The following is a 115,343-nucleotide window of genomic DNA, read 5'->3' on the forward strand; positions in this document are numbered from 1 at the left end:
GTAAGGCTGAACCTGGCCATTAAAACCAGTTCTGCTGATTTTGACGAAGAAATAAATACACTGATTAAGCTCGCCCTCATCGCCATGGATGGCTGGGGCATTGTAGCTGCCGAAATGGTTAAATTGGCGTTGGAGCATGAAAATATATTGCAAAGCGAATTGGCTGCGATTTCCGGCAGAACACAATCATCGGTTAGTGAAGCTTTAAAGCGTGCTCATTTTGCCGAAATAATGGATATGGATAAGTTGTACCGTAAAAAATTGAACCAAATGTTTTAAAATAATGGATATCTACCTAATCAAGCTTATTATTGCCCATTTAATTGGGGATTTCTTTTTACAGCCAGGCTCCTGGGTTGAAGAAAAAGAAATAAAGAAACTTAAATCAGCCAAGCTTTACCTGCATGTAGCCATACATATTGCGTTGATATTCCTGATATTTTTAAGTTTTGGCGTATGGAAAGTGGCCTTCCTGATAGGAGTAATTCATTTCGCAATTGATGCACTCAAATTACTGTTTCAAACGAAGAAAAATGCTCGTCTACTGTTTTTTATCGATCAGGTGTTGCATTTCATATCTATTGTAGCAGTATGGCATCTGTTTTATAAAGGAAGCCTGGATATCAGTTATCTAAACGAAACCAAAACCTGGATAATCATTTCGGGGGCGCTGTTTTTAACCATGCCTACCTCCATTACCATGCGGGTTATTATTGCCCGCTGGATTCCGGATAACCAGCCCGACAGCCCAAAATCATTACAGAATGCCGGTAAATATATCGGCATACTGGAAAGGGTATTGATATTTGTATTTATATTAACCAAGCATTTTGAAGCAGTTGGCTTTTTGCTTGCAGCAAAATCTATATTCAGGTTTGGCGACTTAAAAGAAGCCCACGACCTTAAGCTAACCGAATATGTTTTAATCGGAACCCTGCTGAGTTTTGGGATTGCTATCGTAACGGCTATGCTAACCCAAATGTTTGTGGTATAAAAAAAGCAGCCCGAGAGCTGCTTTTAAGTTCGATTATCTGTTATTTTCCTCCAGGAGGGCAGTTTTCTTTTAAAAACTTGGTGTAAGTTAACGATAAATGCTCGCTGGTTCCATCACCTTCAGAGATGCTGTGTGTACGGTTTGGATAGCTCATTAATTGAAACACCTTTCTGTTTTTAATTAACTCATTGATCAGCATTTCAGCATTCTGATAGTGTACGTTATCATCGCCGGTACCATGGATATATAGTAAGTTACCTTTCAGGTTTTTAGCATGTGTAACCGGTGATCCTTTCACATAGGCTTCTTTACTTGGGAAAGGTGTACCCATATAACGTTCCTGATAAACATTATCGTAGGTTAACTGATTGCCCACTGCTGCAATGGCAATACCTGTTTTGTAAATTTCAGGATATTGGAACATCAGGTTCAGGGTAGATGAACCACCACCGCTCCAGCCCCAAACAGCTACACGGTCTTTATCCATAAAAGTATTGGTAGCCAGTAATTTCTTGGCAGCCATAGCCTGATCGCGGATATTGATTACCCCAATATTTTTGTAAATTCCTTTGTGCCATGCGCTTCCTTTTGGTACTGGTGCGCCTCTGTTATCCATTGAGATGTAGATGTAACCATCCTTCGCCATATCGCCGGCGTATAAAAAGTTTCTTCCTGCGCCATAAGTATCAAGTGCAGTAGCCGAAGCCGGTTCGCCATACACATAAAATACAACCGGGTATTTTTTTGATGGGTTAAAATTATCAGGCTTTTTCATCCAGCCGTCCATTTCTACGCCATCTTCGGTTGTTACTTTAAAAAACTCAACTTTATTTTTTGGTGCCTCTTGTTTTGAAAGCTGGGTGGTGATGCTGCCATCCATGGTAAACGGATTACCAGTTGTAAAATTCATCCACTCTGTAATTGGCCTAACAACAGCACTGTTATACGAATGACGGGCAAATGCAGCATTTGGAGAGATATCATAATTGTGTGTACCCGGTAATACCGAAGGGCTAACCTGCTCTAATTTACCTTTTCCATCTAATTTGGTTTTAAAAAGGTATTTCTGCGTGGCATTTGTTGGAGAGGCCAGGAAATAAACCATGTTGTTTTTAACGTCAATTAATTTAACATCAATCACATCATAATTTCCTTTGGTAACCAGGGTTTCTTTTTTGCCATCCAAACTGATCCTGTACAAATGGTTCCAGCCGTCTTTATCAGATACGATAGTAAACTCTTTATTGTCGTTTAACCATTTCCACTCGTCTTGTGCATCAATCCAGGCTTTGGCTTTTTCGGTATAAACGGCTTTTGCGGTACCAGAAGCGGCATCGCAGATAAATACTATACTTTCGTTCTGCTCGCGGTTAAGTTGCTGTAAAATTACATTGTTGCTGTTGGGCACCCATTGCATACGTGGAATATAGTGCTGAACATTATCGCCCGGTACATTTAACCAGTTGGTTTTAGCGGTATTGATATCAACTATCCCAACTTTACAGGCCGATGGATTTTCGCCAACTTTAGGGTATTCAACCGGGATGGTATAAGGGTAAATCGAATCGGTATTATTGATCATCAAAAAGTTTTTGATCTTAGTAGCGTCGAGCTGCCAGTAAGCAATCGATTTTCCATCCGGGCTCCACCTGAAACCATCGCGGCAATCGAATTCTTCTTCGTAAACCCAGTCGAAAGTACCGTTAATCATGCGATCGGTACCATCCGTAGTTAAGGCTTTCGCACCGGTACCATCGGCATTTTCTACATATAAATTGTGTTTGCTAACGTAGGCTACTTTACTGCCATCGGGCGATAATTTGGCAAACATTAAAGAAGATGCCGGCCTGTCTTTTCCAATTTGTACAATCTTATTGGCTGTTAAATCGGCCAGCCAGTAATCGCCACGTGTATCGTAGCGCCAAACTTTTTTGCTATTGGTATAAATTAATGCTTTTGTACCATCGTCTGATAACTGAAAGCTTCTTACAGCAATAGCATCGTTATTACCTGCCGGCGTTAATAAGGCTCTTGAAATAATTGTTTTTCTGTCGCTTTTAGGAAGGGTTATGGAAATAATTTCTCCTCCGGCGATCTGATAGTAGGAATTACCATCCTTTGCCCAGTTAATGTTTTGGGCACTTACATCAATTACAGCACATATTGCAATGCAGGTAACTGATAATCTGAGTAATAGTTTTTTAATCATATAAAGTTAGGTCATAAAAAAAGCTTTTTAACTTTTGGGCTAATTTAAATAAAAAGCCGTCAGTTAAAAAGCTATTAATTAGCTGTAAATGGTTAATTATTCACCACCACCTTGCATTTTTGCTAAATCTTCCATTGTAACTACTTCGTATCCGGTTGGAACTTCTTTCGAAATTGGGCCAACTTTACCTTCTGCTATCGATTTTAAAGTAGTAGTAGTTTCGATACCTCTTTGAACCAAGGTGTATTTTACCGGGAAAGCTGCTAAACCAGGGAAATAGTTTTGAGCACCTACATTTGGTAATTCTACATCTTTAGTTGCCCAAAGCTCGTGTGAAGCACCTTTATCATCTTTGTAAGTGTATTTCTCTGCGTTAAAGCCACCTACAGTTTGTTTTTCGCCTGTAGCTTTGAAATCAGAAAACTTTGGCAATCCGCCCATTGCTTTTTCGATATCTTCTTTTGATTGTTTAACCGCGAATTGTTTTTGGGCAATTGGCACATCGATTAAAAGTAAACCCGTTTTATCGTTGTTGTCTGATACAATTCCAATTAAAGCCGGACCTTGCTCCATTTCAATTTTAGTTAAACCATTGTTGAATTTAACTTTCAGTTCTGCAGGTGGTTCTTGCCCGCCCATAGCCGATTTTTGTTCTTCAGTTAATTTGTATACCAAGCCGTAAGTAAGGGTACCTTCGGTCATTTTCTTTTGCGCATGAGCAATTACAGCACTACCTACTAAGATTAAAGCTACAACGCTTGTTTTGATTGATTTGAACATGTTTTTATTTCAGTTTAGTTTTTTACCAGTTAATTTTTTCTTTTTTTAGAAATGAAGCAATTCCTTTTTTAAAATCTTCACTTTCTCTAACCCGGGCATTGATTTGAACAGCAGTTTCCAGGCTTTTTTCCAATAAAGGGTTATTTGTTTGACTAATAAGTTGTTTGGTAATCATTAATGAATTTCCAGAACTTTCGTTACACAAACTTAATGCAAAATCTTTTACTTTTTGATGAATATCTGTTGAATTTGTTACAAAGTTGATCAAATTATATTTCTGTGCCTGCTCTGCAGAAAAGGTTTTTCCGGTAAGCAGAATTTCCTTGGCAATGCTTTCGCTAACCTTCTGTTTTAAAAAGCAAGAAACAATCGCCGGCACAAAGCCAATTTTAACTTCAGTGTAACCAAAATTGCTTTCAGGAGTGGCAAAAATAATGTCGCAGATGGTAGCCAAACCACAGCCTCCGGCAATGGCGTGCCCCTCAACCTGCGCAATAACCACTTTTGGCAAATAATAAATGGTGGTGAAAAGCTTTTTCAGGTTGTTAGAATCGGCTACATTCTCTTCAAAAGTATTGTGCTGTAGCTGCTGAAGATATTCTAAATCGGCACCAGCGCTAAACGAACTGCCGTTTGCGTTTAAAATTACCACTTTAACCAAATCATCTTCTGATGCTTTTATAAAGGCTGAAGTAAGTTCGCCGATGAGCTGTGGGTTTAAGGCATTTCTTTTTTCAGGCCTGTTGATCGTAATTGTTGCAATTCTTTCGGCAACATGGTACAAAACCAGATTTTCCATGTTATTGGGTTAGTTGTATCAAATATGCTTTATTTTTCTTTAAAACATAGGCATCTTTTCTGTTTTTCTGTAATTGTTTGATCCGATAATCCTTATTGGTTGCATCGATTAATAAGGTTTTAAACTGGATATCCAGAGGGATGCTGTTTAAATCGAACTTACTGTTCGCAGTAAGCCAGATGGCAGAAAAAGAACCCGAACCTCTCAATTGCCTATGGTTTAGTTGGTTGTCTATCAGTAGGATTTTGTGCTGATAAAATACAATCTGTTCATCCTTTAGGATGAAATGGTTGAGAAGGGTATCTTTTTTTAAATTAACGAAGCGGATGCGATTAATTTGCATCGACATCAGGGCAGGTTTAATGAAAAAACCATAGCTTTTGTCTGTTTCTTTTAAATCGGTAACGAGGATGGTTTCCTTTCCCCGCGTAAAAGCAGCCGCATAGTTTTTTCTTAATGAAAAGAAGAGAATATGATGTTGTTGTGAAGCTGTTAAGCTGTCATGAGCGACGAGTGATTGATAACAGACAAAAAGAGATAAGGAGGAAAAGATAAACCTTTTATTGAATTTAGCGAGACCATAAATGAATAAACACAAACTAAAGCTCAGCACTATAAATTCAGGTAAAGTAATGTAAATGGAAGAAAAAGTTGCAAAAGGCAGATTGGCTATCCACTTTAGCACTGAATTGGTGAGATTGATTAACCATTCGAACACAGGAGCTAAAAAACTGAGCCCCGGAATTAGTACAGCAATCCCCAAATACATCATCAATACCAGCGGCAGCGTAATAAAAAGATTTCCAAAGAGGAAATAAAGTGGAAACTGGTGGAAGTAATAGATGCTTAAAGGGAAAGTAGCAATTTGTGCGGCCAACGACATGGCTATAAAATTCCACAAGTTATCAAGCCATTTATTTTCTACATAAAGCAGGTTATATACTTTTGGCTGTAAATAAAATAGTCCGAACACAGCTAAATAGGAGAGCTGAAAACCAACATCCCAAATAGAGAAAGGATTATAAATTAGCTGGCAAAAGGCCGAGAAAGCCAAAATGTTATAGTTGTTTGTGTTTTTGGATAATGTTTTAGCGGTGATGAACACGCTGATCATAATTGCCGATCGGACTACAGAAGGAGATAAGCCTGTGATTAAAGCATAGCCCCATATTAAGCCGCAAATTAAAAGGAGTTTAGTGATTTTTAACCTTCGGTTGCGATTCAGGATCTGAAATATAAAATCCAAAACCACATAAATAATGGCTACATGCGCTCCCGAAACTGAAAGCGCATGTAAGGTGCCTGTGTTGGCGTAAGCCGCTAGTGTTTCCTGGCTTAAATCGGCACGGTAACCCAAAATCAAGGTCGATGCCACCGCAAAAGCCTCATCGCTTTTAATCAGCCTTCTAAACTTTTGTATTTGTTCCTCTCTTAAAGTTAGTGCAGATTTAATAATGAAATTGCCGCTATTCTTATTGGTTTTAATAATCTGACCTTGCTGTACAAATGTTTGCTGGTAAATATGCTGCGTGGCCAACCACGACCTGAAATTAAATTCAGCCGGATTATACGGAGGATCAATTGCTGCAAATTGAGCAGGTACGATAATTTCGTCTCCATATTTTAGTTGTACAGGCGCTAAACTATCAAGTCTTAAAGCAACGAGCAACCTCCCCGATAATTTAAACTGCTTACCGTTTGAGTAACCCGCTATAACCTTAGCTTTAAATCGTAAGATGTTGTGGTTTTGCTGAGGTTCGTCATTTACCCAAATTTTTAACTGTTTGCAATGTTCGTTTGTGAAATGGCTCTTGTTAAGTCTTTCGTTGTTTAGCAGGCTGACAGAAGCTCCCAGAAAGAAAATCAGCAACAAAACTAAAACCCCAACGATTCCTTTAAAACGGTAAACATTTAGTCTTTGATAGTTTAAATTTACGGCCAGTATGCCTAATACCAGTAACAGCGTTGCCGTTGTTGTAAAATACAGGCAAGGGCGGTAAGGCAAAAAATAAAATAGCCCAATCCCAATAATTAGGGGACATAAAATCCTTACAAAAACATATTCAGCTTTAAACATGCTTAGAACTGGTAGCGGATCTGAACCTTGGCTTCCGATTTTTTATTGCCTTTTATTTCATCCAGATAAGTACCTACAGTTTCTGTACCCGGGTAAAAGAATACAGCATATCTTAGCCATATATTCAACTTTTTAGCTAGATTGTACTTGAGGTTTAGATAGCTTCTAAAACCCTTTCCGTTGTACATTCCAAACGAAAAACTATATAATACGTCATCTTCATAAACATAGATACGGCTATTATAAGTTGGCGTATTAAAATAGGCTAGCCTAATGTTGCCCGTTAGCTTCGAAAACATAGGCGAATAATCAACATCCTGATAAACCATATAACCAAATTCTCTTTTGCCACTGCCTTTTTTGTACTGTGCTACTTCTGCGCGGTTTTGTATCGTCCATTTTTTATTCAGCTGTCAGCTAAGTTCAAGCCGGTACCCAGCTTTCTTTACATCATCTAAAAACTTAACCGGAACATTCAGATCGGTATTCTGCTGTTTATTTTCGGTTTTAAACCGGGCTAAAACTTTAAAGGTTTTGCTGGGGGTGTAAACGGCCTGCCCAAGAATTTCGTAACCTTTAGAAGGAGCATCAACGCGGTATTTGAACCAGGGGAATTTAAAATAATCGCCATACAAAGAAAACGACCAATGTTTATTTGGGATAATATTCAAGCCAGCATATAATCCTCTTTTATTTACTGCCTCTGTCGACTCGGATACGCCCTGATTAAAAAAGTTATGGTAATTTTTACTGTAATTGCGGTAGGTTACTGCTGCTGAAACAGAGTGAGATAAACTAATCAGCACTCCGTTTATGGCCGCAATTCCACCATTTAATGCTTTTCCTAGCTCACCATACCAATACATGTTCTTTATAGTGTGATTGTAAAAGAGCCCCAGGTTGGTTAATTTATTGCCCGTAAAGCTGTATTTATCGTAAAGCGCTGTTTGGGTGATAAAACTGTTATCGTACCGACTTTGATAAGCAATGGCACCTGCACCAAACTCGTTTTTAGTGTACTGTAGGCTAGACCATAAACACGCTGTGTTAAACTGCCTTTATTTTTAATCTCTGTTGGCGTGCGGTGCAAGCCTGTCTGATTGATAGTAGACTGCACAAGATCGCCTGCCTTATCTGCTTTTTGGCTCGCATCTAAATGCCTGATAGAAACAAAAGGAGTGAGGTCGAAATGTTGGTACAGATTAATGGTTGCTGCTGCTCCTCTGAAAACAGATTAATGGTTGCTGCTGCTCCTCTGAAAAATGAATATTCATTGGTTGAGGTGTATGGTCTCAAACCCAGGTCCTTTTTAGCAACGCTGGTTACATCAGGACCTTTGTCAAAAGAAAATCCCGACCATAAGGTTAATCCCTGACCAAATTGTAAAGTATAATCACCTGCCACCAGTTTTTTACCTTTCCCAGTTTGAATAGCGCAACATTGGTCGAAAAGAAATCGAAAGGTTTATCTATAAATTTTTCACCCGCATCTTTATCTAATGTTAAGGCCGCCGAAATTATAGAAGCATAGTTATACCGGTACCGCGTTTGAAAACGTTCAGGTGAACCTAAATAGCGGTTTCCAGGCAAATCGGTAAAACCCTTTTGTTTTTCTAAGGTTTGGGCATAGCGCATTATAATATCGTGCTCACCAGCATTAATAAGATTTTTTAATTTCAATCCACCATATTCTGCTATGTTGCTTACAGTAACAAATGGAATAAGATTTTCTACAGTTTTAACATCAAAGCCATCAATGCTTTGTAATTCATGCACGTCCAGCAATTTGCCATTCTCTTTGGTGTAGGCAAAGAAATTGCTGATTTGAAGCGGTGAAATAAAAACCAGCGTTTTTAATTCTTCAACCGTGGTGTTATTTAAATTAATGGGGTGCTTTCGGTATCTGGTTAATACTTCTACCAGTTCAGTTATGTCGTAATCATCAGGAAGGTTTTCGGCAACGCTTTCTACGATATCGCGTATAGTTACTTCTTGTTCTGTTGTTTGTGCATTTGCAATAAATCCGATCATCACAAATAGCATGCTTAAAATTTGAGCGCGCATAATAGATTGTTTTTCAGTAAAATGAATTAGATGAGGTAATGGAAGTTCGGATGATTTTTGCAGTTGTGACTAAAGCCAACATCGCACTCGTACAGGGTACAGTGGAAATAATTTATTGAATTGACACGGAAAGTCAATTTGATGGAAATAACTGTTTGATTGCGATTGAAGAACGCTAAGAGATTATGCAAATAGCCTTGAGCAGCTATACAGCGGGTAAAAAGGAGAAACAACAAAAAATACCATATTTTCATAAGCGAGCGTTAATCGGTTAAAGAAAACAGGGGTGATTTTTTGTTCTGTAGAACTAATATAGAAAAAATATTTTTAAAACTACAAGGTGTGTAATTTTAAAAATACTTATAGCTAAGGCAGTCGTCGTTTAAAGTTCCTGCGAGAGGTTAACCAGAAAGCCTTTCAGTTTCTCCAGAGAATCAATAATTTTCTGATTTTCTTTTACATCAGATTTATTGTTTTTCAGGTAATCTTTAGCGCCCTTTAAAGTGAAGCCTTTTTCATCAACAAGATTGAAGATAATTTTCAGGTTTTCTATGTCTTCGGGAGTGAAAAGGCGGTTACCTTTTTTGTTTTTCTTAGGTTGAAGGATATCGAATTCTTTTTCGTAAAAACGAATCTGCGAAGCGTTTACATTAAACATTTCAGTCACTTCGCCCATGGTATAATACATTTTATTAATGTCTCTTTCTTTATACGGCATATTTTGAGCTTGATTATGAGTGTTTTATATCGATTAATTAAAGTATTCAAATGTAGCTCGATTTTTCCTTAATAACGCAATAAAATTTTAATTTTGTTCCCTCCAATAATATTGAAATGACAGCAAAAGAGATTAGACAGGCATTCCTTAGTTTTTTTGAATCGAAACAACACCATGTTGTTCCTTCCGCACCGATAGTGGTTAAAAACGACCCAACCTTAATGTTTACCAATGCGGGTATGAATCAGTTTAAAGATTTGTTTTTGGGAGAGGCTGCCATCAAATATGCTCGTGTTGCAGATACGCAACGTTGTTTGCGGGTTTCGGGTAAACATAACGACCTGGAAGAAGTGGGGATTGATACTTACCACCACACCATGTTCGAGATGTTGGGCAATTGGAGCTTTGGCGATTATTTTAAAAAAGAAGCTATCGCCTGGAGCTGGGAGTTACTGACCGAAGTTTATAAAATTCCGAAAGAAAAATTATACGTTACCTATTTCGAGGGCGACGAGAAAGAAGGTTTAGCGAAAGACCAGGAAGCTTATGATCTTTGGAAACAATATATAGATGAGAGCCATATTTTACCGGGAAATAAAAAAGACAATTTCTGGGAAATGGGCGATACCGGACCATGTGGCCCTTGTTCAGAAATCCACGTTGATTGCCGTACCGACGAAGAAAAAGCTTTAGTGGATGGCGCTACGCTGGTAAATGCCGATCACCCTCAGGTAATCGAAATCTGGAATAACGTATTTATGCAGTTTAACCGTTTAAAAGATGGTTCATTACAAAGTTTACCAGCCAAACATGTAGATACCGGAATGGGTTTTGAACGTTTGGTGCGTGTATTACAAGATAAAACATCTAACTACGATACCGACGTTTTTCAGCCAATGATTCAGTTTATTTCTGATAAAGCTGGAATTAAATACGGTGCTGATGAAAAGACCGATATTGCCATGCGTGTAATGGCCGATCACATCCGTGCCATTTCATTTGTTATTGCCGACGGACAGTTACCATCAAATAACAAAGCTGGTTATGTAATCCGCAGGATTTTACGCCGCGCGGTACGTTATGCCTATACTTTCCTAAACTTTAAAGAGCCTTTCTTAAATCAGTTGGTGCCTTTATTGGCAGAGCAGTTTAAAGGGGTTTTCGATGAGCTGGTTTCGCAACAGGATTTTGTACAGAAAGTGGTTTTAGAAGAAGAAGTTTCTTTCCTACGTACATTGTCGACAGGAATTCAGCGTTTTGAGAAATATCAGGCTGTAAATAATACTGTAGAAGGTAATTTTGCTTTTGAACTTTCAGATACCTTCGGCTTTCCGATCGATCTGACTGAGTTGATGGCAAGAGAAAAAGGCTGGTCGGTTGATTTAAAAGCTTACGAGCAGGCATTAAAAAAACAAAAAGACGATAGTCGCGCCGCTACCGCAATCGATACTAGTGACTGGGTAATTGTAAATGCCGATGATCAAAGTGAGTTTGTAGGTTATGATGACTTAGAAATTGAAACCGAGATTTTAAAATACCGTAAAGTAAAAGCTAAAGGCAAAGAGCAGTTTCAGCTGGTTTTACGCCAAACACCTTTTTATGCAGAAAGTGGTGGTCAGGTAGGAGATACCGGCCGTTTAGAAGACCACAGTCGCCAGTTTTGGATTGATATTACAGATACCAAAAAAGAGAATGGCTTAACAGTTCATTTTGCAGATATTTTGCCTGATAATCTTGAAGGTAAATTCTGGGCAGTTGTAGATGAAGATAAACGTGTTTTAACTGAAGATAACCATTCAGCCACTCACTTATTACACGCTGCCTTGAAACAGGTTTTAGGTCAGCACGTTAACCAAAAGGGATCATTAGTAAATGCTGATTACCTGCGTTTCGATTTTTCACACTTTGCAAAAGTAACCGAAGAGGAGCTGGCACAGATTGAAGTGATTGTAAACCAGAAAATCAGACAAAACATTAAGCTGAAAGAGCAACGAAACGTACCTTATCAGGATGCGATTGAAAGCGGTGTAACAGCTTTATTTGGAGAAAAATATGGCGATTTTGTTCGGATGATTACTTTCGACGATCATTTTTCAAAAGAACTTTGTGGTGGTACACACGTAAAAGCTACCGGTCAGATTGGTTCGTTTAAAATCGTTTCAGAAAGTGCTGTTGCTGCCGGTGTTCGCCGTATAGAAGCAATTACTGCCGACAAAGCCGAACAGTTTTTCCTGGACCAGAGAAAAGAACTTGGTCAGTTAAAAACATTATTAAATGGAAGTAAAGATCTGCCAGCTGCAGTACAAGCTTTGCTTGATGAAAATGCGAAGCTGAAAAAAGAGATCGAAAAATCGACTATCGAACGGGTAAATACCTTAAAGCATGAAATTGTACATCATGTGAGAGGTATTAATGGGATCAATTTAATCGCTAAACATATTGATATACAGAGTGCTGAAGCGGTTAAAAATCTGGCATTCTCTTTAAAAGATATGGTTGATAACCTGTTTCTGGTTTTTACTACAGAAATTGATAGCAAACCAGGTATTACTGTAATGCTTTCCGATCATTTGGTGAAGAAAGGGTTAAATGCTTCGAATATTGTTCGTGAGCTTGGAAAAGAAATCCAGGGTGGCGGTGGCGGACAGCCTTTTTACGCAACAGCTGGAGGTAAGAATCCGGCGGGTTTAAAAGCGGTATTGGAAAAGGCCGAAACTTTTATTCCTCACGCACATTAAGCGTATATACAAGCATAAAAAAAGAGGCCCTAAAGCCTCTTTTTTTATTTTAATGTCTGCCATGTTTTTCGCGATGTCCTCTAGAGAATAAACTCGTATTTACATATCTATCATGGTGTCTGTTATCTTCCCTGTAACTTCTGTAGTTATTTCGGGGCGAACGGTATCTGATTCTGTCGCCGCCACCATAAGAACTACGGTAATAATTATTATGGCTGGCATATCTTACCCTGTGGTTATTGTAACTGCGGTAAGGATTATCTCCATACACTACAATTTTTCTGCCGTGGTTAAGGTTATAGCCTCTGTATCTGGCTGGTAAATATCTTGATCTGGTCCATCTGTTTCCACTTAAGTAAACAAACTGTCTTTGCGGAACACAGTAGTAAGACTGTACTTCGGGGAGGTAGTAGTAATTAACATCCTGATATCCTGCGGGGATCCATGCGGGTTGTGAGCCAATATTTACATTAATACTTACCTGAGCGTTAGATTGATTAGATGTTAAAGCCACGATACCTAAAATCGCGGAAAGGATAAATAACTTTTTCATAATAATCTATTAATTTGTGTGTGTTTAATGTAATTCAAACGTTGTGCCAAAAAATCTATTGTAACAGATATATAAAAAAAAGGAGCTCGTGAGAAAATCCTTTTGTTAAAGCTGAATATTATTAATTAGTGTTTTCCTTTACCATTTCCGTGGCCCTTACCGTTATTTCCTTTTCCGTAGATCTTTTTAGCCTGGCCCGGAGGCATTCCATGAGGATGCCCTTTTACTACGTAATATTTACTATCACGGCTATCTCTAATGATCAGCTGTCCTTTATTGCCTTTGTATTTTGCATATTTTACCTTATCATTTCTGAAATTCAGATATGGCTTAGGCGAATTGATCACAACCTTGTAACCGTTGTATAAATCATAATTACCGTACCTTGATGGCAAAGAGTTGGCAAATACCCAGTCATTTCCGTTTAAATAAATAAATTGTCTTTGAGGGACATAGTAATAACTTTCTACCTCCGGAAGATAATAGTAATCTACGTGATCATAGCCTACCGGCCCCCATAATGGTTGAGACCCAATATTAATATTTACATTCAACTGCGCTTTTGCTGGCAGGCTGAGAAATGAAACCATCATTACTGCAGCTATAAAAAATAATCTTTTCATAATTTCTTAATTTGTGTGTTTATCCGTCTAATTTCAAAGCACGTGCCAAAAAACTAAACGTAAAAAAAGAGCTTCAACCGAAGCTCTTTTTTTACGTAGTTAACGATGGTTGTTTCTGTGGTTTTGCTCACCATTTCTATCGGGCCTGCGGTTATTGTTTTGATCTACATGTTTAACTACTTTTATATTTCGTGGCCTGTTACGTTCGGGACGTACTACAGTTACCTGTTGAGCATAATTCGGATGGCCTTTAACTACATAGTATTTAGCTTCGCGGCTATCTCTTATTACTGCCTGACGGCCACCATAATTTTTATAACGGCTATATCTGCTAACATAAAAATTGTTTTGCAAATAAGGTTTTGGCTTGTTAATTACTACTTTATAGGCACGGTATAAATCAAAGTTACCATATTGTGACGGCAAGTTATTTGTCCATACCCAACGGCCAGCGTTTAAATATATGTATTGGGCAGAAGGAACATAATAATAAGCATTTATATCAGGGAAATAATAATAATCAACATGGTCATATCCGGTTGGACCCCAAACAGGTTGCGAGCCAATATTTATATTTAAACTAACCTGCGCTTTTGCATGATCTACGCCGAATAATGATACCATCAGAACTGCGGCAAATAAAACTAACTTTTTCATAATCTTAAAGGTTTTTGTGTGTGTTAATTATTGGGATAGACAGTGGCAGCAAACAGTAGTTTAATTAGGTATTACCGATTTAACATTCTTTAACGGATTCGTTTTATTCAGTTAGCTGAGTAATTTTACTCAGTATATTGCGTAAATTGTAAGTTGCCTTGTATTTTATTGATTGTCAGTTTTTTGATTGTTGATTGTAGAAAGGTTATTTTGATAGGAATTTTAAAAAAAATCTCCATAAAGCCTTTTTTAACGAAAGACTAAATAATAACTATATTTGCCTGTAATTTTAACATATAAAGCTTTAATGTCTTTACAAAATAGCAATTTCGAACTCGTTTCAGGACTGGAAATCCACGTTCAGTTAAATACCAATACTAAAATATTTTCAGCAGATAGTGCCGCTTTTGGTGCTTCGCCTAATCAAAATATATCAACCGTTTCGCTGGCATTGCCAGGTGCTTTACCAAAGTTAAATAAAGAAGTGGTAGCTAAAGCGGTTCGCATTGGCCTGGCATTAAATTGTACCATTAACCAGATCAATCATTTCGACAGGAAAAACTATTTCTATGCCGATTTGCCTAAGGGGTATCAGATTACACAGGATAATCAACCGATTTGTGTTAACGGTTTCCTGGAAGTTGAGCTTGCTGATGGATCGACAAAGAAAATCGGTATTAACCGCATTCATTTAGAAGAAGATGCAGGTAAAAGCATTCACGATCAGGACGATCACTATTCTTTAGTTGATTTAAACCGTGCCGGTGTGCCTTTAATTGAGATTGTTACCGAACCTGATATCCGCAGTGCAGAAGAAGCTTCGGCTTTATTGGGTGAAATCAGGAAACTGGTTAGGCATTTAAATGTGAGCGATGGCAATATGGAAGAAGGTAGTTTGCGTTGCGATGCCAACATTTCGATTCGCCCACAGGGATCAACCGAGTTTGGAACCCGTTGCGAAGTAAAAAACCTAAACTCCATGCGTAACGTACGCAGGGCTATGGATTTTGAATTTGGCCGTCAGGTTGAAGTAATTAGTAATGGTGGTAAAATTATCCAGAGCACGCTTAATTTTGATGCGGAAAATGGCACTACTTCGCCCATGCGTACCAAAGAGGAAGCTAACGATTACCGTTATTTTTCTGATCCCGATTTGCAGCCTATTCACATTTCGGATAGCTGGTTAGCTGAAATTAAATCGGCCATGCCTGCATTGCCAAACGAGATTTCGAAAAAGATGATTGCAGAATTTGGGATCAGTAAGGCAGATGCAGCCATGTTTGCTGAAGACTTAGCTTTACTCACGTATTTTAATGCAGCCTTGCCAGTTGTAAACACCCAAAAAAGTTTAATTAACTGGCTTATTGGTCCGGTTAGGGCTGTTTTAAACGAAAAAGGTATTACAATTGATGCTTATGCTGTGAAACCAGAACAACTTGCGGCAGCCATTAATCTGGTTGATGATAAAAAAATAACCCAGCAAATAGCCATACAGCAATTATTACCTGCTGTTGAAGCTAAGGCTGAAGCCAATGTAGCGGAACTTGCACAGTCATTAAACCTTTTAATTACCGATAATGGTGATGAGCTGGGCGTTTTTATTGATGAAGTGTTAAATAAATACCCGCAACAGGTTGAAGCATATAAAAAAGGGAAAAAAGGCGTTTTAGGCTTGTTTGTAGGCGATGTTATGAAACTGGCCAAAGGAAAAGCCGATGCTAAGAAATTAAATGAACTAATACTTGAAAAACTGAAATAATGAGAATAAAACAATTGAGCCTGATTGTGCTGATTGCAATTGCTTTCACTGCATGTAAACCAAAAGATAGTTTCACGATTGACGGAACTTTCCAAAATCCGGGGACAGAAAAAAAAGTGTTTTTGTATGGGATGCAAAGCAGTAATATGGTTGCAATCGATTCGACCAATTTATCAGAGAAAGGCGAATTTAAATTTATACGCAAAACCCCTTCAGTAGACTTTTTCAGGGTATCGGTAGGTAACCACGAATTTATGCTGATTGCTAAAAACGGCGACGAAATTAAACTGGAAGCTGATTTGGCCGATAAAACCATGGCCTATAAAATTTCGGGTGCAAACGAGGTTGATAAATTATCGGAGCTTAACGGCATCAGAAATACCTTTGCCAAGCAAGTTGAAAAGTTACAGGCCGATTTCGAAGCGAAAGTAGCTACACAGCCGCAAAACAGGGCTACTATTTTAGAATCGATGAAGCCTCAGTACGAATCTTACATCAATCAGTTAAATACACAGATCTTAAAATTTGCAAAAGACAATAAAGGTACATTGGCTAGTTTTTATGCCATGAATACATTAAGTCCGCAGGAATTTGAAGCTGAACTGGTAAAATTTGCAGATGAGGTTAAAGAAGATATTAAAGGTAATGCCACTGTAGACGCTTTTGTGAAGCAAATGGCGCAGTTAAAAGCGGTACAAGTTGGAGAAACAGCACCGGCATTTACCATCAACACAGCCGAAGGTAAAGCAGTTAGCTTAGCCGATTATAAAGGGAAATACGTGCTGGTAGATTTTTGGGCATCATGGTGCCAGCCTTGCCGTCAGGAAAACCCGAACGTGGTAAAAGTTTATAATCAGTACAAAACTAAGAATTTCGATATTCTGGGTATTTCGCTTGATACCGATAAAGCAGCCTGGTTAGGAGCTGTTAAAGCTGACGGATTAACCTGGACACATGTATCGGAATTGAAAGATTTTAATGGCGAAACGGTAAAAAAATACCAGGTGCAAGCAATTCCGACTTCATATCTGATTGATCCGGCAGGGAAAATTGTGGCTAAAAACCTTCGCGGAACAGCGCTGGAAGACTTCTTAGCCAAAACGTTACGTTAAAACAAATTTCATGTTAAACTAATTTAAGTAATTAACAATTTCTTAACTTAGGCTTAACTAAATATTGCATCATAGACAGTACTTTCGTAACAAATATTTAACTATGAACAACGCAGGTCAGAAAATATTAATTGTTGATGATGAACCAGATATTCTGGAGCTTATTGAGTACAACCTAAAGAAAGAGGGGTACCAGGTTTTCACGGCAACCAACGGTCAGGAGGGAATTACAGTTGCAAAGAAGGTTCATCCTGATTTGATTATCCTGGATATTATGATGCCTAAAATGGATGGGATTGAGGCTTGCCGTTTAATGCGTGCAATTCCTGAATTCAAAAATACATTTATGGTTTTCTTAACCGCCAGAAGCGAAGAGTATTCGGAAATTGCCGGTTTTAATGTAGGTGCTGACGATTATATCGCCAAACCAATTAAACCAAGGGCTTTGGTAAGCCGGATCAATGCAATTTTAAGAAGAAATGCAGGTACAGAAGAAGTGTCAGAAAATAAGCTGGAAATTGGCGATTTAGTAATTGACCGCGAAGCTTACCTCGTTTTTCAGGGTGGTAATAAAGTTGTGCTGGCTAAAAAGGAATTCGAATTGTTATATCTTCTGGCTTCTAAACCCGGTAAAGTTTATACCCGCGAATCGATCCTTAAAAATATATGGGAAGATTCAGTAGTGGTTACTAACCGTACTATTGATGTACACATCCGTAAACTGCGCGAAAAATTAGGCGAGAATTATGTTTCTACCGTAAAAGGAGTAGGTTATAAATTTGAGTTAGCGTAAATTAATTTTACCACAGATATACACAGATTAACACAGATTTTTTCTGATGATTAATCTGTGTTTTTTTTTGCACATGCATGTCAAATGTTAAACCCTGATCTATGTTCATCCTTTTTATCTGTGGTTAATTTCTAAATCAATAAGTTAGCGTAAATTAATTTTACCACAGATATACACAGATTAACACAGATTTTTTCTGATGATTAATCTGGTTTTTTTTTTGCACATGCATGTCAAATGTTAAACCCTCATCTGTGTTCATCCTTTTTATCTGTGGTTAATTTCTAAATCAATAAGATAAAATCGTATTTTTGCGCTTCATTAATCACACCACAGTTTGAAGTTTCCAAATTTTAAAGACCTTATCCTTTTCGAAGACAACGATTTTATTGTCATCAACAAACCTCCGTTTTTAGCATCGCTTGATGAAAGAGGCGCGGCTGGCGAAACCAATGTTTTGCGTTTAGCCAAGCAGTATAGCTATGATGCACAGGTATGTCACCGTTTAGATAAGGAAACTTCTGGTGCTTTAATTATCGCTAAAAACCCTGAAGGTTACCGCCATGCTTCTATGCAATTTGAAAGAAGAAAGGTGAATAAAACTTACCATGCAGTTGTAGATGGCCATGTGATTTTTGATCAGCTAATGGTTGATTTACCAATCTTAAATGATGGGAATAAGAATGTAACCATTGATAGGGTTGAGGGAAAACGCGCCGAAACCATTTTCGATTCGCTAAAATATTATAAACACTATACTTTGGTTGAGTGTAAGCCAATTACCGGCCGTATGCACCAGATTCGTATCCATTTAGCCACACAAAGGGCTGCCATTGTTGGCGATGATATGTATAAAGGGAAACCGGTATTTCTTTCTTCGATCAAAAGAGGTTACAGGTTAACCAAAGGCGAAGAAGAACAACCTATCATGAAGCGTTTTGCGCTACACGCGAGACACCTGGTATTTAAAGGCCTCGACGATAAAGACATTGTAATCGATGCACCATATCCAAAAGATTTTGCAACCTTAATTAAGCTGTTAGATAAATTTGACGCTTAATCACTGGTTTTTCTGCAGGAATATAAAAATAGAAAAAAATGTATATCCGCTTTGTAAATTACCTTGATCAGATTAACCTGTACCGGAAATCAAAAATATCAAACCGTAATTTCTTAGTTATATTGGCTGTTATCGTTGGTGTTTTAGCCGGACTTGCTGCTGCAGCTTTAAAAAGCCTAACCCACCACATCGAGGAGTTTCTCCAATCAGACTGGCACTGGAAATATAAATACTACCTGTACTTTATTTTTCCGATGATCGGGGTCTTTTTAACGGTTTTATACATCAGGTCTTTCATCCGGAGAAGTAAATTCGAAACCGGTTTAACCCCTTTATTATACGCTATTTCGAAGAAATCGAGCAGGGTAGAAGCGCATAACATTTATTCGCAGGTAATTACTGCAGCGGTTACCGTAGGTTTTGGTGGTTCAACGGGTTTAGAGGCACCGATCGTAACCAGTGGTTCGGCTATTGGTTCAAATTTGGGTCGCTTTCTAGGACTCTCTTATCGCGAAATTACCATGTTGGTAGCCTGTGGTGCGGCCGCAGGTATTGCAGGTGCGTTTAATAGTCCGGTGGCAGGTATTGTTTTCGCTATTGAAATTCTGCTTCCCGAGTTTACTATTCCGGCATTTATTCCATTGCTTTTATCGGCAGCAACCGCAGCCGTAGTAGCCAGGGCGTTTTATACGCAACAGTTATTCTTCCTGGTAACTGAGGGCTGGAAAATGAATGCATTGATTTACTATGTGCTTTTGGCGGGTTTAATCGGCTTGTTCTCCATCTATTTTACCAAAGCGAATTACGCAGTTAAAGGTCTTTTCTATAAAATTAAGCATCCTTACACCAAGGTAATTGTGGGCGGTTTAATGCTGGGTGCTTTAGTATTTCTTTTTCCAACCTTATATGGCGAAGGTTATATTACCATTAAAGGCTTGCTAAAGGGCGATTATCTGGCGGTAATTAACAATAGTATTTTTGATGATTACAATAGCATTCCTGCCATTGTAGTGCTGTTTACCGTAGTTACCATTTTCATGAAATCGCTTGCTACCCTCATTACTTTAGGAGCAGGTGGTAATGGCGGTACATTTGCACCAAGCTTAATTATGGGTGGCTTAATCGGGTTTATTTTTGCCTACACGGTAAATTTATCAGGCATAGCACATTTAAACGTATCTAATTTTATTGTAGCGGGTATGGCCGCTGCTTTAGGATCAATCATGCATGCGCCTTTAACAGGTATTTTCCTAATTGCCGAAATTACCGGCGGCTATATTTTAATGGTGCCATTAATGATTACTACAGCGATTTCTTACGCCATTAACCGCGGTTCGCAAAAGCATTCTATTTACACCAAAGCACTGGCCGATAAGGGCGAACTTTTATCACACGAGGATAAGGACACCACAGTTTTGAACCAGATGAAACTGAAATACCTGATTGAAAAAAGCTATCCACAAGTGCAGATGAACGACAGGCTTTCGCTGAAAATGGGTGAGATTATGCAATCGCATAAAAACATCTGCGCCGTTACCGATGAAACCGGAGATTTTAAAGGCATCATTTACATCGAAAAATTGTTCAATGAAATGATGAGTAACCCGGATAAGGAAAACTTACAGGCCGCTGATTTGGTACAAACTGCACCAAACACACTTACCGAGTCTGATGATCTTAAAATGGTACTGGAAAAGATGGAACAGGAAAATGTATGGATTTTACCGGTACTTTCTGAACAAAACCGTTATCTGGGTTTCGTTTCTAAGACTGCAATCTTTAACAAATACAGGGCTTTGCTGATGCGGCAGAATGATTATATGGGGTAGTTGGTAAATCTTTAGGAGATCGTCATTTCGACCGAAGTGGAGAAATCTTTTAGTGGATATTCTTAGTAGATCTCTCCGTTCCGTTGCATTTCAGTCGAGATGACGAATGCCTATAGTAGAGAAAGGTGTAATTAAAGCAAAAAGCTGAAAGCCAAAAGAATTGGACTGTTGCCCGGCTAACCTTCAAACATTCCAACTTTAAAACTTTTAAACGCAAAGGAAAAAAGCTGAAAGCCAAGAGAATTGGCCTGTTGCCCGGCTAACCTTCAAACATTCCAACCTTAAACTTTTCAACTTAAGCAAAAAGCTGAAAGGCAAAAGAATCGGACTGTTGCCTGGCTAACCTTCAAACATTCCAACCTTAAACTTTTAAACGCAAAGGAAAAAAGCCAAAAGCAAAAAAAATTGGAATGCTGTCCGGTTAACCTTCAAACATTCCAACTTTAAAACTTTTCAACGTATTATCCTATTCAGCTCTTTTTAGACCGAACTTCTCAATCTTACTGTATAAATGGCTTCGCTGAATATCGATTTCATCGGCCGTTTTAGATACATTCCAATTGTTTTTCTCGAGCTTGAATTTTATAAACTCGCGTTCTGCGTGATCTTTATAATCCTGAAAATTATTAAACGAATCGAAAGTAGATGCAAGGCTCGAACCACCCGAACTGGCAATCTGAGCACTGGTTGCAGCACCAATGTTTGTCCCGCCGCCTGGATTGGCAAAGGCACGCACATCATTTTCGGTAATTACTTTATCACTCAAAATAATCAAACGCTCAATCATGTTGTGCAGCTCACGCACGTTACCAGTCCAGGGTAATGCCTGTAGTGCCGACATTCCGCCTTCGTTTATTTTTTTAACCGGCATGCCGTAATCGCCACAAATGCGTTCTAAAAAGTTTTGTGCAATTACCGGGATATCATCCGTGCGTTCGGTAAGGTGTGGTACATGAATATTAATTACATTTAAGCGGTGGTACAAATCCATGCGGAAATTACCATTCTCAATTTCTTTTAATAAATCTTTATTTGTTGCCGCTAAAACACGCACGTTTACATCAATTTCTTTTTCGCCACCAACACGGGTAATTTTATGTTCTTGTAAGGCGCGAAGTACTTTTGCCTGTGCCGACAGGCTCATATCGCCAATCTCATCCAAAAATAAAGTACCACCGTTAGCCAGTTCAAACTTACCAATGCGTTGTTTTACCGCAGAGGTAAACGATCCCTTTTCGTGACCAAATAATTCACTTTCAATTAGCTCCGAAGGAATAGCCGCACAGTTTACTTCAATTAAAGGACTTTCTGACCGGTTCGATTTTTCGTGTAACCAGCGGGCAACCAATTCTTTACCACTACCATTTGCACCTGTAATTAATACGCGGGCTTCGGTAGGGGCAACACGTTCGATGGTTTCTTTGATTTTCGAAATACTTTCCGATTCGCCCAGTATTTCGCGTGTTTTACTTACTTTACGTTTTAAAACTTTGGTTTCAGTTACCAAGGTTCCACGATCTAAACCATTGCGTACCGTAATCAGTAAACGGTTTAAATCAGGTGGTTTGGAAATAAAATCAAATGCACCTTTTTTGCTGGCCTCGATAGCGGTTTCTACCGTACCATGACCAGATATCATAATAAAAGGTAAATCGGGCTTGATAAGCTGTGCCTGTTCGAGCACCTCCATACCGTCCATCTTATTCATCTTGATATCGCACAGTACGAGATCATAATTACCTTTTTTGATCATCTCGAGGCCATCAATACCGTTATCGATATCTTCAACTTCGTAATTCTCGTATTCCAGAATTTCGCGCAAGGTACTCCTTATCGCTCGTTCATCGTCAATTATTAATAGTTTAGCCATTAGCGCTTTATTCTTTTATTTGAAATGCGAATATATTATTTTTTAATTAATGTATAGTTTTTTGTACAATTTATACGCTATAAACCCAAAATGTGCCGAAAGGTTTTTAATCTTAATAGGAATAATCAAGTTTAAACTTGCTCAGATCTGCTTGGTGCGCTTTCTTGCGGTTTAATTCCACTTCATAAATACTTTTGCCCAGGTTTTTCATGAAAGGAAAACAAACTGTATCGTATTCATATTTATTGTCGTTAAATATGCCATCCTCATTACTATGTACTACCGCGGTTAAAAAATATTCAATACCGTTTTTAAAATCAACGAAGTAAGAATTGTCGATAATATAACCGTAGCTATCGCCATATTTATTAAAGATCCTGATGTTTGGATCGGGACTAATGTGCTCGCGGCCATAATAAAGCATTTTAGCATAAGTTGGCCAGAATTCTTGCTGATCGTACTTCGGAAAATCACTTTCCGTTGGGTATTTACTCATATAGGTATAAATGAGTTTATAATCAGCCGCAGTTAATTTAAACCTTTCTTTTGCAGGAAAAGCTTCCGGAAAAATCAATTTTTGCATCAGTTTCTGTTGATCATTAATTGCAAAGGCATTTTTTCCGGCCAGGCTAAAAGGTTTGTTTACCAGTTTATCGGCGCTATCCAGATAACCTTTGCCCATAGTGAGATTAGTTAAATTTAGCACGTAATCTTTTGGGTCATATTGAGGCTGCTGATTATAAACCAGTTGATTTCCGTTATAAAATTTAACCGGATTGGTGTGTTTAGCAGATTCACCAGCATCGCCAATAGCCAGACGGTTTAATATCCGGCTGTCGTTAAAACCATTGGCTTTTAGTTTCTGGTTAATTTCTGTACGGCCAATAAATTCGAATAGCCTGTTAAATGCATCATTGTCACTGGTGAGCAAAATCTTTTTAACGTAATGTGCCACAGATGGCAAACCGTTGCCGGCGCTGGTGTCTTTTAATACTTTCGTTTGCCCTTTAAAAGCACTATCGGTAATCATTGTGCTTTGAGCGGTTAAGCCCGTACTTTTTAAACGGTTTACTTTCTCCAGCGCAAAAATTACAGCCGCGAGTTTAACAGTACTGGCCGGATAAAAATAGTGGTGTGGATCTAAATTGTAACTGAAGGTTTTAAAGCTGGGTTTGTTTTGGGCGTCGCGGTTAACCTGCGTATAAAGCAGCTGTATCTGGTTTTTATCCGGATGATTAAGCACAGCTGAAAAAAGCGCAGGTTTCGATTCCATCAGTTTTTTGAGGAACACTGTATCGGTTTTTTGCGCCATGGCAGATAAGCTGATTAACGAAAGTGAAACAATTAAAATTTTTCTCATGAGTAATAATGTGATTCCTAATTTAGCCTTTTCTGCGAAAACGAGCATTTTCCATCATCCATTTTACATGTTCGTTAATTTTCTTACATTTGCGGCGCTTTTGGTTTCCGGCTTTACACCCGGAATTAAAAGGGAATACAGTGTAAATCTGTAACTGTCCCGCAGCTGTAAGCTCCTTAACGGATTTCTAATCATTTGCCACTGTGCCGACTTGTCGGGATGGGAAGGCCGGAAAACCGGGAGTAAGTCAGAAGACCTGCCTTAGCATTATATTTCATAGCTTTCGTGGATTGAAGCTAGGGGTGAGGTACTTACGTTTTTCGTATTTTCATTTCTTTTCTATCTGTTGGCTGTGGGTTAAACTCACAATCAAATGATCAAAATTAAAGGTGTTTTACTAAGCACCAGGTTTTTCTTTTTGCTGGCACCGCTATTGGGCATGGGGCTTCTTTTGCCTGCTATTTCAATTGCACAGATCGATACAGCAAAAGCCAATCAATTGCAGGAGATTAAAATAACGGAGTATAAAAACTCAAAGGTAAATTTATCACCAACTCCTGTACAAATCCTCATTGGATCGGAATTAAAACGCCTGAACAGTCTGTCGGTCGCCGATGCCATACGCTATTTCGCTGGTGTACAATTAAAAGATTACGGAGGTGTTGGCGGTTTAAAAACTATTAATGTGAGGAGCATGGGCAGCAACCATACTGCTGTTTTTTATGATGGTGTGCAGCTTGGAAATGCCCAAAACGGCCAGGTAGATTTAGGAAAATTTTCTTTAGATAACCTCGAGGAGATTGCTGTTTATGTTGGTCAAAAACCCGAATTACTGATGCCGGCCAGAAGTTATGCTGCTGCCAGTGCACTTTACCTTCGAACAGCACAACCTGCTTTTAATGAAGGGAAAAAGTATGGGTTGGGTGTTGGTTTAAAAACCGGCTCATTCGGATTGATTAACCCTAATATCAGTTATAAACAAAAAATCAGCAATAAAATCTCTCTCCTTTTAGATGCCAGCTATTTAGAATCTAACGGCAAATATAAATTCAGGTATAAAGAACTGGCATACGATACCACCATTATCCGGAATAACAGTGATGTTAAATCGGCAAGGGTAGAAGCAACGCTGTTTGGCTTATTACCCGATAGCAGCAAGTGGAACCTTAAATTATACAACTACAATTCGGCCCGTGGACTGCCAGGCGCTATTGTTTCGAACAGGTTTACGTTTACACAGCGCCAGTGGGACGATAATAGTTTTATTCAGGCTTCGTACCAGAATAAAAGAAGTGCCCGCTATAATTTTATGTTCAATACGAAGTATGCATATAGTTTTATGCGTTACCTCGATCCCGAATTTAAACAGCAATACAGCTTTTTAGACAACCGCTTTACCGAAACGGAGTGGTACATCTCTGCTGTTAATCTTTATAAATTATCCCGTATTTGGGAGGTTTCGCTGGCTACTGATTATAGTTTGCAACAGCTTGAAGCCAATTTGTACGATTTTGCTTATCCTAAACGCAATACCGGTTTAGTAGCACTTGCCAGCGCCTTTAACCTGAAAAGATTGAGTATACAAGCCAATGTTTTAGCAACCCTGATTGCAGAGCAGGTTAAAAATGGCAATCAATCTGCCAACAGGCAGGAATATACTCCGGCTTTAATGGCATCGTGGCAACCTTTTCAAACCAAAGATTTCCGCATTCGCAGTTTTTACAAATCCATTTTCCGGATGCCCACTTTTAACGACCTCTATTACACGTTTATTGGAAACACCAAGCTAAAGCCCGAATACACCAGTCAATACGACCTGGGTTTTACTTACGGACATACTTCAAACGGTAGGCGTTTGGCTTATTTATCCCTTCAGGCCGATGCCTATTACAATTTGGTAAAGGATAAAATTGTAGCCATTCCCGGTAATAATTTAGGCAGATGGACCATGGTTAACCTCGATCGTGTGCGTATCAGAGGCTTCGAAACCAATATTCAAACGGTTTGGGATTTAGATTTACAGTTGAAGCTGAAGGCAAGTGCGAATTATACCTTCGAAAAAGCAGTAGATATTAGTACCACAGCCTTCAGGTATGGCGATCAGATTCCCTACATCCCTGTACATAGCGGATCAGCAAGATTTGGCATTGATTATAAAAACCTGGTATTTAACTACGGTTATATCTATACAGGCGAACGATATAGTCAAAAGGCAAATATAGCAGCTAACTATGTTAAGCCGTGGTACACCCACGATTTAGCACTTGGTGCAAATTTTTCTTACCACCAAAGCAGGTTCTTCATCAATGCCGAAATCAATAATGTTTTTAACCAGTATTACGATGTAGTACTCAACTATCCCATGCCTGGTCGTAACTACCGGCTTACTTTATCCGCTAATTTTTAAACCAATTTAAAATCACGATATGAAACACAAATTACACCACGTTTTAAAACTAACCGGCATTTTGCTTTTAACAGCCCTGGCATTTGCCTGTAGAAAAGATACCCCGGTAGATGAAGACGCTGAACAGGGAGCCAAAACCCCATCATTAACCGTAAAGGGCTTATATGTTTTGAATGAAGGCAACTGGGGTTCTAACAAATCATCTTTAGATTACTATAGCTACGATGATGGCAAATATACGAGAAATATATTTGGCGCGGCTAACCCGGCTGTTACTTTAGGCCTGGGCGATGTGGGTAACGACATCAAAATTTACGGTGCTAAAATGTATGTTGTTGTAAACGGAAGCAATAAAGTAGAAATTTTAAATGCCAGCAACGCAAAGCAGGTGGCTAAGCTGGATATCAACAATCCGCGTTATGTTACCTTCTATAAGAATTTCGCTTACATCACTTCTTATGATGGCTACGTAGCTGTTGTGGATACCACTGCGTTAAGTACCATTAAAACTAAAATAACGGTAGGTAATCAACCCGAAGAAATGGCGGTTGTAGGCACTAAGCTCTATGTGGCCAATTCTGGTGGTTACAACTATCCAAACTACGACAGAACGGTATCGGTAATTGATTTAACAACCAATACAGAAACCAAAAAGATTGATGTAGCCATTAACCTGCACCATTTAAAAGCAGATAAGTATGGCGATGTGTATGTAACTTCTAGAGGTGATTATGCAGCCATTGGTTCATCGCTGTATGTAATCGACACCAAAACCGATGCCGTCAAAAAGAACTTCAATATTCCTGTTAGCGATTTCTGGATTAATGATGATGATGCCTATCTGTTTTCTTACAGCTATGCTACCTCAAAGTCGACCTATGTAAAACTTAACGTAAAAGACGAAATAGTTGTAAGCAACAATTTTATAACCGATGGTACTGAGGCTTCGATTACGCTTCCGTATGGTATTGCTGTAGATCCAACATCAGGAGATGTTTTTGTTACCGATGCCAGAGATTACGTTACCCCAGGTACCATTTACTGTTTCGACAAAGCTGGCAAAAAGAAGTTTACGTTTACCACCGGTGATATTCCGGCACACATTGCATTCTTATTTAAATAACATAAACACACACAAAATGAAAAAATCAATCATCTATTCAATGCTTTTCTGTCTGTTCTTATTCAGTTGTAAGAAAGATAACGTACTCGGGCCTGATGTAAACCTACTGGTTAAAGCAGATGCTGTACAAGCTAAGGTAGCGGTAGCAACCAATTTTAGCGCAGGTACAAACAATGGCCAGGCTTTTCAGCACGAATGGAAATTAGATGGCAAAGTAGTAAGCACCGTTTACAACTATAACTTTACTGCCACAAAAGCAGGTACTTATGTTTTAGCATACAAAGGTTATAACGAAGCTGGTGAGTTTACACATACCTATACCATTACCGTTCCGGTTCCGGTGGTAGAAATTACACCAAACAGCAGCAAATATATCAGCCGGATCTTAGATTATTTACCGGCACCAGGACAATTTGTGAACGAAACTTTGGGTAAACCAGAACAGGCTCAGAAACTAATTGGAAGTACTACCAACCTCATCTCTTTAGGTGGTTTTGGTGGCTACATTATTTTCGGTTTCGACCACTCGGTGGTTAACAATACAGGTAATGATCTGGCCATTTATGGTAATCCATCGGGCGCTCCATATCATTTTTCTGAGCCAGGCATTGTAATGGTTAGTCAGGATAGCAATGGCAACGGCCTTGCAGATGATGAATGGTATGAACTGGCCGGAAGTGAATACACCAAAGCTACAACCATTAAAAACTATGAAATTACTTACACCAATCCTAAGGCATTTGCAAATGTAGCCTGGAAAGATAACCAGGGAAATAGCGGTGAGGTGAAGGTTAATAATTTCCACAAACACAATTTTTACCCTGAATTCGCTGCAAATCAGGAAACAATTACATTTAAAGGCACCTTATTACCTCCTTCAACAGGCAAGGTTGGTAGTATTGTGATCAGTTCTCCTTTTGATTGGGGCTATACTGACAGTTATTCGACAGGTGATGATTACAAAACCAATCTGTATAACAGTTTCGATTTATCATGGGCGGTTGATAAAAGCGGAAATAAAGTTGATTTAAAAACAATCGATTTTGTTAAGGTGTATACCGGTCAAAGTGCCGATGCAGGTAGCCTTGGAGAAATTTCTACCGAAGTTAAGGGTGCAGTTGATTTAGGAATTAAATAAATACGAGCATCTACCTATAAATAACGTCTCAATAAAGAAAGGTCTGCCTGGTGCAGGCCTTTTTCGTTAACATCGTTTCTAATAAATACTAACAAGAGTTAATCTGCATCTGGTTAGTTTAAAATATTTTCTTGCAAGACTCAAAACGTATCGAATTAGATGCAAATCATATCAAAAAAGACTGAAATCATATCATGCAAGACTCAAAACGTATCGAATTACATACAAATCATATCAAAAAAGACTGAAATCATGTCAAGCAAGACTCAAAACGTATCGAATTACATACAAATTATATCAAAGAAGACTGAAATCATATCAAGCAAGACTCAAAATGTATCGAATTACATACAAAACACATCTAATCATAATGAATTTGTATCAGGCTGGTTGGTTCCGGTAATTCGCCAGATTAATTTAATGTTTAAGTGTTAACCTAAGTTGGATTGATAAAATGCTTTTAGCGCTATTTACAAGCCGTTTGATATGAACGTTCGCCACCCTGAATTTAGCTCAGGTTTTTTACGGCTTGAAAGATGCTGAAATAAATCCGATAGCTATCGGATCATCATGACGATTAGCTTTTCCCGCTGATTACGCGGAAAAGGGCGCAGATTATAATTTTGAAAAGAAGCTGTTATTTGGATAAACAATACCGCTATAAATCTGCGCATTAATCCGTTTAAATCTGTGGGCAAATGATTGGTAAATATTTCCCGCAGATTACGCAGAAAAGGGCGCAGATTATAATTTTGAAAAGAAGCTGTTATTTGGATAAAAAATGTCCTTTTAAATCTGCGTGTTTATCATTTAGATCTGCGGGCAAATAATTGGTGGCATATTTCCCACAGATTGCACAGAAAAGGGCGCAGATTGATATGAACGTTCATAACCCTGAATTTATTTCAGGGTCTTTACGGCTTGAAAGATGCTGAAATAAATCCGATAGCTATCGGATCATCATGACGATTAGCTTTCCCCGCTGATTACGCAGAAAAGGGCGCAGATGTTGATTTGCAAAAGACGCTGTTATTTGGATAAAGGATACCGCTATAAATCTGCGTGTTAAATCCGTTTAAATCTGCGGGCAAATAATTGGTAGCATATTTCCCGCAGATTACGCAGAAAAGGGCGCAGATGTTGATTTTCAAAAGAAGCTTTTATTAGGACAAAGAAATCTTTTTAAATCTGCGTATTAATCCGTTTAGATCTGCGGGCAAATAATTGGTAGCATATTTCCCGCAGATTACATAGAAAAGGCCACAGATTATAATTTTGAAAAGACGCTTTTATTAGGACAAAGAAATCTTTTTAAATCTGCATATTAATCCGTTTAAATCTGCGGGAAATGATTAGCAAATTTCCACAGATTTCTCGATTCCGTTCGAAATAACAAAATATGCACCTTCAATTCATCAAATCCCATCTTTTATAGTTGTCACAATTTTTTTGTTACATTTGCGGCGCTTTTGGTTTCCGGCATTACATCCGGAATTAAAAGGGAATACAGTGTAAATCTGTAACTGTCCCGCAGCTGTAAGCTCTGTAACGGTTTTTCTATTCTTTTGCCACTGCTCCGGCGCTCCGGAATGGGAAGGCAGAAAACCGGGAGTAAGTCAGAAGACCTGCCTCAAGCATTAATTTCGTAGCTTTCGGGGATTGAAGCTGGGGTTTGAAGTACTTAACGTTTACGTATTTTCATTTCTTTTTACAATCTGTTGGCTATAGGTAAAACTAACCATCAAAATGAACAAAACAACAATTTTAGCAGCTGCTGGTTTAGGCCTGGCACAGCTAATGATTAGCCAGCTGGCTAATGCGCAGCAAAAAGACACTGTGCAGCTTAAAGATGTGGTAATTTCTGCCACTAAAAACGATCAAAAACAATCACAAACCGGTAAAGTGGTTAGCATCATCAGTCGCGAGGTGTTAGAACGCAGCAACGGAAAATCGTTACCCGATTTATTAACTGAGCAGGCAGGTATTATCATCAGTGGAGGTAACAGTAGCCAGGGAAAGGATAAGAGTATTTTTTTCAGGGGCTCGGGTAGTGGTTATACCCTGATATTAATTGATGGGATTGTACAGAACGATCCATCGAGCATTAGCGGTACATTCGATTTACGTTTATTTTCAATCGATCAGATCGATCACATCGAAATTTTAAGAGGCGGTCAATCTACCATTTACGGTTCAGATGCAGTTGCAGGAGTAATTAATATTGTAACCAAAAAAGGCGGACCAAAAGGCAATACCATTTATGGAGTAGCCAGTGCCGGAAGTTTTGAAACTTATAAGGGTACAATCGGTTTGAATGGCGCTGTTGAAGGCTTTTCTTACAACATTAACTATACACACCTTAAAACCGATGGTATTTCAGAAGCAGTAGCACCGGCAGGCAGCACAGCCGAATTTGATAAAGATGGTTTTAAAACCGATGGAGTTAACGCTAATTTTGGTATCCAGCTGGATAAGCGTTTCTCTGTTAATCCGTTTTTACGTTACTTCTATGGTAATTATAAAATAGATGAAGGCGCATTTGCCGATGGTTTACCAGCCAATAATTCGATATTGAAGCAGTTTAGCGGAGGTTTTAATGCCGAATATAAACTCAATACCGGAAAAATTACGTTAAACTATAGTCACGAGAGCAACTCGAACGATGTAAACTCGAGCTTCATGGGCTTTGCCAGTAATTTCGTAAACTACGGTAAAATGAATGTAATCGATTTATACTACAACCAGAAACTCGGTAATAAATTAGATTTATTAGTAGGTATCGATAACCGTAAAACAAAACTGATTACCGATTCAAGCAATCCAACAACCAATATCTTTGCAGCTTACGGGTCGTTGTTCTTACACAATTTAAGTGTGTTTAACCTCGAAGTAGGTGGTCGTTACAACAAACATGATCAGTATGGCGAAAACTATACCTATTCGGTAACCCCAACCATCAACATCATCAAAGAAGTGAAACTGTTTGGTACAGTATCTACAGCATTCAAAGTACCTACCTTAAATATGCTTTTCGGACAGTTTGGAGCTAATTTAAACCTGAAGCCAGAAAAATCGCAGAACTACGAGGCTGGTGTAAACCTAAGCTTTGCCGACGATCAGTTTAGCTTGCGCGTAGCAGGTTTCAAACGCGATTTAACCGATGCAATTGTTTATACTACAGGATATACCAATCAGGGTACCCAGAAATTTAAAGGGCTAGAAGTAGAACCGGCAGTAAAGTTTAGTGTGTTTAACATTAATGGTTATTATGCCTATGTAGAAGGCAATACCGGAACTGTAGATTTCCTGATCCGCAGACCGAAAAATACTTTTGGCATTACAGCAGGTGCACAGGCGACTAAAAATTTATACATCAGTGCCAACTACCGTTACTTTGGCAAACGTTTCGATACCAATTTTATATCTTATTTAAACGAAGAGTTGCCATCGTACAAATTGCTTAACGCTTATGTAGAATATGCTTTAGCTAAAAAACGCGTGAAATTGTTTTTTGATGCCAAGAACATTCTGAACGAAAAATACAGCGAAATTATTGGCTACAATACACCTGGCTTTAACTTTAATACAGGCGTAAGTTTTAATATACGCTAATAAAAAATTAACTTTGCTTAAATAATAACCAAAATACAATGTCTCATTTAAAATTTAATCCACGCACCCTGATACTGCTATTAATGATATTGGCCATAACGGCTTTCCGTTTGCTGGTAACATTTAATTCAGATGAACTGAAGTTTGCTAATTTCTCTTCTATAGGAGCAGTGGCGTTATTCGGTGGTGCCTATTTTAAAGATCACGCCAAAGCATTTGCTTTTCCGTTGTTGAGTTTGTTTTTAAGCGACTTTATTTTAGCTTCAACCATTTTCAGTAAATACAATGGAGGTTCATTTTTGTACCAGGGCTGGTACTGGACCTATATTGCCTTTGCCTTGATGGTTTTGGTAGGTAGAATTCTACTTAAAAATGTAAACGTGGTAAATTTATTGGCCTCAACATTAACTATTGTGCTTATCCACTGGTTGGTTACCGACTTAGGTGTTTGGATTAATAATCCATTATATACACAGGATTTAGCAGGTTACTGGAGCTGTTTGGTAAAAGCCATTCCATTTGAAATTAGATTCTTAGAAGGAACGGTTATTTACGGAGCTTTACTTTTTGGCGCTTTCGAGATTTTAAAAGCAAAATATCCGGTATTAAAATTAGAAGCGCAAGCTGCATAATAATACCTTTTGAAAATAGAAATCCTCTTTTGATTCAGTTCAAAAGAGGATTTTTTTTAACTTAGAATATCCAATTACATTTTACCTTTTCCATTTTACATCAAATGAAAGTCGTTTCTTTTTTACCCGCCGCCACGAAAATGATTTACGATATGGGCCTGCAGGATTATCTGCATGGTGTTACCTTCGAATGTCCGAAAGAAGCAGCCGATCAACCCAAAGTTGTACGCTGTATCCTGGAAGGTAAAAACTATTCCAGTATAGAAATCGACAGGATTTTTTCGGCATCCAAAGCACAGGGGAAAAGCCTGTATTGGGTTGATGATGCACTTCTGGAAAGCATTGCACCCGATGTTGTATTTACACAGGATATCTGCGAAGTATGCAACATAGATACGGTTTGCACCGAAACCGCAGTAATGAAACTGAGCAAGCAGCCAACTTTGGTTCCGCTTTCGCCCAATAACCTGCAGGATGTTTTCGAATGTGCCATTACCATTGCCAGGGCATTGGGAAAAGAAGAGGTAGCCTTTAGTTATCTGGCAGGATTACAACAGAAAACCGATCAGATTTTGGATAAACTGAGGGAAAATAAATCACCTTTGAAACGGGTAATGCTTATGGAATGGATAGAACCAATATACAATTGCGGGCACTGGATTCCTTTTCAGATTGCTGCAGCAGGAGGGGTTGATATGCTTTCTAACCCTGCAGGCGATTCGATTGTTACCCCATGGGATAAGATTTTAAAGTATAATCCCGAGGTTTTGGTTATTGCACCCTGCGGCTTCGATCAAAAACGCAGTCTTGAAGAAATGAGCTTGCTTACAACGAAGGCAGGCTGGAATGATTTAGAAGCAGTAAAAAACAATCAGGTGTACATTGCAGATTTTGATATGTTTACCCAGCCAAGTGTTGGCACTCTGGTTGAAGGCATTGAGGCTTTAGCCTGTATGTTTCATCCGCAGATTTTTAAAGCAGATGAAAATATCGCTAAGAAGTTTATCAATTACGCTCAATCACTTCAATCCGTATAATCTTTAATCAGTGTAATCTATTAATCGGAGTAATCATTTTATGAAATTAGTTGTTTTAACAGGAGCAGGGATTAGTGCCGAAAGTGGATTGAAGACTTTTCGTGATTCGGATGGTTTGTGGGAAGGATATAACGTTTACGATGTGGCTACTCCCGAGGCCTGGGAAAGAAATCCGGAGTTGGTGCAGGAGTTTTATAACGAAAGGAGACGACAGGTGGTAGCGGCTCAACCCAATGCTGCGCATCGCATACTGGCCGAATTGGAGAAAGATTTCGATGTAGAGATTGTTACCCAGAATATAGACGACTTGCACGAGCGTGCCGGTTCAACTAAGGTTACGCACCTGCATGGCATTATAACGCGTTCGCAATCGAGTTTGCGCCCTAGTTTAACTTACCCCATTGAAGGAACCGAAATTAAAATGGGCGAACGCTGTAAATTAGGTTCTCAGTTACGTCCTCATGTAGTATGGTTTGGCGAAGCGGTACCTATGATCGAAGTAGCTGCTAAAATTTGCGAAAAAGCTGATCTATTTGTGCTGATCGGAACCTCACTGGCGGTTTATCCTGCAGCCGGATTAATTGATTTCGTTCCCCGTGAAGTAAAAAAATACATTATCGATCCTAAAACTCCCGATGTTAAGCGCTATCAGCATGTAATTACCATCGAGCAAAATGCAGTAAACGGAATGGAGCAGCTGAAAAGTATTTTAACAAATGGATAAGAAAATCTGCATTTTCAACTGGAGTGGTGGTAAAGACAGCACACTGGCACTACATTATGCGCTTCAGGATCCCACAATCGAAATCAGGTACCTCGTTACTACTGTTACCGAACAATATAACCGCGTTTCGATGCATGGTGTTAGAGAAGCATTGCTGATTAAACAGGCTGAAAGCATTGGTATTCCATTGTATCAGATCCGTTTAGGAGAAATGCCCGATATGGAAACATACGACAATACTATGCGTACACACCTCAGTAAATTTAAAGCAGAGGGTATTACCCATTCTGTTTTTGGCGATATTTTTCTGGAAGACCTGCGCGTGTACCGCGAAAATAAACTGGCTGAAATTGGTCTCGAAGCTATTTTCCCGCTGTGGCAGAAAGATACAAGGCAACTGATCGGGGAGTTTATAGATTTGAACTATAAAACCATCATTGTTTGTACACAGCAAAACCTAAAAGATATCTGTGGAAAAGTAATCACTGAGGATTTGATTAATGGCCTTCCCCCTGAAATTGATCCTTGTGGCGAAAATGGCGAATTTCATACTTTCGCCTTTGAGGGACCTGTATTTAAGCAAAAAATTGCTTTTTCAATTGGTGAGCAGGTTTTCAGAACTTATAATGCCCCTACAAAAACTACTTCAGAAAGTGATTCTCCTTGCTCAACTACTGCGCTTTCGGGCTTTTGGTATACTGATTTGGTTGAATAAATTTTCTTTTATAAAACATTTTGGCATCATTTTTTCTTTAGTATCTGTAATTAACTAAAATCGCACATGAAAATGAAAATTGTTTGGCAGGTTAGGAGCCAGACAAACGTCATTTAAAACTAAAAGTTATGAAAAAGATATTCGTGGTAATCGCACTAAGTTCAGTAATGTTTGCCTGTAACAATAAGGCCAAAGAAGAAGCAGCATTAAAACAACAACAGGCAGAAAAACAATTGGCCATAAAAGCTGTAAAAGATAGTTTAAGGTTAGATAGCTTTAAAAAAGCAGAAGTAGCTAAAGTAGAACAGGAAAAAGAAGCTAAACACCAGGCAGAACTTGCAGCAGCAAGGAGAGCCGGAGCTAATTCTTCAAGATCATATGCTAGCTCAGGTGGCAGCTCGAGCGGTGCTTATGGTGGTACACAGCCAACAGCCAAGAAAAAAGGCTGGAGTGATGCCGCTAAAGGCGCTGTAATTGGTGGTGCTGCCGGTGCAGTAGGTGGTGCTTTAATCGACAAGAAAAAAGGTCGTGGTGCCATTATTGGTGGCTTAGTTGGCGCTGGTGGTGGTTATCTGATCGGTAGAGGAGAAGATAGAAAATCAGGTCGTGTACAACCTAAAAACTAAAAGCTTACTTGATATAATTAAAAGCGTTGCGGTGTAAAAATCGCAACGCTTTTTTTGTGCACCATAAAATCATTTTTATATTGCGCAAAAAAAATCCTCATGACAGACCAAACTCCAGCAGATAAAGGCCAGATTCAACATTTTGTAATGTTCTGGTTAAAACCACAGTTAACCAAAAGTGAAATAGCCGATTTTGCCAATTTCTTCGAAAGCCTCAAGCCCATTAAATACATTAAAACTTTAAGTTATGGTTTGGCCGCAAATACCCCCGTACGTCCGGTTACCGATAATTCCTTTACATACTCTTTAACCATAACCTTCGCAAATATCGAAGATCATAATGCTTACCAGGAAGATAAAACACATCTTGATGCTGTAGAGAAATTCTCGAAAAACTGGTACAGGGTAGTAGTGCACGACACGGTGATTGCTTAGTTTTTACGCCTGTACATTTTATTAGCTTCTCGTCATTCCCGCGCATGCGGGAATCTTAAAGCGTCTAAATATTCTATTAGCATTTTAACCATATAAGTCATTTAAGGGCAGTTAAAACTTATATTATCTCTATATGTCTTATATGGTTAAAATTACGTGAATTTATGTGTCTAGGTACCAAACTTCCCACATATTTGGCAAAATAAGCGATCGAAATTATATTTTGTATTAATTATTAATTATCATTATATCAATAGTTTAGGTTTGTTCACTTAAACTAATCACTGATTTAAATTTAATTTTGTTCCCCTGAAATACCTTAAATTTCAAAATATAATTTTGATTAATAAATTAATCATCAGTAAATCAGTCGTTTATGGTCTTAATATTGATGTCTGTTATAAGCGGCTGTAAAATCACTGCGCATTAATTTAAAGCGCTCTATTACGGTTGTGATAAATGCTTCGTCAAGTATTTCGAATACATCATTTACACCTCCTCCACTCAGGTCGAGTTCGGCTAATTTGTAGCTTTGCTCGAAAGAGCCTTGTTCAAATTTCACAATGTATTTCTGGTTCATCGAAAAGATGGTGATTTTACACTCAGGGTGTGGTAGTTCTGCTATAACTCTCATTTTAAATAATGTTAGGTTTGGTGGGGTTAACTTGTGGTTGGTAATCGTTAATCGGTATGCCGTTTAGTTTACCGTAGCTGGTTATGATTTCAAAACGCGCAAATAGTTCTTCTTTGTACCATTGGCGCGCTCTGGTTAGTTTAATCACATCGGCATGCTCAAAAGTTTTGTAGGCATAATTTTTTACGCTTTCGGCATTTTCCCAGATGGAGAAAGTAGCCTGATCCAGAAAAGGATTTTCTCCAATACCTGCAGCGAGGATAAATCCGGGGGCTGTTCTCATGGCGTCGGCAGCTCTTTTAATGTTTTGCCTGAACTCTTTGAGGCGGTTAAACCGGATTGCTGCCCGCGTAATCACGGCAATCCTTCCGTTGTATTCGTTGTTATATTTAATAGTTTTAAAAGGCTCTTTTTTAGACCATAAGCCATGGCTTGATAAAGGTTTTAATAAAATGGTACAGCTTTCTATGTTAAAAAGGTTAAACCATTTTATAACCAGTGAATTGCTGTAAAAAGCTTCGCAATCTTCCTGGTTCTCCCAGGTTGTAAGTAATGCCCAGTGTTTGAAATCGGTAGCCAGGTCAACCTGTGCATTTTTGCCGCTACCCATTAATTTCCAGAACCTGCATTTTTTGTTGAGCCATAAGGGTAAGCGCAAAACAGCCATTCCGATAAAGGCGAAGGGAATGGTAAGGCTACGGAATTTTGTAATGGTTAAGGCTGTAATCAAAACAATCAGGATTTAGCTGCCAAAACTAATGAATTTAAGGATAGGTTATCGTTCAAAATTTCGTCATTAAATCTGCAAGGGCATTGCTTATTGCAAATCATCATTAACTTTGGTTATAGAATTAGCAAGATGGCAGAAGATTTAACAATAACCCAGAGTACATCAAAAGAGGAGCAGTATCAATCCATTATCCCTCAAATAGAAGCTTTGCTGTATGGCGAAACTGATTTTGTGGCCAATATGGCTAATGTTGCCGCGGCATTAAAAGAACAGTTTAACTGGTTTTGGGTGGGTTTTTACCTGGTGAAACAAGATGAATTGGTTTTGGGGCCGTTTCAGGGACCGGTTGCCTGTACGCGCATAAAAAAGGGAAAAGGCGTTTGTGGTACTTCATGGGCAAAGGCCGAAACCATTATTGTGCCTGATGTAGAAGAGTTTCCGGGGCATATCGCCTGTGCTTCGGCGTCAAAATCTGAAATCGTTCTTCCTTTAATTGTAGCAGATGAGGTAATTGGAGTATTGGATGTAGATAGCGAGGTGTTGAATAAATTTGATGATACAGATCAGATTTATTTAGAGCAGGTTATCGTTATTTTGTTAAATAATTTATCGATATAATTTTTGAAACTGGAAACCGAATATTACCTGAATGAAGATGTGGTTGCGCTCGCAAAAGATCTGTTGGGTAAGGTATTGTACACGAAAGTTGAGGATCAGATTACCGCCGGCATAATTGTCGAAACGGAGGCCTATTTTGGTGTAAAAGATAAAGCATCGCATGCCTATGGTGGCCGCAGAACGAACCGTACCGAAACCATGTATGCAAATGGCGGAATAGCTTATGTATATCTTTGCTACGGCATGCATCACTTATTCAATATTGTCACATCTGTAGAAAACGAACCACATGCTGTGTTAATCAGAGGTATTGAACCACTGGTAGGTATTGATGTAATTGAAGCGCGCCGCAAAATGCCTTACACAAAGGGAGCAATAGCGGCCGGCCCGGGTTCTGCTGCTAAGGCATTGGGTATTGATAAAGGTTTTAATGCAAAACATTTGGGTGGCGACGAAATCTGGGTAGAAGATCACAATATCCGGTATAAGGAAGCTGAAATTGCGGCTTCACCAAGGGTTGGTATTGCCTATGCACAAGAGCATGCCTTATTGCCATGGCGCTTTTTTGTAAAAGGAAATAAATATGTAAGCAAGCCAAACAAAGTTTAACAATGTGGGTCTTTACTGAGATATTAAGCAATAATCGAAAGCAGGACTGGAAACATTACCTGCTTTTTTTGTAATATTGAGACGGTGAATTTCCTTATTAACGTGATACTATCTAATTAAAATAGCTGAAATGATTAATTATAACCCTAAAGATTGGTTTACTTTTATTTTTCATATCCATAAAGCCGATACCTTCCGAAAACTATGGCCTTTAATGTTAAGTGTAGCTGCATTTTCGGGTTTGGTTTCATTTCTGGAGCTAAATATCTTTAAGTTATCCAAAAGCGATTATGTGAGTAATATTGGTATGATGCACAGCTTGCTGGGTTTTGTAATCTCCATGCTGCTCGTGTTTAGAACCAATACTTCTTATGACAGGTGGTGGGATGGCAGGAAGCTGCTCGGTGGATTAACCAATGTAAGCCGCAATTTTGCCATGAAAATTAAAGCGCTTAAGCTGCCGGAAGAAGATTTAAAGTTTTTTGAATACGGCATTCCAAAGTATGCGTTTGCCTTAAAAGAGCATTTGAGGGAAAAAAAGTATTTTGGGAAAAACAGCTTTTTAATCGAGGTAGAAGAGCATAAACATATCCCTAACCAGATTGCTAGTAGCATGATTTCGAGACTCTATGAGCTTCTTGAAAGAGGTTTGATTTCGCAAGAGCAACTGATTGTGCTGACCAACGATGTAAACCAGTTTACTGATATTTGTGGCGGCTGCGAAAGGATCAAGAATACGCCTATTCCTTTTTCTTACAGCGTGTTCATTAAGAAGTTTATTTTTGTGTATGTGCTTACCATTCCAATTGGTTGGGTATTTAGTTTGGGTTATTATCTGGTGCTCATTGTTCCCTTTATTCTCTATGTATTAGCGAGTTTAGAGTTGATAGCTGAAGAAATAGAAGACCCATTTGGTCAGGATGCGAACGATTTGCCGGTTGATCAGATTTGCACCAATATAGAAAAACATGTAGAGGAGATTTTAAGCTAATGATTAAAATTGCCTGGCATCAATTATATGCGCATCCTTTACCGGAAGGGCACCGTTTTCCTATGCTAAAATATGAGTTGATACCCGGTCAGCTTTTGCATGAAGGTACCATATCGCAGGCCAATTTGTTTCATCCCGATTGTGTTGATGAAGCCACAGTTCGTTTAACTCATCAAACGGAATATTGGGAACAATTACGCGATTTAACCCTTTCGCCACGTGATCAGCGAAGAATTGGTTTTCCACTAAATGCGCAGCTATTGGAGCGCGAACTCCGTATTGTACAAGGCACAATAGATGGTGTGCATTATGCAAAAGCGCATGGCATAGCTTTTAACGTAGCTGGCGGAACGCATCATGCCGGTAGTAATTGGGGAGAAGGTTTTTGTTTGTTGAATGATCAGGCTGTTGCTGCTAACTATTTATTAAATAATAATTTAGCTAATCGTATATTAATTATTGATTTAGATGTGCATCAGGGAAATGGCACTGCAGAAATTTTCCAGAAACAACCCAAAGTTTTTACTTTTTCGATGCATGGCGATAAAAATTTCCCGTTCAGGAAAGAGCTGTCTGATTTGGATATAGCCCTGGAAGACGGTTTGGAAGATGAGGCTTATCTTACACTTTTACATATCAACCTAAAAAAGGCATTTGAAAGATCGAAGCCCGATTTCGTTTTTTACCTTTCGGGTGTTGATGTACTCTCTACCGACAAACTGGGCAAGCTGGCTCTAAGTAAAGCCGCCTGTAAAGAACGAGACAGGGTGGTGCTGCAGGCTTGCAAAGATAAAGGCTTGCCGCTGCAGGTGAGTATGGGTGGTGGTTACTCGGCAGATATTAAAGAAATTGTAGATGCACATTGCAATACCTATAGGCTGGCTTTCGATTTATTTACCTAGGCTGTTACGCCAAAACTATAATATCCTTATCTTCGCGCCGATATGTTGGAGATTATTTACGAGGATGAAAACCTGATTGCCATCAACAAACCACATGGCTTGTTGGTTCATCAATCGTCTATTGCGCGTGATGCCACCGAATTTGCCTTGCAACTGCTTAGGGATCAGGTGGGGAAGCATGTAAGTCCGGTACACCGGCTGGATAGAAAAACAAGCGGGATCTTATTGTTTGCTTTTGATAAGTCTTCTGAAATTGCTATGCATCAGCAGTTTATGAATGCAGAAACCGATAAAAAGTACCTCGCTATATTGCGCGGCTATACACCTAATGTGATGGATATAGACTACCCCTTAGCTAAGGAGAACGGAACCATGCAGGATGCCTTTACTTCTTTTAAAACACTGCAAAGGGCAGAAGTTGATGTTGCTTTTGGTAAACATCCTACATCAAGGTATTCGTTGGTTGAGGCAAGTCCTAAAACAGGCCGGATGCACCAGTTGAGGCGCCATTTCAGCCATATTCTACATCCCATTATTGGCGACAGGACACACGGCTGTAACAAACAGAATAAGTTTTTTAAAGAACAGTGGGATATGACCACCATGTTGCTGCACGCCTCTGAGCTTTCATTCATTCATCCGGTTAGCCAGAAACAAATACACCTTAAAGCTGGTTTACACGATGAATTTAAAAGGGTGATGGATTTTATGAAAATGAAACTCTAGCACAATTTTTGCCTTCAAAATCAGTTTATATAGCATCTATGATTAAATACTTACGTTTTTCCCTTCCGGTTTTAGCGCTTTTTGCAGCCAGTTGTTCTTCAGTTTATATGCCCAACGTTCCAAATACCCCAATGCTTAGTAAGCAGGGCGAGTTTAGCGGAGGCGGTCACATTTCTTTAAAAGGTAATGCCAGTATTAACGGTGCCTATGCGGTTTCCGATCACATTGGTTTGCTTTTTAGCGGATCTACCATGAACAGCGAGAGAAAGGCCAAAAATTTCGGACATAAACTGATTGAAATTGGTGGAGGTTATTTCGATACTTTTGGTCCGGATAATAACCGCATTATTGAAATCTATGGTGGTGTTGGAAAAGGCTGGAGTGATATTACTTTCCGTGATTTTAAGGATGATGTTTTAGTTAGCAGCGAATTACAGGAGGTAGATTACCGCAAAGCATTTTTGCAGGTTAATTACAGTTCTAAAAAGAAAAACAATCTGCATTTGTTCGGAAAGGATTTTCCAATCAATTACGGAACAGCGTTAAGGATTAGTCACGTAAAAATGGATAGGTTCTTTTTAAACGGAGTGGTTCAGCCAAAAGAAGATAATATTTTCTTTGAGCCTGTTTTCTTTACGCGTATGGCTTTAAGTAAAACTTTCCAGCTCCAATATACAACAAGTAGCAATATTGGCTTAAAGAGCCGTAAATACATGTCGGCGGGCAATTCTATTTTTACTATTGGAGTTGTGGTTAATGTGGGAGGGAAGTAGGTTGGTTTATTAGTTCATTTGTTAATGGTTCATTGGTCAATGGCTCATTAGTTCATTGGTTTTCAGGGAGCTAATTTTCAGATTCTATTCTTATAGTCTGTCATCCTGAGCCTGTCGAAGGACTGTATAATCAGGTTCATTAGTCATTAGTTCATTGCTTTTCAGGGAGCTAATTTTCAGATTCTATTCTTATAGTCTGTCATCCTGAGCCTGTCGAAGGACTGTGTAATCAAGTTCATTCGTCAATAGTTCATTGATTATTAGTATATGCAGCGTACATAACTTACTCACTGTAATTTGATTACTGGTTATTTAGCGCCTTCGTTTTATTCTGAAACCTTAAAAACAATAGGATAGAAGCCGTTAATAACCCAAAAGTTAATCCATACCAGATTCCGTTTACGCCCAGATTGAATTTAAAACCCAACAAATAGCCTACAGGGATTCCAACCACCCAATACGCCAGAAAGGTAATAAAAGTGGGTATATTAACATCGCCCAGACCGCGCAATACGCCCAGACCTACCACCTGTGTTCCGTCAAAAAGCTGAAAAAAGCCTGCAATAATCAGCAATTGAGCTGCAATGGCTACCACTGATAAATCTTCGGTATAAATAAAAGGCATAATGTTATGCGCCAATACAAAAATTACGGCTGTACAGGTCATAAACAGTAATATAACATGGTAACTGGCTATGGCTGATTTACGCAGATCATCAAAATTTTTCTTGCCCAAATTGGTGCCGGTTTTAATGGTAGCGGCAGAAGCTACACCACTGGCCATCATGTAAGTCATGGCCGCTAAGCTAATGGCTATCTGGTGTGCAGCCTGTTCAACTGCGCCGATGGTTCCAATTAATACTGCCGCGCCACTAAAAGCACTGATCTCGAAAGAATATTGCATGGCTACTGGCGCACCAATCTTAATAATTTTGAGGGCGCGAACCTTATCAATAAAAGTAGCTTTAAAATGAGTAAGGTATTTTTTAAAATGTTTTGACCTTAAAACATAAAAGCACATCACTGTAGCCATTAAAAGCCTGTCGATCAGTGTGCTCCAACCCACACCACTTACCCCCATAGGTTTGATGCCAAACATTCCCTTAACAAAAATGATTCCGAGGGTAATGTTTAAGGCATTGCCCCATATCGATACGAACATGGCCTGTTTGGTAAAGCCCAGGCCTTCTGCAAACTGTTTAAAGGTCTGGAATATCAACAAGGGAATTATGGATACGGAAAGCAGGCCCAGGTATGGCTTGGCATATTTTACAACAGCTGGTGTTTGATCGAGGTGATCGATAACCAATAATACGCCGAAATGTACCAGGCAATAAAGCACAACACCAACTAAAATATTAATGATTAAGCTGTTTGATAATAAGCGGCCGCATTCTTCGTAATTCTGACGGCCGTTTTCCTGCGCAATCAAGGGCGTTAAACCATAAGAAATACCCAGGCCAATCACAAGAATTAGAATGAAAATGCTGTTTACCAGCGACACGGCAGCGAGTTGAGTAGTGTCGGTAAAATGGCCTACAATAATACTATCTGCCATGTGCACCAGCGTATGCCCAACCTGTGAGCCTACAATTGGCAGGGCAAGATGGAGATTTTCTTTATAGTAGGGTTTATATTTTTGGTAAATTTTAGAAAACATAGGTAGGCAAAGGTCGGATTTTTAAACCTCAAAAAATAGGAGTGTAGAAAAGTTAATATACACCCTCCAGGTTATCGTCCTTTCGAGCGGAGTGCAACGCAGTCGAGAAATCTATCGAGCCAGATCTTTCAATTCCACTACGTTCCAGTCGAGATGACGTCCTTCTTATTTGAGTCAATCAAGAATAAAGGAGAATAATGTATTTGGGAAACCTACCGTACCGCTGTAAAATATTCCTCCCGTTCGGTCGTATGCGATTTGATTACATTTGTCAGGATCAAATTAACCAGTATTTTTTGGGCTTTGCGGTAAGAGCTGCGCATCAGTTTGCTAAACTCTTTAAGCGTTATTTTTTCGTTTTCTTCCAGATATTGAAGCAGTTTTTTTTCATTATCCGAATAAGAAATCAGCACACCTTTATCTTTGTAATCGTTTTTTAATACTTCTACAATAATTTTGCTGGCCAATACACTTTTATCGTCGATCCGGATATAGGCCCACCATTTGTTCTGTTCATCGAGGGCATAGTGAGGTTTAGTGTCACTTTCCGGAATGTTTACCACCAATACCAGTTTGTCGTCAACATAAATCTCTTCAAAATTGGGTTCAATTGCAGGTTTGCAAAACTGGTGTGCCGAAGTAAGGATCATGTATTTTTCTTCTTCTTCCGATTTCACACCTTTAATCGAACCATCATCGGCAACGCCAACCAGCAATTTACCACCTTTATTATTGGCAAAGGCCACAAGGCTTTTGGCAATTTTTCCGGTATTGTTAATGGTTTTTTTAAAATCGAGCATAACACCTTCGCCCTGCATAATTAAACTCTTGATACTCGGCATAATCTAAAAATTAATAGGCAACACGGGGAGTTTCGCCCTGGTGCAGGTTTCTTACATATACTTCATTCATTACAGTAGCACACAATTCGCCACTTTTGGTGGTAATTTCCATTGGATACGCTTTTACAAACTTTCCGGTGGTTCTTAACGCATGTGTAGCTTCAGCAAGCATTTCGTCGGTTATAGTGATGGTAAAATACAAAGCAGAGCGCCCGGGTTTTAAATATTGTATAGAAGCACTTTTAAGCCATACACGTACTTTAAATCCTTCGCGCTGCATTAACTGATCAAATAATAAAGCATAAAACGGATCGGTTGCTGCATAAATTGTACCACCAAAAATAGAGCCATTGTAGTTCTTATTCAGGAAACTCTTACTCAGTTTAACTGTGCAGCTTCTAAATTCATTTTCAAATTTCTGAACCCAAATGCGCTGAAAAAATAATGGAGGGTAAAAGCGCATTACCCATTTAAGGGTGTTTTGAGAAATAATCATACTTACTAATATCAGAAAGTTTTAGCACCTTTTAAAGTTTTGTGACGGTTGATTTGGTAATATTTGCGTAATTTAGGTTATGCATGTATACGACACCATTACCGCCGCTTTAAGCGATTTAGACAACAGGGGTTATAACCTGGATTTTAATTTAACTGCTGTTGGACTGGAATGCAAATCGATCAATTTGTTCCTGATGCCAGAGGAGTTCGAAATTGAAGAAGTGTATCGTTTTGAGGGGATGACCGATCCGGCCGATAGTTCAGTGGTGTATGCCATTTCATCAGCTACCGGAAATTTAAAAGGCGTTTTGGTAGATGGCTACGGGGTTTATGCCGAAAACGTTTCGCCCGAACTGCTGAATAAGCTGAAAATACACCACGAATAATTTACAACGGTTAAGTTTATGTATTGATAATCAATTCGATATCTTTAAATAGCGCTGTGGTTAGCGAAGAAAATTAAAACCAAATGATTATAAGGTTGTTAGAATTATAGATAACAATAAAAACTATGAAAAAAACAATCTTAAGTCTTGCTTTTGCTGGTTCTTTAATATTAGCCACCTCAGCATGCAATTCGTCTAAAAATATGGCTGGTTCTTCAGACAGTACGAAGACGGATTCTACCAAAGTGATGGATACCACTCAGAAAATGACCGACACTACCAAAAAATTACCTGATACCACAAAACAGATGCTTCATTAAGCACATAAAAGCCACACCTAGTTAAGTGTGGCTTTTATTTTAAAATCTATTTTAATTTATTTGTGTTAATGCGTACTTTCAGCGACTAAACCCAAATATTTAAATGGACCAGCAAGCCCAAACAAACAAACGTAATGTAATTTTCTTAGTCATTGTAGCCGCCCTGGGCTATTTCGTTGATATTTATGATCTTGTATTATTTTCTGTAGTTCGCTTAAAAAGCTTTACTGATATTGGTATTTCGGCCGAGCACATGCGTACCGAAGGAGAATATGTGCTTAACATGCAAATGTTTGGTTTATTGCTTGGCGGGTTATTATGGGGGATTATAGGCGATAAATTTGGCCGCATTAAGGTATTATTCGGATCTATATTAATGTATTCATTAGCCAATATAGCCAACGGTTTTGTTACTGATATACATGCTTACGCTATTGTCAGGTTTATTGCAGGTATTGGTTTAGCAGGAGAGCTTGGTGCAGGGATTACGCTGGTTACCGAAACCATGGATAAAGAAAAACGTGGTTACGGAACAATGGTTGTGGCCGGGATAGGCTTATTGGGTGCCGCTGCTGCTGCAACAATTGGAAAACATTTCGATTGGCAAACCTCATATTTTGTAGGTGGTGGCATGGGTATATTATTATTGTTTTTGCGGATAGGTACTTTCGAATCGGGGATGTTTAAAAATGCTGAGCAGGATAAAGCTGTGTCAAAAGGTAACTTTTTTATGCTATTCTCTGATCGCAAACGGTTCTTGAAATATCTGGCTTGCATTTGTTTGGGGCTTCCACTTTGGTTTATTGTAGGTATCCTGGTTACACAATCGCCCGAAATTGGTAAGGCTTTGGGCGCTAAAGATGTTTTGAATGCCGGCACAGGAATTATGTATACTTATTTTGGTATTGCCATTGGTGATGTAGTTTGCGGTGTACTGGCTCAGGTTTTAAGATCGCGCAGGAAAACTGTGCTTATTTTTCAGGGTTTATCAGTAATTACTGTTATAGTTTATCTTACCAGTACCGGTTTAACCGAAAGTAATTTTATACTCATTTGTTTGTTTATGGGCTTTGCCGTTGGATATTGGGCTACATTTGTTACTATCGCAGCCGAACAGTTTGGTACCAACATCCGCTCTACCGTAACTACTACCGCACCCAATTTTGTTCGTGGTGCATTAATTCCTATCACTTTCCTTTTTGAGTTTTTTGTACACCGTTATCACATCATTCCGGCAGCATTTATTGTAATGGGGGTTTTAACGGCAATTGCCATGATTTCTGTATTGTACTTAAAAGAAAGCTTTAGTAAAGATCTCGATTACCTGGAGGAATAATCAAAAGCAGGCTGGTCGAATCACAGTCAATGTCAATAAAATGTACTATCTAAACATAAATCAGTATAGCTATTTTAATAGCCTTAAATTTGTATGGAAATAGAAAGAGCCATCATGTTGAAAGAAGAAGTAGCAGCGCGTTATAAGCAAATACAAGATGAGATTTGCCGTGGATTGGAAATTGCCGATGGCAAGGGGAAGTTTGAAGAAGAGCTTTGGGAGCGAAACGGTGGGGGAGGCGGACGTACCCGGATTATGCAAAACGGTGCGATTATCGAAAAAGGTGGTGTGAATTTTTCGGCTGTACACGGCAAATTACCCGAAGCCGTTAAAAAAGCTTTTAATGTAACCGAAGATGACTTTTTTGCAACAGGTGTTTCTATTGTAATCCACCCGAACCATCCGCTGGTACCGATTATTCACATGAATATCCGTTATTTCGAACTTAATGAAAACACACGCTGGTTTGGTGGCGGAATTGATTTAACACCACATTATGTTTTTGAGAATGATGCCAGGTTTTTTCACCATAAATTAAAAAATGCCTGCGATGAGTTCAGCACAGATTTTTACCCGAAATTTAAAACGCATGCCGATGATTATTTCTTTATTAAACACCGCGAAGAAACCCGTGGTATTGGCGGCATTTTTTATGATCGGTTAAAACCAGAAAATACCAATTTAAGCTGGGAACAGATTTTAGATTTCTCTATCAATGTTGGCGAAACTTTTCTGCCAATTTACACTGAGTTGATTGACCGTAACCGCGATAAAGAATTTACTGAGCAACAAAAAGAATGGCAGTATCAGCGCCGGAGCCGTTATGTAGAATTTAACCTGGTTTACGATTCTGGAACTAAATTCGGACTGGAAACCAATGGCCGTATCGAATCAATTTTAATGAGCTTACCGCCACAGGCCAATTGGGGCTATAATGTACAGCCAGCTGTTGGTACTGAAGAATATGAAACTGTGCAATTGCTTAAAAAAGGCATAAACTGGGTGTAGGTTTTAAGCGATACAATCGCTTTTCTCGTCCATCCACGATACAAACGTGGACGATTATGAATCGTCATGCTGATCCGATAGATATCGGATTTATTTCAGCATCTCTATGGGTTATTCGCGATAATTAAAACAGCCTTAAATCTGGTACAACTTCATGATAGCCAGCTTTGAGTTTACCAGTTCTGAAATCGTTGACAATGTTATGCGCCAATCGTGTTGGCTCCGGAATCCGGTAGTTTCCAATACAATTTTTAATTACTTCGAGGCTTTGTTCCTGCGTAATTAAATGCCCGGCCGATATGTAAACCGGCGCACAATTATTTTTGGTACGGAGTGAAAAACCAAGTGTTTCGCTATGGCTTTTAATTGTTGTTGTGCTAAATTTATTGGGTTCAGGCACATGATTTTCGCCATACAACAGACTTTTGGCACAACCAATTGTCGACTGATTGGTCAAAATACCGAAATGAGATGCAACACCCATGCGCCTCGGGTGTAATATGCCATTGCCATCCAGTACCACAATGTCTGGTTTATTTTCAATCAGCTCCCAAACCTTTAATAATGCCGGAACTTCTTTAAAGCCTAAAAAGCCGGGCTTGTACGGAAAATTGGTTTCGAAAGTGGCTAGCGCACAAGATTTTAAAACCATAGCCGGATATTCGAGCAATACAATTGTAGCGTACATAGTCGTGCTGTTTTTGTTGAACGAAATATCAGCACCTGCAATGGTTTTAATTTTATCTACCTGCTCAAATTTTAATTGTTTGGCGAGCTCAATCTGGTAAGCTGTAGCGTCCTGAAAGCTATAATGGTCGTACATATTTGAAGTACAAGTTTGGAGATAAATTGTTTTTATCAATCATGTTCCAACAGTAAATATACTTAAATGCTAAGTAAAAATACGCAGCAAAATAAGGGTGATATTACGCTGTTTTAATATAGCTGTTTGCTGGATATTTGTTTGACAACCTTAAGGAATAATCAGTACAAAACGCTCTTTTATTCTTTATAATCGGATTGAGCCTTGAGTTGTAGGGAAACCGAAACCCTTGTAAAAAAGAGGATTATCTATAAAACAAAAAAAAATGGGATTTTATTCAACTGAACCGGTAAATCCGGCCAAAACAACAGTAACTTATCTGTGGACAGGATTACGTACCCCTGGGATTTTTATTGTAGAAGTTCAAGGCGATGCACCAAATTATTCTTACGGCTTTACCTTAACACGTGATCCGCAGTTTGTTGGTGGACTTAAAATTAATTCTATGGGCTGGACAGGACCTTTAGCAAGTGGTACAGCGCCATATATATCGAGAGGTTCATTTCCTGGGCATTTCCAAAATCAAATTGTAATATCAGGATCAAACGGAGATTTTTTAATCCCTGTAAAAGAAGTTCCACACGACCAGGTTGATAGTTATATCAAATCTCAGGCTGAAGAAGCTGTTGGTGTGTAATTAAATAAATTTAAACGATATTCCCATTTGATGCATAATATCAAATGGGATTTTTTTGTCAAAAGGGAAGAGGGGGAATTCCTATCAGATAGTCGTAACAAAAATCCGCATACTAAAGTCCTTTTATTTAGCTAAATTGGTTCGGAAAACAAATAAATAGCGGTAAACAATTTAAAATGGTTTTAGTCCAAATTTTAATGCTCACTTCATTCTATGCCATTGCTAAAATTATCGGTGTCGTATTCATCTATTTTTTTACCCGACAATTAAACCGAAGTTTTAAGCGCGAGCATGGCGTTATAGCATATTCAGCGCCAGAGGAAATTCAGGAAAGTGTGGATGAAATAGAGAAAATAGTTGCAATTGATTTTATAGCAAATTCGGGTGAAATTGCACTCGTTAAAAAGGTGGATAATCACAGCCTATTTATAGAAATTGTTGATGCCGACCTTAATCACAAAGAAACCATTAGTTTAGCCGATGAAATTTTCAATACTCATAAATTCAATAAGTTTCAATGTTTACCAGATCGTCATTTCTATTTTAATATATCTAATTTTCAGGCAGAAAGATGGAATAAATGGCACTTGAAGATCGATTTTTCTGGAAATACAATACAGAAAGTTATTGATGATCTGGAGGAGAAATACAAATATTCACACGATAGAAATTTAGTTTTTTTTGATATTAGAAAGTTCAAGGAAATTAATCTGATAAATTTCTTTGACGATTTTTTTGAAGAAGACAGTTTTGATTATAACCGAAGCATGGGTGATCCGATAGATCTGTTTTACTCTTCAGATTACAAGCGCCTGAGCCTTTGTTATTTTTTTAAGGATGAAGAAGAACCACGCGGAAATTTTTCTGTTTTTAATATAGAAGATTATGAAAATCCGAAATTAATATCTTCTTTGAAAATCGATAGTTATGGCAATGATATTAAATTCAGTAATGATCATACTAGAATTGTATATTGGCGTTGGGAATGCCAGGATAAAAAAGGATTTGTAATTCAATATGTAATTCTAAAGCTTGAAGAATTTTCCATTACGCTGGAAAAAAGGATTAATATCAAATATGGCCATAATGTTTTCGGTCATATTTATTTCTTAATCAACCAAAGCATTGTTAAAGTGGATTACAACAAATTCAGGATTCGCCATATTGAAACGAATGAAAATAAAATTATTCCACGTGATGAGCATTCGCCTTATTGTTCAAACGAAAACACCTTGGTTTACCTGAATAATTATCAGTTAGAAAAATTAAGTTTTTCTTAAGTAAAACGGAGGCTACAGGGATAATATCTAAGATTATTGATTTGTCCTATAATTAATATTATGTTAAGTTACACTTTAGCAACACTTACCTACTCGCTATAATCAGGTCAAAATATCACAGAATAAATTAATGAATCAGTGCGCTATCTTGATGGAATTATAATTCCTGAAGTTTACGGCTAAGCTCCTGAACTTTGTCTGTAGCTTTTTTACGGGTGTAAATGTCAAGCAGCAGCTGAACAGTTTTTTTATCGTTCGGATTGATTTCGTTGGCGCGCTGTAAAGCAAATTGTGCGCGATTAATTAAACCATTGTATTTACTGGCTTTATCGGCATCATTCTTTTTAAGCGTTTCGTTAGCAGTATTGATGTACGCGATGCTGAGTTGGTACAAAGCGTCAAAATAATTCTGATCGGTTGCCAAAGCTTTATCGTAAGCTAAAATTGCGGTAGAATTGTTTCCGCCAACTTGCTGCAGGTAACCGTAAAGAAAATAAAGCAACTTACTACCCTTTTCAACCTGTAAGTTTTTTTCAATCAGCGAAGTGGCTTTACTGTAATTTTCGGTATCGAGTAAAAGATTAATGTAATCGTTGGTTAAGAAACGGTTAAACGGATTTAGTACCAGTCCTTCTTCCAGCGTTCTGATTGCAGTTTCATAATCAGATTTCACTACATACATTTGCGCCATTTTTTGGTAAACCGATGGATTTTTAATGCCGTTTTCTTTGGCACGTTTAAAATAATTTAAAGACTCCTCATACGATTGAATGTTTAAAGCGCAAATGGCCGTATTTAATGCCAATGTAGTATCGGCAGGAAACTTATTGCTCACTTCCTTTAAATCGGCAAAGGCTTCCTTGAATTCATTATTGAAAAAAGCTTCGTTGCCTTTATCCTGCTTTTTGATCAGGATATTGTGGTCGGATGCTTTAATCAGTCCGGAATTATCGTTGTACCTATCCAGTGATTTGGCTTTGGCCACCGCCTCTACCGCTGTATCATAATATTTGTTCGAATTGCCCTGATCGGTATCAATTATAGCGGCAAAGGAAGTTAAGTAAGATTTAATTGACCAGGTTTCGGTCCAGTTTTTGGTTTTACTGTCTTTCTCGGCCGATTCAATTGATTTTAAACCATCGGTAATGATTGCCAGTTGTTTCTTTTGGTCTTCTTTATTGGCAATTGAAGCCTGCAATTTACCAACCGAATTTCTTGCGATCAGGATTTGGCTTTTTTGAGCTGCAGCGTTAAAAGAGACTAAAGTTAAAGCGATCAATGATATTTTAAAGCAATTCTGCATAGGATAAAGAAATGAGTAAAACTATAATAAACCATAAAAATAGACATAAAAAAAAGAGCCCCGAAATTTCAGGGCTCTTTTTTTAAAACGTTAACTAAATTATTGTTTAGGCAAAGCGTCTAAACGTTTTTTAATTTCGTCATAGTTTTTTGTGTCGTTTCTGAAAGCGTAAATGGTTTTCAACGTTTCTAATGCACCTGCATTTTTGCTGTCAACCTCTAGTGCTTTTTTGTAAAAAGGAAGTGATTTATCTAACAAAGCGTTCATTTTAGCGGTTACTTCGTTAAATTCTTTTACTTTTTTCTGGTCGATTTTATTTCTCTCTCCCTGTAATTTTAAAGCCTGGCTGAAATAAATGTTTCCTAATAAAACCTGATAATTTGCATTATTTGGTTCTTTAGTAGCCAAAGCCACTAACATTTGCTCCGATTTTGCAGCATCACCCCTATCAATATAAATTTGGGTTTCAGTTTTGATCCATTCTGTGTTTTCAGGAAATTTTGCAGTTGCTTCTTTAATTACAGCTAAAGCAGCAGTGGTATCTTTCTGTTTGGCTAAAATGGTGCTGATAATTTCATTATACAAATCTTTAGATTGTGGCGCATTAAAAGCGATTACTTTTTTAAACTGGGTAATCATGCCCGGATAATCTTCAATCGTTCTTGCTGCAATACCAGCATTTAAATACATTGAAGTATCTTGTGGGTTAATTTCAGTTGCCTGAACAAATTTCTGGTAAGCTGTTTTAAAATCTTTTTTGTTGTAAGCAATCACACCACCGTTTCTAACTGCATTAATTACGTTGGTTTCAGCCAGATTGATATTATCTTTCTCTGCACCTTTAGTATCCAGTTTTTTAGCTTCAACAATTGCTTCTCTTGCAATTTTTAAGTTTGCATCGGCATTTGCTGTGCTCACAGAATCTAAAATTGCTGCTGAAGATGCGAAAAGCGCACGGTATGACCATGCTTCAGGCATTACTTTAGATTTTTCATCGGCAATGGCTTTGTCGGTGTGGGCCAGGCCTTTAGCTAAAGCTTCTAGTTTTTTTGCTAATGGAGTTGAAGCATTTGACGAGGTTAGCTGGAATAAGCCCCAATCGTTTCTTGCTGCTGAAACTTCGCTTTTCTGAGCAAAAGCAGCGCTCACTGCACCTGCCAGAAATATACTTAGAAATACTCTTTTCATAATTTTTATTCTAATCTTAATTTTAGTTTAATTTTCTTCCGTTTCGTTATCTGAATCATCATCTTCGTCAGCATCATCAGCTTCTGGTGTAGTATCGGCTTCTAATTCTTCTCCATCAACTACAATACTTTCTAAATCAACTGTTTCTTCTTCATCTTCCTCGTGGTCGATTTTGGTTACCGATGCAATTTCATCGTCGCCTTTTAGTGAGATTAAGCGTACCCCTTGTGTTGCGCGTCCCATAACCCTTAAAGCTGATACCGGAATCCGGATAACAATGCCTGAACGGTTAATGATCATCAAATCTTCGCTATCAGTAACGTCTTTAATCGAAACTAATTGCCCGGTTTTTTCGGTAACGTTAATGGTTTTTACTCCTTTACCGCCACGGTTGGTTACACGGTAATCTTCGATATCGGTACGTTTTCCGTAACCTTTCTCTGATACTACCAACACAGTAACTTCAGGATTGTTTACAGCAATCATGCCAACTACTTCATCCTGGTCGTGCGCCAGCCTTACACCACGTACTCCGGTCGCGGTTCTACCCATCGGACGAACAGTTGATTCGTTGAAACGGATGGCTCTGCCAGAGCGTAAGGCCATTACCACTTCACTGTTGCCATTCGTTAAACAAGCTTCTAACAATACATCGCCTTCGTTAATGTTAATGGCGTTGATACCGTTAACACGCGGACGTGAATAAGCCTCAAGAGAAGTTTTCTTAATAGTACCTTTTTTGGTACACATGATAATAAAGTTGTTCTCTAAATACTCCTGGTCTTTCAGGTTTTTAACCTTGATGTACGCCTTGATTTTCTCTTCTTTCGGAATATTGATGATATTCTGGATTGCCCTTCCCTTGCTGGTACGCGAACCTTCCGGAATTTCGTAAACCCTTAACCAGAAACATCTTCCAGCTTCGGTGAAGAATAGCATATAGTTGTGGTTTGTGGCCACCAACATGTGTTCGATAAAGTCTTCGTTACGTGAGGTACTACCTTTTGAGCCCTTTCCGCCTCTGCCCTGCGCTTTAAATTCGGTTGCTGGCGTACGTTTAACGTAACCTTCGTGAGAAATGGTAATTACGACCTCTTCATCGTCGATGAAATCTTCCATGCTCATATCTTCTGCAGAGTGAACAATGGTGGTTTTACGGGCATCGCCGAATTTCTGTTTTACTTCTTCCAACTCATCCTTAATGATTTTCATCCTTAAGCCTTCGTCAGCTAAAACAGATTTCAAGTACTCGATGGTTTTCATCAGCTCAGCATATTCTTCTTTAATCTTATCACGTTCTAGTCCTGTTAAACGACGTAAAGTCATATCGAGGATTGCACGTGCCTGAAGGTCGCTCAAACCGAATTTCTCCATCAAGCCTACACGGGCATCTTCAGGAGTTTCAGAGGCACGGATTAATTTAATTACTTCGTCTAAGTGATCTAAAGCAATTAAATAACCTTCTAAAATGTGTGCACGTTTTTCGGCTTCGGCTAATTCAAATTTGGTACGGCGAACAACAACATCATGACGGTGGTCTACGAAATGCACAATTAAATCTTTCAGATTTAGCATTTGCGGACGGCCTTTTACCAATGCAATGTTATTTACACTAAAAGATGTTTGTAACGCAGTATACTTATATAAGTTATTTAATACGATAGAGGCATTGGCATCGCGTTTAATTTCGTACACGATACGGATACCATCTTTGTTCGATTCGTCTTTGATGTTCGAAATACCTTCCAGTTTTTTCTCGCCAACCAATTCAGCAGTACGCTCAATCATTTGTGCTTTATTTACCTGATAAGGGATTTCGGTAACAATAATTACCTCGCGATCTTTTATGTTTTCGATTTCGGCTTTGGCACGCATTACAATACGTCCACGACCAGTTTCAAAAGCTTCTTTTACGCCGGTATAACCATAAATGATACCACCGGTAGGAAAATCTGGAGCTTTTACAAACTTCATTAATTCTTCTACAGTGATTTCGCGGTTGTCGATATAGTTGATTACGCCATCAATAGCCTCAGTTAAGTTATGCGGCGCCATGTTGGTGGCCATACCTACTGCAATACCACTCGATCCGTTAACTAAAAGGTTCGGGATTTTTGAAGGTAGAACCGTTGGTTCCTGCTCGGTATCATCGAAGTTTAACTGAAAATCTACTGTATCCTTATTAATATCAGCAACCATTTCTTCAGCCAGTTTACTAAATCTGGCCTCGGTATAACGCATTGCAGCCGGCGAGTCACCATCAATGTGGCCAAAGTTTCCTTGTCCATCTACCATTGGATAGCGTAAACTCCAATCCTGAGCCATACGAACCATAGTGAAATAAACAGATGCATCACCATGCGGGTGGTATTTACCTAAAACCTCACCCACGATACGGGCAGATTTTTTATAAGGCTTACCGCTGGTTACGCCCAGGCCCAACATACCGTATAAAACACGGCGGTGTACTGGTTTTAATCCATCGCGTACATCAGGCAAAGCCCTCGATACGATTACCGACATTGAATAATCAATGTAGGCCGATTTCATCTGCTCTTCTATATTAATTGGAATGATTTTGTCGTTCTGCTGATTCTCTAAATCTTCTGCCATAAATTATTATTCTCGTTACTTAAAAACGATGTTTAAAAAAGGTATTGTTATAACCTTGCGAATTTAACAAAATTATGCCGAAATAAGGCATTGTGGAAAAGTTTTGAGCTTTGATTAGGCTTTTGAATCTCCCGGCTGTTTTTAATTCGCTGTAGGCTAGTTTAAACGTTTTTGGATAAACCTATCCGGTTTTTAAAACCTGCTGGGTTTTATGCGGTTTGTAGAGAACTAAAATTGAGTTTATGGGGTAATTCTGATACTTTTGCGCTTCAACCTTCTATACTATGGCAAACGAAAAAAAATCGGCAATGGGTTTTATTATGGTTACCCTCCTGATAGATTTTACAGGTTTTGGGATCATTATTCCGGTTTTACCAAAGCTGATACAGGATTTTACAGGTGGTGGCTTTGGTTTGGCAGCAGAATATGGTGGTTGGCTAACACTCGCTTACGCCTCAGTACAGTTTATATCTTCGCCTATTATTGGTGCGCTTAGTGATCGCTATGGCCGCAGGCCGGTTTTATTAAGCTCTTTGTTTGGTCTGGGTATTGATTATATTTTCCTGGCTTTTGCGCCTTCTATGATCTGGTTATTTGTAGGACGGATTATAGCGGGGATCACCGGCGCAAGTTTTACTACGGCACAAGCATATATTGCAGATATTTCGGCACCTGAGAAAAGAGCCCAGAATTTTGGTTTGGTGGGTGCAGCTTTTGGTGTAGGTTTTATCTTAGGGCCTGTGTTGGGAGGTGCCTTTAGTCATTTTGGTACCCGTGTTCCTTTTATGGTGGCCGCGGGTTTATCGCTAATTAACTGGCTTTATGGTTATTTTATTTTACCTGAATCGTTACCGGTAGAAAAACGCCGTGCTTTTGAATGGAAAAGAGCCAACCCGATAGGTTCGTTGCGCAGCATTGGTAAGTATCCGGCCTTGATGGGTTTAATGGCTACTTTATTTTTATTGTATTTCTCCAGTCATTCGGTACAATCTAACTGGACTTTCTATACCATGGAGAAATTTAACTGGGATGCTTCTTGGGTAGGTTATTCGCTTGGTTTTGTGGGCTTGGTAATTGGTGTGGTTCAAGGTGGCTTAATCCGGGTTATTTTACCAAAAATTGGCGAAAAGAAAGCGGTTTATTTTGGTTTGATGTTATATGTAATCGGTTTTGTAGCTTTTGCTTTTGCAACAAAAGGCTGGATGATGTTTGCCTTTATGTTACCTTATGGTTTAGCCGGAATTGGTGGGCCAGCGATGCAAGGTTTAATTTCTAACCAGATCCCTGCAAATGCACAAGGCGAAATGCAGGGCGTTTTAACCGGTTTGCAGAGTTTGGCTGCAATATTTGCGCCCTGGGTAATGACACACATTTTCGCTTATTTTATTGAGGGGCAAGCGCCGGTGTATTTTCCAGGAGCACCGTTTATTCTGAGTGCTGTTTTAACTTTGGTTGGGTTGTTTATTGCACTTCGGTCGTTGAAGAAATACCACTAGTACAATTTTATTTATTTCCCGCGGATTAAATATATTTTATCTGCGTGCTCTGCGATATCAGCGGGAGGTAAATTAGATTTGCATTTTATAGTTTGCCCGCAGATTTAAAAAGATTAACGCAGATCAAATTATGCTATCATCTACGCGCTTCGCGATCTCCGCGGGAGATTTGAAGTTTTATTCCACTATTGTTTTCCCGCAGATTTAAGGAGATTGAACGCAGATTAAATATGCTATCATCTGCGTGCTCTGCGCAATCAGCGGGAGGTAAATTACATTTACTAGTTTTTCCGCAGATTTAAAGGATTTAAACGCAGATTAAACAAATATACTTTTGTCAGCGCCCTTTTCTGTGAAATCTGCGGGAAATATTAAACACTTACAACAACTCATTTGCCAGGTTGGCCAGTTCACTTCTTTCGCCTTTATGCAGTGTGATGTGTGCATACAGCGGATGGTTTTTAGCATTTTCAATAAGGTATGATAAGCCATTACTTTCCGAATCCAGATAAGGCGTATCAATCTGGTAAATATCGCCGGTAAAGATAATTTTGGTGTGCTCTCCTGCCCTCGAAATGATGGTTTTTACCTCGTGTGGGGTTAAATTCTGGGCTTCATCAATAATGAAGAAAATCTTGGTTAAAGTTCTGCCACGAATAAAAGCCAAAGGTGCGATAGCTATTTTTTCGGTGGTGATTAGTTCATCAATCTTTTCTGACATTTTATGGTCGCCGATAAACTGTTCTTTAATGAACCGGAGGTTATCCCAAATGGGTGCCATAAAAGGATCGGTTTTCGATTTCGCATCGCCCGGCAGGAAGCCAATATCTTTATTGCTTAACGAAACAATGGGCCTGGTAACGTATATCTGCCTGAAGTTTTTGCGCTGTTCCAGTGCGCTGGCTAAAGCTAGCAAGGTTTTTCCGGTTCCGGCATTGCCCTGTATGCTTACCAGTTTAATGTTTGGATCGAGCAATGCGTGAATGGCAAAAGCCTGTTCAATATTTTTGGGTTTAATTTTAAATATTGCATCCGTAGAAACTGCCGAAATGGTTTTTAAGCTGTTGTTGTAAAATACGTTGGCGGTTTTTCTTTTGTTTTTAAGAATGTAGAAATGATTGGCACTTTTGGCGGGGAGCCCGATATCTGTAGCATCAGCAAACGGTTGCTGTTTTACGGCTTCAATAATTTCAGTCGAAAAATCATGCAGTTCAGTTTTCCCGGCATATAGTTCATCTACATTTTTAATTTTACCGGTTTCGTAATCTTCGGCGTTTAAGGATAAAGCTTTGGCTTTTAGCCTCAGGCAGATATCTTTTGATACCAACACAACGCGTTTATCGGGATGTTCGGCCTTTAAACTTAAAGCAGCATTTAAAATTTTATGGTCGGTTTTGCCCTTGCCATACACTTCTTCGGCATTTACAGCGAGCGGAATTTGGTTTAGAATTACTTTAAACTTACCCGAATTAGCCTTTTTAAGCGGAGTCCAGTCGCTGATGAGCTTTTGCTTAGCCGTTTCATCGATCAGTCGGATAAAGCTTCTGGCTTCGAAATTACGGGTATCGTTACCGCTTTTGAAATTGTCGAGTTCTTCGAGCACCTGAATTGGAATGGCCACATCATGCTCATGGAAATTGTTAATCGCATCGTGATCGTAAAGGATTACGGAGGTATCCAAAACGAAAATTTTCTTGGTTAAACCGGGATCTGCTTTATCTTTTTTGGCCATAAGGTAAATTTAAGCTTTTAGCCATAATAAGCCGAAAATTTGCCATTCTTTTTTAACGTTCCAATTCGTTATTGGTGTTGGGCACTATCATTATATTGCCAAAGTACATTGATAATTTTCCAGGAACCATTTAGTTTAACCAGGTGCATGTAATCAATCCATTCATCGGCAAGTAGTTTTACAGAAGCAGTCCTGTCTGAAACATCAAGAAACTTAAGATCTTTTTTAGGGTTTGCAGGGAATTTGTCTCCCTTTTTGTTGTAGCTCTCAGCCAATAGAACCATCGATTCTGCTGAAGTTTCGCGCACATAATCTTTTCCCGTAGCCTTATCTTTCCAAAAAGTTCGTTTAACCAGTCGCGGGTGTAAAGCCTGTTCCATTTGTTTAGGATTGGGCTTGTGTTGCGATTCAATATAATCAAGGGCAGCGCGTTTAATGGCTAAACTATCTTGTGTAGTTTGTGCGAAACATGCTGTGGTTCCTAAAAGTAAGATGCTTAAGCTGATGATGTACTTCATGACGTTAATGTGCTATTTGCTTTAAAATAAGTAACTTGTTATTGTTCAGGGTAAATATATTCATATCAAACTTTCTGATACGCCATTTATTTGCAGCAGGTATGTCAGTTTTTAAGCCCTTGCCCTATCCTGAAAGATAAAAAAACGATAAAATTTTTTAATTCAAAAAAATAAACGTTAATTAGACGATTATTTATTGTTATGAGCACAGCAAACTATGTAATAGGTGTAGATTACGGGACGGATTCTGTTCGTTCGGTTTTAGTCGATACCGCTAACGGGAAAGAAATTTCGGCCTCTGTTTTTCTTTATCCGCGATGGCAAAAAGGTTTATATTGTAAACCTGCTATTAATCAATTCAGGCAGCATCCGCTAGATTATATTGAAGGTTTGGAATACACCATTAAACAGTGTATAGAAAAAGCCGGTGGTGCAGAAATTGCCCGCCTGGTGAAGGGAATTTCTGTTGATACCACAGGTTCGAGTCCGGTGGCAGTTGATGCAAGCGGTACTCCCCTGGCCTTGACTCCTGGTTTTGAAGAAAACCCTAACGCCATGTTTGTGTTATGGAAAGATCATACCGCAGTAAAGGAAGCGGCAGAGATTAACGAGCACGCTACCAAATTCAAAACGAATTATTTAAAATACGTAGGTGGAATTTATTCATCTGAATGGTTTTGGGCTAAACTTTTGCGCACCTTAAGGGTCGATTCGGCAATTAAGAAAAGCGCCCAATCGTGGGTGGAACATTGCGACTGGGTTCCGTTTTTACTTTGTGGCGGCAAAGATGTGGCTACAATGAAACGCAGCCGCTGTGCCGCCGGACACAAAGCTTTATGGGCAGAAGAATTTAACGGTTTACCACCAGAAGATTTCTTTAGCAGCCTCGATCCGCTTTTGGCGGGTTTCAGGGCCAAATTATTTAACGATACCGATACTTCTGATATTGCTGCCGGGACTTTATGTGCCGAATGGGCGGATAAGTTAGGCTTAAATACAGATGTAGTAATCGGTGTAGGTGCTTTTGATGCACATATGGGAGCCGTTGGTGGTCAGATTGAGCCCTATTATTTAAGTAAAGTAATGGGTACAAGTACCTGCGATATATTGGTGGCACCAAACCAAGATTTACATGGTAAACTGATTAACGGTATCTGCGGACAGGTAAATGGTTCAGTAATTCCGGGGATGGCTGGTTTAGAAGCCGGACAATCTGCTTTTGGTGATGTATATGCCTGGTTTAAAAATTTAATCAGCTGGCCATTAAATAGTTTATTAACAGAATCTGAACTGATAGATGAAGCTACAGCAGTGGCATTAAAGGAAGAGCTTGAAGCCAAGATTATTGCCAATTTGAGTAAGCAGGCTGATGCTTTAGAAGACGAAGATTATGCAGAGCTGGCTGTTGACTGGTTAAACGGCAGAAGAACACCTGATGCCAATCAGGAACTTAAAGGTGCCATTACCGGTTTAGGTTTGGGTACCGATGCCCCTAGGTTTTTCCGTGCATTGGCTGCCGCAACCTGTTTCGGGGCTAAGGCTATTGTAGATCGTTTTATAGAACAAGGCGTTCCTGTAAAAGGGATTATTGGAATTGGTGGTGTAGCTAAAAAATCAGCTTACATTATGCAAATGATGGCTGATGTATTAGAAATGCCAATCAGGATTCACCGTTTTGAGCATACCTGCGCTTTAGGTGCGGCCATGTTTGCGGCAGTTGCTGCAGGTGTTTATCCAAATATTGAGGCTGCCATGGCTGCAATGGGAACTGGCTTTGAAAAAGAATACAAGCCCAATGCGAAAAAGCAAAAGCTTTACCGCCAGCATTACCAGCAATATTTAGGACTGGGCCGTTACCTGGAGAAATACAATAAAAAAGACGTAAAACCATATTTATCATGAGCAACTATCAGGATATAAAACTGGAGGCCTACGAGGCCAATATGCAGTTGCCCAAATTGGGTCTGGTACTTTTTACTTTTGGTAACGTAAGCGCTGCTGATCGTGCGAAAGGTGTATTTGCCATTAAACCTAGCGGTGTGCCTTATGATGATTTAACTCCTGATAAAATGGTGATTGTGGATTTTGATGGTAACACGGTTGAAGGGAACCTTCGTCCCTCTTCTGATACCCAAACACATGCTGTTTTGTATAAACACTGGGAAAATATTGGTGGCGTAGTACATACCCACTCTACTTATGGTACGGCATGGGCACAGGCACAAAAAGCCATCCCGATTTTTGGCACCACCCATGCCGACCATTTAACGGTTGATATTCCCTGCGCCCCTCCCATGGATGATGCCATGATTAAAGGCAATTATGAATATGAAACGGGTTTCCAGATTATAAACCATTTTGAAAGTTTGGGTTTAAGCCATAAAGAGGTAGAAATGATTTTAGTGGGTAACCACGCTCCTTTTACCTGGGGAAAAACTGCAGAAAAAGCGGTTTACAACAGCGCAGTGCTAGAAGCAGTAGCACAGATGGCTTTATTAACGCAGCAAATTAATCCACAGGCACCAAGGTTAAAAGACTCGCTCATTGAGAAGCATTATGAACGCAAGCATGGAGCCGGTGCTTATTACGGACAGAAGTAATTAGTTCGCAGTTTTAAGCTGGCAGTTAGGGATCCTTAGGTAAGGGTTGCTAAAAGGTTTTTTTAGCCTCGTACGGTTTACGGGAGTTTAATAAACCTGATTGAAGTGAGCACGAGGCTGATGAAAATCGGCTGAGTAAAACGGAAAGCAGGACTACCTTAACCGATGAAAAACAGGAACCTGCTTTACAAAAAATGAAAAGAATATTTCGGTCTGTGAGGACACAAACCGATAGTAAATTAAAAACAACATAAACAGTAATGATTGATTTAAAAAAATTACAGGTTTGGTTTATTACCGGAACACAGCATTTGTACGGCGAAGAAACCTTAAAACAAGTAGCAGCGCATGCACAACAAGTTGCTGATTCGTTAAACAAGAATGGAAATATCTCGGTTTCTGTGGTGTACAAACCGATTGTGAAAACTACCGAAGAGATTTTTGAAACTTTACAGCAAGCCAATATCGACGAAAATTGTATAGGGGTAATTACCTGGATGCACACTTTCTCGCCAGCTAAAATGTGGATCAGAGGCTTAAATGTATTGCAAAAGCCTTTACTGCACTTACATACTCAGTTTAACCGCGATATTCCGTGGAATACCATTGATATGGATTTTATGAACCTGAACCAAAGTGCACACGGCGACCGCGAATTCGGTTTTATGGTTTCGCGTATGCGTAAAGACCGTAAAGTAGTGGTTGGGCACTGGCAGGATGAAGAAGTAGCTAAACAGATTGATACCTGGTGCAGGGCTGCTGCAGGCTGGAACGATTGGCAAGGCGCTAAATTTGTGCGTTTTGGAGATAACATGCGTTTTGTAGCCGTAACAGATGGCGATAAGGTTGAAGCAGAAATGAAATTCGGTTTCTCGGTAAATACTTATGGCATTGGCGATTTAGTAGCTGTAATTAACGGAATTGATGAAGATGCTATTCAGGATTTGCTAAAAGAGTACGAGGCTACTTACGAGATGGCCGATGATTTGAAGGCTGGTGGAGCCAGACATCAATCGGTTTACGATGCTGCCAAAATTGAACTTGGTTTACGGAAATTCCTGGTTGATGGTGGTTTTAAAGGTTTCTCGGATACTTTTGAAGATTTACATGGCATGATTCAGTTACCAGGTATTGCGGCCCAACGCTTAATGGCCGATGGTTATGGTTTTGCCGGAGAGGGCGACTGGAAAACAGCTGCTTTGGTACGTGCCTGTAAAGTAATGGGAGCTGGTTTACCCGGTGGAAATGCTTTTATGGAAGATTATACTTATCATTTCGATCCTTCAAATGCATTGGTTCTAGGTTCGCACATGCTGGAGGTTGATGCCAGCTTAGCATCTGGAAAAGCAAGTTTGGAAGTGCATCCGCTGGGTATTGGTGGTAAAGCCGACCCTGCACGTTTAGTGTTTAACGTAGGTGGTGGCGATGCCTTAAATGCATCGTTAATTGATATGGGCAACCGTTTCCGTTTACTGGTAAACGAGGTTAAAGCAGTAGAGGCCGAAAACGACCTTCCTAATCTTCCTGTAGCCCGTGTACTTTGGAAACCACTACCGGATATGAAAACGGGTTGTGCAGCATGGATTTATGCAGGCGGTGCTCACCATACAGCATACAGTCAGAATTTAACTACCGAGCACTTATCAGATTTTGCAAACATCGCAGGATTAGAATACATAAACATCGGTGCTGATACCAAAATCAACCAGTTTAGAAATGAACTGCATTGGAATGAAGTTTTTTATAAAGGTTAAGCAATAAAGCGCTCGATAATGTTAAAGCCGATAATGATCTAAATTATCGGCTTTTTTATGCCTATTGTTCAGCAGCGATACAATCGCTGTTCTCGTGCGTCCTCGTTACAAACGCGGACGATGTTTTTTGTCATTCTGAGAATGACAGATTTATCTACTCCCCAATCTTTGCCATAGCCTTAATTACACCGTTTTTTGGATCTAACCAGCTTTCAAATTTATTTTTAATCTCGTCAAAATTAACCTGATGGGTGATATAAGTTGTGGGTTTAACCAAACCAGCTTTCATAGATTGAATTACATGCTCAAAATCTACAATGGTAGCATTTCTGCTGCTCATTAAGGTCGATTCGCGTTTGTGGAATTCGGGGTGGTTAAAAATTAAATCTCCTTTTTGCAGGCCAATGAGTACAAATCTTGCTCCATGAGCCATGTAGTTTATTGCATTGTTTATGGCTTTTTGGTTACCAGTTGCATCGATTACCACAGTTGGCATATCGCCATTGGTAATTTGGCTTAACTGCTCCGTTACATTAGGCGATAAGGCATTGATGGTATGTGTAACACCTAATTTTTCTTTACAAAAGTTCAGGCGGTCATCATTTATGTCGAGTGCAATTACTTCTGCGCCGGCAATACGGGCAAATTCCATTGTACCCAAGCCGATCGGACCAGCTCCTATTACCAGCACAAATTCGCCAGGCTGCACTTCTGCCCTGCGCACCCCATGGGCACCAATGGCCAGAGGTTCTACCAAAGCAAGTTCATCGTAACTCAAGCCCTCGCCATGCAAGAGCGTACGCGATGGCACGGTTAAATATTCGCGCATACCACCATCTACATGCACACCGCAAACCTGCATTTTAACACAGCAATTGGGTTTGTGCATGCGGCATGCAATACATTCGCCGCAATTGAAATATGGAATAAAGGTAACAGCCTCTCCTATTTTAAAATCGCTTCTGCCATCAATTGCAACCAGCTCGCCCGAAAGCTCGTGCCCTAAAATGCGTGGATAGTTGAAGAAAGGTTGTGTGCCTTCAAATGCATGTAAGTCGGTACCACAAATGCCAATTCTCTTTATTTTAATAATGGCCTGGTCTTTTTGAAGTTCAGGTTTTTCAGTTTCTGAATATTCGAAAGTGCCAGGGGTTGTACAGGTAAGGGTTTTCATTTATTGTTGGTTAATGGTATAAATTGGTTAATCGGTTAACTGTTGGCATAAACTGCAAACTAAAAACTGTCAACTGATTACGCGTTTGCCAAAGCTCTGTCTAAGTGCACATATCCGCCATCTACATGGATAATTTGTCCGGTAGTGTGACTTGATTTGTTGGACATTAAAAAAACGGTCATATTCGCAATTTCTTCAGCGGTTGTCATTCTGTTTTCTAAAGGGATTTTAGCCGTAATTTCGTTCAGCTTTTCTTGTGCGTCGGTTAAGGTTTCGATCCAGGTTTCGTAGGCTGGTGTCCAGCATTCGGCTACTACAACTGCATTTACCCTGATCCCATATTTTAAAAGCTCTACCGCCCACTCGCGGGTTAATGCGTTTCTACCGCCATTGGCTGCTGCATAGGCTGAGGTATTACCCTGACCGGTTTCGGCAGTTTTTGAGGTAATGTTTACAATGGCTCCTTTGCTTTTAATCAGCTCGGGTAAGGCATGATGTGCCATTAAATAGTAATGTACTACGTTTTTGTGCAGCGATGCCATAAAGCCTTCATAATCTCCACTTTCCAGGCCTACTCCATCATTCACGCCAGCATTGTTAACCAAGCCGTCTATCCTGCCAAATTTAGCTACGATTTGCGCAACAACCTTTTGGCAATCTTCAGGTCGGGAAAGTTCGGCTACAAACTGTTCGGCTTTTTTGCCTTGCGCAGTAATTTCGTCAACCACTTTCTGGTTGTCTTCGGCCTTTCTGCCTACAATTACGGCAATGGCATCTTCCTTAGCAAATACTTCGGCAATACTTCGGCCAATGCCTTTAGCCGCGCCGGTAATGATAATAACTTTTTCTTTTAACTGTAAATCCATATTTTTTTCTTTTTTTGCCACAGATTTCACAGATAAACACGGATTATGTCTTTACATTGAGTATCTGCGTTTATTCTTTAGTCTGTTGTTTATCCTTAACTTTAAATCTATAACTTAATTAATTTTCTATAGTCCCTGATCGCTATCGGATTCATTTCAGGGTCTCATTGTGAAATAAGAGATCCTGAAACAAGTTCAGGATGACGATACTATTGGTTATTCATAATAATAATATCCTTCTTCCTCGATTCGGGTAATACCTTCAAATCAATCAATTTTCCATCTTTTAAAGTTCCTTCTACCGTAGTTTGGTATGGCGCATGCAATTTAAAATGTACGTCCCAATCCTTCGGCCAGGCTGGAAAAAGGTAGATCTGTTTTCCATCTGCCTGCAAAAGCATTTCCTGTAAACCAATCATTCCGGAGCCACCCCAATTGTGATCGGGTGTCCAGTCAAAGCCTGGCCCCCAAAAGGCCGGAAACCTTCGTCCTGAATCTTTTAATTTTAAGGTAGTTAATTTGGCTGCGTCTTCGGTTAAACCTAATCTGGCGGCAAAAATATTATCCTGTTTCCATCCTACATGACTGCGAAATTTAAGTACATCGGTATCATATTTAAAGGTATTGATGGCGGTATCTAAACCGGCCTTCCCGATACCATAAATACCCCATGGATAAACCGGATATAGTTGCGGACTTTCTACATTATTAATCCTTTCCCAAAGTTTTGCAGGAGCAATGGTGGTATGCCCCTGAAAAGATCTGAAATTGATATCAGGAATGGTTTTAAGCATTGCTATCCATTCGTTACGTTTATTTTCGGTTAAGCCAGGCAATTCGACCAGGCGCTGGAGCACCGTTTTCAGCGCTGCAATGGTAGAAGTTGAATTGTATGCCATTTTATAGGTTTCGGCACCTGAACCAGGATACAAAACCAAATGCCCGTCACCATCAAGTGCCTTTGCACCACGTTGTTTGGCTAAATAAGTATAGTGATCTTTAAAAAAGGTCAGCGAGCTTTCCATTAATGGCAGATACTTATCTATATTCCGGTTGTCGTACCGATTAGTTTCGAGGATCATCATACAAAACTCCAGAACCGTATCCCATTCATATTCGAGCCAGGCGTTATATTCCACACCTTTATCAAAATCAGCTGTACGTTTCCAGCCGTATTCGGCAGGATTTGGTAATCCGAAATTCTCCAATTGCTCGGTAAAACTTGCTCCTTTATGCCGCCATGCAGCTTCTGTTCTGATTTCTGCATTCCTGAGTAAATTGAGATAGAAATCGAACTGTGGTGTCATCATATCGAAATCGCCACTTTTAAGCATAGGCCAGTAAACCAAACGCTGATTTTGTGCGGTATGGGTACCTCCTCCCCAGTTTCTGAAATCGGGAGTATATTTTAAAGCCGTATCGATAAGCTGCGGATCGAAAGTGAATAATCCGCCATTGAATTTAGTGGGATATTTACCGAATGCATTACAGCCCAGCATGTAGCGGAAAAGCTGATAGTTTTTAGCCGATTGGTTAGCGGCTTCATCTTTAGCCTGTATGTAAATGAAACTTTTGTTCCAGTAATTATTCCACCATTTGATACTGGCTTGCTGATCGTTTTTGACGCTTTGATTAAGACTGTTTAGTTCCTTTTCCCAGATATCAATAGCCGCAGTTTTACTGGTATGTAGTGTAATGGTGAGGTGTTCGGCTGTAGTTGGTTTTTTACTTTTCAGGCTCCAGGCCTTAAAGGGGGTACCCAAATAAGTTCCATTGTAATTTCCAGCAACTACCATATTATCTCCCTGCATAGAACCGCCAAAAACAAGGTTTTTTATGGGATTAAACAGTTCAGTTTTTCTATCTTCCAGCCCTTGCTGCTTTACAGTTACATCGAATACCGTTTCTGCTTTGTTTTGGTGGTAAAACTGTACACGGTTTTGCTTAAAGGCAATTTCATCTTTAAGGGTTTTTACTATGCCTTGCGGTGCCCATTTGTACGAATTCTGATTGTTTTCCTTGCCTTTTGTAATGCGATCTTCAAAACGCCAGCTTTCGTAGTTAGCAGTTGTTGTTATTTTTTCGCCCGATTGGATGTTTAAATGGATAACGGGTTTAAAAACATCTACCCATACTTTGATTTCGGCTTTTGTTTTTCCGTTTGCACCTGAGATTTGCGCATAACCACCTTTCAAAACCAGTTCTTGTTTAAAAGTTTGTCCAGCAAATGGATTCGGGCTGAACTGGAGCTTGATTCGGCCAAGTTTTAACAGGGTATTGTTTTCATCGAAGGTTCCGCTGCGGGAAAGGTAAAGGTAAACTTCGCCTTTTTCTACCCAGAGGTTTAAACCGATATCGCCACCGCCAACCGGCATAGATTCGGCTGAATTGATACTTTGGCTAGTCCAAACTACGTTAGCTAAATCTTTTCCTTGTGAAAATGCAGCTGGTGAAGCGAAACAGAAAGGCACGAAGAGCACCAAGGCAAGTTTTTTAGTTTCAAGGTGCATTATTTTCGACCACCTGAGAGATCTAAGAACACCTGAGGAATGGTTTAAAAATATTGACCATATCAGGTTCCTAAGCACATTTAAGTCCATTAATAATATACTGCTCAGCTTTTGTGTCTTTGTGGTTAAAATCATGGTTATTGCTCCCAATTATCGGTACGGAAAGAGGAAACCGGCAGGCCATCATTCCCAAATAAATCGCCGTTTACAAAATCTTTAAAGGCATAACGTACCGCTACAGGTATTTTTACCTCTTCGGCCGAAACGATTACACTGCTGCCTTTTATCGCTGCTTTGGCTGGATAAAATTTCTGGTCTGCGCCCGCAATCTCAAATAAAGATAATGTTTTACCAAAAGAAGTTAATCCGTTAGACACATTTTGAAATTTAATGGTGGCAGTGTTTTTTTCAATACTTACCGATTCATACGTAGGACTAAAAGCACCAAAGCCTTTAATACCATAAGTTTGAGCCAGCGCTAAATAAGCAAGCCTTTCGCCTCCTTGTTTTTTATGGGCAGGGTGAATAGATTTTTCTTCGCCAATATCCATTAAAACCGCCATTCCGCTATTGGGTATTTTGCTGAGCGATTTGCGCTGGGCATCTCTTAAATAAGCCGAATTATAATTGGTGCCTGGTTTAGCTATTAGTGAATAATTGTAAGGGGCAATTTGTGCGTAGTAAAAAGGAAATTCGCCGTTATCCCAGTGTTGTCGCCAGCTCGAAACCATGGCCGGGAATAAATCTTCGTAACGCTGTGGCCGCTCGTAATTTGATTCGCCCTGATACCAGATGGCACCCTTAATGCCATAACCAATAACCGGATAAAGCATGCCGTTGTATAAGGTAGTTGGCGTTCTGCTTACTTCTTTAATGGAATCGACTTTTGCAGGGATTTTAACTTCTGTAAAGGGCTTTAAATCATCTGGCGACATCCAGGCCTCGATAGTAGAACCGCCGTAACTATCGTTGATTAAACCAATGGGTACATGTAGCATTTCGCTCAATAGCGAACCGAAATAATAAGCGGTAGCACTGAAATTCGAAACCGCTTCTGGCTCTGATAGTTTCCATTGCGAAGGCTTGCTGTTATCCTGCCGCTCGGTGATAGATGAACGCGGAACAGTGTACAACCTAATATTTGGATTTGAAGACTTTAAAATCACTTCGTTTGAACCGATTATGGGTTGGCTTTTAAAACCTTTCATGGGCATTTCCATGTTAGACTGGCCACCACAAAACCAAACTTCGCCGATCAGGATGTCTTTCAGGGCGAGTTTTTCGCCATCATTTAGTTCAATTTCGTATGGTCCGCCGGCTGAAGGCGTAGCCACTTTAACTTTCCATTTTCCAGCCTGATCTGAACTTACGATATAGCTTGATTTGTTCCAGGAAGTCACAATTTTAACTTTGCTTGCGGGTTTTGCCCAGCCCCAGATGGCTACATTGCTTTGCTGCTGGAGCACCATGTGATCGGTAAAAATGGATGCAGGCTTAACTGTGGCGAAGGCAATGCTGCTGCAAAGGCTTAGGAATAGTATCAGTTTTAATTTCATTGTTGTGTTATTTTTTTAGCGATTACCGTGGTCGTCATTTCGAGCGAAGTGCAACGTAGTCGAGAACCCGAAGGCTCTGCGAAGCAAAATCTATTATAGATCTCTCCATTCCGCTTTGCTTCAGTCGAGATGACGATCAGAGTAATTTTATCTACTCAGCGGCAACCAAACCGACATTTCTGAATGGCCCCGGTTGCCCCAGGCAAAGTATGGTACCAGTTTTAATGTTGTTGCTGTATTTTTATCATCAATGGGTTTGTAAAGTACATTTTTCCAGCTGTTAGGCGCTACAATTTTAGCAGTGCCCGTTAATGCCATCACCCTCGCTCCATCAATATCCATGGTTTGGGCTTCAAATTTGGTTGAGGCAGGTACAAAAGCATTGAAAATACTTTTGCCCGGTAAATCGGTCGATTCTAAACAATATACCACAGGGCCACGCTTTACGGCTACCTGATTCCGGTTCTCCTCTACTAAAGGATTGGCTTCAATTAATACAGCCTCCATAGGTAAATTTAAATCAATCCTATCGCCTTTTTTCCAAACCCGGTTAATCTCCGCGTATGTACCCGGAACTGCTTGTATCTGTTCAGCTTTACCGTTAATGCTGATCTTTGCATCGTGTGTCCAGGCGGGGATTCTTAAAAAGATCGAATAGGCTTTGCCCGCACTTTCTTTCATCGTAATTTTGATCTTACCATCCCATGGATAATCGGTTTCTTGGGTTAAGGAAACCTTGCTGCCGTCAGCCAGTGTAGTACTTAAGTTGTTACCACCATATAAATTGAACCACAAGCCTTTATCTGAAACGCTGTAGGCATAATCGCTCACTTCGGCAATGGTACGCACTACATTTGGTGGACAACAGTTAGATAAAGCGATATAAGGTACACGATCTTTCGACCAGCGTTGTTTAAAGGGCAAATCATTTGATTGGGCAAGCGGATTGGTATACAAGAAATTCTTACCATCTAGACTAATGCCTGATAAAACGCTGTTGTGAAGTGCGAGTTCCATCACATCGGCATATTTTGCATCGCCGCTAATCTGTAGCATGCGCCAATTCCAGAGTACATTACCAATGTTGGCGCAGGTTTCGTTGTGTGCCGTAAAGTTGGGCAGCTGGTAATCGCGTCCGAAAGCCTGGTGTATTTTCTGCACTTCAGCCGGGTTGTATGAGGTTCCATCAGGCGACGTGCCATCGTAAAGCGAACCACAACCACCGGTAATGTACATTTTATGCTGGTTTATGTCATCCCACATTAAATTAAGCGTTTTCAAAAGCGAATCCTTACCAGTTTCGGCATATAAGTCGGCAACGCCAGCATACAGGTAATTGGCCCTTACTGCGTGCCCCATGGCTTTGGTTTGCTGTAAAAACGGAATACGGTCCTGGTTATCATCCGTTCCGTCGTCTATTTTTCCTTTAATGGCAATTAAATGTTTAGCCAGTTCGAGATAACGCGGATCTTTTGTTGTACGGTACATTTCTACCACGCCCATATAGTGTGATGGACAAATTGCATTCCGGGCCAAAGTAGGCGAAGCTGATTTGTAGAAATTATACAAATAATCGGTAGCCTTTTTGGCGATATTGAGCAAGGTGGTTTTACCTGTAGCGCGGTAATGAATGCAGCCGGCGGTCATTAAGTGGCCAATATTGTAAGATTCGAAACTCAAACGATCCTGAAACTGGTTGTTGGCGCCGGTTTTTCGCTGCTCGATCATGGCTTTGGTGTAAATGTAGCCATCTGCACGTTGCGATTTACCGATTACCGCAATCGCTTTATCCATCATATCGTTCAGCTTGGGGTTTTTGGTCGAAGCGTAAAGCACCGCTACTGCTTCTAATGTTTTGTAATAATCACCATCATGGAAAGATGGACCTGCATGTGATCCGGTATCTAAGCCTGCCGCAATTTCGAAGTTTTTAAAGGCATGACTGATTTTAGGGTCGTTATAAATGGCCCACATGTTGGGTACCATGGTTTCGGTAGCAACTTTAAAGCGGTCGGCCCAGAAACCTTTTGTCCAGGTTACATCGCTCAGGTTAATGCTGTGCAGTTTGGCATAAGGGCTGTTTGAAGTATTTACCAGCGATTTATCCTGTGCTTTTGCCACGGAGGCTAAAGCCAAAAAAATAAAGACTAAAGCTGATAAAGAAATGAATGACCAGCAACGGTTCAGTATATCATTTAAAAACGAGCAGTTATGCAATTCTTTTTTTATCATTTTTCTTCAATTTGAATGGTAACCGGTCCCAATAAGCCAGCCGGATTTAATGGCTTTCCTTCCAAACGAAATGGTGCCGTTGTTTTGGTAATTCTTTTATCTTCAGGTAATTTACTATCGCCGATTAAACGGTTAGCCCAGGTGTTTACTACCTCAATGCTGATTTGGTTCTCCCCTTTTTTAATGGCTTTGCTGATATCCAGGCGATAAGGCGGGGTCCATAAAGTGCCGCAAGTAATGCCATTGATTTTAACCTCTGCCATGCTCGAAAAAGCACCTAAATCTATCCAGGCCTTTTGCGTATCGCCCTTATAAGTGAAATTTTTGGTGTAAACTGCAGTTCCGGAATAATAGCGGATTAATGAATCAGGATTTTTGGTCCAATCACTCAGTGTAGTAAACAAAACAGGTTTGGATGGGCCACCGTAGGCAGGATCGAATTGTACTTGCCAATCTTTAGCAAGATCCTGAGTGGTTTTGAAGGTTGACCAGTTGACTCCATTATTCGTTTGCGTTTTTTCAGTTTCTTTCTCAAATAGAAAAAATAAACTTTGGTTAGGAAGCATTTTATAAGTAAAGCTTGTTCGCCCCCTCTCGTTAGTCCAGTCATTAATGTCCATTAACTTATCGCTAACAGCATCATAAACTTGTGGGAATCTATTCATTACACGGAATGAAAAATATAAAACCCTTTCTTTGTTATCCTGATTAGATATGAAGTAAATTTCCTTACTGTTGTATTGTCTGTGAGAAAAGGCTATTTTCCTAGAATGTATTGGAGGTGAGTCTAGTATGTCAAGATTTATATCACTTGCCTTAAAATCTTTTGTAATATTTAGCTTGTCAAAATTTTCGCTATAGTATGGAGCTTTAATTACGTTACCCAATCCAATCTTCTTTATAAAATTAGTTGCGATCTTTTTATCCCATATTTGATTAACTATCGAATCAAATTCAGCTTTGTTCGCATGCATTAGTCCCGTTTGATAAAGTGGCTTATCTCCAATAATTACCTTAGCTCCTGCTTTTATCAACTCCAAAAGTTTTTTAACTGTTGCATAACTTACGTACTGGTAATTGGGGTTCATTTTCATAGCCCCCGGGAATACCAAAATTTTATAAGTAGCACCACTTGCAAAAACAACATCACCATTTTTAACGGTAGCAGTACCCAATACATCGGGGTTAAAACTATCGTAAGCATAGCCACGTAAAGGGTTTACCCAGTTTTCCGGATCGGCCATGTTGGCCGAATGGGTTACGCCAGCAGGGATTTGCCTTAATGGTTCTCCAATATTTGCCAAACGCTTTCTTTCCGATTCGACAACATCAGCTCCAAAAATTCCCGGTAAGGTTTCTACCAACCTATCGGGCAAAACCGAACGGCGGGGTAATTCTTCGCCTGTGAAAACAGCAATATCAATCACTGGTTTGCCTTTCTGCAACAGATTTTGTGTGCGTGTAGCATAATCTATCCAGGCTTTTCCGAGTTTCCACCAGGTTTGGTCGCGCTGAAAGTAAAGACCTACCCCATCTAAGGTCATCCCCGGCTTTCTATCCACCCAGGGGTTGTGCGCAAAAACGTGGTAGCTTAGTTTGTTAATTCCCAGGGCATAATTACGGTCCTGCAGCGTTTTCATGTTTCCTGGACTTTCGTTCCAGTCCATCCGTACGGTGGTAAATGCTTCGGCCTGAATAATATTTTTACCATAAATACGTGCACCAGAAATGGCATCGAGCATATCATTTGGTTTATCGTGCGTAGGGCTGTTCAGCCAAAATTCGCCCATGGGTACATCTACGGTTTTATAGTGTAACAGGCCATCGCTTACCATGGTAGGTGCCACACTCTCGGCTGTAAAGGTTACACCTTTTTCTTTTGCGAGCTTGGCCAATGTTTTATAAAACTGATCAACAACCAGTTCGGCAATGGTTTTTCTTACATCGTATAAAAAATCTTCAGATACTTTTGTACTTTCTACCGGTAAACCCGTCATGATGGGCAGATAAGGTGTTAAATCGTAACCTCTGCGTTTTAAAAATTCAGCTTTAAACAAAGGCGACCAGTTCTGGCTGCCACACTCCCAACTGTCAACATGGAAAACACTCAATACCTTTTTAGCAATTTCGGGTCCACCGTGTTTTAAAGCTTCTCCGTACCAGTTATCGAATTGAAGTTTAACGGCTGCGGGATTAAATTTATCGCACTCTAAGCCCATTCCACCACCTGCGGTAGCATTGGTATGGCCAGTAGATGTATGTCCTATTCTTAGAATGGTCCAGTTTCCTTTTGGCGCTTTCCAGTTTAAAGTACCGTCAGGATTTAATTTGCTGGTAAGGTTAATAATGCCTTTTAACGGAACGCAAAGATTTTTGGCAATTTGTTCCTGAGTGCTTCTTTTGCTCAACCGCCAAACCGAGCCATTTTTCCCTTCAAACTGATTAATCTGCGCTTCGGCAGAAAGTTCGAGATTCACCAGCTTTAAAGAAGGCTTCCACTTGGCTGCATCTAAATCTTCTGCTCCTGGTTCGGAACCTGTTTTATCGTAAATAAACCTGAAAAACTTAGCTGTGGTGGGCACAATTGAATGTGTAACATCTTCATCGGTATCCTGCCAGCCGTGCCGCGGAGCCTCTAACCTGCCAATGGAACGATAGGTTTTTCCGTCGTTACTCACCTCGATGGCCAGGCGCTGGGCCTGATAATTATTGCCGCTCACCCTGATGGTTACCGTTCGGCAAGTGAAAGGTTTTTCAAACTCGTACTGGATATAGCATGGTTCGCTGGAACCAAAGTTTTTCTTATTGCCAGGCGTTATCAATCCGCTTGCATCAGCACCATTACTAGCCGTAATTTTAGGGATTACCGTGCGTGTAGAGATGCCTTCGCCAATAGGTGAAGGATAAGCATACACCGCTATATCGCGGTAATAATCTTCCTTACTTTCGGGTTGAGGTAAATGTATTTTAGTGATTGTATTACTGATGTTTATTTTTGACCAAATTACTTTTTGCATAGATTGCTCAGGTTTAATCCAGGGGCCACCAGCCAGGGCGAAACCATCGCTTACATGCATACCCAGTTTAAGGTTTAAACGTTTGGCTTCACTCATGGCAAACTCGACCATTTGCCACCATTCAGGCGTAAGCTGCACACTGGGTGGATTGTAAAGCGGTGTTTTATCTGCGCCCTGGATGCTCATTAAATATGCTCCGCCAATGCCATTGGCTTTCATCGCTTCCAAATCGGCAGTTATACCTGCTTTTGAAACGCCAGCCTTAATCCAGTACCAAAATACCCAGGGCTTTGCATTTTCGTTTTGAGCATAGGTTTGCCTTGAAAAGCTTATGCTTAACAATAAAACAACGGACAGTATCTTAAACCAACTAAGTTTCATTTTTCGCAGAGGCAATTATGATTTGTGTGCAATTTTATAGCCGCTTAAACCGAAGTAAAGCACCACTATAAAGCAAATTAGCGGTATGCAATAGCCAATCTGAATGTTATCGCCATACATATCAATCAGGCTTCCCATACCAAAAGGCAAAATTGCCCCACCAACAATCGACATAATGAGCCACGATGAACCCGGTTTGGTATCATCGCCAATGCCGTCGATACCCAGTGCAAAAATAGTTGGGAACATAATCGACATGAAGAATCCGAGTCCGCCTAAAGCATAAACGACGTAAGAACCCTGTCCTAAAATAGCTACCAGGCACAAGAGTATCGAAATAACGGCATAAATGGCCAGAAGTTTACTTGAAGATACAAATTGAAGTATGGCAGTACCTGCAAAGCGCCCCACAGTAAATAAGAGTCCGTATATGGCTAAGTAAGAGGCAGCTGTTTTCTCGTCGAAACCACCACCTTGTTGCGCCATTCTGATGAAAAAACTGGTAACGCAAACCTGTGCGCCCACATAAAAGAACTGTGCTACAACTGCCCACTTGAGGTGTTTGTGGCGTAATGCTCCAAAAAAACTGCCTTTGGCTTCACCATCAATGCTTTTGGTTTTGATTTCGGGAAGGTGGATGAAATAAAATATAACTGCAATAACCAGTAAAATAATTCCCAGAGAGATGTATGGTGTTTTAACTGAAGCAGCTTCTTCCAGAAAGTAACTGTTGCGGCTGGTTTCAGTCATTGCTGCAAGTTGATCTTTGGTATGCGATTTTCCGGAAAGGATAAACAAACCACCAATCATTGGTGCTACCATGGCCGCTAAACCGTTAAAAGATGCGGCTAAGTTTAACCTGCTGGTGGCTTTTGCCGGATCGCCCAACACGGCAGCATAAGGATTTGCCGAGGTTTCGAGCAGGGTTAAACCACAACCAATAATAAAAAGTGCAATGAGAAAGGTAATGTACGAAAGGTTATTCGCCGCCGGAACAAACAAAAATGCCCCAAATGCGAAAGCCAGTAAACCTGAAATCATAGTCGCCTTGTAGCCCCATTTCTTCAAAACAATACCTGCTGGAATGGCCATTAAGAAATAGGCAAAGAAAACCGAAGTATCAATTAAGGTGGATTGCCGGTTATTTAAATTACAGGCCTTTTTAAGGTGTGGAATGAGGATAGAATCGAGGTTATGTGCCATTCCCCAAAGGAAAAAAAGGCTAACTACGAGTATAAACGGCAATATGTACTTCTTCCCCGATGATGGATCGTGCTCAGTTACAATTTCAGTTGGTGTGTTGTGGTTCATTATATTTGGTTTTATTGGTTCATTCGTTCAATAGTTCATTTGATATTAGTGTCATTTGTTCATTGGTGGTGGTATGGCGCTTAGATATAAGCATCCAGACTAACGAACGAATGATTACTGAACTAATGAACTTTTTTAACTACAAGCAAATGGTCGCAAACCAGTACTACGTCTCCGTGCTGGTTAATGATTTCTACGTGCTCGGTTACGGTGCCATATTCAGGTCTTTTGCTATCTCCTTTTTCAGAAATGGTTACTGTTGAGTGGATGGTATCGCCAATGAAAACAGGTTTTATAAAGCGAAGCTTATCGTAACCCTTCGACATGGCTTCGGGGTTGATCTCTGAAGCGGTAAGACCGATACCGATGCTGAAAATCATGGTGCCGTGTGCAATACGCTGTTTAAACGGTTGGGTAGCACACCACTCGGCATCCATGTGGTGCGGAAAAAAATCGCCGGTATGCCCCGCGTGAACAACAAAATCTGTTTCGGTTATGGTGCGGCCTAAGGTTACACGTTTGTCCTGTAATTGGTAATCTTCAAAAAATGTTGATTTGAAATACATAGCTTTCGTTTTTTTAAGCGATACAATCGCTTTTCTCTTTCATCCTCGTTGCAAACGAGGACGGCTGTTATTTTCTTAAATAGATTGCTTCGTCGTGCCTCCTCGCAATGACGATTATTTAACCTTCACCCCACCCGTATCGCTCGATTGATAGGCACTCTCTACAACTGCCATGGTATCGATAACATCTTCAACACTTGTATGTAGAACATCGGTTGAGCCTTCATTGTAGCGCATTAAATTGGCCATGGTACCGATAAAGGCTTCCGGAAACCAGGAACCCTCCAGTTTTACGGTTTGCCATAGTGGTGTTTTACCTGCTTCTACCAGGCAATATTCAAAAACATCAGGCACACCATGCGGATAATCCATCAATAAGCCGATTTTAGCTACAATGGCTCCTTTGGTTCCCTCCCATTTGATGTAGCTTTCCTGGTGATTTGGACCAAAATCATGATCGTGGTTGGTGTTAATTACCGCGTGCATGGTATCGCCATAATCGAATAAAATAGTAGAACGCGAAGAAGACAAACTTTTAGCCGGGTGTTTTAAGGTTTTAGCCAGCACACTTTTAGGATTGCCTAAAAATGAACGGATTAAATCAACATAATGGATACTGTGGTACTGAATTTCCAAACGCGGGTGAATAATTACATGCGGGAAAATTTCCCAGGGGGTTTTAACGGTAACACGCACTTCCATGTCGTAAAGCTCACCAATCAATCCTTTATCAATCAGGTGTTTTGCAGCACTTACAAAAGGTGCAAATCGCAACTGAAAGTTAATGGCCGCCTTAAGGTTTTTTGCCCGGCATAAAGCTAAAATTTCTTTGGCCTGGTTAAAATCATCGCCCATTGGTTTCTGTATTAAAACCGCTGCACCATCGGGCAGTTGCTTTAACGTTTCTATATACTGCTCGGGCATGATGGTAACATCGAATACCGTATTTTTTGGTGCTGCGGCAACTGCCTCGGCAAGGGTATCAAAAACATGCGGAATACCGAAAGCATCGGCCAGTTTCTGTGCCCTTAATTTGGTACGGTTTACAATGCCATAAACTTCGAAACCAGCGATTTTATATGCAGGCAGATGGGCATCAGCCACAATTCCACCAGCACCAATAATGATAATCGGCTGTTTGGTTTCGGGTAAAGTTGGTTTATATTGGATATCGATACTCATTTAATTCAATTTGTTAATCTGGTTTTGAGCTGCTTCAATTAAACTTGAAGATTCTTCCGGGCTGTGCATCGCTTTCAAAACCATTTCATCAATAATTTTGGCTATTTGTGTCCAGTTTTTATGCTGCGGCAGCATGTTGGCCACCTCATGCAACTGTTCTAATTTGTGGTAATAAGGAATAATTTCATTCACTTCGGGATCTTTCCAGGTCGACAAGCGGCAGCCGATGCCCCCTTCCAGCGTCAGCAGTTTATCTTGCTTTGTATTAGTGGCAAATTTCAGAAAATCGTAAGCTACATCCTTGTTTTTACTGCCTTTGGCAATGGTGTAAAGCCAATACACATTTAAGGATGCGGATGCCTTACCGGCAGCTGCAGGCAGTAAATCTACCCCAACTTTCCCTTTTACCTTCGAATTTGCATCTACTTCGCACATTCCGGCAAAGCCAAACCAGTTAATCATCATGGCGGCTTCGCCATTGGCAAAAGCCACTCCGGCAGCCACCGATTCAAAATCTTTTGATTGAGGATGAACAGCGGTTTTATCGTTCACTATTTTCCGGTAAAAATCAAGGCCATCAACAGCGGGCTGGCAATTAATGCTGATATTTCCAGCTTTATCTACCAGGCTGCCTCCCCTGGTCCACAGTTGGAGGCAAAAATCGAAAACCGTATTGTGACCGTCGGGATAACAGGCAAAGATGCTCCCGTACAGCTTATCGGCCGGGCGGTTGAAAAATTGAGCTACCTGATGAAAATCTTCCCAGGTTTGGGGTACTTCGAGCACCTTTCCATATTGTTTTAGATAATTGGCCTGCTCGGATTCGTTTTCAAACAAATCTTTGCGGTAAATGAAACACTCCGGACCATCGTGAAAGGGCAATCCTACTACTTCCCAACCAAAACGCTGCAAGCTCAATAAAGATTTGCTCCAACCCTTAGGAAAGCCTACCGGTTTATTGGTGTTGATGTAAGGGTTTAATATCTCAAATGCCTGACTCAGGTAACCTTCATACACCCAATCGGTATTGATGTGGGCAATATCGAATAAACCATTTGCCAAACCTTTACGTGTAATGGTGCTCTCGTAAAGTTCGTGTAAATCCATAATCACCAATTCCAGTTGAAGTGTGCAACCGGAAACTGCACAGTAGCTGTCCCAGAATTTCTGCATAGCAGATTCGAAGGGACCAAATTTACGTACGGCAATTCTGAAGGTATCGGCTTGGTTAGGCATTGGCAATGGTACTGTGTGTAATAAATTCTTTGATGATTTCCTCGTTGTCCTGACCCAGTTTTGGCGAACCTTTTGGTGAAGTTAATAATTCTCCATCAATACGGATTGGGCATCTGGTGGTTTCATATTTATAGCCATCCAACATTTGAACTTCCTGTATCATATTTAATACTTTGAAACCATCATGTTGCATTAAAGCGTTCCAGTTTAGTACATCCGAACACCAGATATCGGCTGGTTCTAATTTTGAAAGCCATTTTTCGGTGGTTTGGCTAAGCAAATGACTGGCTAATATGGCTTTAATTTCATCGCGTTTATCGAAAGCTTCGCTCACTTCAACATAATCTTCGAGCTTTTCGCAGCCCAGCAAATTACCCAACTGAGGAATAGAACCCATGGCCAGCGCCAGGTAGCCATTTTCGGTTTGGTAAATGCCATAAGGGGCACCCAAATAGGCATTTGCATTGTTCTGCTTCGATCTTTCGGGCAAAGCACCACCATCGTTCATAAAGGTTGTAATGGTTTCAAACTGAAAATCGTAGGCCGATTCCATCATGCTAACCTGCACAAAACCACCTTCGTTTTTGATGGCCTTGCGGTATAAACAGGCTAATATTCCCTGGGCGAGATGTGCACCTGCCAGCATATCTACTATGGATAAGCCCATGGCAACCGGACCACTATCTGCATTGCCGGTAAGGGAGGTTAATCCGGTAACAGATTGCAATAACAAATCCTGTCCGGGTTTATTTTTCCATTCGCCATCAGTTCCATAGCCCGAAATTTCGCCGTAAACAATGGCCGGATTTAAAGCACTAACGGATGGGTAATCGAAACCTAAACGTTCCATTACGCCCGGCCGGAAGTTGTGGATCATCACATCTGCTTTTTTAAGCAGCTCGCGTACCATTTCGCAATCTGCTTCGCTTTTTAAATCAACTTCAAAACTTTCCTTATTCCGGTTAATGGCATGAAAAACCGACGATTCGCCATTCATAATCAGATTTGAAGTGTAAAGGGTACGACAAATATCGCCTACCCCTAAACGCTCAATTTTGATTACACGGGCACCCATATCAGCCAAACGCAAACTCGCAGAAGGCCCCGAAAGGAACTGACTGAAATCGATAACTAAATAATCTTCAAGCGGTCGCATAATTTTATTTTTTATATTCTGTATTCTTCTCCCGTCGTCCCGACCGTAGCGGAGGGATCTGTTTTAAAAGATTTCTCCATTTCGCTGCGCTCCAGTCGAAATGACGACTATCTATCGGTTGCTTTGTGGTTCGTGTCACCACGAAACACTCTAAGTTATTCGTCATCCCGACCGTAGCGGAGGGATCTGTTTTAAAAGATTTCTCCATTTCGCTGCGCTCCAGTCGAAATGACGACTATCTATCGGTTGCTTTGTGGTTCGTGTTACCACGAAACACTCTAAGTTATTCGTCATCCCAACCATAATGGTGGGATATGTTTAAAGTAAACATGATCGTCATGCTGATCCGATAGCTATCGGATTTGTTTCAGCATCTCTTCTACTGTAAACAGACCCTGAAATAAATTCAGGGTGACGGATTGTCTATTTTATTTCAAACTCCCTGTTAATACTTTCCGTATCAAAACCTAGTTTGGGTGCCGCTTTTTTGGCAAATAACTTTCTTTGGTTCAACCGGATCGGGCTTACCGTGGTTTTGATACTTTTTACTCCGTCCAAATCAATCTGTTGCTCAATGTTCAGGTTTTTATAGGTACTTAAAGCAGTGGCTGTTTGGTAATTGAGCACCTCGGCACACCAGATACCATTACTTTCTAACAGGTTAACCCAGTTGCCGGTATTTTCCTGTTTAAAGGTTTCGGCCAACCGTACAATTAATTTATCGCGGTTTTCGAAAGCTGAACCTGCTTCAACGTATAAATCTGTAATGTCGCAATTGATAATGGCGCAAATATTTGGCAGGTTTCCCATGGCCATGGCAATATAACCGTCTTTGGTTTCGTACATGCCATAAGGCGCACTTAAATAAGCGTGCGCACTTCCTTTAGCACCGCTTCTATCTGGTAATTTTCCCCCATCATTCAAATAAGTGGTAATTACCTCAAACTGCACATCTAAAATCGATTCGAGCAGGCTCACTTCAACCAGTACACTTTTATTGGTTTTGGCTCTTTTAATTAAAGCTGCCATGATTCCCTGTACCAGGTGATTACCGCACATAATATCCGAAACAGATAAACCAAATGGAACGGGGCCATCAGTATCTACCCCCGATAAAAAGGTTAAACCAGAAACCGATTGTACCAATAAATCCTGGCCGGGTTTGTTTTTCCACGGTCCCTCATTGCCATAGCCGGTAACCATGCCGTAAATAATTTTCGGATTAATTTGTTGTACCCGGACATAATCCAGGCCAATTTTCTCCATTACTCCGGGCCTGAAATTATGCGTCATCACATCCGCTTTGGCAATCAATTTTTTAAGCTTTTCTAAATCTTGCGGATTTTTTAAATCTGCGGTATAACTTTCCTTATTGCGGTTAATGGTATGAAAAAGCAAACTGTCTTCATCAACAAACAGATTTTTGATCGATAAAGCGCGGCAGGCATCGCCGGTTTGAGGTCGCTCGATTTTAATTACGCGCGCGCCCAAGTCGGCCAGTTTTAAGCCAGCCGATGGTCCTGCCAAAAACTGACAGAACTCTAAAACCAAAAGTCCTTCTAACGGCCTGTTCATGATACTGCTAAGCTTTTAGATTTTTGATATAATTCGTTCAAAACAGTTAAAACTGTTATTTCATCACCTTTGCCCATCAAATAATCGCGCACTACATCGCCGGCATGATCCTGAAAATACATCGAACCATGATAGCGCGGACGGAGAAATGCACGCTGCAAGGCAGGTAAGGTATTTGAAAAGTAATTCTGGCTTTGCCGGTTTACTTCTTCATTTTTCCAGGCTGCCAAATGACCTGGCTGACCTCCACTTTCGAAATATAGTGTTGACTGACAAGCTGGTGAACCAACAAACTCAGCATATTTGGCCGCCATTTCGGGATTGGCACATTTGGCAGAGATAGCCAATCCGGTGCCGCCCAGTGTGCTCCTCAAATTGGTTTTTCCATCCAGCGAGATCATATCATGGAAATGCAGCACTTTGCGCGCATAACCATTTCTCGAATAATTGGAATATCCGTAGGCAAAAGGACAATAGGCAATTTCGTCGGATAAAGTCATGGCTTCATAAACCTGAATCGGATTCCTGCTAAAGTTGGCCGGATCTATTTTTGATGCCAGTTGGCGATACATTTGCAATGCTCTTACACCGGTTTCGATCGATACTACCTGATCATCGCTTTGGCAGGGATCTTCGCCCAGAGAGCAGCAAAGGGTGTAAAAATTCATTAAAACATCGATCGGGATGCCTGCAAAAGCGACCAGACCGGCGTCGGCCAAAGCGAGTAAATCTTCGAACGATTTTGGTAAAGAGAAGCCTCTTTCTATTAATAAATCTGGCCGGCTGGCGGCAACAGGCGTAGCAGCATCAATGGGTAAAGCCCACAAATGACCATCGTAGGTATAACTTTCGTATGATTGCCCCAACGAATTGTTTTCCTGATCTTTTAAATAGGCCTCGCTAAGGTAAAAATCTAAAGGAACAATTGATTTGGTTTTGGCCGCAAAGCCAGCCCAGGGGTGATCGATTACCAGCAGATCGAAATGTTCGGCCAGTTCCTGGATAGAGAAATCGGCAAATTGCTGCAAACTCCGCTTTTCCCAGGTGATGTTCACATTAGGGTGCAATTCTGAAAAACGCTGTGCGGTTGCCACCATAGGCAATAACCCACGACTGTGGTTCCAGGTTATTCCTTTTAAATTAATCGTCTTCTCCACTTAATCTTATTATTTAATGTTTTTATTCTTATTCGTCATGGTTCGTGTCGACACGAATCATCGTTTATATTTCCAGTTTCGGTCGGTGAAACACCAACCGATAGGATTAATTTTTTTGTTCCGTCATTTCGAGCAAAGTGCAACGGAGTCGAGAAATCTGATTATAGATCTCTCCATTTCGCTGCGCTACAGTCGAGATGACGACTTTTTCTCTAATGGTTGGTGTCCCCACCGACCATGTATTTAGGCCTAATTCCCTTCGGTAACTTTCCTGCTATGAACTGCATTTATCTCATCATTTACCCGTATTAATTACTATTGATGATGAGGACAAACCTGCCGATGTTGCCGTTAATTGAATTGTTCCGGCTTTTTCTGTAGCCTGTAAAATAGCCAGACATAAACCATGAAAAGCTTTGCGGTAACTGGCTTTAAAAGGCTCCAAACTAGCCTGAAAACCATTGTCTACCCCCGCAATAAAACCTGCACCTGCTACTTTAAAATCAACAAGGTTATCGGCATTCGGCACTACATTTCCGGCTGCGTCTAAAATACGTACGGTAATAAAAGACAAATCCTTACCATCGGCTTTGATCTGTTTCCGATCTGCTATCAATTCAATTTTAGCAGGATCGCCAGCAGTTTTTATTTCACGAACCAGAACCTTTTTTCCGTTTTTGCGCGATACCGCTTTGAGTGTACCCGCTTCGAATTTTACATTCCATTGCACGTGCAGATCATCGTTCTGTTTTGATTTTTTGCCTAATGATTTTCCATTCAAATAGAGTTCTACCTCATCGGCCTGGTTGTAATAAGCCCAAACCTCAACCAGTTTACCTGGCTCCCAGTTCCAGTGTGGCAAGATGTGTAGCACGGGCTTATCAGTCCATTCGCTTTGGTACATGTAGTAGGAATCTTTCGGGAAACCTGCTAAATCTACAATACCAAAATATGAGCTACGTGCCGGCCATGGATAAGGTAGCGGCTCGCCCAGGTAATCAAAACCTGTCCAAACGAACAGTCCCGAAACATGGTCATATTTCTTTGCTGCTTTCCAGGTTTCTTCGTGTGTAGAGCCCCAATAGGCCGAAACATTGTCGTAGGCAGATGCCGACCATGCTGCATTCCCTTCTGTGAATTTTGTTTTTCCGTCTCTCGGCCAGCGGCGAATGGTATCGGCAGTATCGTAAAAACCTCTGGTTTCTAATGCTGAAGTGGTTTCGGTAGCCAGAAATTTAACACCCGGATAATTTTTAGGCCAGTCTTTATACAGTTTATGGTTATAATTTAAGCCATAAATATCCAAAGCATTGGCTTGGTAAATAAAGTTTTTCTTCGCGTCGGTTTCGGTCAGGGCCGAAATTACAGGACGGCTTTGATCGAGGTTTTTAACGATTGAAACCAGTTCTTTTGTGATGGCTACACCAGTACTATCGAACTGCTCGCGGATCTCGTTACCAATGCTCCAAAGGATAATAGACGGATGATTACGATCGCGGAGGATCATATCTTCCAGATCGCGCTTGTGCCATTCGGCGAAATTGAGGTGATAATCGTTTTTGTTTTTCTTCTTTGCCCACATGTCAAAAGCTTCATCCATAACCAGAAAACCCATTTTATCACATAAGTCTAAAAATTCGGGTGCAGGCGGATTGTGTGCCGTACGGATAGCGTTTACGCCCATCGCTTTCATGATTTCGAGCTGACGTTCCATGGCGCGTACATTAACAGCAGCACCTAAAGCACCTAAATCGTGATGCAGGCAAACACCCAATATTTTGGTAGGTATTCCGTTTAACGAAAAGCCCTTTTCGGCATCGAAATGGAAAGTTCGGAATCCGAATTTAGTTTCGTAAGTATCGATGGGCTTGTTGTTATGAAGAATTTGAGTAACCAGTTTATACTGAAAAGGCTTAGCCAACGACCAAAGCACCGGGTTTTTAAGCAGGCTTTCGCTGTTGACGATTAACCCTGCCGTATCAATTTTGATATTTTGAGGCTGTGTTTTTGAAATCAATTTGCCATTGGCGTCGTATATGGTGTGCACTAAAGCTACTGCCTGCAGTTTGAGGGTTTTGTTCGCAATTTGGGTTTTTATACTCACCTTGCCTGTAGCATCGGTAGTTACAAATGTTCCCCATTTTGCAACAGCTACCTTTGCTGTTGAGATTAGCCACACATTTCTGTAAATGCCCGATCCTGAATACCAGCGCGAATCGGGTTGTGCAGAATTGTCGACCTTTACGGCCAGGATGTTCTTGCCGGGTTTTAAAAACTTACTGATCTCGTAAGAAAACGAGCTGTAACCATAAGGACGCTTGCCCAGATAGTGGCCGTTTACCCAAACTTCGCTGTTTTTGTAAACGCCATCAAATTCAATACTGATCAATTTGTTTTTGAAGTTGGCCGGCGCAGTAAATTCTTTTCTATACCAGCCAATACCGGTTGGTAAGCCTCCACCCTCTGGTTTTGCAGGGTTTTTCTCGTCGAACTTGCCTTCAATGCTCCAATCGTGAGGCAGTGTTAATTTTCTCCATTTCAAATCGTTATAAGTAACCGATTTTGCCTTTGGTTCATCGCCTAGGTAAAATTTCCAGTCTTTGTTAAAACTGATTCTACTTCTGGTTTCCGTAATCCTGTCGGTTGGTGTCTCACCGACCGAAGATTGGCTATACTGGCTGGGGAGACACCAACAAGCAGGAATTCCATTCCGCTTTACTTCAGTCGAAATGACGAATAAGGCATTTGCCCCGCAATATTGCGCACCTAATAATCCCGATAGGAAAATAATCAAAACCTTATAACTGCCCGGTATTCTCATTTCTTAATTATTGAACAAAATTCACTTTACTTTTTCCTAAATCTTTCGAAGTGGCTACGGCAATGCCACGCTGGTCTTGTTTATTCACCGCGCAATAAAAGTGGTACACCACATCCTTATATTTGATTACAAATGATTTGTGTGCATACAGCTCATCGTACTTTTCTGACGATTCGATCAGGTTGTTGCCTGTCCAGTCGGTCCAGTTTATCAGGTCTTTAGATGCCGCGAAGCGGTTGAAAGAACCTTTTCTGTCCTGCCAGAAAGCACCGAAGTAAAACATCACGTAATTATCGCCTATTTGTTGGATCACGGCATCGCCGGTTATCCCAACCGGATGGTGAACCACCGGATTTTTCATAAAGCGTTGCCAATGCACCATGTCATCAGATACTGCCATACCAATACGTTCGTACCAGCGTGTTTTTTTGTTATTCGCCAGCGAATCGCCAACAGCATTGTAGTACATTACAAAAGGATGGCCGGTTAACTTTTTCTGATCGGCAATCACCGTACTTTTAAAAAGTTTATGACGGTTTTCCCACCAGCGTACATCGCTGTCGAGCGAGCTTAATACAGGTTTATCCAATCGTTGCCACTCTTGCACAACTGAAGGATGTTTATCGGTGTATGCCATACCGATTGATAGAGGCTCTACCTCGTATCCCCGTTCTTTACCACCGAAGTACGACATCCAGTATTTGCCATTAAAGCTTTTGGCCTGGTAACTTCCACCCCATCTGATATCTAAAAGAGCATTGTAACCGGCTTTTTGGTTATCGTCCCATTTACCCGAATCGGCAAACGACATTAACTTACCCTGGTTTTCCCAATGCAGTAAATCGCTGCTTTTTGCCATCCAGGTTTCGTAACCTCTGCCGCTAAAAATCAGGTAAGTCATGTACCAGTATTTACCTTTTCTAAATATGGTTGGACAATCCATTTTATGGTCTTTGTCATTCGGAACCATTACCAGTCCGTATTTGAAAGGGGTTTTAACTTCCTGGTAAATCTTTTCCATCTCGGCAGCAGATACTGGATTTTTAGTATCCTGAGCCAATGCATTAGCCGTCGTTAAAATGCCAATTAGGTATATCCAGATCGTTCTCATGTTATTTCACCTTAAATTTATAATAACCTGAACCGATAGCCACTTTCATTCTGCCATTAGCTGTACCCATGTTTTGGAAGGCCGAATTATTGGCTTCTGAAAGACTTTGCTGAGGCGAAACCGGAATATAAACCACAGCAGTGGTATTCACCGGAATGTTTATCGCTATCTCAAAACCATCAGCCGTTTTTTCCCAGTCGGTTGAAATGTTGCCATAAACAGATTGGTAGGCCGTATGGGCCGAAGTTAAATCGCCCACCACTTCGGGGTAAATTTTAATCTGGTTAAAGGCTACCGAATTTTCAACCTGGCGAATGCCACCAACCCCGCTGTAAAACCATTCCATTAAATGCCCCAGCATAAAATGATTATTTGAAACACTGGGTAATGCTGCCCAGCTTTCGGTTAAGGCAGTAGCACCTTTGGCCAATTGCATACCATACCCCGGAACATCACTACGGCTATTCATATCGAAAATCACATCCGAGCGGCCGGCATCTTCTAAAACCCGCAACACATAGCGGTAACCAATATCGCCTGCGGTTAAACCATTGTTGTTGTTTTTGATGTCTTTGATGAGGTTATCGATTACTGCCTGCTTGTCTTTTTCTTCAACCAGCCCCATATAAACGGCCATGGCATTTGCCGTTTGACTGCCAGAGCCATATTGTTTGGTTTGCGCATTAAAGAATTTGTTGTTAAATGCTTCACGTACCAATACCGCACGATTGGCATAAGTCAGTGCATCAGCTTTTTTGCCCAATAAGGTTGCTATTTTTTCGAGTACTTTTAAATCGTAATGGTAAATGGCAGTAGCGGTAATCCCCATTGGGGTGAGCTGCGAAACGCCCGGAGGTTTTGGTCCGAGGTCATACCAATCGCCCAAACCTTGCGAGAGGATGTGTTTATCGGCTTTTGTACCTAAGTATTGAATGTAACGCTGCATGGTTGGGTAATGATCAACCAAAGTTTGTTTATCGCCGTACCATTTGTACAAATCCCAGGGTACCAGAATACTGCTGCTTCCCCACTCAGGCGAATCGCGGAACATATCGCCACCCCATTCGAATTTAACATATTCGGGTGCGATTTCGGGAACCAGACCATTGGCCAGCTGTGAGTTTTGCATATCCACTGCTGCTTTTTCAAACAAAGGTGCCGCGGCATAATTGTAATTTACCGAGCTGCCCATTAAATGCAGCTGTTCCAGCCAACCCAGTTTTTCGCGGTGCGGACAATCGGTAAATATGCTTACCATGTTGCTTTTTATTCCCCAGTTAATCAGTTGAAAGGTTTTGTTGAATAATTCGCTGGAAGATGAAAATTTACCAACTGTTTCGGCAGCATTGCGTATATGCAGGCCTTTTAAATACTGAATCACAGCTTTCCGGGATGGATTTTCTTTTCCCACCGGTACGCCCCCTTTAACCTGCAGGTACCTGAAACCGCTATAAAAAAATCTGGGTCGCCAGGTTTCTACTCCGCTACCTTTTAAAATGTAGGTGAAATATGATGGGCCGCCCATGTTTTTCTGGGTAGCGGTGCCATCTTCTTTTAAAAGTTCTGCAGGTGTAATGCGGATGGTATCGCCTTTTTTGCCACTTACTTTAAGTTCAATAATGCCCGAAGCATTTTGTCCAAGATCATAAACCCATTCGCCATTAGCAGTTTGGGTAATCTGCTGTGCCTGAAAATGATCGAAAATTTTTAAAGGTTCTTCTTTTTGTGCATTTAGCTTTGGTCCGTTAACCAACAAGGCGTTTTTCCATTGGCTATCGTTAAAAACCGGCAGGTTCCAGTCCTTTTGCGCTAAAGTGGCATTGTAATCTTCGCCTCCGTAAATGCTCGAAAAAGTAACTGGCGAAGGTGCCGTTTTCCAGCTTTGGTTGCTGATTACATTTCCTGAAGTTCCATCGCTATACTCAATAAACAAACGACAAATCATTTTTGGGAAGCCGTAGGCAACTTTTAGTTTCCGGTACCTTTCTTTTACCGGTGGAATGTAATAAAAACCATTGCCTAACATTACCCCAACTGCGTTTGAACCTTTTTTAAGATGTCTGGTAATATCATAGGTTACATATAAAGCTTCGCGGTCGTATTTTGTCCAGCCGGGAGCTAAAAAATCATCTCCTACCTTTTTGCCGTTCAAAGTCATTTCGAAATGACCTAAGCCTGAAACAAAGGCAGTAGCCCTTTTAATGGTTTTGCTAAGGGTAAAATCTTTGCGAAACATAGGCAGAATATTATTGCCATTAAACTTATCCTTTTTACCATCTGTAGGTAACGCATTAACGTTAGAATCGGCCAGTTTTTCGTAAGCAATCCATTGGGCACCTTTCCAGTCAGCAATATTTAACAAGCCCATTCCGAAAAAAGCCGGTTCGCTCCAGGCAGATTCATTCCCCCAATTATCCCATACTTTAATTTTCCAGTAGTATTTTGTTGCCGGTAATAATTTTTGACCTTTATATTTTATCTGGATAGATTGATTGGTAATGGTTTTTTTAGAATCCCAAACATCGCCTTTGTTTTGCTTTAAAGTGCTCAGACTTGTGGCCACTAAAATCTGATATCCCTTTTGCAGCACATTATGCCGCGTAGATACCAACTGCCAGCTTAAATGTGGCTGAGTTACGTCAATTCCAAGCGGATTTGAGCGGTATTCGCAGCTTAAGCGCGACACCTTAATCTCCTGGGCAAACAGCGAAAAAGTGAACAGGTAAAGAAAAGAAAAGATTACAAGTTTGTTCATTAGCCGTATGGTATTGCTCTCGATGCTTTGATTTAGGTTTATAGTTGGTTATCGTGTTCAATTTAGTTAGAAATAAATTCTCGGCCTGTATTAAATAAGCTGTAGAATTTGCTTAACTTTAAATTTTACATGTAATTCAAATATAAATCTTTTTTTTAAATATGAAAACATATATTGTTGTAATAATTATATAATTTCGTTCTGAACGAGAAATATGAAAGCATTTTGTATGTTTGAAACTGTAAAAAATACGATACAACCAAATTAAACCTGTATGAAAGAAAATGAATCGAAGTATCAGGCGCCAGCTTTAGATAAAGGACTTGATATTTTAGAGTACCTGTCGTCTCAATCCATCCCACTATCACAAACCGAAATAGCCATTGGTATAGAAAAAACACCCAATGAGATTTACCGGATGTTAATGAGTTTGGAAAGCCGCGGTTATATTCTGCGCGATGAGGTTTCGGGGAAATACCGGTTATCGCTTAAACTTTTTTACCTGTCGCACCGCCACTCGCCTATTGATGAGCTGAGGAAAGCAGCGCAGTTTCCTTTGGAAGAACTGGCCAATTCGATACGGCAATCGTGTCACCTGAGTATTCTGTACATGAACCAGGTAATGGTAATTATCCACGCCAAAAGCCCGGGGCCAATTGCACTTTCCATCGAAGAAGGGAATTTGTTTCCTTTGCCATTAACTGCATCGGGTAAAGTGTTACTCGCTTATATGCCTGAAGCAGAAAGGAATACCGTACTGAAAAACAATGCCATTTTTAAAAAATATGCCAAGCCACAGCAGGAAGATTTCTTAAGTTCTTTAGCTGATATTCAACAAACAGGCTCTTATTTCAAAAACAGTGATGCTGTTTCGGGCGTAACTGATATTTCTGTGCCCATTGGTATTGCCAATAATAAAGGGATTATTGCCTGTTTAACCATTTCGATGCTGAATGCTCTTAATGCCGATCAGGCGATCGAAAGCGATGTAATTTTGGCCGAAGCCAATAAATGCGTTAAAAAAATAGAACAAAGAATTGGAGTTTAGGCGTTTGCATTGGGTTTAACCCAATGCAAACTCAGGCGTAATTATATTGTTAAAATGTTTGATATTTGATTAAATGTATATATGTTTGTACATATAGATTGACTAACAAATAGCGGCTTCAGTATGGGGCAGCATAAACAATATAAACTACAACCCTATGAATAAAAATATAGCATTAGCCATGCTGGTTGCATTAGCCGTACCCGGTACATCGTTGGCTCAAACCAAAGCTATTGCGCCAAAAGCACAAAAAAATGTAACACCGGCTGTAATGAATCAGGTTAAAACTATGGCCGAAGCACTGATTAAAAAAGGTTTTACCGCTGGCGATGGTTATGGCGAAGTATGGATCAGGGATTTGAATACCTTTATCGAATTGAGCTGTAAGGTTAACGATAAATCGCAGATCAGGAAACACCTGATTACATTTTTCCAGTTTCAACAGGCTGACGGATCTATTCTGGATGGCTATATCCCGTCAAAACAGGCTGGCTCGGAAGGTACTTTTTATAAATCAGACCTTGTACCGGGATATCTTGGACATAAAAATACGGTAGAAACCGATCAGGAAACCTCCTTGATTCAGGCCATTGCAAAGTATATCAATATTACAGGCGATAAATCCATTTTAAATGAGCAGGTAGCCGGCTTACCGGTTAAAAAGCAAATGGAAAGGGCTATGGATTTTCTGTTGAAAGAAAGGTTTAACGAGAAATATGGCTTGATTTGGGGTGCCACTACTGCCGATTGGGGCGATGTACAACCCGAGCAAGGCTGGGGCGTGGTAATTGACGAGAACACCCATAGGGCGATTGATATTTACGATAATGCCATGTTTTTAATTGCGATAAACGACTTTATTGAGGTTGGGGATTTAAATCCGGCCGAGATTACCAAATGGAAAGGCATTTACAAAAGCGTTCGCCAGAATATTAACAAATATTTATGGGATGATAAAGCCCAGAAATATATCCCGCATATTTATTTAAACGGCTCCCCTTTTCCGGCTTCGTTCGATGAATCGAAAGTTTACTATCACGGTGGTACAGCGGTTGCAATTGAAGCTGGTTTGCTAAGTAAAAAACAGGTAAAGGAAGCTTATGAAAAAATGCAGAAAAACGTAAAAGATGCCAATGCTGCAACCATCGGCCTTACACTCTACCCTGTTTATCCGGCCGGTACCTTTCAGAATAAAGTTATGGGGCCATATTCTTATCAAAATGGTGGCGATTGGACCTGGTTTGGTGGCAGAATGGTTACCCAGTTAATCAGGTATAATTTATTGGCAGAAGCCAAAGAAGCACTAGACCCGATGCTGGCACGTGTAATCAGCAATAATGGATTTTACGAATGGTATAGACCCGATAATAAGCCAAAAGGTTCATCGAGTTTTAGAGGCGAAGCCGGCGTATTGTGGACCGCAATAACAGCACTGGAGAAAAAGAAGTAGTTTCTAAGTAAAAACCAAAAAAGGGATAGTAAACCAGGTGTTTGCTATCCCTTTTTTTGGCGGATCGTCATTCCCGCGCAGGCGGGAATCTTAAAACGATTACTAATTGAAATTAAATTGATGCTAATGAATTCTCCCCCGAAATGACGATCCCGGAGTAAAAAATCAATACGTATCTTTTGGTTCTTTACCTAGCTTTACTACTAACTTCCCGCCATTTTGGATATCCTTAAGTTTCATGAAGGGCGTTTTTAAAGGCTTACCGTTTAGCGAAAATGACTCCACATACCGGTTTTCGCTATTATTATTATGTAGGGTTACAATTTCGAAATCTTTACCGCTGAAATATTTCTTATTGCCCTTGATTCTGATCGTATTGAAAACTGGCGCAGAGAGGCCTGTTTCTGGTGAGGCATCGGTAAAGCCCTTCACATCAAAAATACCCATCGAAGCCAATACATACCAGGCACCAAGCTGTCCCTGATCTTCATCCTGCCCGTATCCGTAACCGTGAATACCTTCGGTGCCATAAAATTCATCCATAATTTTTCTGACCCATTTTTGCGTAAGCGATGGTTTGCCTGAGAAATTAAAAAGCCATGAAGTGTGCAGATTGGGTTGATTACCGTGGTTGTAAAGTCCTTCCAGTCCCGAAAAAGCATCTAATGTTGTTCCACCTCCAAATTTATTTTTTTCAGATACGGTGAAAATGCTATCCAGTCTGCTGTTAAAATCAGCTTTACCAATGGCTGCAATTAAAGCGTCCGGGTTTTGGGGAACATAAAAAGTATATTGCCAGGCATTTCCTTCCTGAAAACCTCTCCAGGCCTGTTTCGGATTGAAGTTGGAAATAAAATGGCCATATTCATCTTTTGGCCTGATGAATTTGGTTGCGGGATCTAAAATGGTTTTCCAGGCATTGGAAAGTGTAGTTAACTTCTGGTAATCGGCTGTTTTATTTAAAATTTTTGCCCATTGGCCAACTGCGTAGCAGCTGAATGCATATTCTAAGGTATGCGAGGCCGAAAACTGCCAGCGTTCGCTGGCACCACTACCGCTATCCAAATGATTAACGTAACCATATTTCAAAAACCGATCTAAATCGGGCTTTCCTGCACCAAATGGCCGGTTTTGAAACGCTAATTCATTTTTGAGTGCAGCCTGATAAGCGGTTTTTACATCAAAATCGCGTATTCCTGAGTTGTATGCTGCTGCCATGGCCAGGCTCACGAAGTTGGTACCCACGCCAGATACGTACCGGCTATTGGCAATCCCGTCAGATAACCAGCCCGAATCTTTATACACCAGCAACTGACTTTTAACCCAATCTGAATAATACTCAGGATAAGCTACAGCCCACAGCTGGGTTAAATTCCAGAAAGCGCCCCAAATTGCATCGGTATTGTAATGGTTATGTAGCGGAACATGGTTCTTATCCAGCGGGATCTGACCAATCCCTCCATCATTTTTAGGGTAAGCACCATTTACATCGCTTGCCAAACCACGTCCTGATAAGGCATGGTATAATCCGGTATAAAACTTCGTCAGATCTGCTTTATTTGCCGAGGTTACCCTGATTCTTCCCAGATAGCTGGCCCATGTATTTAAGGCCTGTGCCTTAGCCTGATCAAAAGAAAGGTTTGAAGCTTCTTTAGCCAGGTTTAGTCTTGCGTTTGCGATTGATGTATACGAAAGTCCGGCTTTTAAGGTAATGCTTTCCTGCTCTTTTGTAGTAAAAGTGAGGTATAGGCCTGCTCCTTTGCCACGGGTGCTCTTGTTTCCTGTGGTAATTTCGCCACCGTTAAATGTGCCAAATTTTAAAGGCTTTTTACTGGCTACAGCAGAGAAGTACATTTTTACGTTGGCACCAGGCTGATATTTCTGTACATATACAGGTTTCGTAATTACATAACCTTCAATTCTGCCATCACTGGTGAGGTAAACCCTTGCATCACTTACCTCTCCGCTCTCTCCCTGTTGATGGCCAATATCGAAAAGGATGTGTGCTTCGGTTGATTTTGGAAAAGTATAGCGATGAAAAGCTACCCTTTTAGTAGCTGTTAGTTCGGCTTTAATGCCATAATCTTTCAACAATACCGAATAATAGCCTGGTGTGGCAGTTTCATCTTTATGATCGAAAGCAGAACGATAACCGGTTTCGGGATGTTCCAAAGTTCCTGCCAGGGTTTGCAGTTTTCCGGTTGATGGTGCAAAAACAACCCCGCCAATCTGAAATTCGTGAAAATTGGCAAAACCCTCGATAGAAGTATGCCTTTGGTCGTATCCTACAGCTTCCCAGCCACTTTTATTGCCATAAGAGCCGTTGGTTGATGGTGCGGCTTTAGCCATCCCAAAGGGAACTGCCCCGGGTGTAAAATAAAACCAGCGGCTGTGCGCTGTACCAATGCGTGGATCGGCATAAGCCAGCAAATCGTGGTCTGACTGTGCTTTAACCGGTTTGTAACATAAATTAAGCAGCAGTAAAACGGCAAGTTTGTGCTTTATATTCATAGGTGAAGTTCTTTTTAGTGAAAAAACACAGGCTTATCTGCTTCCTCTTTCCAGTCATTTTCTATCTCTTCGAGCGATTTACCTTTGGTTTCGGGAAGCAATTTATAAACTGCAATAAAGGCTACGATACAGAAGAAGGCGAAAAACCAGAAAGTACCCGCACTACCCAGTTCGTTTAGCAAGATTGGTGTAATTTGCCCTACTATTGTATCGGCTACCCACATAACCATAATACTAATGGCCAATGCTCTTCCGCGTATGGCTCCCGGGAATATCTCTGCCGCTACCACGAATTTTAAGGGGCCAATTGAACAGGCAAAAAAGGCGAGGAAAGCCAAAACGCATACCAAAAGCCAAATGCTTGAGGTTGCGTTAAAATAAAAGCATATACCGGTTAAGATCAGCGAAATCGCAGCTCCGGCAGTTCCGTATAAATAAAGTGGCCTTCTTCCCCAGCTATCCACTTTCCAGATGGCAAACAGGGTAAAAAGTACGTTTGCCAGACCAAAAATAACCTGACTGATGAGAGAATTACTTAACGAAATGCCCGCATTACCGAGTATTCTTGGTCCGTAATAAATAATTGCATTAATGCCGCTAAACTGCGAAAATAAGGGTAATAAAATGCCGATTAACAAGGCTTTACGCATTGCTGGTGCAAATAATTCTTTATATGAATTTTTAGTGCCGTTGCTTTCAGTTGCAAACTGATTGGGATCAATTTCTGAAGGCGCTTGTCCGTTAATTTTACTGATAATTAAAGTACCTGCAGCGATATGGCCTTTTTGTATCAGCCATCGAGGGCTCTCCGGAATGAGCAATAGTCCGAATAAAAATAAAACAGCAGGCAACACACCCATACCCAACATGCCCCGCCAAACTTCCTGATTGAAAAGCTTGCTCAAGGCAGAAGTATCAGTGAGAGCTGTTGAAGCACCGCTTAATAAGGCTGCATTGCTGAGGTAAGCCACCAATATACCCAGTGTAACTGCAAACTGATAATAAGTAACTAAACGGCCTCTAATGTGCGCAGGTGCGATTTCAGAAATGTATAAGGGCACCACATTGGAGGCAATACCGATGCCAATACCACCTAACAGCCGGAATGCGATAACGCCCGGCAGATTGGGAAGTAATGCGCAACCCAGGGCCGATGCAACAAAAAGGATAGCCGTTAAAATCAGTGGTTTTTTCCTTCCAAACCTGTCGCTCAGTTCGCCCGAAAGCGCCACCCCAATGATGCAGCCCAACAAGGCCGAAGATACAAACCATCCTTCCTGAGAGGCACTTAATGCAAACTGCTTTTGCACCAGCGGTAAAACTCCTGATATAACGGCCATATCGAAGCCGAATAAAAAGCCGCCCAGCGATGCTACCAGCGTTATTAAAAAAACACTGCTTCTTTTTTGCTCACTCATAATTTTTATTTTGGTTAAAAATTTAATTGGTTTTGACCATGGATTGTAAATCCACATCAAATCTGACCGCTGTTTTATAAAGTTACAGCAGTCAGGTCATCTTTTACAAATGCTTTAATTACTTTAGCCCTTCCACTTCCCGCATTAATCAGCGTATAACTTTCGGCGGCAGCCGGAACTACAAAAGTTTCGGCATAATGGAATTCACTCAGCTGGCCATCTGTATTTTTTAATTTGATGGTTGTACCCTCCACCAGCATCAAAATATGGCAGGCATTATTGGTTTTTACCGTGATTTCACTGTCAAACTCCATGCGGTGAATATCATAAAAATGTTCGATGTGCGTTGGCAGATGGATCAACTCCCAATCCCCTCCTTTTTCAATCACCGATGGTTTCGAAATCAGCTCGTTGGTTACCACCTTCCCTTTCCGGTTAAAGTCAAGGTTTTTTAAAGCATGTTCAATGTTAATTGGCCGGGGCTGACCATCCAGACCTAAACGAACCCAATCGTACATTTTAAAGGTAAAAATATAAGGTGTTGCACTGATTTCGAGTACCAGGTTGTTGGCACCGGCACTGTGCACCGTACGGTTTGGGATTAAAAAAAGATCATGTTTCTTCGCATCGTGTACCTGCACAAAATCTTCGATATTTATTTCCTGTTTTAGCTGCTGACTTTTAACTAATGCCTGATTAAATTCAATTGGATTGATATCTTCCTGAAAACCCAGGTAAACTTTAGCATCCTCCTTACATTCAAGAATATAATAAGTTTCATCCTGCGTAATGTTTTCGCCAAATTCTTCGCGGATGTATTTCAATGAAGGGTGACATTGGATCGAAAGATTTCCACCACTCATCGTATCCAGAAAATCAAACCTGATCGGAAATTCGGTGCTAAAAACCGAAGCATGTTTACCCAATACAGCCTGATTTTCGCTAAACATCAGAAAATCAAAAGTAACTTCTAACAGGTTCCCGTTACTTTCGAATACTATGCCGTTTTCGGGAACAATCATTTCGAAAGACCAGGCATAATTTACCTCATCTTTATTTAAACCTTTAATGTTTTCCTGCAACCAGTGACCGCCCCATGCGCCTGCTTCGAACCATGGCCTAACCCGAAATACCGACTGGCTGATGTGTTTTAAGCCTTTCTTCAGTTCATTTGCCTCGATCCACTTTACCGATGATTTGTGCTGGGCATCTGCAACGATACTAATGCGGTTTAAAATTTCTGCTTTGTGTTTATTCAGCACTTCCCAATCTACAAAATAAAAGCGCTTGTACATTTCGAAAGCACTAGCAGTAGTGGCAGCTCCCAGGTTAGTTACAGAGCCTGCACGCATGCGGTACTGGATTTCATTTTTAGGAATATCGAGGTAAATGATTGGTGCATCCCAATTCGCTAATGAGGCACCCATTCCAATTACAATATTTATTTCACAAGCAGTGTCGGGCTGGATTTGGCTAAATCCAGGTTTGAAAAAATCTGCAAGCTTAAGCGTAGTTTTTTTACCCCAAACACTTTTTGCTTCACCCAGAAAAGGATTTACCAATTCCTGTACTACATCTGCACTTTTCATTTGGCTTGTTGTACGCAGCCAGTTAACTTTTAGATGCTTATTGGTAAAGATTTGTTGTAAAGCCAGTTCTGTTTCGCGCCAGAAAATACCAACATAACCATCTATAATTACCGTTCTTTTTTCAATAATCCAAGAGGCCAATGCAGCATAACCATCAAATATTTTGCCCTCACCCAAAGCATGAACCGGGTACAGATTATAAGCATCTGCCGGCTGATTGAAATGATTGATATTTTCTGGTAAAATGTTTTCTCCACTTTGTCTCCATTGTTCAGTGGCGGGTGTTTCCTGAGGATTATTTTTTACTTCCATAAACGGGCTACTATCTTATTAAAGAACAAATGTATATATGTATATACATTTATCCTAATGTTTTATTTAATTTCTTTTACCTAGCTTGAATAATAAGCCTTTAACTACCATCAGTTACTTTAAATAGCAATAAGGATGCATACATGTGTTGTTGTTTGTACATGCTTTTTCTATCTTTGTTTCAACAGCATAAGCGTAATTGTAGTATTTAAAGCATTGCTGCATAAAAAATGAAATTTTCAATCGATCATAAAAGCCCTGTGCCTTTGCACATTCAGGCAGAAGAATTATTGCGGAATCTGATTAAGGATCCCGAATATGCCACTAAATTTCTGCCTAACGAAGTGGATATGGCTAAGCAGCTGGCCATATCGAGAACAACGTTGCGCCAGGCCTTAAACAAATTGGTTTATGAGGGCCTGCTGATTCGTAAAAAGGGTATCGGTACTAAGGTTGCTGAGGTTTCGGTTAGTTCGAAAGCAAGCAACTGGTTAAGTTTTTCGCAGGAAATGCAGGCAAGAGGCATTCCGATTAAGAATTTCGAACTTCACATCAGCTGGGTATATGCAGATGAGAAACTGGCCCATTTTTTTGATATTGGTACGGATAAAAAGGTTCTGAAGCTAGAGCGTTTAAGGGGAAAAGAGGAAGGCCCTTTTGTTTATTTCATCTCTTATTTTCACCCCAGGATTGGCCTAACGGGCGATGAAGATTTTAAACGCCCTTTGTATGAAATCCTGGAAAGAGACCATTCGATAATTGCGAATTTATCGAAAGAGGAAATTAGCGCCAAAGCTGCTGATAAATTTATGGCCTCCAAACTGGATGTTGAGGTTGGGAGTCCCCTGCTTTTTAGAAAACGTTATGTTTTTGATCAGGGAGAACGGCCAATTGAATATAATTTAGGCTATTACCATGCCGATAGTTTTGTGTACACTGTAGAAAGCAGACGGGATAGTTAAGCTGATATTAACCGGGAACGATCAACATGATTTGATGGTTCCCGGTAATTTTAAATGCATACTAGTAATTGTAGCGAACGCTATAGTTTCTACCCTTTTCTATTGTGATTTCGTACAAGTTATTTCCTATTGATTTAATTTCTGCTCCATTTGCCACCGGTTTAGACTTGCTTTTAATCCTTAACTTTCCGGTACCAACAGCGGCATTTATCCTGATTTCCTTTTTGTTCATGTAAACCGCGATATCGCCATTTGCCGTAGGTACTTTGCCTTCCATCCAGGCCAAACCTCCTAAGTTGGGCTCGATGGTGTAGGTTTCGTAACCTGGAGAATCAGGACTAACGCCTAGATAATATTTGCCCAGTAAATAAATCGGGCTTGCACCCCAGGCATGACAAAGGCTTTTTCCGAAAGGCCGGCCGTACATGGCCAAATGCTCGGTTCCTTTCTTGTTGGGATCATATTCTTCCCAGAAAGAAGTAGCACCGAGTTTAAGCATACCACCCCAATAGTTTTTCATCTCTTTTAATACGTATGATTGTTCGCCCATGGCACAAAGTGCTTCCAGTTCATAAAAACGCATGTATGGCGTGGTAATTTTATTGATGCTGTCGTTCAGCAATACATGTTCTTTTACCGCCAGCTTTTGTTCAGGCGTAAAATAATCGAAAAAGATGCCGAACATATTGGCGTAACGAGTTACATTTTCTGTCGGTTTACCTGCCACCCTGCTGTGTACCAAAGCATGTTTGTTCTGGTTCCAGTACAAATCAAATATTTTGGCTTTCAGTACTTTGGCCTGTTCTTCATATCTGGCTGCACTTTCGGTATCGTTGGCGAGTTTCGCGCATAATGCCATGGTTTCTAAGCTACGGGCATAAAGCAGTTGTTCGAAACTTACTTCGCCATCTTTACTCAACTTATCGGCCCAATCAATGAAAATCCAGTCGCCCGGCATCCATTCCAATAAGCCATTTTTGTTTTTCCGCCCATCGATGTAGGTCATTAAGGATTGCATCCTGGGATAAATGTCCTGCACAAATTTTTTGTCGCCAGTAAATTTATAGTAATCGTAAATGCCCAAAAACCAATAGAAAGAGTAATCCATAATGGTATTGATATGTGCTGTAACCGGATCTTTGCCACGTTGGGCCAAAAGGGTTCTTTTTACCGTTGGTGCATCAAAAAACGAATAATAGTTCATCAGGTAACTCTGGTAGGCATCGCCGCTCCACACCCATCTGTCGCGTTTAATCCCGTCGATAAAAAACTCGCGGGTATTGAGGTGGAAGGTATATTTGGCAACGTCGTAAATCTTGTTCAGCTCCGCATCTGAGGATTTAAAACTTCCTCTTTCGCTAACCGGCGCATACTCATAAAGCATAGAAACGGAATCGGCAGAAATACCGCTTCCGGGCTGAAAGTTAACATAGCGGAAGGCTTTGGAGAGCGGCATTACCGAATCTTTTTTACCGGCCAGATCAATATCCAGGTAATCGAGCGTTTCGCATTTGTCGGTTGATAAGGCTTCTTCTTTTGATTCGCCGTAATAGATACTGAGTTTGCCTTTACCTTTTAAACCGTGTATTTTTATAAAGCCAAAGGTTTCTTTGCCAAAATCGGCTACATAACCGGCTCCGGCTTTATCCGTTTTTACGGAAGCTTGTGCAACAACAGGTAATTTAAACGCAGATGGTAAGCTGTTAGGGTCGGTTAAGCCCCATGAGCCCGCCGAAACAAAGGTAGTACCCGATTTATCGGAAGTTTTCCCACTCGCATCAATCCATTCTTTATCTTCGAAGGTGGCTAACCAGCTTTCATCTGATACAACAGTTTTGCCCTGCACAAAAATGGCGGGCACTGTAGCCTGACTATATACTTTCAGGCTAAGTTTATGCTTCCCGGCAGGAATTTGGATGGATTTCGGGAAACCGGTAATGGCCTGTCCGTCTATTTTAACGTTATAAGTGCCTTCTACAAAGAGTTTAACCTCCTCGGGTTGGCTAAGTGTAAATTCTTTATGGAAATCGACCAGCACATAATGGCTATCCATTTTCCAAAATACAGGAAAAAACGAACCACGTTCTGTTCGCCGGTTCTGCATCACATTGCTCATGTAAATATCAAAATCGCCTGGATACCAGATCCACGATGCTTTTTGCGCAAAAGTCGGGATTACCATTGCCTGGAGCAAGGTAATGAAGAGTATTTTTTTTAGGTTTTTCATATTTTTTATTTTGGTTCGTCATCTCGACTGAAGCGCAGCGAAATGGAGAGATCTATGCTAGTTAGAGATTTCTAGTGCCCGTTAAAGAAAATATATAGTGCAAGCATTACAACGGCCAGGGCAATCCACGAAATCCAAACCATTCGGTCGGGTTTTTCGATATTGGCTTCGTGTGCTTCGTTAGCCGTATAAACGCTGGGTGTTCTATCTAAAAGTGAAATCAATATGGCGATAACCAATAAGCCTGCAAAAATCAGGAAAGACAGCATCAGGTAATGCGGCCAGAAAGTGTATTCGCTGGGTGGCAAAACCCATAAATAAACAATTCCGGTGCTCAGACTCAGTATTGAACCGATTGATAACGTAAAATTTACGGCCTTACGGGTAGTGCGTTTCCAGAATACAGTCAACAGAAAAACAACTGATAGTGGCGGAGCAATAAAACCGAGCACAGATTGAAATACATCAAAAAGGTTTAATCCTTTAATGTTATCGATGGCCAGCACTACGATTACAGCGAAAAGACAGCCTGCAACCACAGTTAAACGGCCTATATTGATAATCTGCTTATTAGTAGCCTGTGGATTAATTTTCTTTACATACACATCCATGGTGAAAACGGTACTCAAAGAGTTTAATGAAGAGCCGATGGTACCAACCAAAACCGCAATCAGTACCACAATCACTAAACCATTCATGCCCGGAGGGAAAAGATTGGTTACCATGGTCATGTAGGCTTCGTTAGGATCTTTCAGGTTAGGAAAAAGTACATAACACAATATGCCGGTTACGATGAATAAAGGCAGCGAAAGGATTTTTAACCAGCCGATAAAGCTTACGCCCAATTGTCCTTGCTTAAGGTTTTTAGCGCCCAAAACCGACTGCACCATGGATTGATCGGTACAGAAAAAAGCTACAGCAGCTACCGGATAACCTAAAAGTATAGCATACCAGGGATATTTTGGATCACTTGCAGGCTGTATCAGGTTCCAGAAATGACCAGGTGTTTTACTATACAAAGCCGAGATGCCTCCAACCTTGTGCAGGCCTAAAAGGGTAAGTGAAAGAGATACAGCAATGAGTAAAATCATCTGGAAAACGTTAACCTTGGCAATGGCTTTTAAGCCTCCAAAAAAGGTAAACAGGCCGGCAAAAGCAACCAAAACGGTAACCGATTGCCACATGGGGATGCCTAAAATCTGCCGTACCAAAAAACCGCCTGCAAACAGGCCTAATGATAGCCAGGAGATTAAAATCTTAACCAGGGCATACCAAGCTAGTATATTTTGGGTCGAATCGCCATAACGGTTCCCCATAAACTCGGGCATGGTGCTTACCCGCGCAGCCAGGTATTTCGGTGCGAAAACGATAGCAAGCAGAAATAAGAAGATGAAGGCATACCAGTCAAAATTGACGGCCACAATGCCTGTGGTGTAGCCGATACTGGCAAAGGCCAGCAGCATGGATGGACCTACATTTGTGCCCCACATGTTGAAACCAATACTGGCCCAGCCTAACGATTTATTGGCTAAAAATAAGGTTTCATCTTTGCTTTTTTTCTTCGAAAAACTGGCGCGGTACCCAATCACCATGAGGATGATAAGGTAGGCCATTACGATGATGTAATCTAAACTGGTTAAACGTTCTACAATGTTGTGCATTTGGTTAGTTTGGTTTTTTATTTGTTTGCCACGGAAACACGGATTGGCACGGAATTACTTCTTTATCCGCCCGCGGTAGGTGCCCTTTAATTTGTCGTCATTGCGACTGTAACGGAGAAATCTAATACATTCAATTAAAGATTTCTCCATTCCGCTGTGCTCCAGTCGAAATGACGACCATCTATAACCGGAATGAATAGTGCCTCGCAATGACGAATTTCTATAGTCCTATCGATTCTCTCGTGATGTTATAACTGGTTAATATTTCATCAATTTTTACGGGCAAACCTGTTTCCAACGATCTATCCATGGCCTGTAAAAGCGCTATGGTTCCTATTCCCTCTTTTAAATCGGGATAAGCGGTAAACTTGTTGTTAATGCTATCGGCAAAATAATCCAGGTAATTCTGGTATTCGCCGGCATGGTGACTTTGCCCTTCGAAACGGAAATAATGCTTTAAAGTAGCATCGCCCCAGGTAATGATTTTCTCTTCACCGGTTTTGGTAGTAACCGAATAACGCAGTTCGTGGTAATCGGCCTGACTAGCCCCTTCTGTTCCGCGTAAAATACAGCTCATTCCACTATCGCGGCTTGTCGGCTGAGTTGGCCCGGTATAGGCACCACTAACACGAGCAATTCTGCCGTCTTTAGCCTTGAAAATGAAGTGCATGGTGTCCTGGTTTTTTAAGCCTGCTTTTTGGCCATTGCTACTCAGCATACCATAACCCATTACTTCTTCAATATCGGGCATGTACCAGCGAATAAAATCGACCGGGTGACTTAAACCACCATACAACCATTTAAACGATTGTTTTAAGGACCAGCCTTTCTCTAAAAACCATCGGTGATCGGCATGGTAATGACTTTCGATGGTGATTAACTCGCCGATTAAACCTTTGTCAAAATCTTTTCGCTGCCGCATGGCTGGTTCGAAAAACCGTGAGCTCTGACCAACAAAAATTTTCTTTTTCGTTTTTTTACTGAGTGCTAAAAGTTCGTTTGCCTGCGAAAGGTCGTCGATAAATGGCTTGGTGCAAACCACATGTTTATCGTGCTCCAAAGCCAGCTTAATGTGCTCAAAATGCAAATGATCAGGGGTGTAAATCGCAATCATATCAATTTTGTCGCTTTTCAGCATGTCGTCGTAATTGGTGGTCCAGTTTTGAAAATCGAACTCCAGTGCGCGTTCTTCGCACAGTTTTTTATTGGCATCACAAATTTGAATCAGTTTAAATTTGGTGCTTGCCAGTGAGGCAGAAATGGTGCTTCTGCCCTCGCCTAATCCTAATATTCCTAATCTTAACATAGTTTGTTTTTTGTAAGCTTTATTGTTCAGTTTACGACTGAGGTTAACTTGTATGCGTTTGTCATCCTGAGTTTTATTTTATTGGATAAAAATCATTATGAATGACTTCCTATGCGTGGTCGTCATTTCGAGCGGAGTGCAACGTAGTCGAGAAATCTGTCTCTATAGATTTCTCCGTTACGCTTCGCTTCATCCGATAGCTATCGGATCGAAATGACGATTCTTCTATTGGGTCTATCAATTTATCGGTTTAAAGAAAACCCAAACCTCGCCGGGTTTGGTGCCTGCTATTCCTTCCTGGTATTTTTTCATTAATGTATTCCATTCGTCTACTTTAGGGTTGTTTTCGGTTGTTTTGGGGTTCAGTTTATTTAAATCTGCACCTTTGGGTATGCTGATAATCAACATCAGCTGGCGGTCTTTTTTAAAGATAACCAGGCGTTGAAAATCTGCATTGCAAAAACCTTTTGATATTTCGGGCCATTTCTCGAATTGTGTTTTGTGGTAATCGAGGTATTCTTTTTGCAGCTTTTCGTCATTAACCAGATTGGCCGATAGGATAATATTGTCCCATTCTTTTACCGGTGCTGTTCCACATTGCTGTTTCCGGTCGAAATCGTAAAACATATTCTCATACAACTTAATCTCAGTGGCATTGAGCCTTTTTAAAGTTTGTTGTAAACTTTCTGTTTTTAAGGTTGAAGTATAAACCACCAAACGGTTTTCCCAGCTGTAAATGGATGATCTTAAAAGGTTATTTTCTCGGGCAAATGCTGTCAGGGTTTTATCGTTGGGTACTGCACCGGCTTTAAAAATCAGCTCAAAGACTACGGGCTTATCTATTGCGTTATTTATTTTCCGGGTGGCAGAAATAAGTGATTTATCTTTCAGCAGGTACTGGTATGGAGGCGTTAGTCCTGCATTTTGTTTGATTTTTTGGGAAACCTCCGGCCCATTATTCTCCCATAAATTATCTGGTCCGTTGGCATTTTGCAGGTATTTTTCGCTTGGTGTCCAGTTATCTTTAATGGTTAGGTACGAAGATCCCTCATCCGTGTAGAGGTAAAACCAGTGGTCGGGAAGGTGTGCATACCTGGCTGTGTAAATGCTATCGATCACATTTTTGGTAATAAGAGAGTTCGGCTGGGCTGATAAAGTGTAAATGCCGGCCACATCGTACATGTGTTTGCCGTAATGGTGGATTTTATTGCCGCTGATGGTATTATCCTTCATCGCATTTTTGGTTTTTGTCCAGCCCCAGCCCATGCTAATTCCGGAGTAAGAAACATCGCTGATTTCGTTATGGATGATTTTCAGCCCACGCACGTAACCCGCACCAATACCAACTGCACCCCAATCTTCGTTGGTTACATCGGTAATCAGATTGTTTTCGATCAGGTTGTTAGCCGAAATTTCGCGCTCATCTGAAGGTTGATAAGGCAAATGTACCTCAGTAGCTTCATCCGAAAAAGTACCCATGAGTATACCCGATCCGCCAATATCTTTAAACAAGTTGCCTTTAATCTGATTGTTAGTCGTTCCTTTTTGGTAATCTATACCGGTTGAAGCATGGTGTTCGAACCTGCAACCTTCAAAATCGATGTGATTGGCATAGCTGATTTCGATAGCCGAAGCTGGCCGGCCAACCCAGGCCTGGTTCTCTAATGTAGGTTTATCGGCAGTTCCGGGCTGGTCTAACTTATAGGCATCGAGCATGTACATGCCTGCCTGGTGCGGTACGTGGCCTTGCTCGGAAGGCCATAACCATGATGCGTGTTGAAAAGATATTCCATGAAATGAAATGTAAGATACGGGCTGATCGATGGTTCCTTTCACCTTGACCAGCGTTTCCAAAGCCGGAACAACGACATCTGCCTGCTGCATGTTTTGATTGGATTTGGGCCAGTAATATACTTTATGCTGCTGTAAATCTTCGAACCATTCGCCTGGCTCATCTAAAAACTGAATCGCATTCGTAAGGTAATAGGCAGAGTTTCCAGTTTTGCCAGAAATCCATGGCGCTGGCCAGGGATGTTCTGATTGTATGCGGCTTTCGGGCTGTAAAAAGGAAAGCTCAGCGACATTGTTTTGGGTTTTTACCGATTTTACCCGCAAATTGGCAATGGCCCACCATTGATGGATCACCATTTCGATACCTTTTGCCTTACTCAGGTTGATGTTTTTGTTTAAGGGGATTTTGCAGGTTTGAGATTGCGCATCCCAGGATAAAATCCTGTTCATGGCATCGCCATTGGCATCTTTAGCCCGTACAGCCTTATTGCCATTTACCCAGAGCTGCCTGAATAACAAAGTGTTATCGGCAAACATAGGGGCATCAGCCACCCAAACTTTACCCATGGCCGTTTTGGGCAAACCCACAACAGATGTGGTTAATTTCTTCCAGCCCTTAATTTTTACACCGCCACTAAAAATAACACTTGCGCCGGGAGCAGCCATAATCTGTGTCGGATTATCTTTTGTGCCTGAATCTTCCGGGCGAAGGACAATGGTTTCGTCTAAAGTGTAATGACCATTTTCAATGATGATATTAATCCCGCCTTTAATCGAATTATCGTTTAAGCGCCGCAACTCCCTCGCCTTCCGGATGGCAAAATGCAAGGATGCCAAGGGTTTGGCTTTGGTTCCAGTGTTGCGGTCTGAGCCCATTTTAGAGACATAAATATCAGCCGCATTTGCATTTAGATATAATAAGCTAAATATCAGTATAATAACAAGGTATGCTTTTAATCTTAGATTACTTAGTTGGTAACTTTTTAGGCTTATCATCATCTCACTAATAAGATTGCTTCGTGCCTCGCAATGACGAAACCTCGCTTTGAAAAATGGACTTCAGGTATTTGGTGTTGGCGGTAAAGTTGTATTTCACATTAGTAGGCTGTTTGGCATCACGGCTACGTTCTACAACGAGCCAGCCGCTCCAGCCCATTTCATCTAAAGTTTGTTTTACATTTTTGAGGTCAATTTTGGGGTCGTTTTCGAGCCAAACCCCATCTTCGTTGGTGGCATGAATTTGTATGATGTTTTTGCGTCCCAATATCCTCAGCTCCTCGTGTAAATCGCGGCCATTTTTGATCGCATTAGAAAAATTGAAATAGCTTCTGATGTTTTTACAATTGATTTCCTTCAGCAACTGCAATTCGCCTTTGGCATCCAGTGCGGTTTCGATACCAATCACTACACCTGCCTTTCGAGCCATTTTGCCTGCGATTTTTAAGCGTTCAACAATGGGTGCCCTCAATTCTGGGTTTTTAACCAGATCGCCCTGTATGCCCAGCGGTAAAAAAACAACTTTAATTTGCATGGCTTTAGCGGTATCTAAACAATCCTGCACCATTTTTTGGTAGGTAGGACGTTTGGCAAAAGACTGCGCATAAAAACCGGTCATGGCCAATGCACAAAATTCGAGGTTAAGCGTTTTTGCTTTTTCTATGTATTGCTGGCGGATGCCCGGGTCTGCCAGTTTATTGTCGAAGGTTTCCCGGTCACCCAGCCCACCCATATCGATTTCCAATCCATCGGCTCCAATTTCGCTGGTTAAGTCTAAAGCACTTAATTTCTGACGTTTGAGTATCATCAAATCAATCACAGCTACTTTGTATCTGCTTTTTAGGGGAGCCGCCTGCAAAATATTGGGCAGCATTAAGCCGCCGCTAATTAATGCGAGATTTTGAATAAAGGTTCTTCTGTTTTGGTGTTCCATAATTTAGTTCAGGCTTTGTGGAAACATTTTTTGCAGGTTCTCAAAACCCATTACAGCGTTTTTGGGTAATTTTTCTCCCTTATCGCCGAAAACATACAAGGCATTTTCTTTTTCGATGGTTACTTTGCTTTCATCGTATTTTCCGGATTTGTCTTTTACCGCATTACCGTTAAGCTTGAAATATTTAATCAGAAAGTCGTAAAGGGCAATGCGTTTATTTGGGCCGAAATCATGCTTTTCGTCGGGTAAATGCACATTTTCAACTTTATCTTTTACGCCATAATAGCCATACATTTTTTGCAGGTATGGAAAATCGTGTTCAGGCGTATGTGCGGTCCAGTCGCTGCCATCCGATACGAGTAATTGTGGTCTTGGTGCAGCCATTGCAGCCAGTTCTACATTATCGGTTCCGCCAGCGCATTGATGAATGGGCATACCGCTTTCGCAAGGGCAACCACCATAAAAGTATGATGACATGGCCACCACCGGTGCGCTGAGCTTAATGCGGTTATCCATGGCAGTCATTAAAATCGAGTGACTGCCAGCTCCCGAACCACCACTAATGGCTACCCTGTTGGTATCGGTTTCCTTTAATTTGGTGAAATAATCCAAAATGCGGATTCCACCCAATGTTTGCACGGTTTGGGCCAGGCTTTTTCTGTGATCTTCATATTTAAACTGCAACATCGATTCGCCCCAGGCAAAGAGGTCGTAACTGAAGGCCATTGCGCCCATTCTGGCCAGCATGGCACAACGAATCTGACAATCAGCACGGTAACGCTGTTTTTCCCAATGTCCATCAGGACTTAAGATAAGCGGTATTTTTCCTTTGATATTTAAGGGTTTATAAAGTGATCCGTTAATCCAAACGCCGGGTAAAATCTCCAGCGCTATGTTTTCAACCGAATAGCCGTCGAAAATTCTTTTAGCGGTTATAATGGGCTTCGCATCTGGTTTAGCTGGTAAAGGTGATAGTTGCAAAGCTTCAAAAAGCTGAGGTTTTATTAAGGCTTTCCGCTTTTCCCAGCTCGCTTTATCTGTATATTTTGAAGCTAAGCTATCGAGGTAAGCCCAACCATCCTGAACCTCCCAACGGTAATATTCGTATTCTTTAAGCTTGTAAACCCCTGGTTTCTCTTTGTTAACTTTCATGTCCAGCGGCGTAAGCACGTTGGTTAAGGTTTCGTCAACGTTTGCCCGAAAACGCCATGTGGCATAATTTACCCACTTATCTTTTACCTGTGGTTCAGCATATTTAATCTTTACGTTATAGCGGTTTTCAATGGCTTTAAGTACCTCTATTAAAGGTTTTTTGTAGGCCTTATCTGAATTTTGAGTTTGGGCAGAAAGCATGTCAATGAAAGACACTGAACCCAAAATAAATAACACAAGACATCTAAAAATTTTGCCCGTCATTGCGAGTGCTGATTTTTCATCAGCCGAAGTAATCTGTCTTACCTGGAGAGATTGCTTCGTCGTACCTCCTCGCAATGACGATTTTCTTATATTTCTCATGGCTCCTCGTTTTTGGTTTCTGTAATTACCGGTGCGGCATATCCGTTCAGTTTTGGCCAAATACCATTTTCAATTTTCTTCAATTTTAGCTTCGAGGGGTCTACTACTACGTGTTTGATCTTTTCCCTTCTCCAGGTATAAATGAAATGCAGCATGCCATCAGCCGTTTGGATTACAGCCGGATAAGAATACTGGCTAATGGGCGAGTCTTCTAAAATCAGTGCTGCGTACCAGGTTTTACCATCTTTAGAAACAGAAACATTTAACGGTGTGCGTGCTCCTTTCGCTAAATCGCCCGGAGGCAACACATGGTTGTACACCAATACCTGACGGCCATCTTTCAGTGTAACGGCATCGGTACCCGAATTGTTATTGGGTAATGTAGTTTTGGTGAGCGGTGTCCAGGTTTCGCCATTATCAGCCGACCATGATTCGGCAATTGCCCGGTTAGCGGTACGTGCTAAAATTTGCAGTTTGCCTTTTCCGTATTGCAAAATGCTGGGTTGAATGGCTTTAAGCCCATTTTCTTGTAATGGGCCTACGGTACGCCAGGTTTTGCCGTTATCTTTAGTTACCTCGAAATGTACTTTCCAGCCATCACCTTCCCTGCTCGATGGCGCGAAAAGGTTTCCGTTGCTTAGCAATACGGGCTTATTTTTAACCGGGCCGATGTTCCCCGCAGGCAGTTTTGTAGCTTCCGACCAGGTTTTACCGCCATCTTTTGAGGTTCGCATCATGCCCCACCACTCTGAAGGTTTTGGACCGATCTTGTAGAATAACAATAAATCGCCGCCGGGTACCTGATACAAAACCGGGTTCCAGGTAGGTAATCGTTTACCATCGGACATAATACCGTTCGCTACCGAAACGGGTGCCAGCCATTTCCCATCAACAAAACGGCTGATGTAAATCTCCACATCTGGATTTCTTTCTTTGGTACCTCCAAAAAATGAGGCCACCAGGCCTGTTGGCGTTTCGGCGATAGTAGCCGAGTGACAAGACGGAAACGGTGCCTTTTCGTATAAAAACTCTTGCTTAACTATACCGGTTTGCCATTTTTCTACCTGGGCATTGGCGGTTATCGCTACTGCGAGAACTAATCCTAGTGTAACGTATATTTTTCTATTTAACATCATATTTTCTTAGTCATTCTTCTATTTTCGCCACATCATTTCCAGCTTGACTGGAAATCTTAATATAGTCGCTTGCATTCCTTTTGCTTTAAGATTCCCGCCTGCGCGGGAATGACGGCACTGCTGGGGAAACCATTACTGTTTTGCTGCTTTTTCTTCTTTAATTTTTTTAGTGTAAGCACTGTAAAGCGCTCTCCAGCTACGGCCGTTGTTATTGAGCAATTGCTCCGATTTGGTTTTATAGATCTCAAAAATGGCCGAAATCTGCTTCATGTTTTTATAATCAACAGCCTGCTCCCTCGCCTGTTTTAAGTAAGCGAGTATTTTAGCTTCTTCATCGGTTGTTAAATCGGGCACTATGGCTTTGTAGCCTTTCATGGTAAAAGCCACCTTTCCGATGGTATATTTATCGAGGATCAATTCTACCTGATCGGCTGTTAGGTTTTGGTTTAAGCCGTCCATCAGCGCTTTGTGCACAGCAGCAGGCATGGCCGAATCGGCGATAATCTGTTTGTCCAGGTCGCTTAATTTGGTGCCGGTTACCGGATTTATCCCATCCGGAACTGTTGATGAAGGATGGTCGTTATGCCAGTCCCTGATGGTTGTTAAATGCACTGCGATGATGTGCTCAACTGCTGTTTTTTTGCTTGCATCGGTTAAATTTAAAGCTGAAACCCATTCTTTGGCTTTGCTGGTAATTTCCTCAGGTACAACAATTTCTTTTGTTTGACTGAATACATTTACTGAAATCATCAGTAGGCTGTTCAGCATAAAGAATCTTAAAATCTTTCTCATAATATTATTTTATATTGGTTTAAAAATTTTGTTTAATGTGCAAATGCGCGTCATCTTGGCTGTTTTAAACTCTGCTATGCGGTTGACAGCGTCCAATAGAAGAATCGTCATTTCGACTGGAGCCAGCTGTTTTTCACTGGCGGCGGAATGGAGAAATCTATAGAAACAGATTTCTCGACTACGTTGCACTCCGCTCGAAATGACGAGCTCTGTGGTGAGATGCTGAAACAAGTTCAGCATGACGGTACCGGAGTTATTTCTGCTCCACCACAAACTCATAATCTCCCGAGCCTACCTCATAAATGGCCCTGTCTTTTTCTAATTTTATAAATTTTAAATCTTTTATTGAGCCTAGGCTTTCTGTAACTGCATTTTTGTTTTTAGCAGGAATGTAAAGCATAGCTGTTGTATTGGCCGGAATGCTAATTTTCCAGTTAAACTTATTGGCTGTTTTGCTATAACTGCTTTTAATCAGGCCATAAGCGGAATGATAACCCGCAGTTACCTGGTCCAAACCGTTAATCATTTCGGGTTTCATGGTAATTTTTTTAAACGCCGGACTTTCGGCCTTAATACCCGCCAGATTTTCGTAATACCAGATCAGCAAATCGCCCAGCATCATTACATGGTTTTGCGAATTCATTTTCGGATCGGCGGTATTTCCGTTCCAGAGCTCCCAGATGGTGGTTGCACCGTTATCGATCATGTAGCCCCAACCCGGGTAAGTTTTTTGCGTGGCAATGGTGTAGGCCAAATCTGGCCGGCCGTAATCGTTTAAGCAGCGCATTAGCCACTGTACCCCAACCAAACCATTACTTAAATGCCCTTTATTGGTTACTTCAACCGTGTACACGATGTTTTTGAAAACCTGATTAATATTCGCTTCAGGTACCATTCCGAAATACAGCGGAATAATGTTATCCGTTAAGTTGTTGCTGGCATAAAAGCCTTTTTCATTGTAGAATTTCTGATTAAATGCTGATTTAATTTTATCGCCTAAGGCTTTAAATTCTTTGTAATCACTATCATTTCCGCTTATCTGGCTAAACTGCATCATCAGTTGTGTAAAGTGGTAGTAATATGCCGTCGAAATCAATTCGGAAGGATATTTTTTATCTGCACTTTTACCTCTGCCCGCCTCAATGGTTACAGGTGGCATGCACCAATCGCCATAACTGTCTTTGGTGAGGATGTAATCTTTCATGTACCGCTCCTGCATGTAGCGAAGCCACTTTTTGATGGCTGGATAATTATCAGTCACCGCATTTACATCACCGGTTTGTTTGTAGAGCATTTCGGTAATGAGCACAATAGAACCCGGCCAGCTCATGTTATCGCTGTAATATCGCCAAAAAGCAGGGGCAACATCGGGAATGGCACCATCTTCTTTTTGTGCATTCCTGATATCCTGCAACCACTTGGCGTAAAATTTACCATTATCGAACAGGAAATTTTCGCCGTGTGCTACAGCACCTCTGTCGCCCAACCAGGGCATGCGTTCGTTGCGTTGCGGGCAGTCGATCGGGATACCCTTATAGTTACCGGCAATTCCCCACCAGGCATTTTTAAAAATCTTGTTGGTTAGCGCATTTGAAGTTTCGAAAGTGCCTACGGTGTTCATCTTGTCGTAGATCATTTTTCCGGTAAAATCAGTCAGGCTGGGTGTATAATTCAATCCAGATATTTCTACATACCTAAAACCGCGGTAAGCAAAAGTCGGTTCCCATAATTCTGGTTCGTTTCCTTTAAAAGTATATAAATCAGTGCATTTGGCATTGCGCAGGTTTGCGGTAAACAGCTCGCCATTTTCCTGTAGTGATTCGGCAAAGCGTAATTTAATTTGTTTGCCCTTCTGCCCCTTTACTTTAATTTGTAGCCAGCCAACCATGTTCTGTCCCATATCCAACAGGTATCTGCCACCCGGAATTGCCTTAACTGAAAGGGGTTTCAGGGTATTCATCACCCGCATGTTTTCGTTCATTTGGGCCTCAATGGTTCCCGAAGGTTCCTGTACAAATTCTGCTTTGAGCCATTTGCTGTCGTCAAAACCTGCCTTATTCCAGCCAATCGCTTCTTTTGTTGCGTCGTATTCTTCGCCGTCGTATTCGTTATTGGCCCTGATAGGTCCATCGGCAGTACCTTTCCAGCTGTCATCAGTATCGATATTGGCCATACTGCCATCACTGTAAACGATACGGATGTTCAGCAGCATTTTAGGAAAACCAAATGTTTTGATTTTGTAGGGTTTTTCATTTTGCCGCATGGCGAAGAAACGACCATTACCTAAAACGGCACCTACCGCATTTTTTCCTTCCTGCAAATACGAGGTAACATCGTAAGTATTGTACTTTACGTTTTTATTGTAATCGGTTGGTGAGGGAGTGAGTACCTCCTCGCCTACTTTTTTGCCATTGAGGTAAAGCTGGTACAAGCCCAGGCCGATAATAGAGGCCGTGGCATATTTTACTTTTTTAGTGCTTTGAAATTCCTTTCTGAAATAACGTGCGGATAAGCGGGAATCCGTTTTGGTGTTATCCCAGGGAAAAGCCCTGTCGAAACCAATCCAACCTTTCGGCCAGTCTTTGTAGCTGAGTAAGCCCATTGTCCACGAATTAGTGGCTGACCATTCGCTTTCGCCGGCAGTAGTCCAGGTTTTTACCTTCCAGTAA

90 protein-coding genes and 2 riboswitches (2 of these 92 running past the window's edge) are annotated in these 115,343 nt (G+C 40.5%); of the genes, 37 read left to right on the forward strand and 53 right to left on the reverse strand.

The annotated features are described in order from the left end of the window. Both HWV58_RS06075 and HWV58_RS06080 read left to right on the forward strand, forming a co-directional pair. On the forward strand, positions 1–279 hold the final stretch of the coding sequence (locus tag HWV58_RS06075) for a transcriptional regulator (RefSeq protein WP_175633237.1). The gene continues 327 nt to the left of window position 1, outside the view; the window shows 279 of its 606 coding nt (coding positions 328–606); its start codon lies off the left edge, out of view; its stop codon occupies positions 277–279. Positions 280–283: 4 nt separating this feature from the next. After that, positions 284–994 (forward strand): DUF3307 domain-containing protein, encoded by a 711-nt coding sequence (locus HWV58_RS06080; protein WP_175633238.1) that lies wholly within the window; start codon positions 284–286, stop codon positions 992–994. Between the two features lie 40 nt (positions 995–1,034). On the opposite strand, the gene HWV58_RS06085 is transcribed toward HWV58_RS06080, so the two are convergent. The 9 genes from HWV58_RS06085 to HWV58_RS06110 all read right to left on the reverse strand — a co-directional run bounded on the left by HWV58_RS06085 (position 1,035) and on the right by HWV58_RS06110 (position 9,640). Next, a complete protein-coding gene (locus HWV58_RS06085; protein WP_175633239.1) occupies positions 1,035–3,203 on the reverse strand; it encodes a S9 family peptidase in 2,169 nt (722 codons plus the stop codon). Positions 3,204–3,299: 96 nt separating this feature from the next. Next, positions 3,300–3,983, reverse strand: coding sequence for a hypothetical protein (locus HWV58_RS06090; protein ID WP_175633240.1), 684 nt, complete (start codon positions 3,981–3,983; stop codon positions 3,300–3,302). A 22-nt stretch (positions 3,984–4,005) separates the two neighbouring features. Then, positions 4,006–4,782: an enoyl-CoA hydratase/isomerase family protein gene (locus tag HWV58_RS06095; protein ID WP_175633241.1), complete on the reverse strand. Its 777-nt coding sequence runs from the start codon at positions 4,780–4,782 to the stop codon at positions 4,006–4,008. A gap of 1 nt (position 4,783) precedes the next feature. Next, on the reverse strand, positions 4,784–6,859 hold the full coding sequence (locus HWV58_RS06100; RefSeq protein ID WP_175633242.1) for a ComEC/Rec2 family competence protein: 2,076 nt from the start codon (positions 6,857–6,859) through the stop codon (positions 4,784–4,786). Between the two features lie 2 nt (positions 6,860–6,861). Next, complete coding sequence (locus HWV58_RS24405; RefSeq protein WP_235972662.1) at positions 6,862–7,188, reverse strand: hypothetical protein; 327 nt, start codon at positions 7,186–7,188, stop codon at positions 6,862–6,864. A gap of 84 nt (positions 7,189–7,272) precedes the next feature. Beyond that, positions 7,273–7,725 carry a hypothetical protein gene (locus HWV58_RS24410; protein WP_235972663.1) on the reverse strand — a complete coding sequence of 151 codons (453 nt, stop codon included), beginning with the start codon at positions 7,723–7,725 and terminating at the stop codon, positions 7,273–7,275. A 286-nt stretch (positions 7,726–8,011) separates the two neighbouring features. Then, positions 8,012–8,263 carry a hypothetical protein gene (locus tag HWV58_RS24415; RefSeq protein ID WP_235972664.1) on the reverse strand — a complete coding sequence of 84 codons (252 nt, stop codon included), beginning with the start codon at positions 8,261–8,263 and terminating at the stop codon, positions 8,012–8,014. Then, on the reverse strand, positions 8,224–8,922 hold the full coding sequence (locus tag HWV58_RS24420; protein WP_235972665.1) for a ComEA family DNA-binding protein: 699 nt from the start codon (positions 8,920–8,922) through the stop codon (positions 8,224–8,226). Before HWV58_RS24420 ends, HWV58_RS24415 begins: the two co-directional genes overlap by 40 nt. Before the next feature lie 382 nt (positions 8,923–9,304). Continuing rightward, complete coding sequence (locus HWV58_RS06110; RefSeq protein WP_124561502.1) at positions 9,305–9,640, reverse strand: MerR family transcriptional regulator; 336 nt, start codon at positions 9,638–9,640, stop codon at positions 9,305–9,307. A 116-nt stretch (positions 9,641–9,756) separates the two neighbouring features. Between HWV58_RS06110 and alaS the strand changes: the two genes are divergently transcribed. Continuing rightward, entirely contained in the window at positions 9,757–12,378 is a 2,622-nt protein-coding gene (alaS, locus tag HWV58_RS06115) for an alanine--tRNA ligase (RefSeq protein WP_175633243.1), read from the forward strand. Positions 12,379–12,427: 49 nt separating this feature from the next. Here alaS and HWV58_RS06120 read toward each other — a convergent pair whose 3' ends face one another. The 3 genes from HWV58_RS06120 to HWV58_RS06130 form a co-directional block, all read right to left on the reverse strand. Next, positions 12,428–12,931, reverse strand: coding sequence for a hypothetical protein (locus HWV58_RS06120; protein WP_175633244.1), 504 nt, complete (start codon positions 12,929–12,931; stop codon positions 12,428–12,430). Between the two features lie 125 nt (positions 12,932–13,056). Continuing rightward, the gene (locus HWV58_RS06125; protein ID WP_175633245.1) at positions 13,057–13,554 is read right to left on the reverse strand and encodes a hypothetical protein; all 498 of its coding nucleotides are present in this window, start codon (positions 13,552–13,554) and stop codon (positions 13,057–13,059) included. A gap of 99 nt (positions 13,555–13,653) precedes the next feature. After that, the gene (locus HWV58_RS06130; RefSeq protein WP_175633246.1) at positions 13,654–14,211 is read right to left on the reverse strand and encodes a hypothetical protein; all 558 of its coding nucleotides are present in this window, start codon (positions 14,209–14,211) and stop codon (positions 13,654–13,656) included. A 307-nt stretch (positions 14,212–14,518) separates the two neighbouring features. Here HWV58_RS06130 and gatB point away from each other — a divergent pair, with 307 nt between their 5' ends. From gatB to HWV58_RS06155, 5 genes are all read left to right on the forward strand, one after another. Continuing rightward, on the forward strand, positions 14,519–15,970 hold the full coding sequence (gene gatB / locus HWV58_RS06135; RefSeq protein ID WP_175633247.1) for an Asp-tRNA(Asn)/Glu-tRNA(Gln) amidotransferase subunit GatB: 1,452 nt from the start codon (positions 14,519–14,521) through the stop codon (positions 15,968–15,970). Then, the gene (locus HWV58_RS06140; protein WP_175633248.1) at positions 15,970–17,082 is read left to right on the forward strand and encodes a TlpA disulfide reductase family protein; all 1,113 of its coding nucleotides are present in this window, start codon (positions 15,970–15,972) and stop codon (positions 17,080–17,082) included. Before gatB ends, HWV58_RS06140 begins: the two co-directional genes overlap by 1 nt. A 103-nt stretch (positions 17,083–17,185) precedes the next feature. Continuing rightward, positions 17,186–17,875 carry a response regulator transcription factor gene (locus HWV58_RS06145; RefSeq protein WP_039480406.1) on the forward strand — a complete coding sequence of 230 codons (690 nt, stop codon included), beginning with the start codon at positions 17,186–17,188 and terminating at the stop codon, positions 17,873–17,875. Positions 17,876–18,212: 337 nt separating this feature from the next. Next, positions 18,213–18,935 carry an RluA family pseudouridine synthase gene (locus HWV58_RS06150; RefSeq protein ID WP_175633249.1) on the forward strand — a complete coding sequence of 241 codons (723 nt, stop codon included), beginning with the start codon at positions 18,213–18,215 and terminating at the stop codon, positions 18,933–18,935. 38 nt (positions 18,936–18,973) lie between these two features. Then, complete coding sequence (locus tag HWV58_RS06155; protein WP_175633250.1) at positions 18,974–20,764, forward strand: chloride channel protein; 1,791 nt, start codon at positions 18,974–18,976, stop codon at positions 20,762–20,764. A 466-nt stretch (positions 20,765–21,230) separates the two neighbouring features. On the opposite strand, the gene HWV58_RS06160 is transcribed toward HWV58_RS06155, so the two are convergent. Next, positions 21,231–22,634, reverse strand: coding sequence for a sigma-54-dependent transcriptional regulator (locus tag HWV58_RS06160; RefSeq protein WP_175633251.1), 1,404 nt, complete (start codon positions 22,632–22,634; stop codon positions 21,231–21,233). A 112-nt stretch (positions 22,635–22,746) separates the two neighbouring features. After that, a complete protein-coding gene (locus HWV58_RS06165) occupies positions 22,747–23,994 on the reverse strand; it encodes a serine hydrolase (RefSeq protein ID WP_175633252.1) in 1,248 nt (415 codons plus the stop codon). 83 nt (positions 23,995–24,077) lie between these two features. Further along, a riboswitch (cobalamin riboswitch) is annotated at positions 24,078–24,272 on the forward strand. Between the two features lie 95 nt (positions 24,273–24,367). Between HWV58_RS06165 and HWV58_RS06170 the strand changes: the two genes are divergently transcribed. The 10 genes from HWV58_RS06170 to HWV58_RS06215 all read left to right on the forward strand — a co-directional run bounded on the left by HWV58_RS06170 (position 24,368) and on the right by HWV58_RS06215 (position 36,443). Then, entirely contained in the window at positions 24,368–26,401 is a 2,034-nt protein-coding gene (locus HWV58_RS06170) for a TonB-dependent receptor plug domain-containing protein (protein WP_175633253.1), read from the forward strand. A gap of 19 nt (positions 26,402–26,420) precedes the next feature. Further along, complete coding sequence (locus HWV58_RS06175) at positions 26,421–27,524, forward strand: YncE family protein (RefSeq protein ID WP_175633254.1); 1,104 nt, start codon at positions 26,421–26,423, stop codon at positions 27,522–27,524. A 16-nt stretch (positions 27,525–27,540) separates the two neighbouring features. Next, complete coding sequence (locus HWV58_RS06180; RefSeq protein WP_175633255.1) at positions 27,541–28,662, forward strand: PKD domain-containing protein; 1,122 nt, start codon at positions 27,541–27,543, stop codon at positions 28,660–28,662. 1,453 nt (positions 28,663–30,115) lie between these two features. Further along, positions 30,116–30,309, forward strand: a riboswitch (cobalamin riboswitch). 99 nt (positions 30,310–30,408) lie between these two features. Continuing rightward, positions 30,409–32,274: a TonB-dependent receptor plug domain-containing protein gene (locus HWV58_RS06185; RefSeq protein WP_175633256.1), complete on the forward strand. Its 1,866-nt coding sequence runs from the start codon at positions 30,409–30,411 to the stop codon at positions 32,272–32,274. A gap of 38 nt (positions 32,275–32,312) precedes the next feature. After that, positions 32,313–32,906 carry a DUF6580 family putative transport protein gene (locus HWV58_RS06190; protein WP_175633257.1) on the forward strand — a complete coding sequence of 198 codons (594 nt, stop codon included), beginning with the start codon at positions 32,313–32,315 and terminating at the stop codon, positions 32,904–32,906. A gap of 104 nt (positions 32,907–33,010) precedes the next feature. Next, positions 33,011–33,943, forward strand: coding sequence for an ABC transporter substrate-binding protein (locus tag HWV58_RS06195; protein ID WP_175633258.1), 933 nt, complete (start codon positions 33,011–33,013; stop codon positions 33,941–33,943). 40 nt (positions 33,944–33,983) lie between these two features. Then, positions 33,984–34,667 carry an SIR2 family NAD-dependent protein deacylase gene (locus tag HWV58_RS06200; RefSeq protein WP_175633259.1) on the forward strand — a complete coding sequence of 228 codons (684 nt, stop codon included), beginning with the start codon at positions 33,984–33,986 and terminating at the stop codon, positions 34,665–34,667. Next, on the forward strand, positions 34,660–35,382 hold the full coding sequence (locus tag HWV58_RS06205) for a Dph6-related ATP pyrophosphatase (RefSeq protein ID WP_175633260.1): 723 nt from the start codon (positions 34,660–34,662) through the stop codon (positions 35,380–35,382). Before HWV58_RS06200 ends, HWV58_RS06205 begins: the two co-directional genes overlap by 8 nt. 128 nt (positions 35,383–35,510) lie before the next feature. Further along, positions 35,511–36,008, forward strand: a complete 498-nt coding sequence (locus tag HWV58_RS06210) for a YMGG-like glycine zipper-containing protein (protein ID WP_124561483.1) — start codon at positions 35,511–35,513, stop codon at positions 36,006–36,008. 99 nt (positions 36,009–36,107) lie between these two features. Then, entirely contained in the window at positions 36,108–36,443 is a 336-nt protein-coding gene (locus HWV58_RS06215) for a Dabb family protein (RefSeq protein WP_175633261.1), read from the forward strand. A 382-nt stretch (positions 36,444–36,825) separates the two neighbouring features. On the opposite strand, the gene HWV58_RS06220 is transcribed toward HWV58_RS06215, so the two are convergent. Together HWV58_RS06220 and HWV58_RS06225 are read right to left on the reverse strand one after the other, a co-directional pair. Beyond that, positions 36,826–37,077: a hypothetical protein gene (locus HWV58_RS06220; protein WP_124561481.1), complete on the reverse strand. Its 252-nt coding sequence runs from the start codon at positions 37,075–37,077 to the stop codon at positions 36,826–36,828. 1 nt (position 37,078) lies between these two features. Continuing rightward, entirely contained in the window at positions 37,079–37,807 is a 729-nt protein-coding gene (locus HWV58_RS06225; RefSeq protein WP_175633262.1) for a DUF3291 domain-containing protein, read from the reverse strand. Positions 37,808–37,936: 129 nt separating this feature from the next. Between HWV58_RS06225 and HWV58_RS06230 the strand changes: the two genes are divergently transcribed. The 6 genes from HWV58_RS06230 (at position 37,937) to HWV58_RS06255 (ending at position 42,426) form a co-directional block, all read left to right on the forward strand. Then, positions 37,937–38,425 carry a GAF domain-containing protein gene (locus HWV58_RS06230; RefSeq protein ID WP_175633263.1) on the forward strand — a complete coding sequence of 163 codons (489 nt, stop codon included), beginning with the start codon at positions 37,937–37,939 and terminating at the stop codon, positions 38,423–38,425. 3 nt (positions 38,426–38,428) lie between these two features. Then, positions 38,429–39,034 (forward strand): DNA-3-methyladenine glycosylase, encoded by a 606-nt coding sequence (locus HWV58_RS06235; RefSeq protein WP_175633264.1) that lies wholly within the window; start codon positions 38,429–38,431, stop codon positions 39,032–39,034. Between the two features lie 130 nt (positions 39,035–39,164). Continuing rightward, positions 39,165–40,025 (forward strand): bestrophin family protein, encoded by an 861-nt coding sequence (locus HWV58_RS06240; RefSeq protein ID WP_175633265.1) that lies wholly within the window; start codon positions 39,165–39,167, stop codon positions 40,023–40,025. Continuing rightward, a complete protein-coding gene (locus tag HWV58_RS06245) occupies positions 40,025–40,927 on the forward strand; it encodes a histone deacetylase family protein (RefSeq protein ID WP_175633266.1) in 903 nt (300 codons plus the stop codon). Before HWV58_RS06240 ends, HWV58_RS06245 begins: the two co-directional genes overlap by 1 nt. 42 nt (positions 40,928–40,969) lie before the next feature. After that, positions 40,970–41,653, forward strand: a complete 684-nt coding sequence (locus tag HWV58_RS06250; RefSeq protein ID WP_175633267.1) for a pseudouridine synthase — start codon at positions 40,970–40,972, stop codon at positions 41,651–41,653. A 38-nt stretch (positions 41,654–41,691) separates the two neighbouring features. Then, positions 41,692–42,426: a hypothetical protein gene (locus tag HWV58_RS06255; RefSeq protein WP_175633268.1), complete on the forward strand. Its 735-nt coding sequence runs from the start codon at positions 41,692–41,694 to the stop codon at positions 42,424–42,426. Positions 42,427–42,727: 301 nt separating this feature from the next. Here the strand turns inward: HWV58_RS06255 and HWV58_RS06260 are convergent, their stop codons facing one another. From HWV58_RS06260 to HWV58_RS06270, 3 genes are all read right to left on the reverse strand, one after another. After that, the gene (locus HWV58_RS06260; protein ID WP_175633269.1) at positions 42,728–44,086 is read right to left on the reverse strand and encodes an MATE family efflux transporter; all 1,359 of its coding nucleotides are present in this window, start codon (positions 44,084–44,086) and stop codon (positions 42,728–42,730) included. A 212-nt stretch (positions 44,087–44,298) separates the two neighbouring features. Next, positions 44,299–44,928: an AlbA family DNA-binding domain-containing protein gene (locus HWV58_RS06265; protein ID WP_175633270.1), complete on the reverse strand. Its 630-nt coding sequence runs from the start codon at positions 44,926–44,928 to the stop codon at positions 44,299–44,301. A gap of 10 nt (positions 44,929–44,938) precedes the next feature. Next, the gene (locus HWV58_RS06270) at positions 44,939–45,424 is read right to left on the reverse strand and encodes a PaaI family thioesterase (RefSeq protein WP_175633271.1); all 486 of its coding nucleotides are present in this window, start codon (positions 45,422–45,424) and stop codon (positions 44,939–44,941) included. 79 nt (positions 45,425–45,503) lie between these two features. On the opposite strand from HWV58_RS06270, the gene HWV58_RS06275 reads away from it, so the two are divergent. The 4 genes from HWV58_RS06275 to hemF all read left to right on the forward strand — a co-directional run bounded on the left by HWV58_RS06275 (position 45,504) and on the right by hemF (position 48,476). Beyond that, positions 45,504–45,812, forward strand: a complete 309-nt coding sequence (locus HWV58_RS06275; RefSeq protein ID WP_175633272.1) for a phosphoribosylpyrophosphate synthetase — start codon at positions 45,504–45,506, stop codon at positions 45,810–45,812. A gap of 125 nt (positions 45,813–45,937) precedes the next feature. Then, on the forward strand, positions 45,938–46,132 hold the full coding sequence (locus HWV58_RS06280) for a coproporphyrinogen III oxidase (RefSeq protein ID WP_175633273.1): 195 nt from the start codon (positions 45,938–45,940) through the stop codon (positions 46,130–46,132). A 103-nt stretch (positions 46,133–46,235) separates the two neighbouring features. After that, positions 46,236–47,468 carry an MFS transporter gene (locus HWV58_RS06285; protein WP_175633274.1) on the forward strand — a complete coding sequence of 411 codons (1,233 nt, stop codon included), beginning with the start codon at positions 46,236–46,238 and terminating at the stop codon, positions 47,466–47,468. A gap of 93 nt (positions 47,469–47,561) precedes the next feature. Continuing rightward, positions 47,562–48,476: an oxygen-dependent coproporphyrinogen oxidase gene (hemF, locus tag HWV58_RS06290; protein ID WP_394354232.1), complete on the forward strand. Its 915-nt coding sequence runs from the start codon at positions 47,562–47,564 to the stop codon at positions 48,474–48,476. Positions 48,477–48,600: 124 nt separating this feature from the next. On the opposite strand, the gene HWV58_RS06295 is transcribed toward hemF, so the two are convergent. After that, positions 48,601–49,299, reverse strand: a complete 699-nt coding sequence (locus HWV58_RS06295) for an endonuclease V (RefSeq protein WP_175633275.1) — start codon at positions 49,297–49,299, stop codon at positions 48,601–48,603. Positions 49,300–49,564: 265 nt separating this feature from the next. Here HWV58_RS06295 and HWV58_RS06300 point away from each other — a divergent pair, with 265 nt between their 5' ends. Further along, entirely contained in the window at positions 49,565–49,936 is a 372-nt protein-coding gene (locus HWV58_RS06300) for a hypothetical protein (protein ID WP_175633276.1), read from the forward strand. 176 nt (positions 49,937–50,112) lie between these two features. Continuing rightward, complete coding sequence (locus HWV58_RS06305) at positions 50,113–51,216, forward strand: hypothetical protein (protein WP_175633277.1); 1,104 nt, start codon at positions 50,113–50,115, stop codon at positions 51,214–51,216. A gap of 157 nt (positions 51,217–51,373) precedes the next feature. On the opposite strand, the gene HWV58_RS06310 is transcribed toward HWV58_RS06305, so the two are convergent. The 3 genes from HWV58_RS06310 to gyrA form a co-directional block, all read right to left on the reverse strand. Further along, positions 51,374–52,519 carry a tetratricopeptide repeat protein gene (locus HWV58_RS06310; protein WP_175633278.1) on the reverse strand — a complete coding sequence of 382 codons (1,146 nt, stop codon included), beginning with the start codon at positions 52,517–52,519 and terminating at the stop codon, positions 51,374–51,376. 99 nt (positions 52,520–52,618) lie between these two features. Further along, entirely contained in the window at positions 52,619–53,707 is a 1,089-nt protein-coding gene (locus tag HWV58_RS06315) for a tetratricopeptide repeat protein (RefSeq protein ID WP_175633279.1), read from the reverse strand. A 27-nt stretch (positions 53,708–53,734) separates the two neighbouring features. Continuing rightward, on the reverse strand, positions 53,735–56,320 hold the full coding sequence (gene gyrA / locus HWV58_RS06320; RefSeq protein ID WP_175633280.1) for a DNA gyrase subunit A: 2,586 nt from the start codon (positions 56,318–56,320) through the stop codon (positions 53,735–53,737). A gap of 284 nt (positions 56,321–56,604) precedes the next feature. Between gyrA and HWV58_RS06325 the strand changes: the two genes are divergently transcribed. Next, complete coding sequence (locus HWV58_RS06325; protein WP_175633281.1) at positions 56,605–57,816, forward strand: TCR/Tet family MFS transporter; 1,212 nt, start codon at positions 56,605–56,607, stop codon at positions 57,814–57,816. A gap of 379 nt (positions 57,817–58,195) precedes the next feature. Here HWV58_RS06325 and HWV58_RS06330 read toward each other — a convergent pair whose 3' ends face one another. Beyond that, the gene (locus HWV58_RS06330; protein WP_175633282.1) at positions 58,196–59,548 is read right to left on the reverse strand and encodes a PhoH family protein; all 1,353 of its coding nucleotides are present in this window, start codon (positions 59,546–59,548) and stop codon (positions 58,196–58,198) included. Between the two features lie 68 nt (positions 59,549–59,616). Next, a complete protein-coding gene (locus tag HWV58_RS06335) occupies positions 59,617–60,066 on the reverse strand; it encodes a nuclear transport factor 2 family protein (RefSeq protein ID WP_175633283.1) in 450 nt (149 codons plus the stop codon). Positions 60,067–60,267: 201 nt separating this feature from the next. Here HWV58_RS06335 and HWV58_RS06340 point away from each other — a divergent pair, with 201 nt between their 5' ends. The 3 genes from HWV58_RS06340 (at position 60,268) to araA (ending at position 64,420) form a co-directional block, all read left to right on the forward strand. Further along, entirely contained in the window at positions 60,268–61,968 is a 1,701-nt protein-coding gene (locus HWV58_RS06340) for a ribulokinase (protein WP_175633284.1), read from the forward strand. Beyond that, positions 61,965–62,666: an L-ribulose-5-phosphate 4-epimerase gene (locus HWV58_RS06345; protein ID WP_175633285.1), complete on the forward strand. Its 702-nt coding sequence runs from the start codon at positions 61,965–61,967 to the stop codon at positions 62,664–62,666. The genes HWV58_RS06340 and HWV58_RS06345 overlap by 4 nt, the downstream gene beginning before the upstream one ends. A 260-nt stretch (positions 62,667–62,926) precedes the next feature. Then, positions 62,927–64,420, forward strand: a complete 1,494-nt coding sequence (gene araA / locus HWV58_RS06350) for an L-arabinose isomerase (protein WP_175633286.1) — start codon at positions 62,927–62,929, stop codon at positions 64,418–64,420. A gap of 154 nt (positions 64,421–64,574) precedes the next feature. Here the strand turns inward: araA and HWV58_RS06355 are convergent, their stop codons facing one another. The 16 genes from HWV58_RS06355 to HWV58_RS06430 form a co-directional block, all read right to left on the reverse strand. Further along, a complete protein-coding gene (locus tag HWV58_RS06355) occupies positions 64,575–65,594 on the reverse strand; it encodes a zinc-binding alcohol dehydrogenase family protein (RefSeq protein ID WP_175633287.1) in 1,020 nt (339 codons plus the stop codon). Between the two features lie 77 nt (positions 65,595–65,671). Further along, positions 65,672–66,460: an L-fucose dehydrogenase gene (locus tag HWV58_RS06360; protein ID WP_175633288.1), complete on the reverse strand. Its 789-nt coding sequence runs from the start codon at positions 66,458–66,460 to the stop codon at positions 65,672–65,674. Positions 66,461–66,669: 209 nt separating this feature from the next. Next, entirely contained in the window at positions 66,670–68,970 is a 2,301-nt protein-coding gene (locus tag HWV58_RS06365; RefSeq protein WP_175633289.1) for a DUF5703 domain-containing protein, read from the reverse strand. Positions 68,971–69,107: 137 nt separating this feature from the next. After that, positions 69,108–70,526 carry a sialate O-acetylesterase gene (locus HWV58_RS06370; protein WP_175633290.1) on the reverse strand — a complete coding sequence of 473 codons (1,419 nt, stop codon included), beginning with the start codon at positions 70,524–70,526 and terminating at the stop codon, positions 69,108–69,110. A gap of 147 nt (positions 70,527–70,673) precedes the next feature. Then, positions 70,674–72,758 (reverse strand): aceric acid hydrolase, encoded by a 2,085-nt coding sequence (locus HWV58_RS06375; protein WP_175633291.1) that lies wholly within the window; start codon positions 72,756–72,758, stop codon positions 70,674–70,676. Then, a complete protein-coding gene (locus tag HWV58_RS06380; protein ID WP_175633292.1) occupies positions 72,755–76,156 on the reverse strand; it encodes a glycosyl hydrolase in 3,402 nt (1,133 codons plus the stop codon). The genes HWV58_RS06375 and HWV58_RS06380 overlap by 4 nt, the downstream gene beginning before the upstream one ends. Positions 76,157–76,171: 15 nt before the next feature. Then, on the reverse strand, positions 76,172–77,467 hold the full coding sequence (gene fucP, locus HWV58_RS06385; RefSeq protein ID WP_175633293.1) for an L-fucose:H+ symporter permease: 1,296 nt from the start codon (positions 77,465–77,467) through the stop codon (positions 76,172–76,174). Between the two features lie 122 nt (positions 77,468–77,589). Beyond that, positions 77,590–78,033, reverse strand: coding sequence for a MaoC/PaaZ C-terminal domain-containing protein (locus HWV58_RS06390; protein WP_175633294.1), 444 nt, complete (start codon positions 78,031–78,033; stop codon positions 77,590–77,592). A 114-nt stretch (positions 78,034–78,147) separates the two neighbouring features. After that, a complete protein-coding gene (locus HWV58_RS06395) occupies positions 78,148–79,215 on the reverse strand; it encodes a Gfo/Idh/MocA family protein (RefSeq protein ID WP_175633295.1) in 1,068 nt (355 codons plus the stop codon). Further along, on the reverse strand, positions 79,216–80,451 hold the full coding sequence (locus HWV58_RS06400; RefSeq protein WP_175633296.1) for an extracellular solute-binding protein: 1,236 nt from the start codon (positions 80,449–80,451) through the stop codon (positions 79,216–79,218). Continuing rightward, on the reverse strand, positions 80,444–81,607 hold the full coding sequence (locus HWV58_RS06405; protein ID WP_175633297.1) for a CaiB/BaiF CoA transferase family protein: 1,164 nt from the start codon (positions 81,605–81,607) through the stop codon (positions 80,444–80,446). Before HWV58_RS06405 ends, HWV58_RS06400 begins: the two co-directional genes overlap by 8 nt. 423 nt (positions 81,608–82,030) lie before the next feature. Continuing rightward, entirely contained in the window at positions 82,031–83,182 is a 1,152-nt protein-coding gene (locus tag HWV58_RS06410; protein ID WP_175633298.1) for a CaiB/BaiF CoA transferase family protein, read from the reverse strand. Continuing rightward, entirely contained in the window at positions 83,179–84,339 is a 1,161-nt protein-coding gene (locus HWV58_RS06415; protein ID WP_175633299.1) for an ABC transporter substrate-binding protein, read from the reverse strand. Before HWV58_RS06415 ends, HWV58_RS06410 begins: the two co-directional genes overlap by 4 nt. A gap of 295 nt (positions 84,340–84,634) precedes the next feature. Further along, positions 84,635–87,160, reverse strand: a complete 2,526-nt coding sequence (locus tag HWV58_RS06420; protein WP_175633300.1) for a sugar-binding domain-containing protein — start codon at positions 87,158–87,160, stop codon at positions 84,635–84,637. Positions 87,161–87,167: 7 nt separating this feature from the next. Beyond that, complete coding sequence (locus HWV58_RS06425; RefSeq protein ID WP_175633301.1) at positions 87,168–88,271, reverse strand: glycoside hydrolase family protein; 1,104 nt, start codon at positions 88,269–88,271, stop codon at positions 87,168–87,170. A 1-nt stretch (position 88,272) separates the two neighbouring features. After that, positions 88,273–91,026: a family 78 glycoside hydrolase catalytic domain gene (locus HWV58_RS06430; RefSeq protein WP_175633302.1), complete on the reverse strand. Its 2,754-nt coding sequence runs from the start codon at positions 91,024–91,026 to the stop codon at positions 88,273–88,275. A gap of 274 nt (positions 91,027–91,300) precedes the next feature. Here HWV58_RS06430 and HWV58_RS06435 point away from each other — a divergent pair, with 274 nt between their 5' ends. Continuing rightward, complete coding sequence (locus tag HWV58_RS06435) at positions 91,301–92,074, forward strand: IclR family transcriptional regulator (protein ID WP_175633303.1); 774 nt, start codon at positions 91,301–91,303, stop codon at positions 92,072–92,074. A 157-nt stretch (positions 92,075–92,231) separates the two neighbouring features. Beyond that, on the forward strand, positions 92,232–93,524 hold the full coding sequence (locus HWV58_RS06440) for a GH36-type glycosyl hydrolase domain-containing protein (RefSeq protein WP_217706956.1): 1,293 nt from the start codon (positions 92,232–92,234) through the stop codon (positions 93,522–93,524). Between the two features lie 165 nt (positions 93,525–93,689). Here HWV58_RS06440 and HWV58_RS06445 read toward each other — a convergent pair whose 3' ends face one another. The 3 genes from HWV58_RS06445 to HWV58_RS06455 all read right to left on the reverse strand — a co-directional run bounded on the left by HWV58_RS06445 (position 93,690) and on the right by HWV58_RS06455 (position 99,354). Then, a complete protein-coding gene (locus tag HWV58_RS06445; RefSeq protein WP_175633304.1) occupies positions 93,690–96,035 on the reverse strand; it encodes a GH92 family glycosyl hydrolase in 2,346 nt (781 codons plus the stop codon). Between the two features lie 14 nt (positions 96,036–96,049). Next, positions 96,050–97,453, reverse strand: coding sequence for a sugar porter family MFS transporter (locus HWV58_RS06450; RefSeq protein WP_175633305.1), 1,404 nt, complete (start codon positions 97,451–97,453; stop codon positions 96,050–96,052). A gap of 74 nt (positions 97,454–97,527) precedes the next feature. Next, positions 97,528–99,354 (reverse strand): class I mannose-6-phosphate isomerase, encoded by a 1,827-nt coding sequence (locus HWV58_RS06455; protein WP_175633306.1) that lies wholly within the window; start codon positions 99,352–99,354, stop codon positions 97,528–97,530. Between the two features lie 230 nt (positions 99,355–99,584). Here HWV58_RS06455 and HWV58_RS06460 point away from each other — a divergent pair, with 230 nt between their 5' ends. After that, positions 99,585–100,316, forward strand: coding sequence for a GntR family transcriptional regulator (locus HWV58_RS06460; protein WP_124561410.1), 732 nt, complete (start codon positions 99,585–99,587; stop codon positions 100,314–100,316). Positions 100,317–100,377: 61 nt separating this feature from the next. Here HWV58_RS06460 and HWV58_RS06465 read toward each other — a convergent pair whose 3' ends face one another. The 9 genes from HWV58_RS06465 to HWV58_RS06505 all read right to left on the reverse strand — a co-directional run. Beyond that, entirely contained in the window at positions 100,378–102,543 is a 2,166-nt protein-coding gene (locus HWV58_RS06465) for an alpha-L-rhamnosidase-related protein (RefSeq protein WP_175633307.1), read from the reverse strand. 71 nt (positions 102,544–102,614) lie between these two features. Next, positions 102,615–104,204, reverse strand: a complete 1,590-nt coding sequence (locus HWV58_RS06470; RefSeq protein WP_175633308.1) for a sodium:solute symporter family transporter — start codon at positions 104,202–104,204, stop codon at positions 102,615–102,617. Between the two features lie 220 nt (positions 104,205–104,424). Next, positions 104,425–105,510, reverse strand: coding sequence for a Gfo/Idh/MocA family protein (locus tag HWV58_RS06475; protein WP_175633309.1), 1,086 nt, complete (start codon positions 105,508–105,510; stop codon positions 104,425–104,427). 237 nt (positions 105,511–105,747) lie between these two features. Next, positions 105,748–108,300, reverse strand: coding sequence for a right-handed parallel beta-helix repeat-containing protein (locus tag HWV58_RS06480; RefSeq protein ID WP_235972666.1), 2,553 nt, complete (start codon positions 108,298–108,300; stop codon positions 105,748–105,750). A 4-nt stretch (positions 108,301–108,304) separates the two neighbouring features. Continuing rightward, the gene (locus HWV58_RS06485; RefSeq protein ID WP_175633310.1) at positions 108,305–109,231 is read right to left on the reverse strand and encodes a sugar phosphate isomerase/epimerase family protein; all 927 of its coding nucleotides are present in this window, start codon (positions 109,229–109,231) and stop codon (positions 108,305–108,307) included. Positions 109,232–109,234: 3 nt separating this feature from the next. Continuing rightward, on the reverse strand, positions 109,235–110,746 hold the full coding sequence (locus tag HWV58_RS06490; protein WP_235972667.1) for a DUF4974 domain-containing protein: 1,512 nt from the start codon (positions 110,744–110,746) through the stop codon (positions 109,235–109,237). Further along, a complete protein-coding gene (locus tag HWV58_RS06495) occupies positions 110,743–111,882 on the reverse strand; it encodes a sialidase family protein (protein ID WP_235972668.1) in 1,140 nt (379 codons plus the stop codon). The genes HWV58_RS06490 and HWV58_RS06495 overlap by 4 nt, the downstream gene beginning before the upstream one ends. A 132-nt stretch (positions 111,883–112,014) precedes the next feature. Further along, complete coding sequence (locus HWV58_RS06500; protein WP_175633311.1) at positions 112,015–112,674, reverse strand: DUF3826 domain-containing protein; 660 nt, start codon at positions 112,672–112,674, stop codon at positions 112,015–112,017. Positions 112,675–112,927: 253 nt separating this feature from the next. After that, a protein-coding gene (locus HWV58_RS06505) for an alpha-L-rhamnosidase (RefSeq protein ID WP_175633312.1) crosses the window boundary here: on the reverse strand, positions 112,928–115,343 show its 3' portion. Its footprint extends 326 nt past the window's final position; 2,416 of the gene's 2,742 nt are visible here — the last part of the coding sequence; its start codon lies beyond the right edge, outside the window; its stop codon occupies positions 112,928–112,930.

The sequence above is a fragment of the Pedobacter ghigonis genome (assembly GCF_903166585.1).
Lineage (GTDB): Bacteria > Bacteroidota > Bacteroidia > Sphingobacteriales > Sphingobacteriaceae > Pedobacter > Pedobacter ghigonis.

What these genes read in the sequence shown, in the direction of transcription:
- HWV58_RS06080 (WP_175633238.1), top strand. Translation starts at nt 284, where the DNA reads ATGGATATCTACCTAATCAAGCTTATTATTGCCCATTTAATTGGGGAT.
- HWV58_RS06085 (WP_175633239.1), bottom strand. Translation starts at nt 3,203, where the DNA reads ATGATTAAAAAACTATTACTCAGATTATCAGTTACCTGCATTGCAATA.
- HWV58_RS06090 (WP_175633240.1), bottom strand. Translation starts at nt 3,983, where the DNA reads ATGTTCAAATCAATCAAAACAAGCGTTGTAGCTTTAATCTTAGTAGGT.
- HWV58_RS06095 (WP_175633241.1), bottom strand. Translation starts at nt 4,782, where the DNA reads ATGGAAAATCTGGTTTTGTACCATGTTGCCGAAAGAATTGCAACAATT.
- HWV58_RS06100 (WP_175633242.1), bottom strand. Translation starts at nt 6,859, where the DNA reads ATGTTTAAAGCTGAATATGTTTTTGTAAGGATTTTATGTCCCCTAATT.
- HWV58_RS24405 (WP_235972662.1), bottom strand. Translation starts at nt 7,188, where the DNA reads ATGGTTTATCAGGATGTTGATTATTCGCCTATGTTTTCGAAGCTAACG.
- HWV58_RS24410 (WP_235972663.1), bottom strand. Translation starts at nt 7,725, where the DNA reads ATGTATTGGTATGGTGAGCTAGGAAAAGCATTAAATGGTGGAATTGCG.
- HWV58_RS24420 (WP_235972665.1), bottom strand. Translation starts at nt 8,922, where the DNA reads ATGCGCGCTCAAATTTTAAGCATGCTATTTGTGATGATCGGATTTATT.
- HWV58_RS06110 (WP_124561502.1), bottom strand. Translation starts at nt 9,640, where the DNA reads ATGCCGTATAAAGAAAGAGACATTAATAAAATGTATTATACCATGGGC.
- alaS (WP_175633243.1), top strand. Translation starts at nt 9,757, where the DNA reads ATGACAGCAAAAGAGATTAGACAGGCATTCCTTAGTTTTTTTGAATCG.
- HWV58_RS06120 (WP_175633244.1), bottom strand. Translation starts at nt 12,931, where the DNA reads ATGAAAAAGTTATTTATCCTTTCCGCGATTTTAGGTATCGTGGCTTTA.
- HWV58_RS06125 (WP_175633245.1), bottom strand. Translation starts at nt 13,554, where the DNA reads ATGAAAAGATTATTTTTTATAGCTGCAGTAATGATGGTTTCATTTCTC.
- HWV58_RS06130 (WP_175633246.1), bottom strand. Translation starts at nt 14,211, where the DNA reads ATGAAAAAGTTAGTTTTATTTGCCGCAGTTCTGATGGTATCATTATTC.
- gatB (WP_175633247.1), top strand. Translation starts at nt 14,519, where the DNA reads ATGTCTTTACAAAATAGCAATTTCGAACTCGTTTCAGGACTGGAAATC.
- HWV58_RS06140 (WP_175633248.1), top strand. Translation starts at nt 15,970, where the DNA reads ATGAGAATAAAACAATTGAGCCTGATTGTGCTGATTGCAATTGCTTTC.
- HWV58_RS06145 (WP_039480406.1), top strand. Translation starts at nt 17,186, where the DNA reads ATGAACAACGCAGGTCAGAAAATATTAATTGTTGATGATGAACCAGAT.
- HWV58_RS06155 (WP_175633250.1), top strand. Translation starts at nt 18,974, where the DNA reads ATGTATATCCGCTTTGTAAATTACCTTGATCAGATTAACCTGTACCGG.
- HWV58_RS06160 (WP_175633251.1), bottom strand. Translation starts at nt 22,634, where the DNA reads ATGGCTAAACTATTAATAATTGACGATGAACGAGCGATAAGGAGTACC.
- HWV58_RS06165 (WP_175633252.1), bottom strand. Translation starts at nt 23,994, where the DNA reads ATGAGAAAAATTTTAATTGTTTCACTTTCGTTAATCAGCTTATCTGCC.
- HWV58_RS06170 (WP_175633253.1), top strand. Translation starts at nt 24,368, where the DNA reads ATGATCAAAATTAAAGGTGTTTTACTAAGCACCAGGTTTTTCTTTTTG.
- HWV58_RS06175 (WP_175633254.1), top strand. Translation starts at nt 26,421, where the DNA reads ATGAAACACAAATTACACCACGTTTTAAAACTAACCGGCATTTTGCTT.
- HWV58_RS06180 (WP_175633255.1), top strand. Translation starts at nt 27,541, where the DNA reads ATGAAAAAATCAATCATCTATTCAATGCTTTTCTGTCTGTTCTTATTC.
- HWV58_RS06185 (WP_175633256.1), top strand. Translation starts at nt 30,409, where the DNA reads ATGAACAAAACAACAATTTTAGCAGCTGCTGGTTTAGGCCTGGCACAG.
- HWV58_RS06190 (WP_175633257.1), top strand. Translation starts at nt 32,313, where the DNA reads ATGTCTCATTTAAAATTTAATCCACGCACCCTGATACTGCTATTAATG.
- HWV58_RS06195 (WP_175633258.1), top strand. Translation starts at nt 33,011, where the DNA reads ATGAAAGTCGTTTCTTTTTTACCCGCCGCCACGAAAATGATTTACGAT.
- HWV58_RS06200 (WP_175633259.1), top strand. Translation starts at nt 33,984, where the DNA reads ATGAAATTAGTTGTTTTAACAGGAGCAGGGATTAGTGCCGAAAGTGGA.
- HWV58_RS06205 (WP_175633260.1), top strand. Translation starts at nt 34,660, where the DNA reads ATGGATAAGAAAATCTGCATTTTCAACTGGAGTGGTGGTAAAGACAGC.
- HWV58_RS06210 (WP_124561483.1), top strand. Translation starts at nt 35,511, where the DNA reads ATGAAAAAGATATTCGTGGTAATCGCACTAAGTTCAGTAATGTTTGCC.
- HWV58_RS06215 (WP_175633261.1), top strand. Translation starts at nt 36,108, where the DNA reads ATGACAGACCAAACTCCAGCAGATAAAGGCCAGATTCAACATTTTGTA.
- HWV58_RS06220 (WP_124561481.1), bottom strand. Translation starts at nt 37,077, where the DNA reads ATGAGAGTTATAGCAGAACTACCACACCCTGAGTGTAAAATCACCATC.
- HWV58_RS06230 (WP_175633263.1), top strand. Translation starts at nt 37,937, where the DNA reads ATGGCAGAAGATTTAACAATAACCCAGAGTACATCAAAAGAGGAGCAG.
- HWV58_RS06240 (WP_175633265.1), top strand. Translation starts at nt 39,165, where the DNA reads ATGATTAATTATAACCCTAAAGATTGGTTTACTTTTATTTTTCATATC.
- HWV58_RS06245 (WP_175633266.1), top strand. Translation starts at nt 40,025, where the DNA reads ATGATTAAAATTGCCTGGCATCAATTATATGCGCATCCTTTACCGGAA.
- HWV58_RS06250 (WP_175633267.1), top strand. Translation starts at nt 40,970, where the DNA reads ATGTTGGAGATTATTTACGAGGATGAAAACCTGATTGCCATCAACAAA.
- HWV58_RS06255 (WP_175633268.1), top strand. Translation starts at nt 41,692, where the DNA reads ATGATTAAATACTTACGTTTTTCCCTTCCGGTTTTAGCGCTTTTTGCA.
- HWV58_RS06260 (WP_175633269.1), bottom strand. Translation starts at nt 44,086, where the DNA reads ATGTTTTCTAAAATTTACCAAAAATATAAACCCTACTATAAAGAAAAT.
- HWV58_RS06265 (WP_175633270.1), bottom strand. Translation starts at nt 44,928, where the DNA reads ATGCCGAGTATCAAGAGTTTAATTATGCAGGGCGAAGGTGTTATGCTC.
- HWV58_RS06270 (WP_175633271.1), bottom strand. Translation starts at nt 45,424, where the DNA reads ATGATTATTTCTCAAAACACCCTTAAATGGGTAATGCGCTTTTACCCT.
- HWV58_RS06275 (WP_175633272.1), top strand. Translation starts at nt 45,504, where the DNA reads ATGCATGTATACGACACCATTACCGCCGCTTTAAGCGATTTAGACAAC.
- HWV58_RS06280 (WP_175633273.1), top strand. Translation starts at nt 45,938, where the DNA reads ATGAAAAAAACAATCTTAAGTCTTGCTTTTGCTGGTTCTTTAATATTA.
- HWV58_RS06285 (WP_175633274.1), top strand. Translation starts at nt 46,236, where the DNA reads ATGGACCAGCAAGCCCAAACAAACAAACGTAATGTAATTTTCTTAGTC.
- hemF (WP_394354232.1), top strand. Translation starts at nt 47,562, where the DNA reads ATGGAAATAGAAAGAGCCATCATGTTGAAAGAAGAAGTAGCAGCGCGT.
- HWV58_RS06295 (WP_175633275.1), bottom strand. Translation starts at nt 49,299, where the DNA reads ATGTACGACCATTATAGCTTTCAGGACGCTACAGCTTACCAGATTGAG.
- HWV58_RS06300 (WP_175633276.1), top strand. Translation starts at nt 49,565, where the DNA reads ATGGGATTTTATTCAACTGAACCGGTAAATCCGGCCAAAACAACAGTA.
- HWV58_RS06305 (WP_175633277.1), top strand. Translation starts at nt 50,113, where the DNA reads ATGGTTTTAGTCCAAATTTTAATGCTCACTTCATTCTATGCCATTGCT.
- HWV58_RS06310 (WP_175633278.1), bottom strand. Translation starts at nt 52,519, where the DNA reads ATGCAGAATTGCTTTAAAATATCATTGATCGCTTTAACTTTAGTCTCT.
- HWV58_RS06315 (WP_175633279.1), bottom strand. Translation starts at nt 53,707, where the DNA reads ATGAAAAGAGTATTTCTAAGTATATTTCTGGCAGGTGCAGTGAGCGCT.
- gyrA (WP_175633280.1), bottom strand. Translation starts at nt 56,320, where the DNA reads ATGGCAGAAGATTTAGAGAATCAGCAGAACGACAAAATCATTCCAATT.
- HWV58_RS06325 (WP_175633281.1), top strand. Translation starts at nt 56,605, where the DNA reads ATGGCAAACGAAAAAAAATCGGCAATGGGTTTTATTATGGTTACCCTC.
- HWV58_RS06330 (WP_175633282.1), bottom strand. Translation starts at nt 59,548, where the DNA reads ATGGCCAAAAAAGATAAAGCAGATCCCGGTTTAACCAAGAAAATTTTC.
- HWV58_RS06335 (WP_175633283.1), bottom strand. Translation starts at nt 60,066, where the DNA reads ATGAAGTACATCATCAGCTTAAGCATCTTACTTTTAGGAACCACAGCA.
- HWV58_RS06340 (WP_175633284.1), top strand. Translation starts at nt 60,268, where the DNA reads ATGAGCACAGCAAACTATGTAATAGGTGTAGATTACGGGACGGATTCT.
- HWV58_RS06345 (WP_175633285.1), top strand. Translation starts at nt 61,965, where the DNA reads ATGAGCAACTATCAGGATATAAAACTGGAGGCCTACGAGGCCAATATG.
- araA (WP_175633286.1), top strand. Translation starts at nt 62,927, where the DNA reads ATGATTGATTTAAAAAAATTACAGGTTTGGTTTATTACCGGAACACAG.
- HWV58_RS06355 (WP_175633287.1), bottom strand. Translation starts at nt 65,594, where the DNA reads ATGAAAACCCTTACCTGTACAACCCCTGGCACTTTCGAATATTCAGAA.
- HWV58_RS06360 (WP_175633288.1), bottom strand. Translation starts at nt 66,460, where the DNA reads ATGGATTTACAGTTAAAAGAAAAAGTTATTATCATTACCGGCGCGGCT.
- HWV58_RS06365 (WP_175633289.1), bottom strand. Translation starts at nt 68,970, where the DNA reads ATGCACCTTGAAACTAAAAAACTTGCCTTGGTGCTCTTCGTGCCTTTC.
- HWV58_RS06370 (WP_175633290.1), bottom strand. Translation starts at nt 70,526, where the DNA reads ATGAAATTAAAACTGATACTATTCCTAAGCCTTTGCAGCAGCATTGCC.
- HWV58_RS06375 (WP_175633291.1), bottom strand. Translation starts at nt 72,758, where the DNA reads ATGATAAAAAAAGAATTGCATAACTGCTCGTTTTTAAATGATATACTG.
- HWV58_RS06380 (WP_175633292.1), bottom strand. Translation starts at nt 76,156, where the DNA reads ATGAAACTTAGTTGGTTTAAGATACTGTCCGTTGTTTTATTGTTAAGC.
- fucP (WP_175633293.1), bottom strand. Translation starts at nt 77,467, where the DNA reads ATGAACCACAACACACCAACTGAAATTGTAACTGAGCACGATCCATCA.
- HWV58_RS06390 (WP_175633294.1), bottom strand. Translation starts at nt 78,033, where the DNA reads ATGTATTTCAAATCAACATTTTTTGAAGATTACCAATTACAGGACAAA.
- HWV58_RS06395 (WP_175633295.1), bottom strand. Translation starts at nt 79,215, where the DNA reads ATGAGTATCGATATCCAATATAAACCAACTTTACCCGAAACCAAACAG.
- HWV58_RS06400 (WP_175633296.1), bottom strand. Translation starts at nt 80,451, where the DNA reads ATGCCTAACCAAGCCGATACCTTCAGAATTGCCGTACGTAAATTTGGT.
- HWV58_RS06405 (WP_175633297.1), bottom strand. Translation starts at nt 81,607, where the DNA reads ATGCGACCGCTTGAAGATTATTTAGTTATCGATTTCAGTCAGTTCCTT.
- HWV58_RS06410 (WP_175633298.1), bottom strand. Translation starts at nt 83,182, where the DNA reads ATGAACAGGCCGTTAGAAGGACTTTTGGTTTTAGAGTTCTGTCAGTTT.
- HWV58_RS06420 (WP_175633300.1), bottom strand. Translation starts at nt 87,160, where the DNA reads ATGAGAATACCGGGCAGTTATAAGGTTTTGATTATTTTCCTATCGGGA.
- HWV58_RS06425 (WP_175633301.1), bottom strand. Translation starts at nt 88,271, where the DNA reads ATGAGAACGATCTGGATATACCTAATTGGCATTTTAACGACGGCTAAT.
- HWV58_RS06430 (WP_175633302.1), bottom strand. Translation starts at nt 91,026, where the DNA reads ATGAACAAACTTGTAATCTTTTCTTTTCTTTACCTGTTCACTTTTTCG.
- HWV58_RS06435 (WP_175633303.1), top strand. Translation starts at nt 91,301, where the DNA reads ATGAAAGAAAATGAATCGAAGTATCAGGCGCCAGCTTTAGATAAAGGA.
- HWV58_RS06440 (WP_217706956.1), top strand. Translation starts at nt 92,232, where the DNA reads ATGAATAAAAATATAGCATTAGCCATGCTGGTTGCATTAGCCGTACCC.
- HWV58_RS06445 (WP_175633304.1), bottom strand. Translation starts at nt 96,035, where the DNA reads ATGAATATAAAGCACAAACTTGCCGTTTTACTGCTGCTTAATTTATGT.
- HWV58_RS06450 (WP_175633305.1), bottom strand. Translation starts at nt 97,453, where the DNA reads ATGAGTGAGCAAAAAAGAAGCAGTGTTTTTTTAATAACGCTGGTAGCA.
- HWV58_RS06455 (WP_175633306.1), bottom strand. Translation starts at nt 99,354, where the DNA reads ATGGAAGTAAAAAATAATCCTCAGGAAACACCCGCCACTGAACAATGG.
- HWV58_RS06460 (WP_124561410.1), top strand. Translation starts at nt 99,585, where the DNA reads ATGAAATTTTCAATCGATCATAAAAGCCCTGTGCCTTTGCACATTCAG.
- HWV58_RS06465 (WP_175633307.1), bottom strand. Translation starts at nt 102,543, where the DNA reads ATGAAAAACCTAAAAAAAATACTCTTCATTACCTTGCTCCAGGCAATG.
- HWV58_RS06470 (WP_175633308.1), bottom strand. Translation starts at nt 104,204, where the DNA reads ATGCACAACATTGTAGAACGTTTAACCAGTTTAGATTACATCATCGTA.
- HWV58_RS06475 (WP_175633309.1), bottom strand. Translation starts at nt 105,510, where the DNA reads ATGTTAAGATTAGGAATATTAGGATTAGGCGAGGGCAGAAGCACCATT.
- HWV58_RS06480 (WP_235972666.1), bottom strand. Translation starts at nt 108,300, where the DNA reads ATGATGATAAGCCTAAAAAGTTACCAACTAAGTAATCTAAGATTAAAA.
- HWV58_RS06485 (WP_175633310.1), bottom strand. Translation starts at nt 109,231, where the DNA reads ATGGAACACCAAAACAGAAGAACCTTTATTCAAAATCTCGCATTAATT.
- HWV58_RS06490 (WP_235972667.1), bottom strand. Translation starts at nt 110,746, where the DNA reads ATGAGAAATATAAGAAAATCGTCATTGCGAGGAGGTACGACGAAGCAA.
- HWV58_RS06495 (WP_235972668.1), bottom strand. Translation starts at nt 111,882, where the DNA reads ATGATGTTAAATAGAAAAATATACGTTACACTAGGATTAGTTCTCGCA.
- HWV58_RS06500 (WP_175633311.1), bottom strand. Translation starts at nt 112,674, where the DNA reads ATGAGAAAGATTTTAAGATTCTTTATGCTGAACAGCCTACTGATGATT.